Source organism: Pantoea sp. M_9, assembly GCF_008631385.1.
Taxonomy (GTDB): Bacteria; Pseudomonadota; Gammaproteobacteria; order Enterobacterales; family Enterobacteriaceae; genus Pantoea; species Pantoea eucrina.
Genome location: NZ_VWUF01000001.1, coordinates 573,942 through 689,284, shown reverse-complemented (window position 1 = coordinate 689,284; position 115,343 = coordinate 573,942). Strand labels below are relative to the sequence as shown.

The following is a 115,343-nucleotide window of genomic DNA, read 5'->3' as shown; positions in this document are numbered from 1 at the left end:
GGTTACCATATATAGGAGTCAGATCTGCAAATTAATGAGCGTTATCATCGCGCACGGAAGACTGCAACGCTTCCGCGAATGACCGGGCCAGGCTACGGCGCTGGGCTGGTGCGATATCTGTGTTAATTAAATTGGTGACCATGTTTCCCAGAACCATCAGGGAAAGATCGACAGGCGCTTTATCTTTTTCAAGAATCTGCGCCAGCTGTGCGAGAAGCTGCTCAACGCGCTCGTCGCTATAACGGGATGATTGTGGCATATCGTCGACTAATCAAGTGTGAAAAGGCGGTATAGTACCGTAACCATGCGATTTTTTCCGCACTTTTATCGCAAGCAAAGCGATCGGTTTGCGTACGCAGTTGAAAGCGACGGCGGGCAGTGATTGAATACGCGCCTGAGTTTAAAGGAGAGTCTATCATGAGTCTGGATATTGACCAGATTGCCCTGCATCAGTTAATCAAACGCGACGAGAATCAGCTGGAGCTGGTACTGCGTGATACGCTGCTGCCGGTGACGCAGGCGGTAAGCAGCATGGCCGAAGAGCTGCATCGCGTGTACAGCGCCAAAAGCAAAGCCTATGGCCTGTTTAATGAAGAGAGCGAGCTGGCCGACGCGCTGCGCAACTGTCGTCGCGGGCAGGATGACTTCCTGGCATTCAGCCGGGCTGCCACCGGACGCCTGCGCGACGAGCTGAGCAAATATCCGTTTGCTGACGGTGGCGTGGTGCTGTTTATGCACTACCGCTATCTGGCGGTAGAGTATCTGCTGGTTGCGGTGCTGAACAGCCAGTCGAGCATGCGCGTGAACGAACAGCTGGATATCAGCAGTACGCACTATCTTGACATCAATCACGCCGATATCGTCGCGCGTATCGATCTGACCGAATGGGAAACCAGCCCGGAGTCAACGCGCTATCTGACCTTTCTGCGGGGTCGCGTCGGACGTAAAGTGGCTGACTTCTTCATGGATTTCCTCGGAGCCAGCGTCGGTCTCGACACTAAAGCGCAGAACCGCGGCCTGCTGCAGGCGGTCGATGATTACTGCGCTGAGTCAAATCTGGATAAGAACGAGCGGCAGAACTACCGTCAGCAGGTCTACAGCTACTGTAACGAACAGCTGCAGGCGGGGGAGGAGATTGCGCTGGACGATCTCTCGCAGGAGCTGCCACCGCTGGGGGAGAAAAGCTTTCAGGCGTTTACGCAGGAGCAGGGCTATGAGCTGGAGGAGCACTTTCCGGCCGACCGCAGCACGCTGCGCCAGCTAACAAAATTCTCCGGCAGCGGTGGCGGATTAACGCTTAATTTTGACGCGCTACTGCTTGGCGAGCGTATCTTCTGGGATCCGGCAACCGATACCCTGACCATCAAAGGCACGCCGCCTAACCTGCGCGATCAGCTGCAGCGCCGCACCGGCGGGAAGTAAATTGCAGGCATAAAAAAACGCCGCAGAGGCGGCGTTTTTCACGATTTCGTCTGCGATTACGCGCGAACGAAGTCGATGTGGTGCAGTTTTGGCTTGAACGGGTGACGCTGAACAGCCTGAACTTTAACTTTCGTTTCTTTACCGTCAACAACCAGTGTCAGCACATCGGTGTAGAACTCAGGCTTAACCTGCATGTTCATCACGAAGTCGTGATCCAGTTCGATAGAAACTGCAGCTTCATTTCCGCCATAGATGATAGCCGGGAACTTGTTAGCTGTGCGCAGGCGGCGGCTCGCACCCTTACCCTGCTCTTTACGTACTTCTGCGTTGATAGTGAACATCATTATTTCTCTTCAATAATTCCTGCTACAGGCGACCCAGCAACAGGACGGTTATTCAAACGCTTATGCGGATGCAAAAGCGGGCGGGATTATAGCCGGATCGGGGCAGGGGGGCAAATGATTCTGCCATCTAGCGCAGCTCATTGGCGCGGCGGAAGCGCCCCTGGTAATCAAACACTTTCTCCCGCACCTGCCAGAACTGTCCCCGGGCACGCGCCACCACAAAGTCAGGATGCCGCAGCAGCGGCTGCAGCGCGACCACGTCGGCCGCCTGCTGCCAGCCCAGCTCCACGCCAGGCGCGCGCTGGTGCGGGCGCATAAACAGCTGCTCAAATGCTTTTCGCTGCGCGGGCGTCTGCAGCCGGAAGCGTTCGCTGACGTCGCTGCCATCTTCGTCGTAATAGGTCGCTTTCAGCCATTCGCCCTTGTCATCACGGCCATGCGCCAGCGTCATGCCGCTGCAGCGCAGCACCCGCGCATCTTTCAGCTTCAGCGCCGCTTTCAGCATATCATCGGGATCGACCAGAATTTTGTCGCACTGCTGGCAGCGCCGTGCGGCGATATCATTTTCAGCGCCGCAGTCAGGGCAGCTTTTAAAGCGAAAGCGGAAATCGCACTGCTCACGACCGCCCTCATCATCCTCCAGGATACCCTGACAGCGGCGACCAAAGTGTTCAATCACATGCCCGTCTTCGGTGGCTTTTCCCCAGAAGGTATTCGCAAAGCCGCAGGCAGGGCAGAACACCTGCACCGGCTGGTTGTCACTGGCGCCTTTTGGCGCACCCACTTCCGGCGTAAAGAGATCGTGCGGATTACCGGCGTAGTCGAGGATCAGGCAGTCGCGTTTATCCGGTGCCAGGCGCAGTCCGCGTCCGACTATCTGCTGATAGAGGCTGACGGATTCAGTCGGGCGCAGAATCGCGATCAGATCCACGTGCGGTGCGTCGAAGCCGGTGGTGAGTACCGCCACGTTAACCAGAAACTTCAGCTGCTGCGCTTTGAACTGCTGAATCAGCCGGTCACGCTCTTTCACCGCGGTTTCTGCCGAGACCAGCGCGCTGTTCTCCGGCAGCAGCGACAGGATTTCGCGCGCATGTTCAACCGTGGCGGCGAAGATCATTACGCCGCGCCGATCTTCGGCAAACTCAACGATCTGGCGGATAATCTGCGGCGTGACGCGCTGCTGCTGTTTCAGCTCACGGTTAAGATCCACTTCGCTGAAGAGGCCGCTGTTCTGCGGTACCAGCCGGCTGAAGTCATACTGCACCACCGGCATATCAAGACGTTCCGGCGGCACCAGAAAACCGTGTTTGATCATGTAGCGTAGCGGCAGCTCGTAGATGCAGTCGCGAAACAGCGCTTTTTCATCACCGCGTACCATGCCGTGATAGTGGAATTGATAGATCCAGCCTTTGCCCAGCCGGAACGGCGTGGCGGTCAGCCCCAGCAGGCGCAGCTGTGGATTATGCTGGCGCAGGTGGCTGAAGAGCTGCTGATACTGGCTCTCCTCATTGTCGCTGATGCGATGACACTCATCGACAATTACCAGTGAAAATGCGCTGTCGAAGCGGTCAAGGTTACGCGCCACGGACTGTACGCTGCCAAATACCACTTTGCCCTCGCTCTGCCTGCGCTGCAGCCCGGCCGCAAAAATATCCGCTTCCAGCCCGTAAGCCTGATACTTGCTGTGGTTCTGCTCGACCAGCTCTTTGACGTGTGCCAGCACCAGCACCCGGCCACGCGCCAGCCGCGCCAGTTCAGCAATTACCAGGCTCTTACCGGCACCGGTGGGCAGCACAATCATCGCCGGCGTAGTATGGCGCCGGAAGTGGGCAACGGTTGCATCAACCGCTTCCTGTTGATAAGGACGAAGTGTAAAGGCCATCAGCATAAACTTTTTTCTGGATCAGAGGCGTATTATGCCATGTAAGCGGATGAAACGCAGGATCGGCACTATTAGCAGTCAAAGCTTCAGGCTATACTGCCCGCACTTTTTTAACGGTTACCCTGGCCGACGTATTCTGCGCACAGGCACCGTTTCAGTTTTTCCCCCGCAGTAACAGGCAAAAGCGAATTCATGCGACTCGACAAATTCATATCTCAGCAACTGGAAGTTAGCCGTGCTATCGCTGGCCGCGAAATTCGCGCCAGAAAGATCACCATTAATGGCGAAATTGTGCGCGATACCGCATACAAAGTGATGCCGGAAGATGATATTGCCTACGATGGCAACCCGCTGGTGGTACAGCAGGGACCACGCTACTTTATGCTGAACAAGCCGCAGGGCTATGTCTGCTCCACAGACGATCCCGATCATCCCACTATCCTCTATTTTATCGAGGAGCCCTCAGCCTATAAGCTGCACGCCGCTGGCCGACTCGATATCGATACCACCGGTCTGGTGCTGCTGACGGATGATGGCCAGTGGTCGCATCGCATCACTTCACCACGTCATCATTTAGAAAAAACCTATCTGGTTGAGGTGGAGACACCGCTCGATCCGGCGCTGGTGGAGACGTTTGCTGCCGGTATCCAGCTGCACAATGAGAAGACGCTGACCAGGCCAGCCCGGCTGGAGATTCTCGATGAAAAAGCGGCGCGACTGACAATCGGCGAAGGGCGCTATCATCAGGTTAAGCGCATGTTTGCCGCGATGGGGAACCATGTGGTTGCGCTCCATCGTGAAAGTATCGGCTCGATTGTGCTGGATGAAGCGCTGGAAGAGGGGGAGTATCGCGAACTGACCCCCGAAGAGATTGACAGCATCGGTCTGCCAGACGAACTGAAACAGCACAAATAACGGAGTACAAGGTGCGCAAGGAGAAAAACTCCCCGGCAGGATTAGTGGTGATTCTGGGATTGCTGGCGATGCTGATGCCGCTCTCCATTGATATGTATCTGCCTGCCATGCCGCAGATTGCCCGCGAATTTGCCGTCTCCGCAGGCAGCGTGCAGATGACGCTGAACCTCTACATCCTGGGGTTCGCTATCGGGCAGCTGGTGTATGGTCCGCTGGCGGACAGCTATGGCCGCAAGCCGGTCATCGTGCTGGGTACGCTGATTTTCGCCTGTGCCGCTGCCGCCTGCGCACTCTCCGGCTCTATCGATCAGCTAATCCTGATGCGCTTTTTACACGGTCTCTCTGCCGCCGCCGCCAGCGTGGTGATCAACGCCCTGATGCGCGACAGTTATTCAAAAGAGGACTTCTCGCGCATGATGTCCTTTGTGTTGCTGATCACCACGATCGCGCCGCTGGTGGCCCCGGTGCTGGGCGGCTGGCTGCTGCTTATCTGGAGCTGGCACGCTATTTTCTGGGCGCTGGCGATTGCGGCACTGGTAACGACCGTGCTGGTAGTGACGCAGGTGCGTGAGACCCTGAAGCCGGAGCAGCGTCAGCGCTTTCATCTGCGTACGATGCTGGGCAATTTTGTGGCGCTGGTACGGCATAAGCGGGTGTTCGGCTATATGCTGGCCAGCGGCTTCTCGTTTGCCGGCTTATTTGCGTTTCTCAACGCTGGTCCCTTTGTTTATATCGAGGTCAACCACGTATCGCCGCAGGATTTTGGCTACTACTTCGGCCTGAATATCATCTTTCTTTTTGTGATGACGCTGATTAACAGCCGTGCGGTGCGCCGTTTTGGTCCGCTGAAGATGTTTCGCCTGGGGCTGACTATTCAGTTTGCTATGGGCATCTGGCTGCTGATTGTCAGCGCGCTGCAGCTCGGCTTTCTGCCGCTGGTGCTGGGCGTGGCGATGTTTATCGGCTGTGTTTCTATTGTCTCCTCTAACGCCATGGCAATTGTACTCGATGAGTTTCCGCACATGGCGGGGACCGCCTCGTCGCTGGCAGGCACGCTGCGCTTTGGCGTCGGCGGCCTGGTGGGCGCGCTGCTGTCGCTGGTCAGTATGAACAGCGCATGGCCAATGGTGGCCACCATCGCGCTGTGCGCCACCCTTTCCATTATCCTGTTCAGCTACGCTGCCCGCCCGCGTAAAACCATCTAATCCCGCAGGGGCCGCATAAATGCGGCGTTCCATACCGCCCTGGGCCGCATAAATGCGGCCCCTACGTATACGCGGTGCTCTATCTCATGTAGGGGCCGCATTTATGCGGCCCTTACGTATACGCGGTGCTTTACTCCCTGTAGGGGCCGCATTTATGCGGCCCGGGCAACAAATGTTGGTCTACCCCCCAGGGCCGCAAAAATGCGGCCCCTACGTATATGCGGTGCTTTACTCCCTGTAGGGGCCGCATTTATGCGGCCCGGGCAACAAATGTTGGTCCCCCTCCAGGGCCGCAAAAATGCGGCCCCTGCGTATATGCGGTGCTTTACTCCCCGTAGGGGCCGCATTTATGCGGCCCGGGCAACAAATGTTGGTCCCCCCTCCAGGGCCGCATAAATGCGGCCCCTGCGTATATGTGGTGCCCTATCCCCTGTAGGGGCCGCATTCATGCGGCCCTGGCGTATTTATGCGGCCCTGGCGTATTCATGCGGCCCTGGCGTACTTACGCGCCCGGGGATATTTACCCCCCCCACTCAGACAAAAAAAGAGAACCTGACTCGCTAAACGCCAGCTATTCGTTATGCTTAATGTTTCCGTGATGTGAAAATTTTTAGACAAAAAAGTAACGCTAATGCGTATAAACTGGTTGTCTGCGTTTGACGATCGCGGTAAACATAGGCTTAACTGCGAGAATGCTCGCAAATAACGTATTTTTTCTATGATTTTGTATTTAAAACGCGAAGGTCATCACTGACATCCGTTTTTTGATTTGAGGTGGGATTTCCGGCTGCGGGCACAGGGTTCAGGCCGGAAACAGGATTAACATCTTTGGGGAACACCATGCTGCAGCTCTCTGTTGTGCATCGTCTGCCACAGCTCTATCGCTGGTCTGCAGATCAGATAGGCGAAATTGAACTGCTGGAAACCACCAGCGGCATTAACGATGAAGATCTGGTTGCGTTGAGATTACTGAGTCATGAAGGCGCGCTGGCGCTGGATATTCTGCAGCAGCTGCGTGAAACGCTGGCGCAGATTCAGGTGGAGTGCAAAATCGCCCGTTGTGAAGGGCATCCCTGCCTGTTAATCCAGCGAATTAACGAAAGTGCTGCAAGCTGCTGCCTGAAAAACCAGGGCGTGGCCATTGCAGAAGATTTTAACGGACGCTGATCTCTGCCCCTTCATTTGCTCATTTGCGCCGAGGCCAGCAGCTGGCGTGTATAAGCTGTCGCTGGCGCAGTGAACAGCACCACGCTTTCTCCCTGTTCAACGACCTCTCCCTGCCGCAGTACCATCAGCTGATGACAGAGCGCGCGCACTACCTGCATATCATGACTGATAAAAATATAGGTCAGCTGACGATCCGCCTGCAGGCGTCGCAGCAGCGTCAGGATCTGCTGCTGGACCGGACGATCCAGTGAGGAGGTCGGCTCATCAAGTATCAGCAGCTGTGGCTCAAGGATCAGCGCACGCGCAATCGCAATACGCTGCCGCTGCCCGCCGGAGAAAGCTGCCGGATAGCGGCTGCGGCTGTCGGGATCGAGCCCGGTTTCCTGCATAACGGCAATAACACGGGCATCCTGCTGCGCTGCGCTAAGCTCCGGCCGGTGTACCGCCAGACCTTCAGCAATAATCTGCTGCACCGTCATGCGCGGATTGAGCGAAGAGTGGGGATCCTGAAAAACGACCTGAATGCGCTGGCGCAGCGGCAGCAGCTCTCTGGCCGTCAGCTGATGCAGCGGCTGGCCGGCAAACCAGATCTCACCGCGTGCGGCGATCAGACGCAGCAGGGCCAGGCCCGTACTGCTTTTGCCGGAGCCTGATTCACCTACCAGACCCAGGCTCTCACCCTGATGCAGCGAAAAACTCAGCTGCTTAAGTACCTGCTTCTCCTCTGTCTTACGCCTGAACCAGCCGCGTCGCAGCGGAAAACTTACCTGCAGATTGCGGACCTGAAGCAGCAGCGGTGTCGCTTTCAGCGGTACCGGTTCACCGGTGGGTTCAGCGGCAAGCAGTTCGCGCGTATAGGGGTGCCGGGGCTGCCGGAACAGCGCGGCGCAGCGATTTTGCTCTATCACGCGTCCGGCACGCATCACGGTAACGCTGTGTGCCAGCTGACGTACGATAGCGAGATTATGGGTAATAAACAGCATGCCCATATTCAGCTCGCGCTGCAGTTCGCGCAGCAGCTGTAAAATCTGCTGCTGCACGGTCACATCCAGTGCCGTGGTGGGCTCATCGGCAATCAGCAGCTGCGGCTGCGTCAGCAGCGCCATGGCGATCATCACGCGCTGGCGCTCGCCTCCGGAGAGCTGATGAGGAAAATCGCGCAGGCGGCTCACCGGCTGCCGGATACCGACGCGATCGAGGCAGGCAACGATCTCGCCGCGTGCAGCTTCACGCCGCATGCCCCGGTGCAGCGCCAGCACTTCGCTCAGCTGTTTTTCAATCGTATGCAGCGGATTGAGCGACACCATCGGCTCCTGAAAAATCATCGCCATATGGTTGCCGCGCAGGCCGCGCAGCGTGCGTTCGCTGGCCTGCAGCAGATCCTGACCCTGAAACAGAATTTCACCCTGCGGATAACTTACCGTCGGCTGCGGCAGCAGGCGCATCACCGACTGAGCGGTCACGCTTTTCCCGCAGCCTGACTCGCCGACCAGCGCCAGCGTCTCGCCCGCCTCAAGGCGCAGTGAAACATCATGTACGACCTGCCGTTGCTGAAAAGCCACCGCAAGATGATTAATGGTTAACAGATCCATTCAGCCTCCCCGCGCCGGATCAAATGCATCGCGCACCGCCTCGCCGATAAAAATCAGCAGCGACAGCAGCAGCGCCAGCGCAATAAAGCCGGACAGTCCGAGCCACGGCGCCTGCAGATTATTTTTGCCCTGCAGCAGCAGCTCGCCCAGGGAAGGCGCGCCCACCGGCAACCCGAAGCCGAGAAAATCGAGTGAGGTCAGGGTGGTAATGGCACCGCACAGAATAAAGGGCAGATAGGTCAGGGTCGCTACCAGCGCATTGGGCAGAATGTGGCGCAGCATAATACGGCTGTCGCTGACGCCAAGCGCACGCGCGGCACGCACATAGTCAAAATTACGCGTGCGCAGAAACTCGGCCCGCACCACGCCGGCCAGACTCATCCAGCCAGACAGCACCGTCAGCAGCAGCAGCCACCAGAAGCCGGGCTGTATCACGCTGGAAAGCAGGATCAGCATAAACAGCGTTGGCATGCCGGACCAGACTTCAATCAGCCGCTGGCCGGCTAAGTCGATGCGGCCGCCAAAATAGCCCTGCAGCGCCCCGGTAATAATACCGATAACGCTGGAGAAGAGCGTCAGCAGCAGGCCAAACAGCAGAGAGACGCGGGTGCCGTAGAGCAGGCGCGCCAGCACATCGCCTCCGCTGGCATCGGTACCGAGCCAGTTTTGTGCTGACGGAGGCGAAGGGAAGGGCGAACGGGTCGCAAAGTTAATTGTGCTGTCGCTAAAGCGAATCGGAGCCCAGAGTGCCCAGCCCTGCTGCGCAATCCGCTGCTGCAGCCACGGATCCTGATAGTCGGCGGCGGTAGCAAATACGCCGCCGTAATCCTGTTCGCTGTAATCAACCAGCAGCGGCACATACCAGCGCTGCTGGTAGCGCACCAGCAGCGGTTTTTCATTCGCCAGCAGCTCAGCGGCCAGTGAAAACAGGAAAATCAGCAGAAAAAGCCACAGCGACCAGTACCCCCGGCGGTTGTGACAGAAACGCTGCCAGCGCTGGCGATGAACCGCAGAGAGAGCCATCAGCGCGCCTCAAAATCGATGCGCGGATCGACCAGCGTGCAGGTTAAATCGCTCACAATATTCATCAGCAGGCCAATCAGCGTAAAGATGTAGAGCGTGCCAAACATCACCGGATAGTCACGCTGGATAGTGGCATCATAGCCCAGCAGCCCGAGGCCATTCAGAGAAAACATAACTTCGATTAATACTGAACTGGTAAAAAACAGGCTGATGAACGTGGCCGGAAAGCCGGCGATCACCAGCAGCATGGCGTTACGAAACACGTGACCATACAGGATACGTTTTTCATCCAGGCCTTTGGCGCGCGCGGTCATGACATACTGTTTGCGGATTTCATCCAGAAACGCATTTTTTGTCAGCATGGTAAGCGTGGCAAATCCGCCGATGACCGTGGCCAGTACCGGCAGCGCAATGTGCCAGAAGTAGTCGAGGAGTTTGCCATACCACGGCAGCGAGGCAAACTGCGGAGAGGTAAGACCGCGCAGCGGAAACCAGTCGAAATAGCTGCCGCCGGCAAACAGCACGATCAGCATGATGGCAAAAATAAAGGCCGGAATAGCGTAGCCAATAATAATCAGCAGGCTGCTCAGGCCGTCGAAACGGCTGCCGTGATGCACCGCTTTCCGGATCCCGAGCGGAATGGAGACCAGATAGATAATCAGCGTGCTCCAGAGTCCCAGGCTGACAGAAACCGGCAGGCTCTCTTTGATCAGCTGCAGCACCGGGGCGCTGCGAAACAGGCTATCGCCAAAATCAAAGCGCAGATAGTTCCACAGCATCTCGCCGTAGCGCTGCAGCAGCGGCTTATCAAAACCGTACCGCCGGGTGATCTCAGCAATCACTTCCGGATCCAGGCCGCGTGCACCGCGATACTGATTGTCACCCGGATTGTCGCGCAGCGACGCACCGTGCGCGCTGCTGTCGCTGCTGCCCGGCAGCCCGGTGGTATAGCCAAACTGGATAGTGGCCAGCGCCTGATCAACCGGGCCACCCGGCGCTACCTGCACAATAAAAAAGTTCAGCGTGATAATCGCCCAGAGGGTCGGGATCACCAGCAACACTCTGCGCAGCAGATAAGCACCCAAGCCAGCCTCCTTAACGTCGATCAGCCGGCAGCCGCCCGGCTTTGTTGACATCGTACCACCAGTTTTCCAGCCCGGTTGCGAAAGCGGGCCGGACGGCAGGGTAAGCATATTTGTTCCAGTAGGCCAGGCGCTGCTCAGCGCTAAACCACATCGGTATCATATACGCCTGCCAGAGCAGAATGCGATCCAGCGCCTGACCCAGCGGCAGCAGCGCCTGCTCATCGCCCTGATGCGCCACAATCTCTTTGATAAAGTGATCGACCACGGGATCCTTAACGCGCGCGCTGTTCCACGATGAGTCGATATACTCTGACTGCCAGTTCACGCGCAGGCTGGCAGCAGGCCACGGCGCAGCCGGGTAGAGCGTCTGAATCATATCGTAGTCGCCTTCGCGCAGCCGGCGCAGAAACTGTGAGTTGTCGACCTGGCGCAGGGTGGCCGTAATGCCCAGTCGGGCCAGACTCTGCTGCCAGGGCAGCGCCCACTCATTCTGCGCGCCGCTGCGCAGCAGGATCTCAAACCGGAACGGTTCACCGCTCTGGCGATTGACCAGCTTCCGGTTGCGGATCTCCCAGCCCGCTTCTTCCAGCAGCTGCATCGCCCGCAGCAAATTAGCCCGGTTATAGCCGCTGCCATCCGAGCGCGGTGGCGTATAGATTTCACTGAAGAGGGCAGGCGGCAGCTGCGCTTTCCACGGCGCCAGCAGCTGCAGCTGTGCCGCGTCGGGATAGCCGGCCGCCGCATATTCTGTGTTCTGAAAGTAGCTGCCGGGGCGGCGCCACGCGTGGTAAAACAGCGCCTTATTCATCCACTCAAAATCAAAGGCCAGCGTTAACGCCGCGCGCACCCGGCGGTCGGCAAACAGCGTTTTTTGATTATTAAAGGCGAGCCAGCGGGTATCCGTAGCGGCGTCCTGAGGCGTGGTCAGTTTTACGATGGTCTGTTCTGCAAATGGCCCGCCCTTATACTGCGTCGCCCACTTTTTTCCCGACAGCTCTTCGCGCAAATCGTAAGCGCCCGCCCTGAAAGCTTCAAAAGCGACGTTGTCATCGAGATAGTAGTCATAGCGCAGCGTATCCAGGTTAAAGCGTCCGCGATTGACCGGCAGATCGGCGGCCCAGTAATCCTTTACCCGACTGTACTGCACAAACTGGCCCGCCTTATAGGCAGAGATGCGGTAGGGTCCGCTGGAGAGCGGCGGGTAGCCAAGCGGCTCATTGAATTTGCGGCTCTGCCAGAACGTTTCCGGCAGCACGGGCAGCGTCAGCCAGCTCAGGATACGATCTTTATCCGGCCGCGGTGGCGTAATGCGCACCGTAAGGCGATTGAGCGCGGTGACTTCCGTGCCGCGGAACGCGACGCGAAACTGCGGAACGCCTTCGCGCATCAGCTTCTGAAAAGTAAATGCCACATCGCGGGCGGTGACGGGCGTGCCATCATGAAAGCGGGCGTGTGGATTGAGGGTAACCTCCATCCAGCGGAAATCCTGAGGATAGCGTGCCCGTTCAGCAATCAGCGGATAGTAGCTGGCGGGCTCATCATCTGAGGTGGTAAACAGTGAATCGTAGAGGGTTTCCGTGCCGGCGGCCGGATTTCCGCGTGAAGCAAAGCGGTTAAAGTTATCAAACGTACCGACCACCGCCAGCGTCATGCTGCCGCCTTTCGGGGCAGCGGGATTGGCATAAGCGTAGTGGGTAAAGTTGACCGCGTAGCGCGGCACCCCCAGCTTTGCAAACGCATAGCCTTCACGTACCGGCTCGGCGCGCAGCGGCATCAGTACGCCGCAGAGCAGCAGAGTTATCAGACGCAGCATAAGTGAGAGACTCTCCCGAATAGTCTGTGCTTCAGTTCAGCCGGTAAGCGTGTGAAGCCACCTTACCCGAAACGCGGAAAGTTTTGATAGTAGCTGATCAACTTTTCCGGCCGCAGCGGCCGGCTGAACAGGTAGCCCTGCAAATGCGTTACGCCGCGGCTGACCAGCCAGCTGGCCTGTTCGCGCGTCTCCACGCCCTCAGCCACCGTTTTGAGATTGAGTTTTCTGGCCAGCAGCAGCACGGCGTCCAGAACCGGTGAGGTCAGCGTCTCGGTGCCGATGCTCTGAACAAATCCCCGATCTATCTTCAGATAATCAAACGGATACTTTTCCAGATAGATCAGCGCGCTGTGGCCGGTGCCGAAATCATCGATGGCAATGCTGAACTGGTTAGCGCGCAGCCAGGCAAACACCTCTCCGGCATTGGCTTCTTTCACCATGGTGCGCTCGGTGATCTCAAACACATAGCTGAAGTGGTCAGCTGGCATTGCGGCAATCCACGTCTGAACGTCGTGACGAAAGCTGTCGGCGGCAAGATGCAGCGGAGAGAGGTTCAGGCTCAGACGCGTACCGCGCGGCAGCTGCTGGCTCAGGCTATGCGCATCGCGCGCGACCAGGCAAAACAGATGCCGGGTGAGCGGAATAATCAGGTTCTGCGCTTCGGCATAGCTGATGAACACATCGGGCGGGATCGTGCCCTCTATAGGATGCTCCCAGCGCAGCAGCGCTTCCACGCCGTAGGGTTCACCGTTATGTGCCATGATCAACGGCTGATATTCAACATAGAACTGCCCGCGCCGGATAGCCAGCATGATCTCGCGCGCCGGGCGCTGGTGGCGGTTAAGCAGCACGCCGGTCAGACAGCCGATCATCAGCGCAAACAGGATGCCGGTCAGCAGCGTCATTTGATAGTCGCGCGTTGCCAGCGTGCTGCCGTACAGAACAAAGCGGATATCACTGCGCGGCAGCGTAAGGGCGGTCAGGCCAGCTGGCAGATCGCGGCGCGGGATAGCGTGGCTGACGTCGCTCTTCAGCGCATTGTTGCCAATAACCAGCGCCATGCCGGTGATTTCAGGGTGATAAGAGGCGAGCAGCTGATAGGGCGCAAGGGAGAGGTTAACCGTTGTCAGAATGCCGCTCTCTGCGCTACCGGGATATTTGATCCACAGCACCAGCGCCGGGCGCGACGGCAGCAGCGGGGTACCCGGCAGCAGCCGTATATCGCGATCGCTTTCCAGATCGGTGGCGGGTGAAATCTCACTGGCAGGCAGCCTGAAAGCGCCAGTGGCCGATGAGCACCAGGCGAGGCCGTTCCGCACCAGCAGAATTGCGCGGATATTGTCTGTAAAGGCGGCACGCGAGGTGAGCTCACGGCTGATGCTGTTGCAATCCAGCAGCGTATACTGCTGCAGCGGACGCAGCGTGTCGGTCAGCGTCGCGAGCATCTGCTGCAGGTCGTCCGCGCTGTGCTGCAGCAGCAATTCATGCTGCTGCTGGCGTTTATGCCAGGTCAGCGTAAGCAATATGCTGATAAAAAGAGTAAATGAAACCATGCCTGCCAGCGCACTCTTCCAGAACAGGCGGCGCATGTGCGTAGCGTGCGGTTTCAGCGTCCGCGACAGTGGCATGGTGTCAATGTTCCTGATATTGCCATGTGAGTAAACCGTCTGAGGCTGCACCGGAGAGGGAGTGAGAATATAACGAGGATGCCTGGAAAGTCTTGTTATATTTCTGATTACCAACCGGATTTCAGCGGAGCATATATCCGCAATAAAAAAACGCTGCCGGGGCAGCGTTTCTGTTTTCTCTGGCTGAGAGAATCATCGGAGAGAGGGATCAGCTTGGATTTTTAGCCAGAACCCGTCGTGCTTCGCGGTAGCGCGTTTTCCAGTAGCTGTCGTTGAGATTTGAAATCATGACGCCGCTGCTGGTAGAGGCGTGAACAAAATTATCATTGCCCAGATAGATGCCGACGTGTCGCCCGGTTGAGCCGGCGCGGAACAGCACTAAATCACCCGGACGCAGTTTACCGCGCGAAATGCCTTTGCCCGTATCCTGCTGCTCATAGGTAGAGCGGGGCAGCTCCAGACCAAACTGGTCGCGAAAGGTGCGCTGAACAAAAGCAGAACAGTCGATGCCACGTTTGGTGTCACCGCCTAAGCGATAGCGGACACCTTTCCAGTCGCTGTACTGTTCCATGATGCGGGACTTGATGTCCACGTTCTGCACCATTTGTTCAAATTCGTCCTGAGACGCCTGAAGTAAAAAACCATTGTGGTTGTTAACTTCATGATTCTCGTTTTTCGCATTCTGGCCGTTATGGCTGCTGCTACATGCTGATAAAAGTGTGGCTAATGCTACCGCGGGAATGATCCGCCTGAGGTATCTCAGAATTGGTTGAGACTTGACCATTATACGTGTGTTCCTTCGATGTCCTTACGACAGAATGTCGCCAGCCAGATGACAAAACGGGTTGAGATTAATAAGTACAGCGGTCTAAGACAAATCCTTAATTACTAAAATGTGTTAATGCACACATTTTTCGCTCAGTTTGCCACCACATTTTATGCTGCACCAGGTTAATCGAGCTTGAGGTTAACTGATTACAGACCCCGTGGCGAGTGGTTTTATATAAATTTCTATAGGTTTTTTTGATGTAAATTAAAACATTCACTGAACGGCTACTTTATCACCAGTCGGGCGTAATTAATGCGCAAATAAGCGGCGGCTTAAGCAGGTAATTCCGGCGTTAGCGCTGATTTTCAGCGGGTTCTGACTGGACAGGGGATAACAAGAGAAAATGTTAAGGCTTGTTTGCCATCATGTTTTCTTTTGATGGCAAACTGTTAGGTTGCTAATAATTTTTTTAAACATTCAATAAGCGCAGGCGGGTCACTTTTCGCTCTCCAGTTACCTGCGCTAAACAATTACCCGCGTGGCTTATATTTGCCAGGCAGCGTGCGATATAGCCACGCCACCAGTTTGTCGCTGGCCGGCGTTAATAACCACCAGCTCAGTCCAACGAATATTACCGACAGCGAACCCACGGCAATATCGGTAAACCAGTGGGCGCCGGCCATTATGCGCGGCAGGGCAAACAGCACCACAATCAGCACGCCGGTTAAAAATGCCCGGAAGCCGAAATAGCGCCACATAAAACAGGCAAAAATAATCAGCATCATGCCGTGGTCGCCGGGGAAACTGTCGCGCGAGGCATCCTTCGCCGGAATACCGGTGAGTTCACTGACGCGATGGACGTTATCAAAAAACAGCGTCGGGCTGGCGTGTTTCACCGGCAGCAGATGTCCCAGCTGGTTAAGTAAAACTGCCGTCAGCAGCATAGTGATCCCGATAGCCAGCATACGACGACGGCCTTCAGGTGTTTCACGTCGCCAGAAGGCGAGGTAGAGCAGCCCCATCGCCAGCAGTGAAACCGCGTCAAAACCGCGATAGTTGGTTATCGCCACCAAAACGGCAAACGCGTGGTGATCGACCATCAGATCGTTAAAGCTGAAAAAGATCCCTTTATCGATAGTGAACCAGAAACCGTGATTGGCCGGCAGATACCATGAGAGAAATAGCATCATACCCAGCGCGTTAAGCAGCAGGATGGTGACAAGACGTGTTGCGCGCATAAAAAGTAACACCCAAAAAGTGAAATAACGGGCAAACCTATCGCAATTAATTTAAACGAATCTTCAACAGCGAGGTCTGCAGAGCATTCCAGTCGGCTGGCTGATGATGGATCAGTTCAATACGGCTATCGGGAGGCGCGACCGGACGGGTTTCAATAAACAGATCGTCCCCCTGGCGATTAACGTTCACCAGCCCATCTGGCGTACGCAGCACGCCTTTTACCCGGTCGACCGGCGCACGTCGCGCCCATTCCAGCAGCGGAATGGTATCAAACTGCGTCTCTTCATCGAAAATCCAGCCACATGAAGCATAGCCCTGACCTTCATTCAACGCACGCCGCCAGCGCGCCTGACCCTCCAGTTTCAGCGCCGCCAGTCCCTGCGGGCGGGTACTGTGAGCGTGGTGGAGTGCGTCCGGAACCGGACGATCGTTTCGTGCGGGGTGCGTTAGCAGCGCCGGGTCGATTTTCCCCCAGGCTGTCTCTGTCAGCAGGCGATCGCCCAGATTGTCCCGCTGCCACTCCGCCAGGCGCTGGCGATCTTCCGGCTGCCAGCGATCGCTTTTGCTGGCGACAATAATGTCAGCGGCAGTGAGCTGGTCGCGAAAATTTTCATTTGCGGTCACGCGCGTATCGGCAAGCTGGCGCGGATCGAGCAGGGTCAGTGTCGCATCTACCGTTATCCACGGCTGATAGACGGCGGCGCGCAGCATATTAAGTAACTGTTTGGGGTGGCCAAGGCCGGTGGGTTCGATAATCAGACGATCGGGTCTGGCCTGTTTCAGCAGCATATTGAGCCCAACCTGCAGCGGCAGACCGTTTACGCAGCACATGCAGCCGCCGGGGATCTCTTTTAGCTCAGCGCCGCGGTTGGCCAGCAGGGCGCCGTCTATACCGACTTCGCCAAACTCATTGACCAGAATGGCCCATTTTTCATCGGCCGGTTTATGCGCAAGCAGATGCAGCAGCGTGGTGGTTTTGCCGCTGCCGAGAAAGCCGGTTATGAGGTTGACGCGCGTCATAATTTCTCCCTGTAGCCTGCTGCTATCTGGCAGGCAGTGAACTGATCGCGCGGCCGGTAACGCGGGCCGCGCCTGATGTTGTTATAGTATAACAACCTGTCGGGCGCGGACAACGCAGCGATCAGTCGGCGCGACTCATATAGCGCCGTTCAGCTACATGAATGCGGATACGGTCGCCGTTGCTGAGGTATTCAGGCACCTGCACTGAGAGGCCGGTGCTCATCACCGCGGGTTTCGTGCGCGCGCTGGCAGATGCGCCTTTGATGCCGGGCGTGGTATCAGCAATCACCATATCCACCGTCTGCGGCAGCTCCAGCGCCAGAACCTGGCCCTCCATCGTCAGCACCTGCATACCGGGAATACCGCCCTCCGGGATAAACAGCAGCTCTTCGGCAATCTGCTCCTGCTTAAAGTTGTAGGGCGTGTAATCTTCATCATCCATAAAGACATATTCGTCGCCGTCGATATAAGAGAAGGTCACCGGGCGACGGCTGAGCTGAATGGCATCGATAATATCGTCGCCTTTAAACCGCTCTTCGACCTTGAGGCCGGTACGCACATCGGTAAACCGCATTTTATAGAGCGTGGCCGCCCCACGTGCGCTGGGACTCTGCACATCAATATCCTTCACCAGCAACAGCTTGCCGTTCCAGGTCACGGCCATTCCTTTTTTGATTTCGTTTGCCTTAGGCATGATGTTATTTACTCAGAAAAGAGAGGTGCGCGTCACGTTACGCGCGCGATCGGAAACAGGCAAGTAAGGCCCGGTAAAATTGTTATCTGCGCATAGCTTTCAGAGGGCGGGACTGCTATTGTCGCCGCGAAATCTCTGCCGGAGCGCCTCATGTTATGCCGCGATCGGTGCGGTGCCTGCTGCACCGCGCCCTCAATCTCTTCGCCTATTCCGGGTATGCCTCATGGCAAGCCCGCCAATACGCCCTGCGTTCAGCTTGACGCGCAGCAGCGCTGCCAGCTATTTGGTTCGCCGCTGCGTCCGGCGGTCTGTGCGGGCCTGCAGCCTGGACCGGAAATGTGTGGTCGCAACCGGGAAGATGCGATGATTTATCTGCTGCAGCTTGAGGCAGAAACGGCACCCTGAACAGCTGTAAGCGTGCTGAAAATCTTCCCTGGCCGCCGTCTTCACTTTCAGCAAACCCATCAGCGGCGACGTGCGAAAAATCTTAATTTCCCGATGAAGTGTGCGTAGCATCAAAGATCTGTTCTTTGGTTTACGCATTTTCTTGCCTCAAAGGTCCGCCTGTACCATATTCCCTGAAACGTTTCAGCGTTGTAGTTGCGGCTAAGTGGCTGTGATGCAGCGTGTTTTTTCGCCATTAAGCTGAAACGATTCAATTCAGCAAGCGAGGAGAGATATGTTCCAGCTCGAAGTTCAGGCCATCCATACTGGCGCCACGGCACAGACAAAAGAAGACGCTATTCGTCAGGTTGCCGCCGCGCTGACTGCAGCAGGCAACGTTGCTGAAGGCTATGTCAGCGGCATGCTGGCTCGCGAACAGCAGACCAGCACCTTTCTCGGCAACGGCATTGCTATTCCACACGGCACCACCGACACCCGCGACCTGGTACTGAAAACCGGCGTACAGGTTTTTCAGTTTCCCCAGGGCGTAGAGTGGGGCGAAGGGCAGATTGCCTATGTGGCTATCGGCATCGCCGCTAAATCAGATGAGCATCTGGCGCTGCTGCGTCAGCTGACGCATGTATTAAGCGATGACAGCGTGGCAGAGCAGCTAAAAACGGCCTCTGCTGACGATCTGCGCGCGCTGCTGATGGGTGAGAAGCAGGGAGCTGAATTTACCTTTGATACCTCGCTGATTGCGGTAGATGTGGCGGCGAGCGATCTGATCACGCTGCAGGCGCTGAATGCCGGTCGTCTGCAGGCGGCGGGTGCGGTTGACGCCGCATTTATCACCGACGTTATCTCCCGCACGCCGCTGAGTCTGGGGCAGGGGATCTGGCTGAACGACAGCGCGCAGGGCAACCTGGGCAGCGCAGTCGCGGTAAGCCGCCCGGCGGTGCCGTTTGACCGGCAGGGCGAGCGCGTGGCGCTGCTGCTGACGGTTGCCGCAGTGGATGAGCGTCCGCTGGAGGTGCTGGGCTACCTGAGCAACCTGCTGCAGAACAATAAAGCTGAACGTCTGCTGAAAGCGGATGCAGCCGGTGTACTGGCGCTGCTCACCAGCGAGGTGGATGAAGCCGCTGAAGTGCTGACCGCAGAATTTACCATTCGCAATGAGCATGGCCTGCATGCGCGTCCGGGAACGGCGCTGGTCAGCGTTATCAAGCAGTTTAACAGTGATGTCACGGTTACCAACCTTGACGGCAGCGGTAAGCCCGCTAACGGCCGCAGCCTGATGAAAGTGGTGGCGCTGGGCGTGAAGAAAGGCCATCGCCTGCGCTTTACCGCCAGCGGTGACGATGCGCCGCAGGCGATGCAGGCTATCGAAGAGGCCATTAATTCCGGTCTGGGCGAGGGGGCAGCATGAGCCGTCGTGTCGCCACCATTACGCTGAATCCGGCGTATGACCTGGTAGGCTTTACGCCGGAGATAGAGCGCGGTGAAGTCAATCTGGTCAAAACCACCGGCCTGCATGCGGCAGGCAAAGGGATCAACGTTGCCAAAGTGCTTAAAGATCTCGGCATCGACGTCACCGTTGGCGGCTTTCTCGGCCGGGAAAATCAGGATGGCTTCCAGCAGCTGTTTAGCGAGCTGGGAATAGCTAACCGCTTTCAGGTCGTGCAGGGACGTACCCGCATCAACGTAAAGCTTACGGAGAAAGATGGCGAGGTGACCGACCTCAACTTCTCCGGCTTTGAAGTAACCGCGCAGGACTGGGAGCGTTTTACCGCAGACTCACTGACCTGGCTCGGCCAGTTCGATATGGTCTGCGTCAGCGGCAGCCTGCCGGGCGGCGTAACGCCAGAGGCGTTTACCCGCTGGATGAGCGATCTGCGTACGCTCTGTCCGTGCATCATTTTTGACAGTAGCCGTGATGCGCTGGTTGCGGGTCTGAAAGCCGCCCCGTGGCTGGTTAAACCAAACCGGCGCGAGCTGGAAATCTGGGCTAACCGCAAGCTGCCTGAACTGCAGGATGTGATTAGCGCGGCGCATGAGCTGCGCGAACAGGGCATTGCCCACGTGGTGATCTCGCTCGGCGCAGAAGGTGCACTCTGGGTCAACGCATCTGGCGAATGGCTGGCAAAACCGCCGGTCTGTGAGGTTGTCAGCACGGTTGGTGCCGGTGACTCCATGGTTGGCGGCCTGATTTATGGCCTGCTGATGCGTGAATCCAGCGAACATACGCTGCGACTGGCTACCGCTGTGGCGGCAATGGCTGTCAGCCAGAGCAACGTCGGCGTAGCCGATCGTACCCGGTTGGCCGCGATGATGGCGCGCGTCGACTTACAACCCGTTAACTAACAGCAGGAGAGCGATGATAATGAAAACGCTGCTGATAAAAGATTCTTCACTGGGACTGGCCTCCGCACATCTGGCTATCGAACGTCTGCGTGCTGCAGCAGCACAGGCCGGACTGGAGCTGGTCAGCACTGCCGCTGAAGCCGAACTGATCCTGGTTGCCGGCGATAATATTCCGGAAGATGCGCAGCTGACGGGCAAATCCGTAGCGCGCGTTGATGTACAGCAGGCGCTGCGCGATCCGCAGGCGGCGATAGCACAGGCGCAGGCAAACGCGCAGCGCTGGCAGCCCGCAACCGCACCGGCAGCCGGCGCTGCGACAGCACCGGTTACGGCCAATGCACAAAAGCGCATCGTCGCTGTGACCGCCTGTCCGACCGGCGTCGCACATACCTTTATGGCGGCAGAAGCGATTGACGCGGAAGCGAAAAAACGCGGCTGGTGGGTAAAAGTAGAAACCCGCGGTTCCGTTGGCGCGGGCAACCCGATTACTCCGGAAGAGGTGGCCGCCGCCGATCTGGTGATCGTGGCAGCGGATATCGATGTGGACCTGGCGAAATTTGCCGGCAAGCCGATGTACCGCACCTCTACCGGCCTGGCGCTGAAGAAAACGGCGCAGGAGCTGGATAAAGCACAGGCGGAAGCGAAAGTTTATCAGCCCTCCGGCAGCCAGAGCGCCAGCGCACAGGGCGACAGCAAAGAGAAAGCGGGCGCCTATCGTCACCTGCTGACCGGTGTCTCTTACATGCTGCCGATGGTGGTTGCAGGCGGCCTGAGCATTGCGCTGTCGTTTGCGTTCGGGATCACCGCGTTTAAAGAGCCGGGCACGCTGGCAGCGGCGCTGATGCAGATCGGCGGCGGCAGCGCATTTGCGCTGATGGTACCGGTACTGGCAGGCTTTATTGCGTTCTCCATCGCCGATCGTCCCGGCCTGACGCCCGGTCTGATTGGCGGCATGATCGCCACCAGCATCAATGCCGGTTTCCTGGGCGGTATTATCGCCGGCTTTATCGCCGGTTATGCGGCGAAGTTCCTGAGCAGCAAAGTGAAGCTGCCGCAGAGTATGGAAGCGCTGAAGCCCATTCTCATTATTCCGCTGGTCGCGAGCCTGATCACCGGCCTGCTGATGATCTACGTGGTGGGTAAACCGGTTGCCGGTATCATGAGCGGCCTGACCAGCTGGCTGGCAAACATGGGCACCGCGAACGCCGTGCTGCTGGGCGCCATTCTCGGCGGTATGATGTGTACCGATATGGGCGGCCCGGTCAACAAAGTGGCCTACGCGTTTGGCGTCGGGCTGCTGAGTTCACAAACCTATGCGCCAATGGCCGCGATTATGGCCGCGGGCATGGTGCCACCGCTGGCGATGGGTTTGGCGACGCTGGTTGCACGCCGCAAGTTCAATAAAGGACAGCAGGAGGGCGGCAAAGCGGCGCTGGTGCTGGGTCTCTGCTTTATCTCTGAAGGGGCCATTCCGTTTGCGGCGCGCGATCCGATGCGCGTGCTGCCGTGCTGTATCATTGGCGGAGCCGTGACCGGCGCCATCTCAATGGCGATTGGCGCGAAGCTGATGGCACCTCACGGCGGTCTGTTTGTGCTGCTGATCCCGGGTGCGATTACGCCGGTGCTGGGCTATCTGCTGGCGATTATCATCGGTACCGCGATTGCCGGTCTCGGTTATGCCGTACTGAAGCGTCCGGAAGAGGAGCTGGCGAAAGCCGCGTAACCTGCGGATATAAAAAAAGGGAGCTGCGGCTCCCTTTTTTATTGTCGGCTATCCGGCGTGCTGCTCAGCTTTAAGCCAGGCGATCTCATCTTTCCAGATATCGGGATTAATGGTTTCCAGGATCAGCGGGATGTTATCGAAGCGCGCATCTTTCATCAGCCAGCTGAACACGGTTTTGCCGATGTTGCCTTCACCCAGACTGTGATGGCGATCGACGCGGCTGCCAAGTGCGCTTTTGGCATCGTTCAGATGCATACCGCGCAGATAGTTAAAGCCCACCACGCGCTCAAATTCGGCAAAGGTTGCGACGCAGTCAGCTTCGGTGCGCAGATCGTATCCGCCGGCGAAGGTGTGACAGGTATCAAGACAGACCCCCACGCGCGATTTATCCTCCACGTGCTCAATAATGGTTGCAAGATGTTCAAAGCGATAGCCGAGATTACTGCCCTGGCCGGCGGTATTTTCAATCACCGCGACGACATTCTGCGTTTTATCCAGCGTGATATTAATCGATTCGGCGATGCGCTTCAGGCATGTCTCTTCATCAAGCTTCTGCAGATGGCTGCCGGGATGGAAGTTCAGCAGCGTCAGGCCAAGCTGGTCAGCACGCTGCATCTCATCCAGAAAAGCGGCGCGTGATTTCTCCAGCGCTTCAGCCTCCGGATGACCCAGGTTAATCAGAAAGCTGTCGTGCGGCAGGATTTGCGCGGAAGAGTAGTTATACCGTGCGCAGGCGCTTTTGAACGCGTCAATGGTCTGCGCAGAGAGCGGTGCAGCTTTCCACTGACGCTGATTTTTTGTAAAGAGCGCAAAGGCGGTGGCCTCCAGCTCATGGGCGCGGATCACTGCCTGATCCACGCCGCCGGATGCGCTGACGTGTGCACCGATATATTTCATGCCGCTCTCCTGTATGGACGTTAACTAAAACAAGGCGCACATGATAGCGGAAGCGGCTATGCCATGAAATGTTGCACCAGCAAATTCAGGCCGCCGCCGCCGACGATGAGCCAGCAGAACATCATCAGCCCCAGCAGCAGCGGCTTCACGCCCGCCTGTTTCAGCGCGGAGAAACGCGTGGTCAGACCCAGCGCTGCCATCGCCATCGCCAGCAGCAGGTTAGCCAGCTGGTTCAGCGCGCTAACCACTCCGGCTGGCAGCAGCTGCAGTGAATTAACCAGCGCGACCGCGATAAACAGCAGTGCAAACCACGGAAAGCTGCGCGCAGACGTTGCCGTGCGCGGACCGCGCTGACGGAGCCAGCTACCCAGCAGCAGCAGGAAAGGGGCCAGCATCATGACGCGCAGCATCTTGGTGATCACCGCCATATTCTCTGCTTCAGCGCCTATGGCGTGCCCGGCCGCCACCACCTGTGCCACCTCATGCAGCGTGGAGCCGGTAAAGATGCCAAGCTGCGCGGCGCTGACAGCGGGCAGCAGTGCAAACAGCACGGGATAAAGCAGGATGCCGGCAGTACCAAACAGCACCACGGTTGCCACCGCCACCGCCACTTTCGAGGCGTCAGCTTTGACCACGGGTTCCGTCGCCAGCACCGCCGCCGCACCGCAGATGCTGCTGCCGGCACCAATCAGCCACACCGTTTCGCGATCCATCTTCAGCAGCCGGATGCCAGCCAGGCAGGTAAACAGGAACGTTGTGCCGATAATCAGCGTATCGATAATCACGCCGCGCAGGCCGACGTTGGCTATCTGCTGAACGGTGATGCGAAAACCAAAAAGAATAATGCCGAGGCGCAGCAGGCGCTGTTTTGCCAGCAGCACGCCGCTGTCGCAGTGGCTGGCGATACGCGGGTAAAAAGTATTGCCTGCAATAATGCCGCCAACGATCGCCAGCGTCAGCGCGCCCAGACCGATGTGAGACAACCACGGCAGCGTGGTAAGCCAGGCGGCGCAGCCTGCCAGCGCTGCCGTTAGTGCCAGACCCGCCACCACCCGGCAGGGCGGGATCGTCGGTTTTATTATGCTAAATTCAGCCATTAACCACCTCCTGAGTATGGCAATAGCCTGCGCCTCTCTGATATAAAAGTGAAATTGATAATATCTTTATAATCGACCGGAATAAGTGATAAGGAGAAGGGCTATGTTTGTGCGCCTGCGCCGCTGGGCAAAGCTGATTAAGCGGGATGTCCTGACGCTGTGGTTTGCCTGTCGCGACCCGCGTACAGCATGGTGGTTCAAACTGATGGCGTTTGGGCTGGTGGCCTATGCGCTCAGCCCGATTGACCTTATTCCGGACTTCATCCCGATTATTGGTCTGCTGGATGACGCCATCATTGTGCCGCTTGGCGTGATTATTCTGCTGCGCCTGCTGCCGCGCGATATTCGCATCAGCAGCGCTGAACGCGCGGAAGTACAGCGCGCACGCGGAGTAAAAATTGTCAGTCGCGCCGGATTTGGCCTGATCCTGCTGATCTGGATCGGCATTATCGTCTGGCTGATACAGCGCTATATGGCGTGAGGAGCAAGCATGCATATTACGCTACGCCAGATTGAAGTGTTTACTGAGGTGCTGAAGAGCGGTTCCACCACCCAGGCCTCGCAGGTGCTGTCACTGTCGCAGTCGGCGGTGAGCGCGGCACTGGCGGATCTCGAAAACCAGCTGGGAGTACAGCTGTTCGATCGCGTAGGCAAGCGGCTGGTGCTGAATGAGCATGGCCGGCTGCTCTATCCGCGCGCCGTCGGGCTGCTGGAGCAGGCGGGTGAAATAGAGCAGCTCTTCCGGGAAGATAGCGGGGCGATCCGGCTGTTTGCCAGCAGCACTATCGGTAACTATTTGCTGCCGGGCATGATTGCCGCCTACCGGCGCGATTTTCCCGCACTTCCGCTGGAGCTGAGCGTCGGCAACAGTCAGGATGCGATTCAGGCAGTGGCCGATTTTCGCGTGGATATCGGCCTGATCGAGGGGCCGTGTCACGAGCCGGATATCATCAGCACGCCGTGGCTGGAAGATGAGCTGGTGGTGTTTGCAGCACCCGACTCGGCGCTGCTGCAGCAGCCGGTGACGCTGGCAAGCCTTGCGGCGGCACCGTGGATCCTGCGTGAACGCGGCTCCGGCACGCGCGAAATTGTTGATTATCAGCTGCTGTCGCATCTGCCGCAGTTTCAGCTGGGTATGGAACTGGGTAACTCCGAAGCGATTAAACATGCGGTACGGCACGGCATGGGCATCAGCTGCCTGTCGCGCCGGGTGATTGCCGACCTGCTGGAAGCGGGCACGCTGGCAGAAGTGGCGGTTCCGCTGCCGCGCCTGACGCGCACGCTCTACCGCATTCACCACCGGCAAAAACATCTCTCGAATGCACTCAACCGCTTTCTCGCCTACTGCTGTGAATAGCCGGCGGCGGCGGGTGCTGCTAATAATCGCCCGCCGATCATGAAGGTAACTAATAACCCGAGGTGAATGCTATACAGCTCAGGGTTAGCTGCTACAATCGCGCCTTATTTTTATCCGGCATAGCGTTTACACATGCATAATGACTCAAAAACAACACAACAACCTGGGCTGCGCCGTGAATTAAAAGCGCGCCACCTCACGATGATCGCCATCGGCGGCTCCATTGGTACCGGCCTGTTTGTCGCTTCCGGCGCCACCATTTCACAGGCCGGACCCGGCGGCGCGCTGCTCTCCTATGCCCTGATCGGGCTGATGGTCTACTTTCTGATGACCAGCCTCGGCGAACTGGCTGCCTTTATGCCGGTTTCCGGCTCCTTTGCCACCTATGGCGCAAAATATGTTGAAGAGGGCTTTGGCTTCGCGCTGGGCTGGAACTACTGGTACAACTGGGCGGTGACCATCGCTGTTGATCTGGTCGCCTCGCAGCTGGTGATGAACTACTGGTTCCCCGATACGCCAGGCTGGATCTGGAGCGCGACTTTCCTCTGCCTGATGTTCCTGATTAACTTCATCTCGGTTAAAGGTTTTGGCGAAACAGAGTACTGGTTCTCGCTGATTAAAGTCGCCACCGTCGTTATTTTTATCGTAGTGGGGATTCTGATGATCACCGGCATTATGCGCGGTGCGGAACATGCAGGCTGGCACAACTGGACCGTGGGCGATGCGCCTTTTGCCGGCGGATTTTCTGCAATGATCGGCGTGGCGATGATTGTCGGTTTCTCATTCCAGGGTACCGAGCTTATCGGGATCGCTGCCGGTGAATCTGAAGATCCCGCCAAAAATATTCCGCGCGCGGTGCGGCAGGTGTTCTGGCGTATTCTGCTGTTTTACGTGTTTGCGATTCTGATCATCAGTCTGATCCTGCCCTATACCGATCCGCAGCTGCTGCATAATGACGTGACCGATATCAGCGTCAGCCCGTTTACGCTGGTGTTCCAGAATGCCGGTCTGCTCTCAGCGGCGGCGATCATGAACGCGGTGATCCTGACGTCGGTGCTTTCAGCAGGTAACTCCGGTATGTACGCCTCAACGCGCATGCTGTTTAATCTCGCCCGTGAGGGCAAAGCGCCGCGCATCTTTGCAAAACTCTCAAAAGGCGGCGTGCCGCGCAATGCGCTGATTGCGACGACCGTAGTCGCGGGCCTCTGCTTCCTGACGTCAAAGTTTGGTAATCAGGAAGTTTACCTGTGGCTGCTTAATACCTCAGGTATGACCGGTTTTATCGCCTGGCTGGGCATCGCCATCAGCCACTATCGTTTCCGTCGCGGCTATGAAGCGCAGGGACGCGATCTGGCCGATCTACCTTACCGCTCCGGCTTTTTCCCGCTGGGTCCTGTCTTCGCCTTTGTGCTCTGCCTGATTATTACGCTGGGGCAGAACTATCAGGCGTTCCTCGCCGATACCATCGACTGGTACGGCGTGGCGGCAACCTATATCGGTATCCCGTTATTCCTGATTATCTGGATGGGTTACAGGCTGACGCGCGGCAGTCGCGTAGTGAAATATAGCGAGATGGAATTCCCGGTTTTTAAACAGTAAAACCTGGCGCAGCGGCATTCCAGTCTAAACGTAGGGGACGCATTTATGCGTCCCTGGTTTCAGGCGATTCACCCGGCCCAGGGCGGCATAAATGCCGCCCCTACGGTTATATCAAATCCAGACGTAGGAGACGCATTTATGCGTCCCTGGTTTCAGGCGATTCACCCGACCCAACGGTTGCACCGAATCCAGACGTAGGGGACGCATTCATGCGTCCCTGGTTTCAGGCGATTCACCCGACCCAGGGCGGCATAAATGCCGCCCCAACGGTTGCACGGTACGTAGGGGACGCATTCATGCGTCCCTGGTTTCAAACGATTCACCCGGCCCAGGGCGGCATAAATGCCGCCTCAACGGTTGCACGGTACGTAGGGGACGCATTCATGCGCCCCTGGCGTATTTATGCATCCCTGCCGGGTTGAGCTTTGTTACAGAGATATAATTGATAATTATTATCACCTGCTCTATTGTGTCAGCCGTTATGATTACGGCTATACAGGTAGACTCATGCGTACGACGGATTCCGTGCTGATAGCGGAACACCCCCCTGAAGCTGACACCCTGACACGTTATCGTCAGGTGCTGCGTCAGCGACTGCTGCTGACTGGCATACTGGTTATTGCTATTCTCGCCTCGGTTATTCTCGATTTCACCCTCGGTCCGGCCGGGCTTACGCTGGAAACGCTCGGACAGACGCTGCTGCATCCGGATGCTATGGATGCTGGTACCCGCGTCATCGTCTGGGATATCCGTCTGCCCTATGCGCTGATGGCGGTGGTTGTCGGACTCTCTCTGGGGCTGGCGGGTGCTGAGATGCAAACCATTCTGAACAACCCGCTGGCGAGTCCCTTTACGCTGGGCGTCTCTTCCGCTGCAGCCTTTGGTGCCGCGCTGGCGATTATCCTCGGCGTGGGTTTTCCCGGCCTCTCCGATCAGTGGTTTATCTCCGCTAACGCCTTTGTGTTTGCGCTGTTTGCCGCGCTGATGCTGGATGGCATTACGCGCTGGAGTAAAGTCTCCACCTCCGGCGTGGTGCTGTTTGGTATTGCGCTGGTGTTTACCTTCAACGCGCTGGTTTCCATGATGCAGTTTATCGCCAGCGAAGATACGCTACAGGGGCTGGTGTTCTGGACCATGGGTAGCCTGGCGCGCGCGTCGTGGGAGAAGCTGGGCGTGCTCAGCGCCGCCTTTGCGCTGCTGGTACCGTTTTCCATGCTGAGCAGCTGGAAGCTGACCGCGCTGCGGCTGGGGGAAGATCGCGCCATTAGTTTTGGTATCGACGTGCGCCGTCTGCGACTGGCAACGCTGTTACGCATCAGCATTCTCTCGGCGCTGGCAGTGGCCTTTGTCGGGCCGATTGGCTTTATCGGCCTCGTCGCCCCGCACATCGCCCGCATGATGTTTGGCGAAGATCATCGTTACTATCTGCCCGCCAGCGCGCTGGTCGGCGCGCTGGTGCTGTCGCTGGCCTCGGTTGCGTCGAAAAACCTGATCCCGGGCGTGATTATTCCGGTGGGGATCGTGACCTCGCTGGTCGGCGTTCCCTTCTTCCTGAGTATTATTCTGCGTCACCGGGGGAGCGTGTAATGGATTCAGGCTTACGTATTGAGCAGTTCAGCGCCGGTTATCCTAAGCGTCAGGTGATCGACAATCTGGACGTTGCCACGCTGCCGCGCGGTAAAATCACCGTGCTGCTTGGCCCTAACGGCTGCGGTAAATCCACGCTGCTGCGCGCGCTGGCGGGCCTGGGTAAAGGTGAGGGCGCACTCTGGCTGAACGGCGTTGATTTAATGGCGCAGCCCTTCACGCAGCGTGCAAAGCGGGTGGTCTATCTGCCGCAGACGCTGCCTGCCGGGGTCCATCTGCACGTACTGGAGTCGATTATCGTGGCGCAGCGCGCCTCGGGCGGCCTTCATAGTGCGGACAGCGAAGCGGAGATTATGGCGCTGCTGGAGCAGCTGGGTATCGCTCATCTGGCGATGCGCTACCTCGATCAGCTCTCAGGCGGGCAGAAGCAGCTGGTAGGCCTGGCGCAGTCGCTGATCCGCCGGCCGGAGCTGCTGCTGCTGGATGAACCGCTGAGCGCGCTGGATCTCAACTATCAGTTTCACGTGATGGATCTGGTACGACGCGAAACCCGGCTGCGCAATATGGTCACGGTGGTGGTGGTGCACGATATCAATATCGCGCTGCGGCATGCTGACCATGCGCTGATGCTGAAGCAGGGCAGACGTCTGGCGGATGGCATACCCGCAGAGGTGATTACGCCGCAGACGCTGGCGCAGGTGTACGGCGTGCGCGGCCGTATTGAGCACTGCTCGCAGGGCATGCCGCAGGTAATGATTGACGGGCTGGTGGCAGAGTCGCTGATGTAAGGCAGGGCGCGCAGCCTGCGCGCCCTGTGCAGCCTCGCCCAGCAGGGCGAGGCGGTTATACCAGCAGATGTTTCGCGTGAAAGCGCAGGTGATCTTCCACAAAGGTGGCGATAAAGAAGTAGCTGTGGTCGTAACCCGGCTGAATGCGCAGCTCCAGCGGGAACCCCTGTTCGCGCGCAATCGCCTCAAGACGGTCCGGACGCAGCTGGTCCGCCAGAAACTGGTCGCCGTCACCCTGATCAATCAGCAGCGGCAGACGCTGTTCCGCCTCCTGCATCAGCAGGCAGCTGTCCCACTCACGCCACGCCTGGCGGTCGTCGCCGAGATAGGCAGTAAACGCTTTCTGCCCCCAGGGGACGTCGCAGGGATTCACAATGGGTGCAAAAGCTGAAGCGGAAGCAAAGCGTCCGCCGAGGCGCAGCGCCAGCACCAGCGCACCGTGTCCTCCCATTGAGTGGCCCATGATCGACTGCCGATCGCTCAGCTTGAAGTTATCCGCCAGCAGCGCCGGTAGCTCCTCGCTGAGGTAGTCAAACATACGATAGTGCGCCGCCCACGGCTGCTGCGTTGCGTTGAGATAGAAGCCGGCGCCCTGGCCGAGATCGTAACTCTCATCGTTAGCCACCGCGTCACCGCGCGGGCTGGTGTCCGGCATAATCAGCACCAGACCCAGCTCTGCGGCCACGCGCTGGGCACCCGCTTTGGTGGTAAAGTTTTCGTCGCTGCAGGTCAGTCCGGCGAGAAACCAGACTGCGGGCGGCGGCGTATCAGCTTTCGGCGGCGGTAAAAAAATGCTGAACGTCATCGGGCAGTTCAGCACCGCTGACGAATGTCGCCAGCGTTGTTGCCAGCCGCCAAAGATGCGGTGTTCTTCCAGTAGTTCCAGCGTGGATGCCATAACGCCTCCGGTTATTTGTTGAAGTGCACCACAGAGCGAATCGATTTCCCTTCGTGCATCAGATCAAAGGCGTCGTTGATCTCTTCCAGCGCCATGGTATGGGTGATGAAATCGTTCAGCGCAAACTTGCCATCCAGATAATCCTGCACGATACCCGGCAGCTGGCTGCGGCCTTTCACGCCGCCAAACGCGGAACCCCGCCAGACGCGGCCCGTGACCAGCTGGAACGGGCGGGTGGAGATCTCTTCACCGGCACCGGCCACGCCGATGATGACCGACTCACCCCAGCCTTTATGACAGCACTCCAGCGCCGAACGCATGACGTTGACGTTACCGATACACTCAAAGGAGAAATCGACGCCGCCATCGGTCAGCTCAACGATGACATCCTGAATAGGCTTATCGTAATCTTTCGGGTTGATCAGGTCGGTGGCACCCAGCTTGCGGGCCAAATCAAATTTGCTGGTATTGATATCGATAGCGATAATGCGGCCCGCTTTTGCCATCTGCGCACCGATGATCGCCGAGAGGCCAATACCGCCGAGACCAAAAATCGCTACGGTGTCGCCCGCTTTGACTTTGGCGGTATTCATCACCGCGCCCATACCGGTGGTCACGCCGCAGCCCAGCAGGCACACCTCTTCCAGCGGAGCTTCTTTGCTGATTTTCGCCAGCGAGATCTCCGGTACGACGGTGTACTCGGAAAAAGTAGAGGTGCCCATATAGTGGAAAATCGGCTGGCCATCTTTAAAGAAGCGCGTAGTGCCATCCGGCATCAGTCCTTTGCCCTGGGTGGCGCGGATCGCCTGGCAGAGGTTGGTTTTGCCGGAGAGGCAGAACTTACATTTGCCGCACTCCGGGGTGTAGAGCGGGATAACGTGATCGCCTACGGCGACGCTGGTAACGCCTTCGCCCACCGCTTCCACCACGCCGCCACCTTCATGACCGAGAATGGCCGGGAAAACGCCTTCCGGATCTTTGCCGGAGAGTGTATAGGCGTCGGTATGGCAAACGCCGGTAGCAACGATGCGTACTAACACTTCGCCTTTCTGCGGCGGCATCAGATCCACTTCTTCAATTTTCAGCGGCTCGCCAGGTGCCCAGGCAACGGCGGCACGGGTTTTAATCATGTTCATGCAATCCCTCTTGCGGTAGATGCGGGCCAGTGGCCCTGGTGGTCATTACTTATTTCAGCAGCGTCTGCTCGCTGTCCGGCAGCGGATGCAGCAGGCCGTCGTGCTGTGGCCGGTCATCAAACATATCGATAATCAGGTATTTCAGCGCCTCGACGTTCGGCGTAAACGCATCGCGTCGCCACATCAGCCAGGTAGCGGTATCGCGATAGAGCGGCGGCAGCGCGTGCTCCTGCACCCGCTCGCGCGCCGGCATCTGCGCCAGCACGGAGGCGGGCAGCATCGCCACGCCGCCGCCGCCCGCCACGCAGGCAACCATCGCGTGATAGGACTGAATCTCCATGACGTTGCGCGGCGCGCTCTGGCTGTCGCGGTACCAGCTCTCCAGCCGGGTGCGGTAGGAGCAGCTGTTGCCAAAGGCAAACAGCGTATCCTGCTGGGTATCGCGTGCGCTGAGGATCGGCGGGTGTTCGGGGCTGGAGATGAGCACCATCTCTTCGCTGAAGGCGATACAGCCGTTCAGGTCATCATAGGGAGCCGGACCATCAACCAGCGCCGCCGCCAGCGTGCCGGCGCGCACTTTGTCGATGATATCGCCTGAAGTGCCGGTCACCAGGGAGAGCGCCACCGCCGGATAGCGCTGATGATAGGCGGCCAGCAGCGCCGGCAGGCGGGTAGCTGCCGTGCTCTCCATAGAACCAAAAGCAAAATTGCCGCCCGGCTCACCGGCGCGGGCGATATTCAGCGCTTCATCGCTCAGCGCCAGAATACGACGGGCGTAGTTAAGAAAATTATGCCCCATCGGTGACAGACGCATGCGCTGCTTCTCGCGGATGAACAGATCAACCCCGATCTCCTCTTCCAGCTGGCGCAGGCGCGTGGTGAGATTAGAGGGCACGCGATGCAGCTGTTCAGCGGCGCGCGCCAGAGAACCGGTATCGGCTACACAACAGAACATCCGCAGCTGAACTAAATCCATCTTCTCATCCCGTAAACAACAAGTGTGATGTTATTCATATTTTGTGAGTCTAAACCGCCCGTCGCCGGCTGGCAAGTGCGTTATCGCCGCTTTTGCAGTTTAGCCAGGCGCGCTGCTGATAAGTGTAGTGATAGCGACAGCAACAGCCGCTTTTTTGCGCCTTTTGGTGCCGCGCACGCGCACGTGCTGATTGCCAATCAGATTGATTGCTGGATTAAGCCTGCGTTGTGTTTCACAATACGCGCTCAGAATTTCCCCCGCGGGCTATGTTCCGCGGGTGCATCACCTGCCGGAGAATGAGAACGATGAGCACCTTAAGTCAGGAAGCCGCCCTGGTTCATGAAGCGCTGCTGGCGCGCGGTCTGGAAACGCCGTTACGCGCCCCGGTGCGCGAAATGGATAGCGAAACGCGCAAGCGTGAAATTGCCGGTCACATGACGCAAATCATGCAGCTGCTGAATCTGGACCTGGAAGATGACAGCCTGATGGAGACGCCGCATCGCATCGCAAAAATGTATGTGGATGAGATTTTCTCAGGTCTCGATTACGCCAACTTCCCGAAAATCACCGTTATCGAAAACAAAATGAAAGTGGACGAGATGGTGACGGTGCGTGACATCACGCTGACCAGCACCTGCGAGCACCATTTTGTGATCATCGATGGCAAGGCAACGGTGGCCTACATTCCCAAAGACAAAGTGATCGGCCTGTCGAAAATCAACCGCATCGTGCAGTTTTTCGCCCAGCGCCCGCAGGTGCAGGAGCGACTGACGCAGCAGGTGCTGGTTGCGCTGCAGACGCTGCTTGGTACCACTAACGTGGCGGTGTCGATTGATGCAGTTCACTACTGCGTAAAAGCGCGCGGCGTGAAAGATGCGACCAGTGCCACCACGACCACGTCGCTGGGCGGACTGTTTAAATCGAGCCAGAATACGCGTCAGGAGTTCCTGCGCGCGGTACGTCATATCTGATCCCCCAGGCGGCCCCGGTGCCGCCTTTTTTGATGGCTGAGGGCCGCAATGCAACGCTACCAGGCGCTGGATTTTATTCGCGGATGCGCGGTTCTGGGCATTTTGCTGCTCAATATCACCGGCTTTGGCCTGCCCTCAGCCGCCTATCTTAATCCCGCCTGGCAGGGCAGCGTTACGCCGCAGGATGCCTGGACCTGGGCGATACTGGACGGGCTGGCGCAGCTGAAATTCCTCACGCTGTTTGCACTGCTGTTTGGCGCCGGGCTGGCGCTGCAGATCCCCCGCGGTAAGCGCTGGATCAGCACGCGCCTGACGCTGCTGGTGCTGCTCGGGTTTATCCACGGCGTCTTCTTCTGGGAAGGGGATATTCTCCTCGACTACGGGCTTATCGGCCTGATTATCTGGCGTCTGCTGCGTGAGGTGCCCTCTGAGCGTGCGCTGTTTCAGACCGGCGTGCTGCTCTATCTGGTGGGCTGTGCGGTGCTGCTTATCTTCGGGGCGATCTCCGGTAATCAGAGCAGCAGCGGCTGGCAGCCGGGCGCCGCTGCGCTGGAGTATGAAAGTTACTGGAAGCTGGTGGGCGGCTGGGAAGCGGTGCGCAACCGGCTCGATCTGCTCGCATCGGGGCTGATGGCGCTGGCATCGCAGTATGGCTGGCAGCTGGCGGGGCTGATGCTGATGGGTGCCGCGCTGCTGCGCTGCGGCTGGCTGACCGGTGAGTTCAGCCTGCAGCACTACCGGCGCGCCGCACTGCTGCTGCTGACGACCGGCTGGCTAATTGCGGTGCCGGGTATCGTTGCGCAGTGGCAGCTGCAGTGGGCACAGCGCTGGACCAGCTTTTATCTGCAGGTGCCGCGCGATCTTGCCTCTCCTTTTATCAGCCTCGGCTATGCGGCGCTCTGTCTCGGCTTCTGGCCTGCGCTGGCGCGTAACCGGGTGTGCGGCCTGATTCAGGGGGTGGGGCGCATGGCGCTGAGCAACTATCTGTTACAGACGCTGATCTGTACCACGCTTTTCTACCGGTTTGATCTCTTCCTGCATTTTAACCGGTTACAGCTGCTGACGCTGGTGCCCGTTATTTGGACAGTCAATCTTCTCTTCTCAGCGCTCTGGCTGCGCTATTTTCGTCAGGGGCCGCTGGAGTGGCTGTGGCGCTGGCTGACGCAGCGTCTCTCTGCAACCGGCACCGCAGTACCGCCTGTCAGATAATGACCTGCATCACAAAGATCGCATAAAGCAATGTAACCGTTTTCATTGATGTGAGCTGTTTCACGTAGCTGAAGTCTGCGGCCTGACACTATAGCGCTATTACGCGCCCGTCGCGTCTTTCAGCCTTTGTGGAACCGCTGCATGATAACGATTCGTGATGTCGCCCGACTGGCGGGAGTTTCTGTTGCCACCGTGTCGCGCGTGCTCAATAACAGCAGTGCAGTCACCTCTGATACCCGCGACGCCGTGCTGCAGGCGGTAGAATCGCTGGGCTATCGTCCGAACGCCAACGCACAGGCGCTCGCCACCCAGGTCAGCGACACTATCGGTGTCGTTGTCATGGATGTCTCCGATCCCTTTTTTGGCGCGCTGGTGAAAGCGGTGGATACCGTAGCACAGCGGGTGCACAAGCATGTTCTCATCAGTAATTCCTGGCATCAGGAAGATAAAGAGCGGCACGCCATTGAGGTGCTGATCCGTCAGCGCTGCAATGCGCTGGTGGTACATGCGAAAACGCTTTCAGACGCTGAACTCATGCAGTTTATGGATCAGGTGCCGGGAATGGTGCTGGTTAACCGGGTGATCCGCGGCTACGAGCATCGCTGCGTCTGTCTCGACAATGTAACCGGTGCGCAGGTCGCTACCCGCATGCTGCTGCAGCAGGGGCATCAGCGTATCGGCTATCTCAGCTCCAGCCACCCGATTGAAGATGTGGCCCAGCGCCGCGATGGCTGGCTGCAGGCGCTGGCAGAGCAGCGTATCCAGCCGGCAGAGGCGTGGATCGCTCATGCTGAACCTGACATGCAGGGCGGTGAAGCCGCGATGGTGGAGCTGCTCGGGCGCAATCTGCATCTGACTGCCGTGTTTTCCTATAACGATGGCATGGCGGCTGGCGCTCTGACGGCGCTGAAAGATAACGGCATTCAGGTGCCGCAGCATTTTTCTGTCATCGGTTTTGATGACATTCCCATTTCACGTTACACCGATCCCCAGCTGACAACCGTACGCTATCCCATTGTTTCTATGGCGAAACTGGCAACAGAGCTGGCGCTGAAAGGTGCAGCCGGCGAGCTGGATCCCCAGGCATCGCACTGTTTCATGCCTACGCTGGTGCGGCGTCACTCAGTGGCCCAGCGACAAATTGTGGAGTCGATCACTAATCCAGGCGATAGCGCCATGTAACCGTTTCCAATATGTGATTACATTCACAGTTAATTACCAGACCGCTCACTATGATGGCAGCGTCTTACCGGACTGAAACATCATGAAACGCCGGGTCACGCCTCTCCGGACAGGTTTCAGTAGCCGATTGAAATGGTTCACAACACTCTTCAGGAAGCGGTTACGTACAGGGAAGTCAGGATAGGGAGAGCGGTCCGGCTAACGCCCGCGCCTGCTCCAGAATGATAGCGTTTCAACCGACTGCGTTCGCTGCCCGCAGGCAGCAGGGCGCAATGAAATACCCTGCATAATTAAAACCGGAGATACCATGAATAAGAAGGTTTTCACGCTCACAGCACTGGTTGCCAGCATGATGTTTGGTGCAACTGCGCACGCCGCCGATACCCGCATTGGCGTGACCATTTACAAATATGATGACAATTTCATGTCAATGGTGCGCAAGGATATCGAGAAAGAGGCGAAAACGCTGGGCGGCATTCAGCTGCTGATGAATGACTCGCAGAATGACCAGTCCAAACAGAACGACCAGATTGACGTGCTGATGGCCAAGGGCGTGAAAGCGCTGGCGATTAACCTGGTAGATCCGGCAGCGGCAGCGGTAGTCATCGACAAAGCCAAAGCCAATGACGTACCGATTGTGTTCTTCAACAAAGAGCCGAACGCCAAAGTGCTGGCGAGCTATCCGAAAGCCTATTATGTCGGTACAGACTCGAAAGAGTCAGGTATCAAACAGGGCGAGCTGATTGAGAAGCACTGGAAATCGACGCCAGCCTGGGATTTGAACAAAGATGGCCAGATTCAGTTTGTCCTGCTGAAAGGCGAGCCAGGCCACCCGGATGCTGAAGCGCGCACCAAATATGTTATCGACACCCTGAACAAAGATGGCATCAAAACGCAGCAGCTGGCGATGGATACCGCAATGTGGGATACCGCTCAGGCGAAAGATAAAGTCGATGCGTGGCTCTCCGGTCCGAACGCTAACAAAATTGAAGTGATCATTGCCAACAACGATGCAATGGCAATGGGCGCGGTTGAAGCGCTGAAAGCACACAACAAATCAAGCATTCCGGTGTTTGGCGTCGATGCGCTGCCAGAAGCGCTGGCGCTGGTGAAATCGGGCGCGATGGCGGGTACCGTGCTGAACGATGCGGAAAACCAGGCGAAAGCCACGCTGGATATCGCGAAGAACCTGGCAGATGGCAAAGAGCCGACCGCGGGCACTAACTTCAAGATGGAAGATAAAGTGGTTCGCGTGCCTTATGTCGCCGTAGATAAAGAGAACCTCTCTCAGTTTGCGAAGTAATCTATTCCGGGCGCGGCAATTTGCCGCGCCTTATTGCATCTGCATACGCTTTTTTTAGCCAGGTAAATTATGGCCAGTGAGAATCCGACCACACAGCGTGAATATCTGCTGGAGATGACGAATGTCTCGAAATCATTTCCAGGGGTGAAAGCCTTAGATAATGTGAATTTGAAAGTGCGGCCGCACTCCGTCCATGCCTTAATGGGTGAAAACGGCGCCGGAAAATCGACATTATTAAAGTGCTTATTTGGCATCTATAAAAAAGATACGGGGAGTATTCTTTTTCAGGGCCAGGAGATTGACTATAAAAGCTCCAAAGAAGCGCTGGAAAATGGCGTCTCAATGGTGCATCAGGAATTAAACCTCGTGCTGCAGCGCAGCGTGATGGATAATATGTGGCTGGGTCGCTACCCGCGTAAAGGGCCATTTGTCGATCAGGACAAAATGTATCGCGATACCAAAGCGATCTTTGATGAACTCGATATTGATATCGATCCGCGCGATAAAGTGGCGAATCTTTCTGTATCGCAGATGCAGATGATTGAAATTGCCAAAGCGTTCTCCTATGACGCCAAAATAGTCATTATGGATGAACCGACCTCTTCGCTGACGGAAAAAGAAGTTAACCACCTGTTTACGATTATTCGTAAATTAAAAGATCGCGGCTGCGGTATTGTCTATATCTCGCATAAGATGGAAGAGATCTTTCAGCTGTGCGACGAGATCACCATTCTGCGCGACGGACAGTGGATCGCCACTCAGTCGCTGGAAGGGCTGGATATGGATAAGATCATCGCCATGATGGTGGGCCGTTCGCTTAATCAGCGCTTCCCGGATAAGAGCAACGTGCCGGGTGAGGTGATTCTGGAAGTCCGCAACCTGACGTCACTGCGTCAGCCCTCAATTCGCGATATCTCATTTGACCTGCATAAAGGGGAGATCCTCGGTATCGCCGGGCTGGTGGGTGCCAAGCGTACCGATATCGTTGAGACGCTGTTCGGCATTCGCGAGAAGTCGGGCGGAACTATCCGGCTGCACGGCAAAGCGATCAACAACCACAGTGCAAACGAGGCGATCAACCACGGTTTTGCGCTGGTTACAGAAGAGCGTCGCTCCACCGGGATCTACGCCTATCTCGATATCGGCTTTAACTCGCTTATCTCCAATATTAAAAAATATAAATCCAGCATCGGCCTGCTCGATAATAAACGTATGAAGAGCGATACCCAGTGGGTTATTGACTCGATGCGGGTAAAAACGCCAGGTCACCATACGCAGATTGGCTCGCTTTCAGGCGGTAACCAGCAGAAAGTCATTATTGGCCGCTGGCTGCTGACCCAGCCGGAAATATTAATGCTTGATGAACCCACGCGCGGTATTGACGTGGGGGCTAAATTTGAAATTTATCAGCTGATTTCAGAACTGGCCAAAAAAGAGAAGGGCATTATTATTATCTCCTCAGAAATGCCAGAGCTGCTGGGTATAACCGATCGTATTCTGGTCATGAGTAACGGTCAGGTAGCCGGTATTGTCGATACAAAAACGACCTCGCAGAATGAAATCCTGCGTTTAGCGTCATTACACCTTTAATGAAGCAAGGGCTTTAAAATGAAAGCGACTACTAAAAAGAATGCGCTAACCTGGTTAAAAGAGGGCGGTATTTACGTCGTCCTGTTTGTTCTGCTGGCGATTATTATTTTCCAGGATCCGACATTTTTAAGTTTAATGAACCTGAGTAACATCCTGACGCAATCGTCGGTGCGTATTATTATCGCGCTGGGCGTGGCCGGGCTGATTGTGACTCAGGGTACTGACCTCTCCGCCGGGCGGCAGGTAGGACTGGCGGCGGTAGTGGCGGCGACGCTGCTGCAGTCAATGGATAACGCGAACAAGGTTTTCCCGCATCTGGAAACCATGCCGATTCCGCTGGTTATTCTGGTGGTGTGCATTATCGGTGGCGTGATTGGCCTGGTAAACGGCGTAATCATCGCGTACCTCAAGGTAACGCCGTTTATTACCACGCTGGGTACGATGATCATCGTGTATGGTATTAACTCACTCTACTACGATTTTGTCGGTGCCTCGCCGATTGCCGGCTTCGACGCGGGCTTCTCCACCTTTACCCAGGGTTTCCTGCGCTTTGGTGACTTCAAGCTCTCGTTTATCACCTTTTACGCCATTATCGCTATCGTGTTTGTCTGGATTCTGTGGAACAAAACCCGCTTCGGTAAAAACATTTTTGCGATTGGCGGTAACCCGGAAGCGGCGAAAGTCTCAGGCGTTAACGTGCCGTTCAACCTGATTCTGGTCTATGCCCTGTCAGGGGTGTTCTATGCGTTTGGCGGTCTGCTGGAAGCGGGCCGTATCGGCAGCGCCACCAACAACCTCGGCTTTATGTATGAGCTGGATGCGATTGCGGCCTGCGTGGTGGGCGGCGTCTCCTTCGCCGGCGGTGTGGGTACGGTCGCAGGCGTCGTGACCGGGGTAATTATCTTTACCGTAATCAACTACGGTCTGACTTACATCGGCGTGAACCCTTACTGGCAGTACATCATCAAGGGCGGCATCATTATCTTCGCCGTGGCGCTGGATTCACTGAAATACTCGCGCAAGAAATAAGATTGAGGTAACGGAAAAAGGCTGCGCTGGCGCAGCCTTTTTTTATGGCTGCCGGCCGCAGCAAAGGCTATTTACGCAGCTTCTCTTCCAGCTCCAGCAGCTGTTCAGGCGTGACCGCCGGATAGCTCTGCGCATCTTCCGGCACCGTATGCACTGCCGGAATCGGCACCAGCGGTCCGAGAAAACGCGGCTCGCGCTTCATCAGATAGAGATCGGCCATGGCACCCAGCCGGGCACCGACTTCGCGTGCGCGCACCGACAGCATATTTTTCGGCGAGGGCACGGCATAGCACTGTGCCTGAATGCCAAGGTGCAGCGCAATGTAGAGCGCCCGCTCGCAGTGAAAGCGCTGGGTGATAATAATGAAGTCGTTGGTGTCAAACACCTTGCGCGTGCGCACAATGGAATCGAGCGTGCGAAAACCAGCATAATCCAGCACGATATCGGCCGGATCGACACCTGCTTTAATCAGATCGCGTCGCATGGTGGCAGGCTCGTTATAGCTCTGCTGGGCGTTGTCGCCGCTCAGCAGCAGATAGTTAACTTTACCGCTGTTGTAGGCGTTGAGCGCGCCCTGCATGCGATAGAGGTAATACTGATTAATGACGCCGGCACGATAATATTTCGCGGTGCCCAGTACCACGCCAACCTGGCGATGCGGCAGCGAAGCGACATCTTCATAGATAAACGGCGCGGTTTTCCAGCTGATCCAGCGATCAAGGCCGAGCGCGGTCGCTACCATCGCTAAGATGATGATGATCAGAGCAAAGAAAACGCGTTTCAGCATGCGCGCGGCAACTCAACAGGCAGGATTCAGGGTGCTTCAAGGCTACTTGAGCCGGGGCGGCTAAGCAAGCTCACCCCGGCTGGCTGATGTTTTTTTCAGCAGCGTCGGATCGAAATCCGGCGCTGAGGCGATCAGATAGAGGTACGGCGGTAGTGACGATACTGCGGCAGCCAGAAGTTGTTGTGAACCGCTTTGGAGAGCACATCCTCCGACGTTACCACGGCAACGCCAGCCAGCTGCGCCGCTTTGCCCACTTCCATCGCGATCAGTTTGGAGACGCCCTGAATATCTTTGATCTCCGGCAGGACCGGACCTTCGCCGTCGTTAACCAGCGGCGAGCAGTCAGCCAGCGCGCGGCTGGCGGTCATCAGCATGGAATCGGTCACGCGCGTTGCGCCCGCGGCAATCACGCCGAGTCCGATGCCCGGAAAGATATAGGAGTTATTGCACTGGGCAATCGGATAGGTTTTGCCTTTCCAGGTCACCGGTGAGAACGGGCTGCCGGTGGCAACCAGCGCGGCACCGTCGGTCCAGGCGATAATATCCGCCGGCGTCGCTTCCACGCGTGACGTCGGGTTAGAGAGCGGCATCACGATAGGGCGTTTGCAGTGCTTGTGCATCTCGCGAATGATCTCTTCGGTAAACAGGCCTGGCTGGCCCGATACGCCGATCAGAATATCGGGCTGCGCGTTGCGCACCACATCCAGCAGCGAAATCGTGTCGCTGGTGACGTCCCAGGCTTTCAGGTTGTCACTTTTCTGCACCAGCTTGCTCTGGAAGTCGAGCAGGTTTGGCAGCTTGTCGGTAAGCAGACCAAAGCGGTCAACCATCATGACGCGCGAACGCGCTTCATCATCGCTCAGCCCTTCCGATTTCATCTGCGCAATAATCTGTTCAGCAATACCGCAGCCTGCAGAACCGGCGCCGAGGAAAACCACTTTCTGCTCGCACAGGCGGCTGCCTGCGGCGCGGCTGGCGGCAATCAGGGTACCAACGGTAACAGCTGCAGTGCCCTGAATATCGTCATTGAAGCAGCAGATCTCATCGCGATAGCGCTGCAGCAGCGGCATGGCGTTCTTCTGCGCAAAATCTTCGAACTGCAGCAGGACGTTTGGCCAGCGACGTTTCACCGCCTGAATAAATTCATTCACAAACGACTCATACTCTTCGCCGGTAATGCGCGGATGGCGCCAGCCCATATAGAGCGGGTCGTTGAGCAGCTGCGGGTTATTGGTTCCGACATCCAGTACCACCGGCAGGGTGTAAGCCGGACTGATGCCGCCGCAGGCGGTATAGAGCGACAGTTTACCAATCGGAATACCCATGCCGCCGATGCCGAGGTCGCCCAGACCCAGAATGCGCTCGCCATCCGTGACCACAATAACCTTAACATTCTGCTTGGTGGCGTTCTGCAGCATGTCTTCGATGCGATCGCGATTGTTGTAGGAGATGAATACGCCGCGCGCGCGACGGTAAATTTCAGAGAAGTGCTCGCATGCCGCGCCCACGGTCGGGGTGTAGATAATCGGCATCATCTCTTCCAGATGATTATCCAGCAGGCGGTAGAACAGGGTTTCGTTGGTATCCTGGATATTGCGCAGATAGACGTGCTTGTCGTTGTTGTTTTTGAAATCCAGGAACTGACGCCAGGCGCGCTCCGCCTGCTCTTCAATGGTCTCAACCGCATCCGGCAGCAGACCATTAAGATTAAATTCGTTTCGCTCTTCCAGAGAGAAGGCGCTGCCTTTATTCAGCAGCGGAAATTCCAGCAGAATCGGACCCGCATAGGGGATATAGAGCGGGCGTTTACTTTCGTACTCGAGTTCCATGCAATGTTTGCTCCGGTTGCAGTGTTTGCTGACGTATCGCTACGAAAAGGTCACGCCAGATCTGATTATTGTAAAGGTCTGGCGCCCGATCCTATGAAAATTCCGGCAGATGTACAGCTTTTGTTAACAGCAGGTCACAAAAGCGGTAAAAGGATCACTAAACGGATGTTTTTGAAACTAAAGTAATCGTCAGCTCGCGGCAGCCGAGCGCGGCCAGCGTCGCCCGCGTGGCGTCCGCCTGCGTCAGCGTACCCTCTGCAGACTCAGCCAGCGCCGCGCGGCGGATAGCTTCCAGCGGTTCATGATGCATATTCATCAGGATCAGCGCGGCCTGCAGCGGCGGCAGGCTCGGATTGAAGGCGGCATTCTCTGCATAGCGGCCGCTGTAAATGGCGCCGCTGCGGCTCTCCAGTGCCACGCCGCTGTAGCTGAAGCTGTAAGGCGCATGGCTCTGGCTGGCAGCCCGGATCGCCGCCTGCTGCAGGGCATCGCCGGCAGGGGTAAAGGCGTGGTCAACCGGCGTCATCAGCCGTTCGGTAATATTGAGGTCAGCAGGACCAAATGCATCGGGCAGGTAGTGGGCCAGCGTGTTCACGTCACGGCCCGGCAGACTGATGCGGATCGCCGTGCCGCTGTTCAGCTCATTCATAAACTGACGACAGTGGCCGCACGGCGTGTAGTTAACCGTAATGGCCTCGAGCCCGTTTTCACCGCGCAGCCAGGCGTGGGTAATCGCGCTCTGCTCAGCGTGCACCGTCTGCTGCATTGTGGCACCGCGAAACTCCATATTCGCCCCAAAATACCAGTGGCCGCTGACGCCGCGTGCGATAGCGCCAACGTTAAAGCGGGAGAGCGGGGCAACCGCACAGCAGGCGGCAAGCGGCAGGAGCGCCAGCGCCAGCGCATCCTCTTCCAGTCCGGTCGCCTGCTGCAGCGCTATCCGCTCATCGGGGCGGAGAACGCCGTGAAAATCGGGCGCGTCCAGCAGCGGCTGCAGCGCCTGCTGCAGGGGTAACGGCAGGTCGGAGAAAGCGGAGGAGAATCGTGGGTGCATGGTATCAGGCCTCATTAACTCATCAGCGGCGGTGCGCCGCCTGCTGAGTTATATGTGATCCATGTCGCTATGACAATGTAAGCTCATTGAGTTGTTTCAACTTTGCGAGATCTCTCGCAAACTTTCAGCCAAACCACGCCAGCAGCAGCGGAAAGATAAACGGCGCCAGCAAAGAGGTGATGATGCCGCAGATCACCAGCGCCAGCGAACTGAACGCCCCTTCCTGATAGTCGAGTTCCGCTGCGCGCGCCGTGCCCAGCGCGTGTGACGCGTTGCCAATTGCCAGGCCACGCGCTGCTTTGCTACGGATGCGCAGCAGGTTCAGCAGCATGTGCCCGAATACGGCACCAAATACACCGGCGATCAGCACGCAGATAGCGCTGATAGCCGGAATGCCGTGCAGTGAGGCGGAGACCGCCATGGCGATCGGTGTGGTGACCGACTTAGGCAGCAGCGTCGCGGCGATTTCCGGTGTGGCGCCCAGCCACAGCGCCATTGCGGTACCAGAAACCATAGCCGTCATGCTGCCGATAAAGCAGACGCTGATGATCGTTTTCCAGCGCGCGCGGATTTGATGCATCTGCTCATAGAGCGGCAGCGCCAGCGCCACGACCGCCGGCTGCAGCAGCTGATTCAGCAGAGCGCTGCCGGCAAAATAGCGCGTGTAAGGCGTATGCGTCAGCAGCAGCAGCGGGATAATGATCGCCATGGCCACCAGCAGCGGATTAATCAGCGAGATTTTGAGCTTTGCGGCCAGCCAGCGTGCCGCAAACCAGGCCGCCAGCGTCAGCGGCAGGGACCACCAGACGTCACTCATGCGGCTGCTCCGGTTGCGGGCGCTGCAGGCGTTCAGCGCTGAACCCCACTACCACCAGTACCATCAGCGTACTGGTCAGGCAGGAGACCACAATCGGGCCAAACTGCGCGGAGAGCACATCGGTATAGCTGATAACGCCGACGCTTATCGGCACAAACAGCAGCGCCATATAGCGGATCAGCAGCTGGCAGCCGGGCTTGACCCAGTGGACCGGCAGGATCTGCAGTCCGAGCAGTAAAAACAGCAGCAGCATACCGATAATACTGCCAGGGATAGTAAACGGAAGCAGGGCGGCGAGCGCGATACCGGCATAGAGCGCGGCATAGATAATCGTAAAGGCGCGCAGATAGCGCCAGCAGGCAGTTAACACGTCAGGCATCTCCGGCGTCTGTTATCGGTTTACATCATACGCATTACGTGCTTAGCGTGCCAGACGTCACAAAAGCTGGCGCTGAACCAGAAGCTCAAAAAAAGGAGCCCGGGTCCGCAGCGGTATGCAAACGGTGTCCGGATCCGTTGTCAGAAGCGATAGCTGACGCTGATGGCCGCGTGAGTATCAGACCAGCCGTTGTTACCCACCTGCTGACCAACAGTGCCTTTCAGGCCGAGACCACCGCCCAGCGCACCATCCACGCCCACGCGCGCTTCGGCAATATTGCGACTGCCCTGTTGTGAGACCACGACATCATCCATGCGCACCGCGTATTCACGACTGTTGTGGATCCAGTTGGCTTCGGTGAACAGGCTGAAGCGGCGGCCGTTGCGATCGTCCTGCGCGGCATGGCTCTTCATAAAGGCTTTAATGCCCAGGCTGCTGCTGACGTTATCCTGACCGCTGCCTTGCACCAGCGTGCCGTTGCGCTCGGTATGGTCATCAGCTTTAATACCCGACCAGCCGATGCGCGCCTGCGGCTGCAGAAAGAAAGCACGACGTTCGCTCTGGGCCAGCCGAATAACGTAGCCGGAAGAGAGCGAGGCGCTAAACCCTTTAGAGCGATAAGATTCACCCGCTTCATCCTCCCCCTCTACCTGATTGTTAAACCAGCTATACTGCAGCGTGCTGTCCGCCCACAGGCCTTTTTCATCGGTCCTTTCTGCAAACCAGGTACCATATATACCGGTGGTATAGCCATTGATCTGGCCGCGGGCGCGGTAGCCGGTGATCCCGGATGCACTATTGCTTTTGCTGTTGCCATAGCCCGCCATCAGGCCGACGCGGGCAGCGTCAGTAGCGGCAATATCGCCGCCGAGCAGGGTCACTACGCTGTTGGCGCGGGTACGTAGCTGGCCGTCACCGGCGTGCTGACGATTATGATCGCCGGAGACGCGCAGCCAGAGTGACGTGTACTGCTGTTCGCCGGTCAGCGGATCGAGGTACCAGGTGCCCTGACGTTCGCTCATACGGGTATCGAACAGCGTAGATGCAGTGGCGAGGTTAGCAGCATAAGCGCCGCCTTCCGGGCGTAGTACTGCCACGCTTTCCCCGCCGCCGCCGTTATCACCGCCACCGCCGTTGTCACCGCCGCCGCCGTTGTCACCGCCGCCGCCGTTATCACCGCCGCCGCCGTTATCACCGCCGCCGCCGTTGTCACCACCACCGTTGTCGCCACCGTCGCCGATAATCGGCAGGCCCGTTTCCAGATTAACGCGATTGGTCAGGTACCAGTTTTTATTACCGCGCAGCAGGCGATATTCATAGGCGCCCGCTACAATGCGTCCCTGCTGACGGAATGCGCTGCTGTCGGCGCTGCCCTGCACTTCAATCAGCTCAATGCCGTTATAGGTTTGCGCGCCACGTCCGCCAAGGTTATTCACGGCGATATTGGTGGTACCGCTGGCATCGCCGGTGACCACCAGCCGATCGGTACGGGCATTGTCATCATCAAGCTCGGTGCCGAATATCAGAGTGCCGTCGTTACCGGTGTAATTACCATCGACGGTAAGGACATTACCGGCAGCGGCGCCGGCAAGCCGGATAGTACCGGCATTGGTGGTGTCGCCCAGCGTCTGACGGTAGCCGTTCAGATCCAGCTCACCGTTGCTGCCAATATTCCATGCGGAGGCTGTGCTAAAGGTATTGTCTCCACCTGCCCGCAGAGTCCCCCCCGTTACGGTAGTGCTCCCTGAGTAGCTATTGAGGCCAGAGAGTGTCGTTACCCCGGATGTCACCACGACATCCCCTGTACCGGTTACAGGCGAAGCAAAATTATAATTCGCATCGGTGTGGTTAAAATTCACCAGTGCGCGCGAGGTGGGTGAGGAGGCGAGCGTAATCTGCCTGGCATTGACGCGCCCGGCGCTATCGGCAACATAACCGTTGATATTGCCTACAGAGAGCATTGAGGGCGCAGTGGTACTATTACCGCTTATTAAAAGGCTATCAGCTGCCAGCGTGGCCCCGTTCTGTACCAGTACTATGCCGGTACTCGCCAGCTGTCTGGCCACCGCTAGCGTGGTGCCGTTCAGTAACAGGTTACCGCTATTATTCACGCTGCCTGCCGACACGGTTGCGTCGTTCAGAATTTGTAATGTTCGAAGGTTAGTAAGCTGATTAGTGATCCGCAGAGCAGTATTATTACCACTGACGCTAAACACCGGGCCATTATTATATACCGTACCTGCTGTAACACTGGCGCCGTCGGTAAACCGAATCTGACCGTTATTATTACTGAGCGTATCAGCACGGAGCGTTGCGCCTGACGCAACCGCCAGCGTGCCCCGGTTAACCAGCCCGTTTATCACATTCAGTGTGACACCGCGCCCGGTAACGGTCAGTGCGCCGCTGCCATCATAGCCATTCGCGATATTAACCCGGGTGCCGGCAGCCGCACCCTAAACAATAACCTTACCGCCATTATTCGTTATTGATCCAATCTGCTGGCTGTAACCATTGGTATCCAGCGTGCCTTTAGAGCGAATTTCAAATGTGGCATTCTGCCCCAGTGCATTTGGCGCGCCGGCAAGCAGCGTCGCATAGTTTTGTGTCCAGCCATTATCGATCAGGTAGGAGCCTGAGAAGTTACCGCTCTTTGCCAGCGTGGTCGTGCCTTCCCGGGCAAAAATGGCTCCCTGCCCGGACGCGTTGCTAAGAATACTGGCATCGAAAATATAGTTACTGCTGTTATGTACAAAGAAAATTTTTGATGTATCCGCCAGCGTCAGGGTTGGAATAGCGACTGTTCCAGGTGCGATAGCATCTCCAATAATATTATTATTGCCAATCACCATAATTGATGCCAGGCGCAGCAAAATGTTGTTTGCATTTAACACCGCACCGTTACTGACGCCAATCGACACATCGGTATCTGTGATGATTGTGCCAAGCGTTGCGCGCGTACCGGTTCCTGACAGTACCAGATCTCCTTCACCTGCAAACCTCAGGCTGTTAGCCGTAAGCTGGCTGCCGCTGGTGATAAACATACCGCCAACGCCGGGTGACGTTTCAGTTGCGGTGATATCGTTGCGGGCATCAATCCAGTCAGCACCGTTAGCGGGCGGGGATGAGGTGGTGCCCGTAACGTTACCCTGATAAATAATGGCGGCAAATACGGTGCCCGGAGTGGTTACAGCCCCGGCAATAGCAAGCGCCAGTACAGAGAGGTTAAACGATTTATGGCTCATGATTCCGGGTCCTCTAATGTCGATACGTTATGAGCTCCAGTCTGAGCCGGGATATTTTGCTGCGAGGGTTAATGCTGCTGACAGGAAAACGGTATTCAATAGTAATTCCCTGTTAAAATATAGCAGGAAATAAAATAGTTAAAACGTTTCATTATATTAAAATAAAAACAGAGGCTTGGAATGGAATTATTATTTTTTTGCACTTTCAGCTAAATTTTTTCGTGTAGAGGATGTTCGGTTTTCGGTACGACAGATATATTCTTACTTTGTTTTCAAATCAGATAATCAGCATGTCATAATAAAACAGAATAGTTATATGATTTTATCTTCAGAAACAATCTTGTATTTGCAAGGCAGTTCACAGGCTTATGCTATAACTGGCGTTAGCGCAAACAGGTTGTTCTTAGGCTGCATTGCAGAAAATTGATTATCTGGCTGTATCGCGTTGTCTGAGTAATGGGATTAAAAAAAAGCCCTCTCAGAGGAGAGGGCTGAAAAGCGATTACTTAACCGGCATGCCTGGCTGTGCGCCGCTGTCCACCGAGAGCACAAACAGATCGCTGCCGCCTGAGCCGGCTGAGAGTACCATCCCTTCCGATACGCCAAAGCGCATCTTACGCGGTGCCAGGTTAGCCACGATAATGGTCATCTTACCCACCAGTACCGAAGGATCGGGGTAGGCAGCACGAATGCCGGAGAAGATTTGACGCTTCTCACCGCCGAGATCGAGCTGCAGGCGCAGCAGCTTGTCTGAACCCTCAACCAGCTCCGCCTGCTCAATCAGCGCCACGCGCATATCGACTTTGGCGAAATCATCAATGGTGATGGTGTCGCCAATCGGCGCATCAGCAAGCGGGCCGCTTACCGCAGGCTGACTGGCCGCCGCCGCATCCTCTTTCGATGCCTCAATCAGCGCCTCCACTTTTGCCATCTCAATGCGGCCATAGAGCGCTTTGAAGGGCGCCACGCTGTGATTCAGCAGCGGCTGTGCGATGCCATCCCAGCTCAGTTCGCTCTGCAGAAACGCCTCGGCGCGCTCGCTCAGCGATGGCAGTACCGGCTTCAGCCAGGTCATCAGCACGCGGAACAGGTTGATGCCCATCGAGCAGATCGCCTGCAGATCAGCGTCGCGGCCTTCCTGTTTCGCCACCACCCACGGTGCCTGCTCATCAACATAACGGTTCGCCAGATCGGCCAGCGTCATGATCTCACGGATAGCGCGGTTATATTCACGGTTTTCCCACGCCTCGCCAATCTTCTCTGATGCGTCCACAAACGTCTGATACAGCGCCGGATCGGCGAGTTCAGCGGCCAGCTCACCGTTAAAGCGTTTGGTGATAAAACCGGCGTTGCGCGAAGCCAGGTTAACGACTTTGTTCACCACGTCAGCGTTAACGCGCTGCACGAAATCTTCCAGATTCAGGTCGATGTCATCAATGCGCGAAGAGAGCTTGGCCGCGTAGTAGTAGCGCAGGCTGTCGGCATCAAGATGCTTCAGCCAGGTGCTGGCTTTGATAAAAGTACCGCGCGATTTTGACATCTTCGCGCCGTTTACCGTGACATAGCCATGCACAAACAGGTTGGTCGGCTTGCGGAAACCGCTGCCTTCCAGCATTGCCGGCCAGAACAGGCTGTGGAAATAGACGATATCTTTACCGATAAAGTGATAAAGCTCGGTCGCAGAATCTTTCTGCCAGAACTCGCTGAAGTCGATATCGCCGCGCTTGTCGCACAGATTCTTAAACGAGCCCATGTAGCCGATTGGCGCATCCAGCCAGACGTAGAAATATTTGCCCGGTGCATCCGGGATCTCAAAGCCAAAGTAGGGCGCATCACGGGAGATATCCCACTGCTGCAGTCCCGACTCAAACCACTCCTGCATCTTATTGGCGACCTGCTCCTGCAGCGCGCCGGAACGCGTCCACGCCTGCAGCATTTCGCTGAACGCCGGCAGATCAAAGAAGAAGTGTTCAGAATCACGCAGTACCGGCGTAGCGCCGGATACCACTGACTTTGGCTCAATCAGCTCGGTCGGGCTGTAGGTGGCGCTGCACACTTCGCAGTTATCGCCATACTGATCGGCCGCTTTACATTTCGGGCAGGTGCCTTTCACAAAGCGATCGGGCAGAAACATCCCTTTTTCCGGATCGTAGAGCTGCGAAATGGTGCGCTTCTTAATAAAGCCATTTTCATTCAGACGCGTGTAGATCACCTCAGCCAGCTGACGATTCTCTTCGGCATGCGTTGAGTGATAGTTGTCATAGCTGATATTAAAGCCGGTGAAGTCAGTTTCATGCTCCTGCTTCATATCGGCGATCATCTGCTCCGGCGTGATGCCCAGCTGCTGTGCTTTCAGCATAATCGGCGTGCCGTGCGCATCGTCTGCGCAGATGAAGTAAACCTGGTTGCCACGCATTCGCTGGTAACGGACCCATACATCAGCCTGGATATGTTCCAGCATGTGACCAAGATGGATAGAGCCGTTTGCGTACGGCAGGGCGCACGTTACCAGTAATTTTTTAGCGACTTGAGTCATAATTTGCGTAGCTTTCCGTTAATGAAAAATCGGGGTTAGATGTTAACCGAAGCACCCTCCGGCGTAAACACAGGAGGCGCGTCGCGCTCTTTTTCGCGCTGCTCTGATATGATTGACCTTATACCGCTACATTCTGGCGTCATGATGAAATAAGGAGAGGGGATGAGTACACAATCCCGGGATTATCATTCACCTGAAGCGTTGCGTGCCGTGGTCAGCGGCGTGCTGAGCGCATTTACGCACCCTACGCTGCAGCAAAATCTCACTACGCTGAAAGCGCTGCGGCACGTGGCGCTGCTGGATGAAAAACTGCATATCGAGCTGGTTATGCCGTTTATCTGGCGCAGCGCGTTTGAGGATCTCAAAGCGCAGGTGAGCGCGGAGCTGCTGCGGCTGACGCAGGCGCGCGCGATCGACTGGCGTCTGCGTCACGATATCGCCACCCTGAAGCGGGTAAAAAATCAGCCGGGCGTGAACGGCGTGAAGAATATTATTGCGGTCAGCTCCGGCAAAGGCGGCGTCGGCAAGTCGAGCACGGCGGTTAACATGGCGCTGGCGCTGGCCGCCGAAGGGGCGCGCGTGGGGCTGCTGGATGCGGATATTTATGGTCCCTCCATTCCAGACATGCTGGGAACGGAAGCGGAGCGTCCGACATCGCCTGACGGCACGCACATGGCACCGATTATGGCGCATGGGCTCGCGACCAACTCAATTGGCTATCTGGTTACGGATGATAATGCGATGGTGTGGCGCGGACCGATGGCGAGCAAGGCGCTGCTGCAGCTGCTCAATGAGACGTTGTGGCCCGACCTCGACTATCTGGTTCTCGATATGCCGCCCGGCACCGGCGATATCCAGCTGACACTGGCGCAGAGCGTACCGGTCACCGGCGCCGTGGTAGTGACCACGCCGCAGGATATCGCGCTGCTGGACGCGCGCAAAGGCATTGTGATGTTTGAAAAAGTGGCGGTGCCGGTGCTGGGGGTGGTGGAGAACATGAGCATGCATATCTGCAGTGAGTGTGGCCACCATGAGCCTATTTTCGGCACCGGCGGCGCTGAGCGGCTGGTGCAGGATTATCACACCCGCCTGCTGGCACAGCTGCCGCTGCATATTCACCTGCGGGAAGACCTGGATGACGGGACGCCTACGGTGATCCGCCGGCCAGAGAGCGAGTTTACCACCCTCTATCGCCAGCTGGCGGGGCGCGTAGCCGCTCAGCTCTACTGGCAGGGCGAGGTGATCCCGGGCGATATCGCCTTTCGGGCGGTATAACTCACGCCGTTTCGCTGGCGCGCCCCGCCAGCGGATAGTGCATCAGCACATAGGTACCCTGTTCGCCTTCGCCGCTGGCGACGCGCTGCCAGCCGTGATGCTGGTAGAACGCCAGCGCAGCCCGGTTCGCAGCCAGACATTTCAGCGCGCCGGTTGAGGTAAAGCGTGCCGTAACCTGCTGCAGCAGCGCGCTGCCCACACCCTGACCCTGATACGCCGGGTCAACATAGAGGCTGTGCAGGAAATTGTCGTTGTCCAGAATACCGGCAAAGCCCGCGCGTTCGCCGTTTATCTCCGCTACCAGCACCGTTTCGCCCAGGATCACCGCATCAAAATCCTCCAGCTGCCACGCATCACCGTTAAGCCACGTCCAGCTGTGCCGGCGCGCGGCGAGAAACAGCGTGCGCAGAAACGGGCGATCGCTCTCCTGAAAAGATCGGATATTCACCTACGGGGTCTCCTGAATCGCAAGCATCGCTTACGGCACGCGGTCATGCGTACCAGCCTGTAAAAAAAATAGCAGTTTTGCCGCATTCTGAGAAAGCCTGTTATCGCCGCCGCTTTTCTGTGTAGAATGCCGCGGCAAGCCGCACCGGATCTGGTCTCGCTGCATTGATAGCTTTTGTTTATCTGAGTGATAACGTCTGCGTATTAGCACCTGGCCTGAAAAAACTGTAGCCTGCATCACATCTTTTTAACGGAGGTCACTATGTCAATCATTAACACCAAAATTAAACCGTTCAAAAACGCAGCGTTCAAAAACGGCGAATTCATCGACGTAACCGAGAAAGACGTTGAAGGTAAATGGAGTGTTTTCTTCTTCTACCCGGCTGACTTCACCTTCGTATGCCCGACCGAACTGGGTGACGTTGCAGACCACTACGAAGAGTTCCAGAAACTGGGCGTAGATATCTACTCCGTTTCTACTGACACGCACTTTACCCACAAAGCCTGGCACGGTTCTTCCGAGACCATCGGCAAGATTCAGTATGCCATGATCGGCGATCCAACCGGCGCGCTGACCCGCAACTTTGAAATTATGCGTGAGGCAGAAGGTCTGGCCGATCGCGGTACGTTCATCGTTGACCCGGAAGGCATCATCCAGGCGATCGAAATCACCGCTGAAGGCATTGGCCGCGACGCCTCTGACCTGCTGCGCAAAGTGAAAGCTGCACAGTACGTGGCTTCTCACCCAGGCGAAGTTTGCCCGGCTAAATGGAAAGAGGGCGACGCCACGCTGGCTCCGTCACTGGACCTGGTCGGTAAAATCTAAGTTACCTGACGCCATTCGGTCTCTTTTTTATCGGGTGCTGCGGCACCCGATTTTCTTCACAGGAACTCACTATGCTCGACACCAATTTAAAAACCCAGCTTAAGGCTTACCTTGAGAAACTAACGAAACCGGTTGAGTTGATTGCTACCCTGGATGAGGGCACAAAATCTGCTGAGATCCGTACGCTGTTAGCAGATATTGCCGCGCTCTCTGACAAAGTCAGCTTCCGTGAAGAGAACGATCGTCCGGTACGCAAACCGTCGTTTCTGATCACTAACCCAGGCAGCCAGAGCGGTCCGCGCTTTGCCGGCTCGCCGATGGGCCATGAATTTACGTCACTGGTGCTGGCGCTGCTCCAGACCGGTGGGCACCCCTCTAAAGAGGCGCAGAGTCTGCTGGATCAGGTGATGTCACTTGATACCGATCTGCACTTTGAAACCTACTACTCGCTCTCCTGCCACAACTGTCCGGATGTGGTGCAGGCGCTGAACCTGATGGCGGTACTGAATCCGCGTATCAGCCACACCGCTATTGATGGTGGCGTGTTCCAGAATGAAATTACCGAGCGCAACGTCATGGGCGTGCCGGCCGTCTATCTGAACGGCAAAGAGTTTGGGCAGGGCCGCATGAGCCTGGCCGAAATCGTCGGAAAAGTTGATACCAACGCTGATAAGCGTGCGGCAGAAGAGCTGAACAAGCGTGACGCGTATGAAGTCCTGATTATCGGCAGTGGTCCGGCAGGCGCCGCAGCGGCTATCTACTCCGCGCGTAAAGGTATTCGTACCGGCCTGATGGGCGAGCGTTTTGGTGGTCAGGTACTGGATACGGTAGATATTGAAAACTACATCTCTGTACCAAAAACGGAAGGGGCGAAGCTGGCGGGATCACTGCGCGCGCACGTTGATGATTACGCAGTAGATGTGATTGACACTCAGAGCGCCATTAAACTGATCCCCGCCGCGCAGGAAGGAGGATTGCACGCCATTGAAACCGCTTCCGGCGCGGTGCTGAAATCACGCAGCATCATCATCGCCACCGGCGCGCGCTGGCGCAACATGGGCGTACCGGGCGAAGATCAGTATCGCACCAAAGGCGTGACCTACTGCCCGCACTGCGACGGCCCGCTGTTTAAAGGCAAGCGCACCGCGGTTATCGGCGGCGGTAACTCTGGCGTGGAAGCGGCCATCGATCTGGCCGGTATTGTTGAGCACGTTACCCTGCTGGAGTTTGCCGGCGAGATGCGCGCTGACAAAGTGCTGCAGGATAAACTGCGCAGCCTGAAAAATGTCGACGTGATCCTCAACGCCCAGACCACCGAAGTTAAAGGCGACGGCAGCAAAGTCACCGGGCTGGCGTATCTGGATCGCACCACCCAGACCACGCACGAGCTGGCGCTGAGCGGCATCTTTGTTCAGATTGGTCTGCTGCCTAATACTGGCTTCCTTGAAGGCGCGGTCGAGCGCAACCGCATGGGTGAAGTGATTATCGATGCGAAGTGCGAAACCAGCCTGAAAGGCGTATTTGCCGCCGGCGACTGCACCACGGTGCCGTATAAGCAGATTATCATCGCCAGCGGCGAGGGCGCTAAAGCGTCACTCAGCGCCTTTGATTATCTGATCCGCACCCAGCCTGCACAGTAAAATCCGCTGTCCGGCCCGCGCCCCGCACCTTGCTGCGGGGCTTTTTTTGCGCTGAATCAGCCGAGCCAGCGGCGCGCTTCGCTATCGCTGAGGTCGCGGTAGTAGAGCTTATGCAGCTGTACACCACAGCTGCGGCAGCGCGCGGTGATAAAGGTAGCCTGACAGTGACGTCCGGCAGGATTCAGGACGCCGTGGCGGCTGATCTCAATCTGATACCAGCGGTGAGCGTGCGGAATAAGGTGGCGCAGCAGGTTAAGCATGATGATATCCGGCAGGGTGATCCGGCAGCAGATTAAGCATGCAGCCGCGTTGCCGCGGCTTGCGCTATATCAATAAACCGGTCACTCCAGCGCACTGTCTGCTTCTGCTACCGCGCAGATCAAGCTTTCTGCTCGCTGCGGCTTGCGTCAGGCGATCGCTTCCCCTAAGCTGCCGGTGTGTCGTAACAGACACCATGACTCGGGGTGCCCTTCTTTGTGAAGGCTGAGAAATACCCGTATTACCTGATCTGGATAATGCCAGCGTAGGGAAGTCAGATGCCTGCGCGCATTCGCCTTCCTGTACGCCTGACAGGAGCGCTATGATGACCCATCCTTCCTCTGTTTTACCGCGCGGCTTGCCCCGTATAAATGCCCTGACCATTGCCGGCACCGATCCCAGCGGCGGCGCGGGCATTCAGGCCGATCTCAAAACCTTTTCCGCACTCAGCGCCTACGGCACCAGCGTTATTACCGCGCTGGTGGCGCAAAACACCTGTGGCGTACAGTCGGTCTGTTACATTTCACCGGCGTTTGTCGCCGCCCAGCTGGATTCGGTGCTGAGCGATATCCGTATCGATACGGCAAAAATCGGCATGCTGGCAGAGAGCGCTATCGTGGAAGTGGTGGCAGAGAAACTGGCGCGCGCGCGGCTGCCGTTTGTGGTGCTGGATACGGTAATGATTGCCAAAAGCGGCGATGCGCTGCTGGCGCCGGAGGCGGTGGCGGCGATGCGTGAGCGGTTGCTGCCGCAGGTTTCGCTGATCACGCCTAATCTGCCGGAAGCCGCGGCGCTGCTGGAAACAACACCTGCCCGCGATGAGCGCGCCATGCAGCAGCAGGGGGAGGGGCTGCTCGATCTCGGCTGTGCCGCGGTGCTGATGAAAGGGGGACATCTGGAGGATGCGGAAAGCCCGGACTGGCTGATTACCCGCAGCGGACGCTTCCGCTTTACGGCCCCGCGCGTAGCGACGCGTCACACTCACGGCACCGGCTGTACCCTTTCGGCGGCGCTGGCAGCGCTGCGGCCGCGGCATGAGAGCTGGGCTGATACGGTGACGGCGGCAAAAGGCTGGCTGCAGCAGGCGCTGCTGCAGGCCGATTCGCTGGAGGCAGGAAAGGGCATCGGGCCGGTACACCACTTTCATCACTGGTGGTAGGGCGGGTGCAGCGGGCGGATAACACGCAGGCATAAAAAAAGCAGCCTTACAGGCTGCTCTTTTTAAGAATCTGGCTCCTCTGACTGGACTCGAACCAGTGACATACGGATTAACAGTCCGCCGTTCTACCGACTGAACTACAGAGGAATTGTGTGGAACGGGGCGCATAATATCGGGCAGCCTGCTGCGTGTCAAAGCCCTTTTGCAAANGCAGCGGGCGGATAACACGCAGGCATAAAAAAAGCAGCCTTACAGGCTGCTCTTTTTAAGAATCTGGCTCCTCTGACTGGACTCGAACCAGTGACATACGGATTAACAGTCCGCCGTTCTACCGACTGAACTACAGAGGAATTGTGTGGAACGGGGCGCATAATATCGGGCAGCCTGCTGCGTGTCAAAGCCCTTTTGCAAAATTTTTACTGACTGCTGAATAAACCGCCACCGCCTGACTTAATGTGAGGAATATCACCAAAGTACTGCAAGATTACAGCGGGATTTGTTGATTTTGTCGTGTGCTCCACATCAATGATCACAGATATTTCATTTCGCCATTGTGGCGCCAAAAAATGAAACATATATTCCGCGAAACCTCCTCCACTTTTTACGGGTGCAGCATGAACAGAGTCAGAATCGGAATGATCGGCAGCGGATATATCGGGCGGTGTCACGCTATCGCCTATGCGCAGGCACCCACGGTGTTTGCCCTGAAAGGTGAGATCGTGCGGGAGATGCTGGCTGAAGTCGATCCGGCACTGGCGGCAAAGCAGGCGGCCACGTTTGGCTTTGCCCGCTCCACCGGCGACTGGCGCGAGCTGGTCAGCGATCCGCAGATCGACGTTGTCGATATCTGTGCGCCCAACTTCCTGCATAAAGAGATGGCGCTGGAGGCGATCCGCCACGGCAAACATGTCTACTCGGAAAAGCCGCTGTCGCTGAGCGTGGCGGATGCAGAGGAGATGGTGCAGGCGGCAGAGCGGGCGGGTGTAAAAACGCTGGTGGGTTTTAATTACATGAAAAATCCGACCAGCCAGCTGGCGCGGGAGATCATTGCGCGCGGCGAGATTGGTGAAGTGGTGCATTTTTACGGCACGCATAATGAAGATTACCTCGCCAGCCCGCAGACGCCGCTGGACTGGCACTGTCAGAAAAAACTGGCAGGGCTGGGCGCGCTCGGCGATCTGGCCGCGCATATCGTCAATATGGCGCACTATCTGGTGGGCGACATTGAGGAGGTCAGCGGCGATATGATGACGGTAATCGCGCAGCGCCCCGATCCTAAAGATCCTGCGCGTCTGCTGCCGGTCGAGAATGAGGATCAGGCCAGCGCGCTGCTGCGCTTCAGCAATGGCGCGCACGGCGTGATTGAAACCTCACGCATTGCCTGTGGCAGCAAGATGGGGCTGACCTATGTGGTCACCGGCACCCGGGGTACGCTGCGCTATACCCAGGAGCGCATGGCCGAGCTGGCGCTCTATATCCACGATGAACCTGCCGGACGACAGGGCTTTAAAACGCTGCTCACCGGACCGGCGCATCCCGACTACGCCAGCTTCTGCGTCTCCGCCGGGCACGGTATCGGGTTTAACGATCAGAAAACCGTGGAGATCCGCGATCTGATCAATGGCATTGCGGCAGGCGATCGCATGTGGCCAGACTTTGCCGAAGGGCTACAGGTACAGAAGGTGCTGGAAGCCATTGCGATTTCGGCGGCCGAGCGGCGCTGGATGAAGGTATAATCCGGAAGGTTAAGCGGTTTGCCCGGTAAACCACCGGGTGCGCATCAGTGCGCACCCGGTGATACGTGCGTTGTCAGGCCAGCAGCGCGCACTGTGGCGGCAGGCGACAGCTGAGCGCGCCTGGCAGCACATCAATGGTAAATTCGCTGCCGCTGAGCGGCTCACCGTCCAGATTAAACGTCATCTCATGCGGCGAACGAATAGTCAGCGAGTCGAGCTGAGCCGACACAATATTAGGGTTTTCATCATCGCGCGTCAGCGAATGCAGCAGCGTGGGCAGCAGCTCCTGCGCGGTAACGATGCTGAGGTTAAGCTGACCATCGTTTATCAGCGCATCGGGGCAGAGGCGCTGCCCGCCACCCGCCTGGCGACCGTTACCGATACCGATAACCAGCGCATCACCCTGCCAGCTGAAGCCAGGACCGCTGATTTCGCAGCTGTCAGGTTTCAGCGCATCCACGCGCATCAGGCCGTGAATAAAGTAGGAGACGCCACCCAGCGCGGACTTCAGTTTCTCCGGCGTTTCAGTGGTAATACGCGTACCAAAGCCGCCGGTCGCCATATTGATAAAGTAGCGGTCGCCATTCACCCGCGCCAGATCGATAGCGGTGGCTTTGCCCACCACGGCAAGGCGCAGCGCCGGCTCCATCTCCGCCGGAATGCCCACGCTGGTGGCAAAATCGTTGGCGGTGCCCAGCGGCAGAATGCCGAGTACCGGACGGGAGGCCTCAGGTATCGCGGCCAGCGCGGTGGCAATCTCATTTATGGTGCCGTCGCCGCCGCCTGCAACAACGGTTTCCGCCTGCAGAGCAACCGCTTCCTGTACATAGCGATCGCCATCACCTTTTTCCCAGGTGACGCGCACGGCCAGATTAAAGCCCTCTTCGCGCAGCGTATCAACGGCCGCGCGCAGATCTTCATTGCCGGCGCCTTTTCCATTCAGGATCAGCAGCGTGAGCGGTGTAGTGTGCATCTTCAGTTCCTTGAAACGTGAGACAGGGATGTGGTTATAGCATAGCTGCGGCGGGAACTTTATCGGCAGGCGCTGAAAAAAGAAAACCCGCGCGGGGGAGCCGGGCGGGTAAATGAGGTGGTTCCTGGTCGTGCACGCTGGATATTGTTACTCATTAGCAGCAGGCGGGATTCTAAAGCGCGGCGCTGTGACCGTCTGTGATCCTGTTCTAACTTCGCCGCCTTTTTTTCATTTTGTGCGATTTTTGCCGTGCGGATCGCTAGTGGTATTGCCTTCAGGAAGATTACGCAGCAGCAGCGCAAAGCGAAGATCCACCTCTGCCGGCACCGGGATCCAGACCCGATGACCGTCGCCGGGCGCGACAGTGACCGCCTCGCCGCGATCGTTTTCCATCGCCTCCAGCGTGCAGGTCAGATTGCCCTGGGGCGTCATAATCTCTGCCGCATCGCCCTGCAGGAACTTGTTTTTCACCGCAATCTGCGCCCGGTCGCCGCGCCGCTCGCCGGTGAATTCGCCCACAAACTGCTGACGTTCAGAAACGGAAAAGCCCTGCTCATAGTTCTGGTAGCTGTCGTGGGTGTGACGCCGCAGGAAACCCTCGGTATAGCCACGGTGCGCCAGACCTTCCAGCGTAGCGAGCAGTGAAGTATCAAAAGGTTTACCCGCTGCGGCGTCGTCAATCGCGCGGCGATAGACCTGCGCGGTGCGCGCACAGTAGTAGAACGATTTGGTACGCCCTTCAATTTTCAGCGAATGCACGCCCATTGCGCTCAGCCGTTCCACATGCGCCACCGCACGCAAATCTTTTGAGTTCATGATGTAGGTGCCGTGCTCATCCTCAAACGCGCTCATCACTTCGCCCGGTTTCATCTTCTCTTCCAGCAGAAACAGCCGGTCGGTTGGCGCAGGGTGGTCAGGCACCGCAGCGGGCTGTTCTGCCGGTTCATGGATACCGGTAATATTGCCGACCTCATCCTGCTGGCCTTCGGAGACCTTATACGCCCAGCGGCAGGCGTTGGTGCAGGTGCCCTGGTTTGGATCGCGCTTGTTGAGATAGCCGGAGAGCAGGCAGCGACCGGAGTAGGCCATGCAGAGCGCGCCGTGGACAAAAATCTCCAGCTCTATCTCTGGCACCTGCGTGCGGATCTCCGCAATCTCCTCCAGCGACAGCTCGCGTGACAGAATGACGCGCGTCAGCCCCATCTGTTGCCAGAATTTCACCGTGGCCCAGTTGACGGCGTTGGCCTGCACGGAAAGGTGGATCGGCATCGCCGGAAACGCCTCGCGCACCAGCATAATCAGTCCCGGATCGGACATGATCAGCGCGTCGGGCTGCATCGCCACCACCGGTGTAAGGTCGCGAATAAAGGTTTTCAGTTTGGCGTTATGCGGCGCGATATTGACCACCACATAGAACTTTTTACCCAGCGCGTGCGCTTCGGCGATCCCCTGCGCCAGGTTGTCGTGCGTAAATTCATTATTGCGGACGCGCAGACTATAGCGCGGCTGGCCGGCATAAACGGCGTCAGCGCCATAGGCAAAGGCGTAGCGCATATTTTTCAGCGTTCCCGCCGGGGAGAGCAGTTCAGGTTTAAACATGGAAGACTCACTGATGTCAGGTCAGCTGACCATCGCGGATGGCCACAGCAGAAGCCGCGGCGTGCGGCTCTGCAAAAGAGGCGGAAATTGTAGGCAGGGTGCGAAGTGAAGTAAATTGATCGGGATCAATAACAGGCTACGCCAGCCGGCACATATCCGCTTCCCAGCGATAGCCGATGCCATATACCGCACGGATAAACGGCTGATCGGCGTCCTGCGCCTCAAGCTTGCGGCGCAGGTTCTTGATATGGCTGTCTATGGTGCGGTCAGTTACCACGCGGTAATCATCATAAAGCTGATTGAGCAGCTGCTCGCGGGAAAAGACTTTGCCTGGCTCCAGCGACAATGTTTTCAGCAGGCGGAACTCCGCCGGCGTCAGCTCCAGCGGCGCAGTTCGCCAGCTGGCCTGAAAGCGGCCCTCATCAATCAGCAGCAGCGACGCCTGCTGCGCCTCTTCCGGCGATTTACGCACGCGCCGCAGAATCGTTTTCACCCGCGCCACCACTTCGCGCGGGCTGAATGGCTTACAGATATAGTCATCCGCGCCGGTTTCCAGCCCCAGCAGGCGATCAATCTCTTCGGTTCGGGCGGTGACCATAATAATCGGCAGATCGGAGTGACGGCGTATCTCGCGGCACAGCGTCATGCCGTCGCAGCCAGGCAGCATCAGATCGAGCAGCATCAGCGCTGGCGTAGTGTGCTGCAGCCAGGCCTGTACCTCGCCGCCATTGGCAATATGGTGCGTGCGGTAGTTTGACGCCTGCAGATAATCGATCATCAGCTGCGCCAGTTTGGGTTCATCTTCAACAACAAGAATTAGTGGATCGCTATTTTCCGGGCTCATACGGGCTTTCTACTGGGGAACATAGGGCAAGTTTAGCCTGATTTGCACGCCACCTAAATCAGAGTGCTCCGCAGAAATCGTGCCGCCGTGCGCCTCGACGATATTTTTACAGATAGCCAGCCCCAGACCGGACCCTCCGCTGGCGCGATTGCGGGAGTTTTCCGCACGGAAAAAGCGCTCAAACAGCTGCGCCTGCTGCGCTGCCGCCACGCCAGGCGCGCTGTCATCAATGCAGAGCAGCCACTGATTCTCCTGCTGTCGCATGGTGATGCGGACCTCGCCACCGGGATGGGTATAGCGCAGGCTGTTTTCCAGCAGATTCGTAAACAGCTGCATCAGGCGGTCAGGGTCGCCAAAGCTGCTGGCTTCAGCAGGCAGCTGCAGCTGCAGCGTCAGCTGGTGCGTGCGATAACGTCCGGCAAAGCTGCCGGCGATCACCTCCAGCAGGTTAACCAGATCCAGCGGCTGTTTGCGGTAGGCGAGGGCGCCCGCATCGGAGAGCGAAAGCTGATGCAGGTCATCCACCAGCTTGGTCAGCACCACGACTTCACTCTGCAGCGAGCTTATCGCCTCAGGCGTGACCGGCCGGACGCCATCCTGAATCGCTTCCAGTTCACCGCGCAGGATCGCCAGCGGCGTGCGCAGCTCATGGGAGATATCCGCCATGAACGCGCGGCGGTTACTCTCATTTTTCTCCAGCGACTGCGCCAGCTGATTAAAGTCGCGCGCCAGCTGACCAATTTCATCACCGCTATCCACCTCAACCCGGGTAGCAAATTTTCCCGCCGCCAGCTGATGGGTGCCCTCTACCAGCCGTTTAACCGGCGCCAGCAGGCCGCGTGCCAGCAGCCAGGTGACCAGCGCCGCCAGCAGAGTGGAGAGTGTGACGATCATCCAGTTGGTCTGGCGCTGCTGCCGGTCAAAATTGATGTCGGTGCTGCGCGTCAGGTTTTCCGCCGGCGAGGCAATCACCCAGCCGACAATTTTGCCGCTGCTGGTGGTAATGTTGCGCCGCGATCCTTTTGGCGGGATCGGGGCGCGCGGGCCTGACAGCACCTTATATTGCTGATCGATGATCCAGAACTGCGTGCGCCAGCCGTGCGGCGGCAGCGGGTTGTGGCTGCCTGGATTCTGCTCCAGCGAGCGCAGAATAGTGAAGATCAGCCGATCGTTCTGGCGCAGAAAATCCCAGCTGCCGTGCTGCTCATACTGATCTGCCAGCGCATCACTCAGCAGCGTCAGCCGCTGTTCGTTGCCTTTTTTAATGTAGTCAACAAAGCCATGCTCAAAGCTGAGCCGTACGCCCCAGTGCATCGTGATGATGACCAGCATGCAGGTGCCAAAAATCGCCATAAAGAGTTTGGCGCCAATGCCGGGCCGGAAGCGCGCCATCACTTTTTACTCCTGGTTCTGAGATCAACATTTTTACTGAGTGCTTCCGGTACCCGCCAGAACACCAGCGCCGGTAGAGCGATGACCACCACCATGCAGAGCCAGGTCCAGGCAAAGGTCTGCTGCGCCATGTCGCTGCCCGCGGCAGCCTGCTGGCCAAACGCGCCGAGCAGCAGACCCGCCAGCGTGACGCCGATACTCATCGACAATTGCATAATCATCGACAGCAAGCTGTTGCCGCCGGAGGCGAGATCGTCCGGCAGATCTTTCAGCGTCAGGGTATTCATAGCGGAAAAACGCAGGGCATTGACCATGCCGAGCAGCAGTAATACCAGCGGCAGGAGCCAGATCCAGCCAGCCAGCGCGACCACGGCAAACAGCGCCACCACCAGCGCCAGCGCCAGCGTGCTTCCCACCAGCACGCGGCGATAGCCAAACAGGTTAACAATGCGCACCACCACCCGCTTGATGCCCATATTTCCCAGCACCATCGGGATCATCATTAACCCGGCGTGAAACGGCGTAAAGCCAAGACCCACCTGCAGAAATACCGGCGTCATAAACGGCAGCATGCCGCTGCCGATGCGCCCGGTAAAGCTGCCCAGCAGACCAACCGAATAGAGACGGTTATCAAACAGGCGCAGGCTGAACAGCGCGTTGTCATTATGGCGGCCATGCATCAGATAAAACAGCAGCGACAGCACGCCCGCCAGAATCAGGATGCCGGGCAGCAGCGCGCCGCTACCGCCGCCATCCAGCGCCAGCGTCAGCGCCGCCATGCCGGCCGCCAGCAGCAGAAAACCGGCAAAATCAAACCGGCGCGTCTGCATGGTGTAGTTCGGCATCAGCATCAGCGTGGCGACAGCACCAATAATGCCGACCGGAATATTGATAAGGAAAATCCAGTGCCAGCTGGCGTACTCAACCAGCACGCCGCCGAGGGCCGGACCGAGCAGCGGGCCAATCTGGCCCGGCAGGGTCACAAAGGTCATGGCGGACATATATTGCTCGCGCGGCACAATTTTCATGACCGTTAAGCGGCCCACCGGCACCATCATTGCGCCACCGATGCCCTGAACCACGCGCGCCGCTACCAGCTGGTTAAGCGTGGCAGACAGGGCGCAGAACAGCGATCCGATGCTGAACAGCACAATCGCGCTGAAAAAGATGTTACGCACGCCAAAGCGGTCAGCCAGCCAGCCGCTCAGCGGCAGCATCACCGCAACCGTCAGAACGTAAGAGACGATAACGGAATGCATATGCAGCGGGCTGACGCCAAGATCGCGCGCCATGGAGGGCAGCGCAGTGTTGACAATAGTGGTATCCAGCGTTTGCATAAAAAAGCCAAACGCCACAATCCACAGCTGCCAGCGTACCGTAGTGGCAGGTTTGTTCATCTTCTCTCCTCCAGCATAAGGCGCGTTCAGTTGCCAGGGGCGCATAAATGCGCCCCCTACAAAACCCCCACAGGGCGCCATTAATGGCGCCCTGGTTTCGTACGCGTTCGGTTGCTCCGGGGCGCATAAATGCGCCCCCTGCAAAACCCCCGCAGGGACGCCATTAATGGCGCCCTGGTTTCGTGCGCGTTCGGTTGCCAGAGGCGCATAAATGTGCCCCCTGCAAAACCCCCGTAGGGGCGCCATTAATGGCGCCCTGGTTTCGCACGCGTTCGGTTGCCCGGGGCGCATAAATGCGCCCCCAAAACCCCCACAGGGGCGCCATTAATGGCGCCCTGGTTTCGCATGCGTTCGGTTGCCAGGGGCGCATAAATGCGCCCCCTACGAAACCGGGTGGGGCGCCCCCTACGAAATCCGCGTGGCTGCCGGCTCTTTGACGGCTTTGCGGCGGCGTAATTTATCCATCAGCAGATAGACCACCGGCGTGGTGTAGAGCGTCAGCAGCTGGCTGACCACCAGGCCGCCGGCGATGGTGATGCCCAGCGGCTGCCGCAGTTCGGCACCGTCGCCGCTGGTCAGCACCAGCGGCAGGGCGCCAAACAGCGCGGCCAGCGTGGTCATCAGAATCGGGCGAAAACGCAGCTGACACGCCTGGAAAATCGCCTCGCGCGGACTCAGCTGCTGCTGTCGCTCCGCCTCCAGCGCAAAATCGACCATCATGATGGCGTTCTTTTTCACAATCCCTATCAGCAGCAAAATGCCAATCAGCGCAATCAGGCTGAACGGCGTATCAAACAGCTTAAGCGCCAGCAGCGCGCCGGTTCCGGCCGACGGCAGCGTCGACAGAATCGTGAGCGGATGCACATAACTCTCATACAGAATGCCGAGCACGATATAGACCGCTGCGATAGCTGCCAGCATCAGCCAGAGCTGGCTGGACTGCGACTGCTGAAATACCTGCGCGGTACCGGCAAAGCTGCCGCGCACGCTGGAGGGCACCCCCAGCGCCGTCATGGCACGATCGATCGCCGCGGAGGCCTGCGACAGGGACACGCCTTCCGGCAAATTAAACGAAATGGTTGTCGCCGCAGAAAGCCCCTCATGGTTGACGGAGAGCGGTGCGTTAGCGGGCTGCCAGCGGGCAAAGCCGCTCAGCGGAATCGCTTTGCCGTCGCTATTGACCACAAACATCTGGTCGAGCGCGCTGATATCCTGGGTATAGCGCGGATCCACCTCCATCACCACTTTGTACTGATTCAGCGGCTGATAAATGGTTGAGATCTGACGCTGGCCAAAGGCGTTGTTCAGCAGATCGTTGGCGGCTGAAACGTCTATGCCGAGGCGCGCCATGCTTTCACGATCGTATGTGATGGCCATTTCGCTGCCTTTATCCTGCTGGTCGGAGTTAACGTCAGTGAGCTGCGGCAGGGCAGAGAAGGCCTTACGGATTTTGGGTTCCCACTCACGCAGATCGGCAAGGTTGTCCGACAGCAGGCTGTACTGATAGCTGGCGTTCGACTCCCGTCCGCCGACGCGGATGTCCTGCACGGCGTTGAGATAGAGGCTGGCGCCCGGCTCTTTAGCCAGTTTGGTACGCAGGCGGGCGATCACCTGCTGGGCGCTTTCGCTGCGCTCAGAGAGAGGCTTCAGCGCCACAAACATCAGGCCGCTGTTGGTGCCGAGGCCGCCGGTAAAGCCGGTGACGTTATCTACCGCCGGGTCCATTTTGATGATATTCATAAAATCTTCCAGCTTGCCGCGCATCGCCTGAAACGAGATGCTCTGATCGGCAGACAGAAAGCCGCTCAGGCGACCGGTATCCTGTTCCGGCATAAAGGTTTTGGGTATCGTAATAAACAGCCAGACGGTCATCGCTACCGTGCCGCCCAGCAGCAGCAGTACCCAGATGGCGTGGCGCAACACCCAGCGCAGCGAGCGGGCATAGCCATCCTGCGTCCGCTGCAGCAGACGGCTGAACAGCCCGGGCGCGGCAGGCTGTGCCGGCTGCGGCTTCAGCAGATACGCGCACATCATCGGCGTCAGCGTAACGGAGATAAACAGCGAGATCAGGATCGCCACCGACAGCGTAATGGCAAATTCCGAAAAGAAGCGTCCGATAATGCCGCCAATCATCAGCAGCGGCAGAAACACCGCAATCAGCGACAGGCTCATCGACAGCACGGTAAAGCCCACTTCGCGGACGCCGGTCAGCGCCGCCTGCAGCGGCTTCATGCCGGCCTCCACGTGACGGGCAATGTTCTCCAGCACCACAATCGCATCATCCACCACAAACCCGGTGGCGATAGTCAGCGCCATCAGCGACAGGTTGTTAAGACTGAAGCCACACAGATACATGGCAGCAAAGGTGCCAATCAGTGAGACCGGCACTGCCGCAGCAGGAATAAGTGTGGCCCGGCCGTCGCGCAGGAACAGAAACACCACCAGAATCACCAGCACCACGGCAATCACCAGCGACTGCTCGACTTCATGCAGCGAAGCGCGGATAGTCGGCGAGCGATCCTGGGCAATCTGCAGATCGATCGCCGCCGGAATGAAATCGTGCAGCACCGGCAGTTCAGCGCGAATGCGATCCACGGTATCGATGATATTGGCGTCCGGCGACTTACGGATCACCAGCAGCACCGCCGGCTTGCCGTTGGTCATCCCGGCGTTACGCACATCCTGCACCGAATCCTGCACGCTGGCGACATCGCTCAGGCGAACCGCCGCACCGTTGTTATAGTGCACTACCAGCGGCTGATAGGCGCTGGCGCTCTGCAGTTCATCATTGGTGCGCAGCTGCCAGCGCTGCTGGCGATCGTCGATTGCGCCCTGCGGTCGTCGCTGGTTAGCGTTACTGATGGCGCTGCGTACCGCATCCAGCGACACGCCCTGATTAAACAGCGCCTGCGGATTGAGATCGACGCGCACGGCGGGCAGCGAACTGCCGCCTACCGTGACGTCGCCGACGCCCTCAATCTGCGACAGTTTTTGTGCCAGCTGCGTCGAGGCGTAATCATAGAGCTGACCCGGATTATAGTCGTCCGAAGTCACCGTCAGGATCATAATCGGCGCATCCGAGGGGTTCGCTTTTCGATAAGAAGGCCGGCTCGGCATGCCTGACGGCAGCAGGCTCTGCGCCGCATTAATCGCAGCCTGCACATCGCGCGCGGCACCATTAATATCACGGTCAAAATCAAACACCAGAATAATGCGCGTGCTGCCCAGCGAGTTCGTCGAGGTCATTTCACTGACGCCGGCAATGCGACCCAGCGAGCGTTCCAGCGGCGTGGCCACCGAGGCGGCCATGGTTTCCGGTGAGGCACCCGGCAGCGAGGCCGAAATCATAATCACCGGAAAGTCGAGCTGCGGCAGCGGAGCCACCGGCAGCAGACGAAAACCAAGCATTCCCGCCAGCGCAATCGCCAGCGTCAGCAGGATGGTGGCGACCGGCCGGTGAATGAAGAGGGCAAAAAACTTCACGACTGCGCCTCCGGACGACCGAAGCGCCTGCGGGTAGCGTGCGCCAGGCGATCAAACAGCAGATAGATGACCGGCGTGGTAAACAGCGTCAGGATCTGGCTGAGGATCAGGCCGCCCACCATAGCGATGCCGAGCGGATGGCGCAGCTCAGCGCCGACGCCGGTACTGAGCATCAGCGGCAGCGCGCCCAGCAGCGCCGCCAGCGTGGTCATCAGGATCGGGCGAAAGCGCAGCAGGCAGGCCTGATAGATCGCATCACGCGGCGCCATGCCCTGTTCACGCTCCGCCGCCAGCGCAAAGTCAATCATCATAATGGCGTTTTTCTTTACAATACCGATCAGCAGGATGATGCCGATAATGGCGATGATATCGAGCTCGTTGCCGCTCAGCATCAGCGCCAGCAGCGCGCCGACGCCCGCGGTGGGCAGGGTAGAGAGAATAGTAATCGGGTGAATAAAACTCTCATACAGCACGCCAAGGACGATATACATTGCGACCACGGCCGCCACAATCAGCCAGACGGTGCTGCTCAGCGCGGCTTCAAACGCCAGCGTACTGCCCTGGAACTGCGTGACGATATCTGCCGGCATACCCAGCGCCCCTTCTGCGGCGGTAATGGCCTGCAGCGCCTCCTCCAGTGAATAGCCATCGGCCACGTCAAAAGAGAAGGTCGCGGACGGGAACTGATCGAGATGATTAATGCTGAGGGCGGTATGCCGCTCCTCTGTGCTGGCGATAGCGCTGAGCGGTACGCTGCCGCCGTCGCTGCTTTTAAGCCGGATCCCCTCCAGGCTCGCCAGTCCCGGCGTCTGCGCGTTATGCTGCTCCAGAACCACGCGATACTGGTTCGCCTGCGTGTAAATCGTTGAGATCAGCCGCTGACCAAACGCGTTATACAGCGCATTATCGACGTCAGCCATGGTGATCCCGAGCCGGCTGGCGCTGTCGCGATCGACGCGCACATACGCTTCCAGCCCCTGATCCTGCCAGTCGCTGCTGACGTTGCGCAGCTGTGGCGCCTTTTCCAGCTGGCCGATCAGCGCCGGGACCCAGCTGCTCAGGGCGTCAAGCGAGCCAGACTGCAGCGTAAACTGATAGGGGGTACGGCTGCTCTGCGTCTCAATGGTGAGATCCTGCACCGGCTGCAGCCAGAGTGAGACGCCCGGGATCTGCGCCACCGCCTGCTGCAGCCGCGCCTGCACCGCCGGAATGCGGTCGTCGCGCTCGCTCAGCGGCTTGAGGTTGATCTGCAGCCGGGCGCTGTTAAGCGCAGGATTGGTGCCATCCACCCCGACAAAAGAGGTCAGGCTTTCAACCGCCGGATCCTTCATCACCGCTGAGGCAACATCGCGCGTGCGCTGCGCCATACTGGCGTAAGAGACCGACTGCGGCGCCTGCAGGGTGCCCTGAATAATGCCGTTATCCTGCTGCGGGAAGAAGCCTTTCGGGATCATCACCCACAGCAGCACCGTCATCAGCAGCGTGCCGAGCGCCACGCTGAGCGTCAGCCACGGATGCTGCAGCACGCGCGTCAGTCCACGTCCGTAACCGGCAATGACCCGCTCAAACAGCGCCTCGCTGGCGCGCGAGAAGCGGTTCTGCCGGCGCAGTGACTCCGCGCTCAGCATGCGCGCACACATCATCGGCGTCAGCGTCAGAGACACCACGGCTGAAATCAGAATGGCGATAGCCAGCGTAACGGCGAACTCGCGAAACAGCCGGCCAATCACATCGCCCATAAACAGCAGCGGGATCAGCACCGCAATCAGCGAAAAGGTGAGCGAGATAATGGTAAAACCGATCTCTCCCGCCCCTTTCAGCGCGGCGGTGAGCGGCTTCTCGCCTTTCTCGATATAGCGTGAAATATTCTCAATCACCACAATGGCGTCATCCACCACAAAGCCGGTGGCGATAGTCAGCGCCATCAGCGTGAGGTTGTTGATCGAGAAGCCCATAAAATAGATGGCGGCAAACGTACCAATCAGCGAAAGCGGTACCGCCACGGCCGGAATGATCGTAGCCGGTACGTTGCGCAGAAACAGATAGATGATCATGACTACGAGCGCCATGGCCAGCATCAGCTCATGCTGCGTATCAGATACCGAGGCGCGAATATTGGTCGTGCGATCGGTCAGCAGTTTCATGTCGACCGATTTAGGCAGCGTGGCGGTAAGCGATGGCAGCAGCGCCCGGATATTATCAGCGGTATCGATAATATTGGCGCCGGGCTGACGCTGGACGTTGAGCACAATCGCCTGCTGGCGGTTAGCCCAGGCACCCAGCCAGCTGTTCTCTGCGCCCGATTCAATGGTCGCAACGTCGCCCAGCCGCACCGGCGCGCCGTTGTTGTAGCTGATAATCAGGCGGCGGTAATCCTCAGCCGATGTCATCTGATCGTTTGCTGACAGCGTGATAGATCGCGCCGGGCCATCAAGGCTGCCTTTCGCTGAGTTGACGTTGGCGTTGCTAATAGCCGTGCGCACATCTTCGCTGGTCAGTCCTAACGCTGCCAGCGCCTGCGCATTCATTTTTACCCGCACCGCCGGACGCTGTCCGCCGGAAAGGGTGACCAGGCCTACGCCGGAGACCTGCGCAATCTTCTGCGCCACGCGCGTTTCCACCATATCCTGCACCTGCGTCAGCGGCAGGCTGGTCGTGGTGACCGCCAGCGTCATAATAGGCGGATCGGCCGGGTTGACTTTGCTGTAGGCGGGCGGATTAGGCAGATCGCCAGGCAGCAGGTTAGTGGCGGAGTTAATCGCCGCCTGAACCTCCTGCTCCGCCACATCCAGCGCCAGCGACAGCTGAAACTGCAGCGTGATCACCGAGGCGCCGCCGGAACTTTGCGACGCCATCTGTTTCAGCCCGGACATCTGGCCAAACTGGCGTTCCAGCGGTGCGGTAATCGACGAGGTGACCACATCCGGACTGGCTCCGGGATAGAGCGTGACAACCTGAATCGTGGGGTAGTCCACTTCCGGCAGGGCGGAGACCGGCAGAAAGCGGTAGCCAAGCAGGCCAGCCAGCAGGATCGCAATCATCAGCAGCGTGGTGGCGACCGGGCGTAAAATGAACTGACGTGACGGACCGCCGCCAGCGTCAGGAGGCAGCACCTGCATTATTGACGCTCTCCCCGGGCTGGCTGCGCGGCACGCGTGGTCTCTGTTGCCGTACTCTGCGGCGCCACGACGTCAACCGTTGCGCCGTCGGTGAGGCGATCGATGCCGTCGGTAATGACCCGCTCACCCGCCTCCAGTCCGGCACTGATTACCACTTTCTGGCTATCCTGCAGTCCGGCGGTAACGCGTTTCTTGCTGACTTTGTTCTCGCTGTTAACCACCCAGACAAAGTGGCCCTCATTGCTCATCTGCAGCGCGGCGGCCGGAATAGTCACCGCATTCTGCAGCGTATCCGCTTTCAGCCGTGCGTTAACAAACTGGTTGGGAAACAGGGTGTCATCTTCATTGCTGAAGCGTGCTTTCAGCTTAATGGTGCCGGTAGTGGTATCGATCTGGTTATCCAGGCTCAGCAGCGTGCCCTGCGTCAGCAGCGTGGTGTTGCTGCGATCCCAGGCCTCCACCACCAGCGGCTGACCGCTTTTCTGCGCTTTCAGGATCTGGCTGATATAGCTCTCAGCCACGCTGAATACCACATCAATCGGGTGCGTCTGGGTGATCACGACCAGGCCATCGGTGTCGCCGGCGGTAATGTAGTTGCCGATGTCGACCTTGCGTAACCCGATACGTCCGGCAATCGGCGCGGTGATGCGGCTGTAGGTCAGATTCAGCTGCGCACTCGCAACGTTGCCCTCATCAGCTTTAATGGTGCCCAGCGTTTCGCTCACCAGCGCGCGCTGGGTATCGAGATCCTGTTGTGAGACCAGGGACGTTTTCGACAGCTTCTCATAGCGGCTGAGATCGCGGCGGGCATTCGCCAGCGTGGCCTGATCCCGGGCCAGCTGGCCCTGCGCCTGCGTGAGAGCAACCTGATACGGGCGCGGATCGATCTCAGCCAGCAGCGTGCCGGCAGCCACCTGCTCACCTTCCGTAAAATGCAGCGCCATCAGCTGCCCCTCAACGCGGCTGCGCACCGTAACCGTATTTGCAGCGGTAACGGTGCCGAGGCCGTTCAGATAGTAGGGCACGCTTTGCAGTTCAGCCGTTGCCGCCTGTACCGGTGCGGCTGGCCGGTTTGCGGCACCGCGCTTCTCTTTAGCCTGCGCCGGCTGTGCTGGCGTGGCGCGCGAGTGCCAGGCGTAATAACCGCCAGCCGCTACCGCCAGCGCGATAAGAATTAACAGACCTGTTTTGGTTCGACTCTTCATTACTCTGCGTGCTCTCCAGCCATGTCGTCTTCCTGATATGCCTGCCCACATCCGGACAGCGCAAACGAAAATAAGTGTAGCCGCCTGCGCCAGGCGAAAATTGAAGGAATTAAGAATATCTGCTCAGCGCGGCGTAAAGGATTTCCCGGTGCTGACACTATTCTGGCATGAATAGACCCCGGTGCGACTTTTTCATTTGCTACGCTTAAAGACAAACCTATCTTGTTTAATCAGGGAGAGCGCAATGAAACAACCTGCAACCCGTCAGCTGGGCGACAGCGGTATTACCGTTCCGCGCCTGACTTTTGGTGGTAATGTTTTTGGCTGGACAGTCGATGAGAAGACCTCCTTTTCACTGCTGGATGCGCTGGTCGAAAATGGCCTGTTTTTTATTGATACCGCGGATGTCTATTCCCGCTGGGTGCCGGGCAATCAGGGAGGTGAATCGGAAACTATCATCGGCAAATGGTTAAAGCAGAGCGGCAAGCGCGATCGGATCGTGCTGGCGACCAAAGTCGGCATGGAGCTGTCGCCGGAAAAAACCGGGCTGAAGCCCGCGTATATCCGTCAGGCGATAGAGGATTCCCTGCGCCGGCTGCAGACGGATGTGATCGATCTCTATCAGGCGCATCGCGATGATGAGCAGACGCCGCTGGCAGATACCCTGAAGGCGTTTGATTCCCTGATCAAAGAGGGCAAGGTGCGCGCTATCGGCGCCTCAAACTACTCCGCAGCGCGTCTGCAGGAGGCGCTGGATGTCAGCAGTAAAGAGGGGCTGGCGCGCTATGAAACGCTGCAGCCGGAATATAACCTTTACGATCGCGAAGGGTATGAGAACGGCCTGGAGCAGGTGGCGGTGAAAAACGGTCTTGGCGTGATCAACTACTACTCGCTGGCGAGCGGCTTTCTCAGCGGTAAATATAAAAAGCCGCAGGATGCGGGTAAGAGCCCGCGCGGACAGGCGATAGTGGAAAAGTATCTCAATGAGCGCGGCAGCCGCATTATCGAGGCGCTGGAGGATATCGCTGCCTCACACGATGCGTCAGCCACGCAGGTGGCGCTGGCGTGGCAGATTGCGCGTCCCAGCATCACCGCGCCGATTGTCAGCGCAACATCGCTGGCACAGCTGGATGAGCTGGTAAAAGCTACCCAGCTGGAGCTGAGCAAACAGGAAATTGAGGAGCTGGCGCGCGCCAGCCACCTCTGATCCCGGTCGGGGTGCTGCGGCACCCCGTATATTGATACAGAGCAATCAATAGTCACTGTCACACTTTGAATGTTTAAATCTTAGATATTCATCACAAATACGTTAATCCACTGTCTGATCGGGCGTAAATCCACACGAAATTGCAAAACCCTGCTGCTGCCCGGCACTATCCTCTGCGCGGTTTTCCTTATAACTTTGCAGAAGATAACAACGATGAAAACAATTTTTGCTTTGCACCCGCTGCCGCAACTGGCTGCGGGCACGCTGATGCTGGCTGTGTTCAGCTCTGCCGCCGGCACGGCAGAGGCGTTCAGCTACGATTCGCCCTGGATGCTGGGCGACTGGGACGGCAGCCGCACGCAGCTGGAGAGTGCCGGCGTGAAATTTGACGTAAATTACACCATGGAGAGCGCCGCTAATCTCGGCGGCGGAGCGGACAGCCACACCTCAATGCGCTACAGCGATCAGTGGGCGTTTGGTGCGAACCTCGATCTGCAAAAGCTGCTCGACTGGCAGGATGCGCAGTTCCAGGTCACCGTCACTAATCGCGACGGGCGCAACATCTCCGATCAGGTAGCCGATCGCCGTACCGGCATGCTCTCCTCCGTGCAGGAGGTCTATGGCCGCGGCCAGACGTGGCGTCTGACGCAGTTCTGGCTGAGCAAAGGGCTGTTTGACAATCGGGTTAATCTCAAGGCCGGACGGGTCACCGTGGGTGAAGATTTTGACAGCCTTGACAGCAAGTTTCAGAACCTTGCCTTTGGCAGCGGTCAGGCAGGCAACTGGCGCGGCGATCGCTGGTTTAACTGGCCGGTTTCACAGTGGGGCGGACGCCTGAAAGCGAACATTACGCCCGAGCTCTTCTTCCAGGTCGGTTTTTACAACCAGAATCGCGCCAACTACGATCGCGGCGACGGTTTCCGCCTGGATACCCGTCATTCAGAAGGTAATCTGGTGCCGGTCGAGCTGGGCTGGAAACCGACCCTGGGCGCAGCGGGGCTGCCGGGCAACTATCGACTCGGCTATTACTACTCATCCGTAAACGGGGATAATTACGGCAGCTGGCGGGACGGGAGCTATCAGCGCCAGGATCACGCTTATGGCGGCTACCTGCTGCTGCAGCAGCAGCTGACCGCGCAGGGTGGAGATGCCAGCCGCGGAGTGGGGGTAACGGTGCAGGCGGTCATGAACGATCGCAAGACGTCGAAAACCGATAATTATCAGTCCATCAGTTTTACCTGGAAAGGGCCGTTTGATGCGCGTCCGCAGGATGAAATTGGTATCGGTGCCGCGCGTATTCACGTTAACAGCGCTTACAGCCGCGCCCTGCGCCAGCAGAACGCAGCCAGTGGTGAAACGCGCTTTGACAGCCCGGCTTATCTGCTGCTGCAGGCGGGATCGGAATACAACTATGAGATTTACTACAATGCGCAGCTGGCGAAGTGGCTGCAGCTGCGGCCTAACCTGCAGTATGTGGTGGCGCCGGGCGCGGTCGGAGAGGTGAAAGATGCCTTTGTCGGCGGCATCTCAGCCAATATCAACTTCTGACGGGCGGGGGAGGAGGCGCAGGCTGCGCCTCCTGTTACGATCCGCTAGCGGAACATCACCTCTGCCCAGCGCGCCAGACCGGCGGTTACCGAACCAAAGTCGTTGCCGCCGGCAATCGGGGTATCGGGCAGCGCCTGCTGCAGCGCCGCACGCAGCAGCGGCGAGCGTGCGCTGCCGCCAGTGAGATAGATCACGTCCGGTCGGGTTTCGCTGGTGGTCAGCGCCAGCTGTACCTGCTCCAGCATCCGCTCAAGCGGCTGGCTGATCGCCTCTTCCAGCTGCGCCGTGCTGATCTCCGCCTGCAGCGACTGCGCAATAAACGCCAGCGACGCATCCGTTTCCGCCTGCGCTGAGAGCGCAATTTTGCTCTCTTCAGCCGCGCGCACCAGCCGGTAGCTTAGCTTCTGCTGCCATACTTTGAGCAGATGCGCCACGCGGTTTCCCTCTTCTGCATCGCGTACCAGATCCTGCAGCAGCTTACCGCAGGCGGCAGAGTAGAACTCGCTCTGTGCCGGGACGTCGTTGATGGCCACCGCGTTCCACCACGGCAGGGCGGGGAGCGCCGTGCCCTTGCGGGTGCTGCCGCCCAGACCCAGCAGCGGCATCAGCGTTTTAAACGCCAGCATGATATCGAGATCGTTACCGCCGACGCGGCAGCCGCTGTGCCCCAGCAGGCTGGCATGGCGGTCAGCTTTCTGGCGCCACTCCGGCCCCATCAGCAGCATCGAGCAGTCGGTGGTGCCGCCGCCGATATCGACCACCAGCACGCGCGTCTCTTTGTCCAGCGTGGCTTCAAAGTCCAGCCCGGCGGCCACCGGCTCAAACTGAAACTCAACGTCACGAAAGCCGGCGCGCTGTGCCGCACGCAGCAGGATCCCCTGCGCCTGCTGGTTGGCATCGTCACCGCCCAGCCCCTGAAAGTTGACCGGGCGACCGATAACCGCCTGGTCAATCTGCTCTCCGAGCTGCGCTTCACCCTGCTGGCGGATATGCAGCATCATGGCGCACACCAGATCTTCAAAAAAAGCGATCTGCTGCGGCTTCAGGCCAGAGGCGCCTAAAAAGGATTTCGGTGATTTGACGAACCAGACATCTTCCGGCTCCGTCATATATTGCTGCAGCGCGGTCAGGCCAAACTGCACGCTGCCGGGCGTTATCTCGATATCTTCTTCGCGGTTGTAGCGCAGTGCGCGCTGCAGCAGGGCGGTATTTTCGCTCGCGGGCGTAGGCACCTGATGGTGGCGATGCAGCCATTCGCTGATCGCCTCGCGCACCGGCGCGCAGATCATTGAGGGCAGCAGCGGCTGGTCATTTTCCAGCGCCAGCATCCGTGGCGTGCCGTTATCGCTTACTGCGATAGCGCAGTTCGCTGTGCCGTAGTCAAAACCGATATACATCCTATGCCCCATGCCAGAAAAAAAGGGGGCGACTTTAGCGCAGGCTGGTCATGCTGGCAATATGCAGTGCGCTGCTTTATCTCTCCGCATCCTGATAAACCTGATACTGACCGCGCCCGGCATGCTTGGCGCTGTAACAGGCGACATCGGCCTGCGACATCACCACATTGCTGAGGCAGTTGCGCGCATTAATCTGCGTAATGCCGGCGCTGGCACCCACCTGATAAGGATGCGTTTTCCAGTAAAAAGTATAGTTATTGACGACATCAACGATGCCCTGCACCAGATCGCGGATCTGATCGACCTCGCAATGCGGCAGCAGAATACCAAACTCATCGCCGCCGAGGCGCGCCAGCATATCGCTGCTGCGCAGCTGCTGCTGCATCAGCACCGCCAGCTCGCGCAGCAGCGCATCCCCCGCCGCGTGACCGGCGGTATCGTTGACCGCTTTGAATTTATCCAGATCGATAAACACCAGCACATGCGGCGTGCCGGTGACGGCCGCATCATTCACCAGCCGTTTCAGCTGATCTTCAAAACTGGGTCGGTTAGGCAGCTGCGTCAGCATATCGTGTGATGCGCTATAGCTCAGGCGCTTCATGATCTGGCGCGACTCGCTGACATCCTGAATGACCATCACCACCCCAATGGTGCTGCCGGTCAGGGTTTTCAGCGGCGTAATACTGTAGTGGATCTCTATCTGCGCGCCTGCCAGCGTATGCAGCACCAGCCCCTCATCCAGTGCCGGAGAGATTTTTTCGTCCGGCAGCGTGCAGAGCAGCAAATTGTCGATGCGCGGGCCGTCAGCGCCGCGCGTGATATTCAGCAGCTCGCTAAGCGGCGTGCCGGCCGCCTGCTCCTGCGGCCAGCCGCTCAGGCTCTCAGCAACCGGATTCATAAAGGTCACGCACATCTCATCGTCGGTGCTGATCACCGCTTCGCCAATCGAATCCAGGGTGATCGCCATACGCTCTTTTTCCTGGAACAGCGCTTCATTAAGGGTTCGCAGTGAGGTGATATCCTGGCAGATCCCGAGCATACGTTCGATCTGTCCATCCTGGCTCAGGATACGATTCGCTTCTGAGCGAATAAACTGTACGCCGTGCGGCAGGTTGAGACGATACTCAAGATGAAACGCCGAGCGGCGCTCAATCGCCTGCTGCACAATCAGCGCCAGGCTTTCGCGCTCGGCCGGGTCGACCAGGTGCAGCCAGAGGTCATAAGTGGGTTTCTGCTGCGGATCCAGTGCAAACAGCTCATACATGCGCTTGTCCCAGAGCATCTCCCCGGTTTTCAGGTTCCACTCCCAGACGCCGATGCCGCCCGCTTCATTCGCCAGCGTAATGCGCTCCATCAGCTGGCGGTTGCGCTGCTCGCTCTGCCGCAGCTCGGAGATATCGACAATCTGCGCGATAAAATAGAGCGGCTGCTGCTGGGCGTCGCGCACCATAGAGACGGTCAGACGCGACCAGACGATTTCGCCATCTTTGCGGAAATAGCGTTTTTCAAAGGTATAGGACATCAGGTCGCCCGCCAGCAGACGCTCCATCAGCTGCAGATCGCTGTGCAGATCGTCCGGATGCGTGATCTCCTGAAAGGTCAGCTGCGTCAGTTCATAGGCGCGGTAACCCAGCGTACGGCAAAGTGACTGGTTAACCTGCTGCCACTTCCCGTTGGTGCCGACCAGCGCCATACCGATAGCAGAGTACTCCATCGCATTGCGGAAGCGCGCTTCGCTCTCGGTGATATGATTTTTCTCACGCCGGAAAGCGTCCATGATCAGCGCCATGACATGGCTGGGCAGCAGCACCAGCAGAAAGGGGAGCCAGGCAGAGACCGGACCAGGCGCAGCGCCGCTCTGTACCGGGTTGACCCAGTCCAGTGCCAGCAGCAGCGAGATGAAACTGGCATTGATAAAGCAGAGCAGGAACGCTTCAAATTTTGGCAGCCGGACTGCACACCAGAACAGGATCACCACGATAAAGGTAAACGGCCACGGCAGAAAGCGCAGGGAGAGATAGCTGGCGAGCAGGGTAACCAGCAGCGTCAGCAGGGTCTCCAGCTGACGGCCCGGCGCGATCAGTTCACGCAGCGGCTTAGCGGGCCACAGCAGTACCACCGGACCAAAAGCCAGCACGCCGATCACTTCCGAAATCACCCAGGTCGAGAAGAAGGGGAGCAGCGCCTGCTTCTCCACCTGCAGCAGCCAGAGCGCAATCACTCCGCCCAGCAGGGGAGCCAGCAGGCCGGCGCAGAGGGCAAAGCGGATCCAGTCGGGCAGGGCGTTAAGCGGCGCGCGGCGATTCAGCAGCAGACGCAGCATGCCGCCGGCCAGCAGCGCCTGTATCAGATTCAGAAGGGCAAATTTAGCATTACTGAGCGCAGGACCAATAACCAGCAGATTCGCCAGCGCCGTGCCCGCGACGCAGCCCGCCAGCAGCAGCGGAATATGTTTCAGCGGCGCGCGGAAAACGACGCCGGTCATCAGCGCCGTTGAATACCACAGCGGCGAAATACGACCGCTGACCACAATCAGCTCCAGACAAAACAGCGTAAGCAGAAAAGCCAGTATGCTCAGCGTAACGGCAGTCAGCCAGCGGCCTGGCGATTTATCCTGCGCGGTGCCTATCTTAACAATCATGTACCAGTCCAGCAGCGCGCAACCCGGTATGGGGAAAATACGCCAGTCAGTTTCTGCCCTGCATGCTAGCACATTCAGACAGGATCTTTACGCTGAATTGGCTTAAGTCATGACGCTTTCAGCGAAAGAGGTCGGCACGCTTAAACGGTTTTTCCAGTCCGGCGAGCTTGACCGACAAACGTTCCAGAAACTGCTGCGTGGTGGCGACGCGCCCGTGGCTCATCAGCAGCAGCGGCACCAGGAAGGCGACGCCAACCTGCAGGGCGCTGAAGCCTTTCAATACCGTGCGGCGCTGGCTGATGAGAAACGCGCTGCTCAGGGTAAAACCGAGCAGCAGGCCCGCCAGCACTTCACTGACGGAGTGCGCATGAATAACCAGGCGGGAGAACCCCACCATGAGCGGGATCGCGTACCCGATAGCGATCGTTACGGCGCGCCAGAAAGTGGACCAGCGCCCGGAGATCAGCCACATCATTACCGGCCAGAGCGTGGAGGACATCGCACTGTGGCCGCTGAAGCCGGTGAAGTTAAAGCGTGCGCTGCCGATGCCAAAGCCAAGAAACATAATTTTAGACAGGCTGACCAGCAGACCGGCGAGACCAAACGCCAGCAGCCAGTACCAGACGGTACGCTGGCTGCTGCTTTTCCACGGCAGCACCAGGGCGATGATCACCGCGGTGGGGATCAGCAGCATGCTGTCGCCAAAATAGGTCAGTGTTCTCCAGCTCATATTTTTCCTTGCAGGGCTAACGGGCGACCCGCACAAACCGGGCGCGGGCAGCCCGACAGTCTATCGGTTCAGCGGCTGCCTGCCAAAAGGAGATTTTCTGAAAAAGGGCACCGCCGCATTTGCTCTGGCGTCAAACCGGCGAAATACCTATAATTGCCGCCACCAAACCCTCTCATTTGGCCCGTTGCTGCTTCGGCAGAGGCGAGCTCCCAGTTATCAGGTCTTAAAAAAGTATGACTGACAAGTCCCATCAGTGCGTGATCGTTGGCATCGCAGGTGCATCTGCATCCGGAAAAAGCCTTATTGCCAGCACGCTCTTTCGTGAAATCCGTGACCAGGTCGGTGACGAGCATATCGGTGTGATCCCCGAAGATGCCTACTATAAAGATCAAAGCCACCTCACCATGGAAGAGAGGGTAAAAACCAACTATGACCATCCAAGCGCGATGGATCACGATCTGCTGCTGCAGCATCTGCGCGCGATCAAGTCAGGACAGGATATCGATCTGCCGGTTTACAGCTACGTTGAACATACCCGCACCAGCGAGAGCATTCATCTGAAGCCAAAAAAGGTAATTATCCTTGAGGGCATTCTGCTGCTCACCGACGCGCGCCTGCGTCAGGAGATGAACTTCTCTATTTTTGTCGACACCCCGCTGGATATCTGTCTGATGCGCCGCATGAAGCGCGATGTAAATGAACGCGGTCGCTCTATGGATTCCGTCATGAATCAGTATCAGAAAACGGTCCGTCCGATGTTCCTGCAGTTTATCGAGCCTTCCAAACAGTACGCCGACATTATTGTGCCGCGCGGCGGTAAGAACCGTATCGCTATCGATATTCTCAAAGCGAAAATTAATCAGTATCTTTGATACGCTGCTTCGGCATGGATCGAATGCGTCAGGGCTGTCACCGTGCTGGCGGCCTTTCGCTACACTTAATTAGGGAGTTACTGCGATGAGATTATGCGATCGCGATATTGAAGCCTGGCTCGACAGCGGCAAGCTGGCCATTGAGCCGCGTCCGCCGGTGGAACGCATCAATGGCGCCACGGTAGATGTGCGGCTGGGTAACGGGTTTCGTACCTTCAGCGGTCATACTGCCGCCTTTATCGATCTGAGCGGACCCAAACAGGCGGTAAGCGCCGCGCTGGATCGGGTAATGAGTGACGAGATTGTGTTACCGGATGGCGAAGCGTTTTTCCTGCATCCGGGCGAGCTGGCGCTGGCGGTGACGCTGGAGTCGGTGACCATTCCGGACGATCTGGTTGGCTGGCTGGATGGACGTTCTTCCCTGGCACGACTAGGGTTAATGGTTCACGTTACGGCACACCGCATCGATCCGGGCTGGCAGGGGCGTATCGTGCTGGAGTTTTACAACTCCGGCAAGCTGCCGCTGGCGCTGCGTCCCGGCATGCTGATTGGAGCGCTGAGCTTTGAACCGCTATCGGGCCCGGCTGCACGTCCCTATAACCGGCGTGAAGATGCAAAATATCGCGGTCAGCAGGGTGCTGACGCCAGCCGTATCGATAAAGATTAATCGCTGTACCCGCGCCCGGGCAGGGCTGACGAGGCGCGGATCATCACATTGAGGATGCAATGAGAAGATTGATAACCACGCTGGCCATCCTGTTAGTGGTAGTGGTGGCAGGGATGGCCGCACTGGTACTACTGGTTAACCCCAACGACTTTCGCGCCTACATGGTAAAACAGGTAGAGCAGCGCAGTGGTTATCAGCTGGTCACGGGCAGCGATTTGCGCTGGCACGTCTGGCCTCAGCTCAGCATTCTTTCCGGACGTATGAGCCTTACCGCACCTGGTGCCAGCCAGCCGCTGGTGACCGCCGAAAACATGCGGCTGGATGTCGATCTCTGGCCGCTGCTCACGCATCAGCTCAGCGTCAGTCAGGTGATGCTGAAAAACGCGATTATCCGCGCCACGCCGGAGAGCGCGCCGCAGAAACCTGGTGGTGCTCCCATCGGCCCTGGCGACAGCGAGCCGACATTAGCCGCCTCACAGAGCTGGAGTCTGGCCATTGCGAAACTGCGCGTGGCTGACAGCCTGCTTATCTGGCAGCAGCCAGGCGGGGAGGAGTACAACTTCCGCAATCTTAATCTGAGCCTGGATCAGGACAGCCGCAAACAGAACCACATTGAGCTGAGCACGCGCCTGTCGCGTAACCAGCGCAACCTCAGCGTTACCCTGCAGGGCGAGATGGATGTCTCACGCTATCCGCATCAGATCAGCGGCGAGCTGGCGCAGCTTGATTATGCGCTGGATGGCGCGAACCTGCCGGTACAGGGCATTAAAGGCGCGCTGAGCGGAAAAGCGATATGGAACGCTGATAAACAGCAGTTCTCGCTGGCTGATATGCAGCTTACCGCCAATGACAGTACGCTGCAGGGCAGTGCGGAAGGGCGCATTGCGATGCCGCAGCAGCTGCGCCTGGCGCTGCATGCAACCTCGCTGAATATCGATAACCTCGCCGTCAGTACCCCGGTCAGCAGCGGCAGCGGGACCGTGCAGGCCGCGCCGGTACAGCCCCCGGTTATTGCGGAACCGGTACTGCGCAATAACGCCGATTCGCCGCTCAATACGCTCGATCTGCAGCTTGCCCTGAAGGCAGACCAGAGCCAGTGGCGCGGGCTGACGCTCAGTAACCTGCAGATCGACGCCAGCAATCAGCAGGGGCTGATGACGCTCAGCCGGTTACAGGGGCGGCTGGGTGACGGTCATTTCTCGCTGCCGGGTCAGATTGATATCCGGCAGCCGGTTACCCGGGCTGCGTTTCAGCCTGAACTGGAGAATATTGCGATTGCCCCCCTGCTGAAAGCGCTGGCGCTGCCCGCCGCGCTTGAGGGGACGCTATCGCTGCAGGGTAAGGTGAGCGGAGCCGGGCTGAGTGTAGAAGAGGCGAAGCAGAACTGGCAGGGCAGTGCCGATCTTGAGGCCACCAATCTGCAGCTCACGCAGCTTAATCTGCAACAGATGGTGCGCCGCGCCGTCGCGCGCGCCAGCAGTCAGGTCACCAACGACCAGCCTGATAGCCAGGGCATACAGCAGCTGGCGGGCCATATCAGCCTGCAGCAGGGGAAAGTGGCGTTTACCGATCTGCAGGGCGGCAGCAGCCAGCTGGCGCTTCAGACGCGCGGAACCGTTGACGTTGTGCAACAGCAGCTGGATGTCACCATCAATATGATGCTGCGTGGCTGGAAAGGGGATGAGCGTCTGGCAAAAGTGCTGAATCAGCAGCCCATTCCGCTCCGTATGTATGGTCGCTGGGACAAACTGCAATATTCGCTGCCGATAGATGATGTTGTGCGCCAGCAGCTGCAGAGCGAAGCGAAATCGCGTCTTAATCAGTGGCTCGATCGCCATCCGTCACGGGCGCATTGATTCGCCAGGTGCGCGAACGACCGGGGGCGCATTAACATACCAGGGACGCATCAATACGCCAGGGGCGCATAAACGCGCCCCCTACGTTTTGTAGGGGCGCCGTTTACGGCGCCCGGATGCCGGGGTGTGGATTCTGACCGGGACGCGAACATGCCAGGGGCACATAAATGCGCCCCCTAAGTTTGTAGGGGCGCCGTTTACGGCGCCCGGATGCCGGGTTATGGATTCTGACTGGGGCGCGAACATGCCAGGAGCACATCAACACACCAGGGGCGCATAAATGCGCCCCCTACGGTTTTGTAGGGGCGCCGTTTACGGCGCCCGGATGCCGGGTTGCGGATTCTGACTGGGACGCGAACACACCAGGGGCGCATAAATGCGCCCCCTACGGTTTTGTAGGGGCGCCGCGTTGTGGATCCCGAATGGGGCGCTGTCTACGGCGCTTCTGATAAAGGATGCGGCATAATTTCCACTTTCTGCACCCGATGATTCTCCACCTGCAGCGCGCGCAGCAGGTAATCTCCTATCCGCAACTCTTCACCCTCTTCGGGAACATGCTGCAGCGTGTCCATCAGCAGGCCGGCCAGCGTGTGATAATCGCGTTTATCATTTACCGGCAGCGCGACATAGAGCGCCAGATCGTCCAGCGGCATATGCCCGTTTGCGATCCAGCCTCCCTGCGGGCCGGGTTCAATATCGTAGCGCGCATCCAGCTCCTCTCCTTCATTAGGCAAATTACCGGCGATAGTCTCCATCACGTCGCTCAGCGTCACTACGCCTTCGACGGAGCCAAACTCATCGACAATAAAGGCGAAATGCGTGCGCGCCTGGCGAAACTGCTCCAGCGCCTGCAGCAGCGTTACCCGCTCCGGAAACACCAGCGGCTGACGGATCAGCGCGCGCAGGTCAAGGGAATCACTGTGCAGCGACTGATGCAGCAGATCGATAACGTGTATTACCCCCAGCGGATCGCGGCTATTTTCTGTCACCAGAATACGCGTGTGCTGATTGCGATCGAGCTTCGCCATAATCTCTTCAGGCGCTTCACTTAAATCAACCGATTCCACATCGTGCCGGGAGGTCATAATGGTGTTGATCTGCCGCTGCGCCAGCCCCAGCACCCGGGCGATCATCAGCCGCTCCTGACGATTAAACAGAGCGCCTTCATCGCTGTGACTCAGCAGCGAGGCCGTATCCGCATCCAGTTCAGCACGCTGCGCCTCTCCGCGCAGAATGCGCAGGACCGCTTCGGCCGTACGCTGGCGTAGCGGCCGGCCGGCTGACAAAAAGCGGCGGCGATTAAAGCTCGCCAGCTGATTGAGCATTTCAATCAGAATAGAGAAACCGATAGCGGCGTAGAGATACCCTTTAGGAATAACGAAGCCAAAACCCTCTGCAACCAGGCTGAAGCCAATCATCAGCAGAAAGCTCAGGCAGAGGATCACAATCGTGGGATGACTGTTCACAAAACGCGTCAGCGGCTTGCTGGCGAGTAGCATAAGCAGAATAGCGATAGTGACCGCGGCCATCATTACCGGCAGCTCATTGACCATGCCTACTGCTGTGATGACGGCGTCGAGGGAGAAAATGGCATCCAGCACCACAATCTGCGCCACTACCGGCCAGAATTTAGCGCCGTTCTTATTTTGACCGCCTTCATCGTCACCTCCTTCCAGCCGCGCATTCAGCTCGGTAGTCGCTTTATAGAGCAGGAAAATACCGCCCAGCAGCAGCAGCAGATCGCGTGCGCTAAAGCTATGCTGCCAGATTGTGAGCAGAGGCTGCGTCAGCGTGACCAGCCATGAAAGCGAGGCCAGCAGCCCGAGGCGGGTCAGCAGCGCCAGCATCAGGCCGATCACGCGCGCCCGATCGCGCAGCAGCGGCGGCAGCTTTTCGACCAGAATGGCAATAAACACCAGGTTATCAATGCCCAGCACCAGCTCCAGAATGATTAGCGTCACTAATCCCGCCCAGAGCGACGGATCCACGATCCACTCCCACATACTCATGTCACCGTAATGTCTCAAAATGGGTTTAATCTGATGATAGTGAACGGCCGGAAACAGGGCAAAACTCTGCCGGCCCTGCGGATATAAGGTTACAGGCGCTCACCAGGAAAATGTTCAGCGCGCAGCAGGCAAAATAAGCAAAATGTATGGATTAAGAATGCAGGAGGAGGGGCGTCACGCACAATTAATTGTTATGCCACATGGCAAGGTTTGCCGCGTACATTTTACCAATCGTATATCCGAATAATTCTGAATTTTCACCGCTGATTGCGCGGCAGATGTGGCGTCATTACTAATGGCTGGTAGTCTTTTTCCTAAAATAGCACAGGGGGCACGGGCCCTACTTGTAAACAAGCCAGTAATAACTAGTATAGCAACGTGTTAGTAAATGTCCGCGCCAATCTGGTTAATCGCGCAGGGTAATGCATTTTAAAGTTGTGAATTGTGAACCTGCACGATCCTGCCAGGAGTTATCCTGGAAAAATGGTTAAAAAAGCGCAAAACAGGATGAGCAGGCGGTATTGGCAGCGACAGCCAGGGGCGGTAGCGTGCCTGAACCGGCTTAAACAGGAAATGAACTGTCTGGTGTAGCGGCAATGGAACTCAGACTAATCCGTTGGTATTTATCACAATTTTCTGGCGAAAAGCAATAGAGAATTGACCTAAATACCGGGGAGTTCGCCGCAGTTTGCTCAACAGGCTCCGACTGAGTATCGCTCATTTATTACACAGGCCTGTAGCGTTAGGGATTAGGGAAATAAAATAAAAGAGTTAAATATGCGCGATAACGAATTTACATATAAAAGTCTTCTGACCAAATTTTTACTGGCGTGCTCAGATTTAATTTGTTTTAACGCGGCGTTGTTTATTGCACTCGCCCTGATTAATTCATTATCTGACTCGCCACTGGCTGATATCTCTGAAAAAGATCTCAATTTAAAAATTGCTACTCACATCTGTCTGTCAATTATCTGTACGGGCTGGTTCTGGGTCCGTCTGCGCCATTACACTTACCGCAAACCTTTCTGGTTTGAGCTGAAAGAGATATTCCGTACCGTGTTTATTTTCTCGGTTATCGATTTGTCTATTTCTGCATTATCGCAGTGGCAGATGTCGCGTTTTGTCTGGGTGCTTACCTGGATTCTGGCGCTGATCCTGATCCCGGTGGCGCGTGCCGTTTCCAAACGGGTACTGAACCATTTTGGTATGTGGAAAAAACAGACCATCATCATTGGCAGCAGCCGTAACGCACAGGAAGCCTGGCAGGCGCTGCAGAGTGAAGAGGTGATGGGCTTTGACGTTATCGCTTTCTTTGATGTCGACGGCAGCTGTCCGCAGGCCAGCATTTCCGGCGTACCGGTGCTGCATAACGAAGCTGAGCTCTGGCAGTTAACCAACAGCGAAACGCAGTTTATCGTTGCGGTTGAGTCTGAGCAGAGTCAGCATCGCGATCTGTGGCTGAAAAACCTGGCTATGCATAATTGCCGTTCAGTCTCCGTTATTCCGACGCTGCGTGGTGTGCCGCTGTACGGCACGGATATGGCCTATATCTTCAGCCACGAAGTGATGATCCTGCGCGTGAACAATAACCTGGCGAAGCGCACCTCTCGCTTCCTCAAGCGCACGTTCGATATCGTCGGTGCGCTCGGCATTATCGTGGCGCTGTCGCCGGCGCTGCTGGTCCTCGGCTTTATGGTTGGCCGCGATGGCGGACCGCCGATTTACGGTCACGAACGCGTCGGTATGAATGGACGTAAGTTTAAATGCCTGAAGTTCCGCTCAATGGTGATCAACTCCAAAGAAGTGCTGGAGGAGGTACTGCGCACCGATCCGGTTGCGCGAGCGGAGTGGGATAAAGATTTCAAACTGAAGAACGACCCGCGTATTACCAAAGTAGGCCATTTCATCCGTAAAACCAGTCTGGATGAGCTGCCGCAGCTGTGGAACGTGGTGCGTGGTGACATGAGCCTTGTGGGGCCGCGTCCGGTGATTGAAGATGAACTCTGCCGTTATGCCGGGGATGTAGATTACTACCTGATGGCGAAGCCAGGCATGACGGGATTGTGGCAGGTCAGCGGTCGTAACGACGTTGACTACGAAACACGCGTCTATTTCGACTCGTGGTATGTCAAAAACTGGTCGCTGTGGAATGACATCGCGATTCTGTTTAAGACAGTCGGCGTAGTGCTTAAGCGCGACGGCGCATATTGATAGACAGCGAAGGCGGGAGAGGGTGCCTCTCTCGCTGAATAACTGCCGGTGCTGGGAGTCTTGTTATCTGAACACTGCCATTATCGAGCCTGATTAAAGCGGAGAGGTTGTTGAGCTGCACTATTCCGCTTTAATTGATGTCGTCCGGGGGCACGGTGACAACATAAAAACCAAGGGAGCAATGATAATGACCCACAGTTTCAGTGTTTAACCCGTTAAATTAAATTTTTGTAAGACGCTTACACAGCGGCGTTTTCGCCTCTATCAATCATTAACTGATAGCGAATAACCAGATGATAATGAAAACTAAATTGATACCTTTACTGGTATCCGCAACTTTTCTCTCCGGGTGCACCATTGAACCAGGTTCGCACCTTACGACCAGCGGAAAAGATGTCATTGAGCAACAGGATAGCAACTTTGACATCGATAAATACGTAAACGTCTTCCCGATGACTCCTCGTCTGGTTGAACAGATGCGTCCTAAGCCACTGGTTGCACAGGCTAACCCACAGCTGCAGAACGAGATTCAGAGCTACGAATACCGCATCGGCGTGGGCGACGTGCTGAATGTCACCGTCTGGGATCACCCGGAGCTGACGACCCCGGCCGGCCAGTACCGCAGCGCCAGCGACACCGGTAACTGGGTACAGGCTGACGGCACGATTTTCTATCCGTACATCGGCAAGGTACGCGTTGCGGGTCGCACCGTAACGGAAGTGCGTGCTGAGATTGCGCGCCGTCTGGCGCAGTACATTGAAAGCCCGCAGGTAGATGTTAACCTGGCGGCTTTCCGCTCGCAGAAAGCCTATATCACCGGTTCAGTGACCACTTCCGGCCAGCAGCCTATCACCAACGTGCCGCTGACCGTGCTGGATGCGGTTAACGCCGCGGGTGGCCTGGCTGCTGATGCTGACTGGCGCAATGTCGTGCTGACCCACAACGGCCGCGAGCAGCGTATCTCGCTGCAGGCGCTGATGCAAAATGGCGACCTCAGCCAGAACCATCTGCTCTATCCGGGCGACATTCTTTACGTTCCGCGTAATGACGACCTGAAAGTCTTTGTGATGGGTGAAGTGCGTCAGCAGGCCACGCTGAAGATGGATCGCAGCGGCATGACGCTGGCAGAAGCGCTGGGCAACGCGCAGGGTATGGATCAGACCACCTCTGATGCAACCGGCGTGTTCGTTATCCGTCCGATTCGCGGCGCGAACCGCACCAAAATCGCCAACATCTATCAGTTGAATACCAAGGATGCGGCGTCGATGGTGATGGGTACGGAGTTCCAGCTGGAACCGTATGACATCGTCTACGTCACCGCGACACCGATTACCCGCTGGAACCGCGTTATCTCCGGACTGCTGCCGACCATCGTAGGTATCGACGATGCGAGCTCGTCAGCGCTGCGCTTCCGCAACTGGTCGAACTAAGGTTTTACCATGATTAAGTCAGTGTTAGTGGTCTGTGTGGGTAACATCTGCCGTTCGCCAACCGCCGAGCGGCTGCTGAAGCGTGCACTGCCGCAAACGCGCGTGGCCTCGGCGGGCCTGGGTGCCCTGGAAGGGTACCCGGCCGATAAGATGGCCAGTGAGGTTGCCGCTGAACATGGCCTCTCGCTCGACGGACATCAGGCGCAGCAGTTAACGGCAGAGATGTGCCGTGACTTCGACCTGATTCTGGTGATGGAGAAGCGTCACATTGAGCAGGTCAACCGCATCGATCCCGCCGCGCGCGGAAAAACGATGCTGCTGGGGCACTGGCTTAATCAACAGGAAATTGCGGACCCGTACCGAAAGAGCCGTGAGGCATTCGACGCTGTGTACGGGTTACTGGACAACGCAACCCAGAAATGGGTCAACGTATTAAGCCGATAGTTGGGATTATCCATGAATATTAAAAACAAGGTCATGACCGCGCCAAAAGAAGATTCGAATGGATGGGATCTGGCGCATCTTGTGGGACAGCTGGTTGATCACCGCTGGATCATTGTTGCCGTTACCGCTTTCTTTATGCTGGTGGCAACGCTCTACACACTGTTTGCGACGCCAATCTATAGCGCAGACGCCATGGTTCAGGTTGAGCAGAAGAACACCGCTTCGGTGCTGAATGACCTGACCGACGTTCTGCCAGCCATGCCGGCATCCGATACCGAGATTCAGATCCTTGAATCGCGTATGGTTATCGGCAAAACCGTTCAGGACCTGGGCCTGGACAGCGTGGTGCAGCAGCACTACTTCCCGGTTATCGGTAAGGGCCTGTCGCGTCTGATGGGTAACAAGCCAGGCCAGATCGCTATCTCACGCCTGGAAATCCCGCGCAGCATCGATAAGCGTACCGTTGAGCTGGAAGTAACCGGTGCAGATACCTATACCGTGAGCAGCGACGGCGACGAGCTGTTCAAGGGCCGCGTGGGTCAGCTGGAGCAGCATGGCGAAGTCACTATGCTGGTCAGCGGTATTCAGGCGGATGAAGGCACGACCTTCAGCGTCACGAAACTGACCGATCTGCAGGCGATCAAAACCGTCCTGGGCGCGCTGACCGTGGCCGATAAAGGCAAAAGCACCGGCGTACTGGGTCTTGAGTATCGTGATGAAGATCCGGAGCAGGCGAGTCGTGTCCTGAACCAGATCGTCAACAACTACCTGCTGCAGAACGTTGAGCGTAAATCTGAACAGGCGGAAAAGAGCCTGCAGTTCCTGCGCAATCAGCTGCCTCAGGTACGTGCCAAGCTGGATGATGCGGAAGATAAGCTGAACACCTTCCGTCGTCAGAACGCGTCAGTGGATATGTCGCTGGAAGCGAAATCCGCGCTGGATACCTCTGTCAGCGTGCAGAGCCAGCTGAACGAGCTGACCTTCCGTGAAGCGGAAGTATCGCAGCTGTTCACCAAAGATCACCCGACCTACCGCGCGCTGCTGGATAAACGCAAAACGCTGGAAGCGGAGCAGGCTCAGCTGAACAAGCGCATCTCCTCTATGCCGCAGACGCAGCAGGAGATCCTGCGACTGACGCGTGACGTACAGTCCGGTCAGGAGATCTACATGCAGCTGCTGAACCGTCAGCAGGAGCTGGGGATCAGCAAGGCGAGCACCGTAGGTGATGTGCGTATCATCGATAACGCTGAAACAGCCGGTAGCCCGGTTGCACCGAAGAAAACGCTGATTGTACTGGCTGGCCTGATTCTGGGTCTGGTGCTCTCGGTTGGTCTGGTGCTGCTGAAAGCGCTGTTCCATCACGGTATCGACAATCCTGAGCAGCTGGAAGAGCTGGGCATGAACGTCTACGCCAGCGTCCCGCTTTCTGAGTGGCAGCGCAAGAAAGATACCGAAGCTCTGGCGCGTCGTGGTCACAAAGAGAAGAGCGATCCGCACAATACCCTGCTGGCGCTGGGTAACCCGACTGACCTCTCTATCGAAGCGATTCGCAGCCTGCGTACCAGCCTGCACTTTGCGATGATGGAAGCGAAGAACAACATCCTGATGATCACCGGTGCCAGCCCGGGCATTGGTAAAACCTTTGTCTGTGCCAACCTGGCAACTCTGGTCGCCAAAGCGGGTCAGCGCGTACTGTTTATCGATGGTGATATGCGTCGCGGCTATACCCATGAGCTGCTGGGTGCGGATAACAAGCAGGGCCTCTCTAACGTCCTTTCCGGTAAGACTGAGTTCTCCCCGGCGATGATTCAGCGCGGCGTCTACGGCTTTGATTTCCTGCCACGCGGTCAGGTGCCACCTAACCCGTCTGAGCTGCTGATGCATCGTCGCATGGGTGAGCTGCTGGAGTGGGCGAGCAAGAACTATGACCTGGTGCTGATCGATACCCCACCAATTCTGGCGGTTACCGATGCATCCATCATCGGTAAGCTGGCTGGAACGTCGCTGATGGTTGCACGCTTTGAGACCAATACCACCAAAGAACTGGATGTCAGCTACAAGCGCTTTGCGCAGAACGGCATCGAGATCAAGGGCGTGATCCTCAACGCCGTGGTACGCAAAGCGTCAAACGCCTACGGTTATGGCTACGACTACTACAACTACGAGTACGGCAAAGAAGCCAAAAGCTAAATAACACCTTCACGGGGCGGTTTATCCGCCCCGTTTTTATGGTGAAGAATAGCGGCTTACCGCAGGGCAGGGGCTTTTCCGGCTCACCCCCTTTTTGGTGCATTTTGCACCGCAAAAAAGACACACAGCACAATCTTTGGTATTTCCGTAATGGTACGCGGCAGTGTCAGAAGAAAGAGTAATAACGGTATGATTTTTCGGAATAAAACCGATTTCTTTCTATGGCCTGCTCGCGCTACCGTTGGATCTGGAACAGCTGTTTAAGAGGTGCTGGCAATGCAGGACATTCGCTTCTCAATCGTTATTCCGGCGTATAACGCCTCGGAATCGATTATCACCACGCTCGACTGCGTTAAAGCGCAAAGCTATCGTAATTTTGAAGTCATCATTGTGGATGACAAATCAGCTGATGCCGCCGAGCTGGCGCAGGTGGTGCGGGGTGAACGCTATCAGGAGCTGACAATTAAGCTGGAGCTTTCTGAGGTCAAACTCAACGGCGCCGGCGCCCGTAACAAAGGTATTGAACTGGCTGAAGGCGACTTTATCAGCTTCCTCGATGCGGATGACGAATGGCACCCGAACAAACTCGCAGAGGTACGCGACACCATTGCGCGTCTGGAAGCGCAGGGGCGGTCACGCTACGTCATTTTCAGCCAGGTCAATATCCACCAGGATAGCCACTTTCTGAAAGTGATGCCGATGCAGGCACCGGGCAAAAATGAGACCGTCGCTGAATATCTGTTTGGCTGCTACGGCTTTATTCAGACCAGTACCATCGTGCTGAAGCGCGAGGATGCGCTGAAAATTCAGTTTGATACGCGCTACATCCGCCATCAGGATTACGATTTCTGTATCCGCGCCGATCGCATGGGCTATGAGTTTGTGATGATTGCCAAACCGCTGGCGACCTATCACCTGGTGACCAAATTTGGCTCTAAGCATAAAGGGGAGTCGGTAAAATACTCCTACTTCTGGCTGGATAGCATGAAGCCGCATCTGACCACGCGAGACGTCCACACTTATAAGGCATTCAAACTGCCGCTGCGCTACAAGATGGACGGTAAATCGCTGCAGGCGAGCCTGAGCTTTGCCCGCTACTTTTTCCTGACCAACCGCGACAACCGCGCCTACTTTATGAATCGCCTGAAAGATAAGGTGAAATCGCGGTTTGGCGGCAGAAAAGCGGTCTCCTGACACACATTCACTTGCTCCCTGCGCGGGAGCAATTTTTTTGGTTCCTGACACTCCGGGCAATAAAATGACAAATCATGTTGGCACCATCGGTATTGTGATGCCGATGTATAATGCACGTAAAACGGTACTGCGCGCGGTAGAGTCGATTGTTAAACAGACCTACAGCGACTGGCATCTCTATCTGGTTAACGACACCTCCACGGATGACTCTCTGGCTCTGGTGCGTGAGCACTGCCAGGATCCGCGCATTACTATCCTCAGCAATGAGGTTAATCAGGGCGCTGCAGAGACGCGCAACGTCGGACTGCGTGCTGCCAGCGAAGAGATCATCGCGTTTCTCGACAGCGATGATGAGTGGCACGCTGAGAAACTGGCTGAGCAGGCTGCGGCCATTGCCGCCGGTGATGACTTCGTTATCACCCACTACCACTATAAAACGCAGAGCGCCGAACACGATATCACCTGGGGCAAACCCTACCTGCAGCAGGATAATTTCGTGAAGAAGCAGTATCGCGTCTGCTTTTCATCCGTCTGCTTCCGTCGTCCGCCGCAGGGGATCTTTTTCCAGCGTAAAGGGCATGAAGACTTTCTTTTCCTGTACGAGCTCTTCTCTCGTTACAAACAGGCGCGGGTGATCCGCAAAACGCTGGTGAACTATTACGAGCTGGGTGATTCGCTGTCGCGCAACAAAAACAAGGCGGCGAAATGGCACCTTGAATTATTAAGAATTATCTACAAAAACAACCCATTAAAAGTCTATTACTATTACACCTGGTATATGGTGAATGGCGTCCTTTTCGCCCTGAAGCATCGCTGAAATCCGCATGTTTGCGTGCAGTGATGCAGCCAGTAGGGGTTTTACGTTCACTATTTTTGAGGTGGAAAGCGTTAAATGAAAAAAGTCGTTTTGGTGATCAAAGATGCCTACTCCTATGCGGGCACCGAGAACATCTGTAACTTCATGTCAGAGTGCCTGGGTGAAGAGCACGCCGTTACTGTTTATTCCCTTGAGGGCCATGGCGAAACCTTTTACCCCTTTAAACACGTAAAAGAGATCGTCAGTTTTGAAGGCCACAGCAACCCGATCAAAAGTGCCGTAGCACGTATCCATCAGGAAGGTTTCGACAGCGTTTTTCTCATCAGTATGGGCCGTCTGAGCGTCATGTTTGCGTTCTGGAACCTGATGATGCTGAAGAAAAAAACCTTTAAAGCCTACGCCTGTGAGCATATCGCTATCAACTCCTTCAGTAAGCCGATCAAGCTCATGAAGTGGCTGCTGCTGCGCTACTACGATCGCGTGATTGTTCTGACAGATAAAGATCAGCAGGTCTTCAGCCGCTGGCATATCCGCAGCCAGCAGATCCCCAATCCGGTGGTGTACAAAGGCTTTGAGCGGCGTCAGCGCAGCCGCCAGGCGCTGGCGGTCGGGCGGCTTGATCACCAGAAAGGGTTCGATCTGCTGCTGGATATCTGGGCAGATTTCAGCAAAAAGCATCCGGAGTGGACGCTGGCGATTGCCGGTGATGGCGAGCTGCGCCAGCAGCTGCATGAGCAGGCGGCCGCGCTTGGCATTACCAACAGCGTGAACTTTGTCGGTAAGGTCAGCAATATCAATGACTACTATCGCGACAGCGATATGGCGCTGATGACGTCACGCTATGAAGGGCTGCCGCTGGTGCTGCTGGAGGCGAAATCCTGGTCCCTGCCGGTGGTAGCCTATGACTGTCCGACCGGCCCGCAGGAGATCATCAATCACGGCAAAGATGGTTTCCTGGTGCCGATGAACGATAAAGCCACTTTTCTGGCGCGGATGGAACAGCTTGCCAGCGATGACGCTCTGTTCTTTGCCCTGAGCGATAACACAAAAGAGACCGCACTCAAGTTTGACGGTAATCAGATCAAACAGAGCTGGCTGGCGCTGGTATAAGCGTCACGCCTTTTTATGCCTGCCGGGACACACTGACTTTGACCACGGGATTATCAGCATGAAAAGAAGAGAAGTGTTGCAGGCAGCCGCCTCCTCCATTGTCACCGCGCTTTCCGTAAGCGCGTTTTCCAGCTATGCGGCGAAAAGCGGCCAGCCCGCGCTTAAGCCGATCGACCCGGCCAGCGTGCCGCAGGGCGATGTGCCCATCCTCACGCCGGAAAATGTTTACACCATGCCGCCGCAGTTCTGGCAGAACTTTGAAGGCAGGCTGTGGATCGGTAAAGCGGGCAGTGACGCCAGCCAGAAAGGCAATCAGATACCGGTATATCTGCGCGACGCCAGCGGTAAAGTCGCGCAAATCACTCAGCCCATCGCGCTGAACAAAGGCAATTTTGCGCAGTTTATCCATGATAACGCTGCGCTGATCGCCAATCCGGCCCACTCCATGGCGGTGGAAGATAGCGAAGGCAACACGCTCTTCTCCATCACCGATGTCTCACGCCCCGGCCAGAATAATTTCAGCCAGCGCCTGGCCCAGCCAAATGGCTACCAGCTGATTGGCGAGATCCCCTCCGTTGAGGAGCTGCGTAAAACCCGCCCGCTGTTTGCCGGTGCCAAGATCAAACTCAAGAGCTGGCATGAAGGGCTGGAAGTGGGTGGCGGCGAGTTTGTCGGGACGTATGGCGACGCGCGCGATGATGATGGCGTTATCTTCAGCGGCAGCGGTTTTTACTGGCGGCGCGTGGTAGAGGATTTTAACCGCCTGACGCTGTTTGAATTCGGCGCTATTGCCGACGGCAAAACGGATGCGGCGCCGGCTATCAAAGCGATGTATCAGTGGTCGCTCGATAACAGTCAGCCAATCTGCGTGCAGTTTCCGGCCGGGAAGTTCTTTGTCACCGGCTGTGATTTCGGCGAGGAGGAGCAGCGCTTTTTCCGCATCTCCGGGGCGATGGTTAACTTTGGCTATTTTCCGGCGACTACGCTGGTCTCTGATGGCCGCTCCGACTTTGTGTTCAAAGTCAAAGCGCGCTGGACTGAGATCTCCAACCTCAACTTCAACGGCCAGAATGACAAGCGGCCCAACCGGCAGGGACTGTTCAGCAACACCTGTCCGGGCGGCCAGTTCTTTCGCGGCGCCTGCCTGCGCTTTAACCGCGTGGGAGGCACCTCAATCAGCCTGCTCGATACGCTCGACTGCAAAATTGACCAATGGTATGCCGACACCTGTACCGGCGATGTTATCAAAGCGGGCTGGTCAGGTCAGAAAGCGGGCGCCTGGGATCACAGCACGGCGATAGAGCTCTCTAACTTTAACGCCCAGCGCTGTACCGGCGGGATGGTGCTGAACCTGCCGCGCTGCAGTCAGTCGATTATTCATAACGGCTGGATTGAGCACAGCGAGCATCCCGGCGATATCTCTAACGGACAGTGGATCGTCGACGCGCTGAGCCTGGAAGATTGTAAAAACCCGCTTAATGCGCGCAACTCACGCCTCAATATGCGCCAGACGAATCTGCAGTCAGGCAGCTGGATCGACAACTCGCTGCAGGGTGAGCGCTGGCTGAGCATCTGGGAGATGGGCTCCACCCGCGTGGAGTCTTATGGCGTCGCCATCGACGGCAGCCTTAAATATAACTACATCACCTCGCGCTTCCGCCTGAGCAATAACACCAACCAGGCGACGTGGTTTGAGCTGGGCAATTTCTACTCGCCGGACGTGGGCGACAGCTGGGAGATTGAGCTGTTTGGCCAGTCGCAGTTCAGCACGGGCACTGATAATGCGCCGATGATGGAGGTGACCGGCGGCAAGCAGACCGGCGGACGGGCGGTAATCCATCTGCAGCGCAAAACGCAGAAAGCGGAGGCGAGCTGGTCAGCCGAAGGCAGCTCCCCGGTGCTGGAGGTACGGCTGGTGGCGCGTTCCGATACCGATACCAAAGTCTGGGTCAGGCTGGCAGGCTGGACGCCGGCCACCGTGGTGCTGATAAAAAGCACCGCCAAAGATCGCTTTATGACCGGACGCTGCGCGCGCGTTGACGCCACGATGGTCAAAGGCACGCCAGGCAACGGCAGCCAGCAGGCGCCGCAGCGCTTTAGTCTGCATAACGGTAAAGCGGGCATCGGCGGTAATGAGCAGGGCGATCTGCTGATGGCGTCACGCGAGCTGAAACCGGAGCAGGTCGATACGCGTCAGCCAAAAGGGTTTGTGTCGGTAGTGATCAACGGCGAGCAGGTTGCGATGCCTTATTTTGCCCTGAAAGGGTAAATAAACGCTGCAGGGGGCGCATTTATGCGCCCCTGGATGCGGGATCGGCTGACCCAGGGCGGCATCAATGCCGCCCCTACGGACTGATATAGGGGCGCATTTATGCGCCCCTGGATGCGGGATCGGCTGACCCAGGGCGGCATCAATGCCGCCCCTATGGGCTGATGTAGGGGGCGCATTCATGCGCCCCTGGATGCGGAATCGGCTGACCCAGGGCGGCATGCATGCCGCCCCTGCGGGCTGATGTAGGCCGCGCATTTATGCGCCCCTGAAATCGCGTAAGAAGCTTTAGGTTAGATAACAGGCAGTTGGCATTACTTTTCGGGCGTTGTCCCATTGCAGTTTTTTTTGCCAGAGTTCACTTTGCTGCTCAGGACAGAAGCGGCGGCTTGTAAGAATTACAAAAAATACATCTGGAGTTTGTATGAGGATTTTATTGGCGGGTAATCACACCTGCGGGAATGGCGGTGATGGCGCAATTTTGCACGGGATGACTGACTCACTGCAGGCTGCGCACGCAGAGTGGGATAGTGATGTTGATCCGGCCGGCTGTTATCAGCAGCAGAAAACGCCCTGGAGCCTGATGGCTCGCGTAAAGCGTAAGAGCGTGCTGGCTGACGACGGCAATGTAAAACTGAACGTAAATACCGCGGTCGCGCAGGCGCGTGAAACAGGCAACCGCATCACCGAAGAACTTCTGACTGTACTGGGGTAAGTGATGAAGTTAACCTTTTTCACCATGCGTTTTCCGGTTGCCTCTGAGACCTTTGTCCTCAACCAGGTAACTCACTTTATCGATGCCGGCTATGACGTTGAAATCATCTCGGTGTTTCCGGGTGATATGATCAACCGCCACGCCGCGTTCGACGACTATAACCTGGCGGCAAAAACACACTATCTGCTGCCGGAAGAGAAGGTATCGAACCTCGACAAGCTCACGCAGCGTATCGGCCTGATGCTGCCGAAAATCGCCAAACCGGCGCTGATCAAATCGCTTAACGTGGGCCGCTACGGTGCACAGGCGAAAAAGCTGCTGCTGCCGGCGATTGTCGCTAACGCGAAACAGACCTTCACCGCCGATGTTTTTCTGGTGCATTTCGGCTACGCCGGCGCGCTGGCTAACAAGCTGCGCGAACTGGGCGTGCTGAAAGGCAAACAGGCGACCGTATTCCACGGCGCTGATATCTCACGTCGCCATATTCTGGAAGAGCACAAGCAGGATTACGTCAATCTGTTTAAGCAGAGCGAGCTGATGCTGCCTATCAGTCATCTGTGGGAGAACAAGCTGATTGAGATGGGCTGTCCGCGCGAAAAAGTGCACGTGACGCGGATGGGCATCGAACCGGAGAAATTCAACTTCCGGCCGCGCGAAGCGTTTCATCAGCCGCTGCGCATCGTCTCTGTGGCGCGCCTGACCGAGAAAAAAGGGCTGGACGTTGCCGTCAAAGCCAGTGAAATTCTGCGCGACAAAGGCGGCCAGTTTGAATTCACCATTATCGGCAATGGCGAGCAGGAAGGGATGATGCGCGAACATATCGCCCGTGCCGGTCTGAAAGAGATGGTCAGCATGCCGGGCTTTAAGCCGCAGGAGGAGATCCGCCAGGCGCTCAACGACGCTGACATTTTTCTCCTGCCCTCAAAAACGGCCGCAGACGGTGATATGGAAGGGATCCCTGTGGCGCTGATGGAGGCCATGGCGGTAGGACTGCCGGTGGTATCCACCTACCACAGCGGCATCCCGGAGCTGATCCAGAACAACATCAGCGGCTGGCTGGTCTCTGAGAACGATGCTGATGAGCTGGCTGCCACGCTGCTGCGTTTGTCGCGCGGGGATATAGATGTGGCACCGGTAGTCGCTGCCGCGCGTCATAAAGTGGAAACAGAGTTTAACCAGCACATTGCCTACGGGGAACTGGCGAAAATTCTGGAGCAGATGGTGTAAGCAGAATGAACGCCCGGGCAGGCTATCGGCAGGGTCATGTGTGTGACAATGCCGGGTACCTGCGCGCTGGCTCAGAATCCAACCGGCAGGGGCGCGCTTCACGACGCCCCTGTTTTTTGTCTGACAATCCTATGCACGTCGTATCATTCTGAAAAAGGCCGGTCTCAACCCCATGCCCGAATGTTATTTACGTCACGCTTTTCACCGCCTTTAGCGCTTGAATTTGCCCGAAAAATTACCGCTGCGCATCGCCTCAAATAACTAATTTTTGATGTTGTGACAGAGAGTTAGTGTCGCCTTTTCAGATAAAGATTATACTTGCCCGAGCGGCCATTCCTGCATAATCGATGCATGTCTACACTTCATAAAATGGAACAAATATGACCAAGCTTAAAGCAGTAATCCCGGTTGCGGGCCTCGGTATGCATATGCTCCCTGCGACTAAAGCCATTCCAAAAGAGATGCTGCCTATCGTCGACAAACCAATGATCCAGTATATCGTTGACGAGTGCGTGGCGGCAGGCATCAAGGAGATTGTGCTGGTCACCCATGCTTCCAAAAATGCGGTGGAAAACCACTTCGATACAACCTACGAGCTGGAAGCCCTGCTGGAAGCGCGCGTTAAGCGTCAGCTGCTGAGCGAAGTGCAGTCTATCTGCCCGCCAGGCGTTACCATCATGAACGTTCGTCAGGCCGATCCGCTGGGTCTGGGTCACTCCGTACTCTGCGCGCGTCCGATGATTGGCGACAACCCGTTTGTAGTTGTGCTGCCAGACGTACTGCTGGATGACTCTACCGCCGATCACCTGCGCTATAACCTGGCCGCCATGGTCGCGCGTTTTGAAGAGACCGGCCGCAGCCAGGTTCTGGCAAAACATATGCCGAATGAAGATCTCTCTGAGTATGGCGTGCTGACCACCGAGCAGCCTATCGACAACCCGGGCGATATCAGTACGATCACCAGCATCGTTGAAAAGCCGGAGCATGCCGCTGAGCTGAACTCTGACCTGACGGCAGTGGGTCGCTATGTTCTGTCTGCAGATATCTGGGCTGAGCTTGAGAAAACCGAGCCAGGCGCATGGGGCCGTATTCAGCTGACTGACGCCATCGCCTCGCTGAGCAAAACCAAACCGGTTGATGCGCAGCTGCTGACCGGTACCAGTTTCGACTGCGGCCGTAAACTCGGCTACATGCAGGCGTTTGTCTCCTATGGCCTGCGCAGCAACGCACAGGGCCGCGACTTCCGCGAAGCGATTCATAAGATTCTGGACAAGTAAGCATTCCCATACCGCGCAGCCTGCGCGGTTTCCAAGGAGTAGACATGGCTATTTTGGTAACGGGCGGGGCAGGGTATATCGGATCCCATACGGTACTGGCGCTGCTGGAGCGCGGTGACGACGTGGTGGTTCTGGATAACCTCTGCAATGCATCACGCGAAGCGATTAACCGCGTTGAAAAACTGGCGGGTAAAAAAGCGGTATTCGTTGAAGGTGATATCCGCGACCGCGCCTGCCTGCGCGATCTGTTTGCCAGTCACAGCATCTCTGCTGTGATCCACTTCGCTGCGCTGAAAGCCGTTGGGGAATCCACGCGTAAACCGCTGGAATACTACGAAAACAACGTAGCTGGCACCGTGGTCCTGCTTGAAGAGATGCGTGACGCGGGCGTCTGGAACTTTATCTTCAGTTCATCAGCCACCGTATATGGTGCTGACGCCCCGGTTCCGTATGTGGAAACCACGCCGATTGGTGGCACCACCAGTCCTTATGGCACCTCCAAGCTGATGACCGAACTCGTGATGCGCGATTTCGCCAAAGCGGAACCCAAATTCAAAGCCATCGCGCTGCGCTACTTTAATCCGGTAGGCGCGCATGAGTCTGGCGAGATTGGCGAAGACCCGACCGGTATCCCGAACAACCTGCTGCCGTACATTGCGCAGGTGGCGATTGGCCGTCTCGACAAGCTTGGCGTATTCGGTAACGACTATGAGACGCCAGACGGTACCGCACAGCGCGACTATATTCATGTTGTCGATCTGGCAGAAGGGCACCTGAAAGCGCTGGATCACCTTAGCAAGGTTGAGGGCTATAAAGCCTACAACCTCGGCGGTGGCGTCGGCTTCTCCGTGCTGGAGATGATCAAAGCGTTCGAAGCAGCTTCCGGCAAAGCGATCCCGTTTGAGTTCAAACCGCGCCGTGACGGCGACCTGCCCGCCTTCTGGGCAGATGCAACGCTGGCGAACAAGGAACTCGACTGGCGCGTCACACGCGGCATCGACGCGATGATGCGCGATACGTGGAACTGGCAGTCGAAGAATCCGAATGGTTATAATTAAATCAAACTAATAAATAAACCCTTCAAACGCTGTAACACTCATACAGTAGTTTGAGGGGTTTTTTTATATCGCACAGCTTAATTGTTTAAAATTGAAGCAATGTCTGATTAAATTTGGTTGTTTATTGAAAGCTTAGCAATTATCCTTGCTAGTAATAATTTGCATTATGGATGCTTAACAAATTGAATGATCTGAGCTTTTGGCAGCTAAGCTAAGGGCGGTAGCATTGCATTTTCTTAAAAATCCTTTAAATCATAGGTAAAACACAATTTTTCTTTGGGTTTTAATACCGGTCAACAGGCTTTATTTTCATTTGTCTTAAGGAGATTCGGGTTGAAGAAAGTTATAACATTCGGAACTTTTGATGTTTTTCATGTAGGACATATCAATATTCTGGAAAGAGCCGCTAAGCAAGGGGACTATCTGATTGTAGGAGTTAGTTCTGATGAGTTGAATTTCAGCAAGAAAGGGCGTTACCCTATATATAACGAAAATGACAGATGTAAAATAATCAGCTCTTTAAAGTATGTAGATGAAGTGTTCATAGAAGAATCTTTGGAAAAAAAGAAAGAATATATAATCAATTATGATGCTAATATTTTGGTCATGGGTGATGATTGGGCTGGACGATTTGATTGGGTAAATGATGTATGTGACGTAATCTATCTGCCAAGAACACCTTCAATATCCACCACAGAAATCATTGAAGTTGTGAAGTCGAGTAAAAGATGATAATAAAAAAAGCAATTGTCAAATTTTTGAAAGCTTTGTTTTGTGCGATTAATTCGGTCATACCTAAAAAAAGCAATTTAATTCTGTTCAAAAGTAGACCTGATTTTAGTGGCAATGCTAGAGCATTTTATGAGTTTATAATAATAAATCATCCAGAGTTTGACCCTGTCTGGGTAATTGAAAATCAAAGCACACGTCCTGATCTTAAAACGGTCAAGCCAAAATCAGTTAAATGGTTTTTTTGTTTTATACGTTCGAGATATATCGTTACAACACATAACGAAATGATTGGTGTCAAAGGCAATAATCAGGTTTATATTAGCTTATGGCACGGCATGCCACTGAAAAAGATATGCTATCTGGGGGATTACGACTATAAAGGAATGGAAGATTACTCAGCCTACCGAATAGCTTCTTCAGAGATAATGCGCTCAATCATTTCGGCAAGCTTTAGAGAAAAAGCAAACAATGTATATATCACTGGACAACCCAGGAACGATTATCTCTTCGAAGGAGATAAAGCAAATAGCTTATTATCAGGAAGGCAGGAAAATAAAAAAATTATACTTTACATGCCTACCTTTAGAGAGAATCAAGAAGCTGAAAGGTATTCGGACGGTAAAAAAATTGAAAAAGATAATTTTTTCAGAGTAACAGATTTCTCTTTGAATGATTTAAATTGTTTTTTAAAGGAAAATAATTACCACCTTGTTATTAAGCTACATCCATACGAAGAAAAATCACTGATTGATATAAATCTCGGCGAGAATATAACGCTTATAACAACTGCCACTCTAAGAGAACATGACGTTGATGTTAATCATTTAATGGCAAAGGCGGATATTTTAATAAGCGATTATTCTTCCGCTTATTTTGATTTTATGATATTAAATAGACCGATTTGTTTTTTAATTCCTGATTTAAATTCTTATTCTGAAAGCAGGAGTGGATTTACATTAGAGCCAGTAGAATCCTGGATGCCTGGAGCTAAAATTCATACGCAAAAAGAACTTCTTATAGAACTCGAAGAATTGGCGCAAGGGAATGATAAATTTTCAGGTAAGAGGAACGAAATATCAGAAATGATAAATAAACATAAGGATAATAAAAATAGTGAGCGAGTGTTCAGGCAATTTATTAGATAAAGAAAATGAAATACATCTGTTTTTAGGTGATGTTTCAGCAAAAGGTGGAATAGAACGCGTAACAATATCTCTGGCAAACGCATTGAGCTCATTGTATCGTGTAAAAATAATTTCTTTATATAAAGAAAATTTAGACGTAAGCTTTAATATCAATAGAGAAGTTGAGTTGATAATCCTAAGTGATGGGTTAGAAAAAAGCATGTACAACAGGAAAATGGGCCTGTTGAAAGGTGCATTTTTTGATGTTTACTACATAATAAAAAAATCCCGTAAGTTAAGAAATATAATCAACCCTGAAACAGCTGTGGCAATTAGTTGTGATGTAAAAATGACGGCACTCATTAAAAAGTCAGGGTATGAAAAAATTATAGCAATTGAGCACTTTGAGTATGATGTAATAAATAATCTTTTAAAGAAGGCAAGAATAAAGCTTTATAAAAAAATAAGTGCTGTTGTATCCCTTACCCTGGAAGATGAAATTAAATATAAATGGCTTCCGAAAGATAAACATTTCGTAATTAATAATATGGTTGAAGATCCTGTTATTATTTTACCTCCTGATGCCCGACAAAATGTTGTTTTAGCAGTTGGCAGATTAACTCATCAAAAAGGATTTGATTTATTATTGCGTGCCTGGGAAAAGATTGACAGCTCTGATTGGCAATTGTTAATAGTGGGGGATGGGGAAGAAAGAATCAATCTTCTCAATTTCATTAAAGAGAAATCGTTAAAAAACGCAAACATAATACCGTTCGAAAAGAATATTGCAGACTATTATAACAAAGCAAAAGTTTTTGTATTGAGTTCGCGTTATGAAGGACTTGGTATGGTTTTGGTCGAAGCGTTATCATTTGGTCTGGCATGTATTAGTTTTGATTGCCCAGCCGGGCCTAAATCAATTCTTAATAAAAATAATGGAGTTTTAGTAAAAGCTAATGATGTCTCAGCTCTTGCTATAGAGTTAGAAAAAATGATTTCTAATCCAGACAAAATCGAACAATTAAATAAAATAGCTCCTGAGAGCATTGATGATTTTCGAGCTAATACTGTGCTGAAGCAATGGAAGCATTTGATAGATTGGGTGATAAATGAAGAGATTTGACATTGTTTTTATAACAAACCTACCTGCTTTTTATAAAGTAAATCTTTTCAATGGCTTATCTAAATATCTTAATATAAAAGTTATATTTGTATCTAATAAATCAAGCATTAGAAATAACGATTTCTTTAATTTTGATATGAATTTTGAGCATGTATTTTTATCTGATGGAAATTATGAGTCCAGAAATAAATTTTTATGCTCCTTTAGGCTTGCTAAAGAGCTAGCCAGTATCAAATATGGAAGGTTAATTTACCCAGGCTGGGAAATAAAAGAGTTTTTCTTTAACTCATTATTGACAAATAAAAATAAAAATGCTGTCGCTATAGAAAGCAGTGTCATAGAGAGTGACTTTACTGGATTAAAAGGTAAAGTAAAATCTCTTTATATAAAAAGAATGTCATCAGCATATCCAGCAGGCTTCTTACAAAATGAGATCTTGAAGAATGTTAGTTTTAAAGGTGATGTACACATAACTCATGGTGTAGGGATTATCAATCATAAATTAAAAGCTAATAAAAATGAAATAACAGCGAATTGTGAAGCATTAAGATATATATATATTGGAAGGTTATCTCACGAAAAAAACTTAAAATTATTAATTGAGGTTTTCAACCAAACAGGAATCCCTTTAAAAGTTGTTGGCGAAGGTCCGCAATCTAACGAATTAAAACAGCTAGCGGAAAAAAATATAGAATTTACGGGCTATATAAAAAATGAAGCGCTTAGCGATTTACTACTTGAATCTGATGTTTTCATTCTGCCATCGATTGTAGAACCTTGGGGGCTTGTAGTAGAAGAGGCGCTTGCTGCAGGATTACCTGTAATAGTCAGTGATAAGGTTGGTTGCAATAAGGACATTGTTAAAAGCAATAATGGAATTGTCTTTAACAGTGATAGCGCGGCTGACTTGAAACGTGCAATCAATGATATGAGCAATTTATATCTATANAAAAAAGAATTGCAGAGTATGGATATCAATGAAAATAGCAAGATTCAAATCGACTCCTATACAAAGTCACTAAGTAAATAATTATGAAAAGTAAAATGATTCGCGACTTTAGAAACTATTTTCTAGGAGACGTATTCGTTAAGGGTTTTTTGTTTATTTCGCTGCCTCTCTTATCGCGAATAATGGATCCGCAACAATATGGAAAGCTATCCATTATAAATACCGCAATAATGATAATGTATGTATTTGTGAGTTTGAATCTTCAAAACGCAGTTACTAACAGATATATGCTAAAATCCGAAGGATTCAATAACTATCTAAAATCCATCTTTTCATTTTTAATACCATTCCAGGTGTTTTTAATTTGTATTTCACCAATCATAGCAAAATATATGGCTGTGATTTTGGGCATTAGTGAAAGTGATTTTTTATGGGTTATGCTAATTTGCGTGTTATTAAGTTATATATATATATATACCAGTTATCTTCAGGCATCCCGTCAAAGTGGAGTCTATGTAAAAATAAATGTTTTATCTAAAATAAGCGAGATTGTATTAATATTCGCTTTCGCATATTTTATGACCAGCGAACAGTATCTTTCAAAAATATATGCTCAGCTAATCATCAGTACGTTTATGATTTTTTTCTTGTTCAAGAAGCTAAAATCTATTTCCAATGGTTCATTTAATTCAAGTGAGTTAAAAGACGCATTGTATTTTTCTGTGCCGCTAATTATACACGTTCTTTCTAACTCGCTTTTATCACAAGCCGACAGAATTATCATAAACAATATGGTAGGTCCAGGAGAGGCTGGTATTTACTCATTTGCCTATAATATCGCTATGGGAATGGTGGTTTTGATTATGGCATGGAACTCTTCATGGCAACCAAGATTATTTAAACATATTGAGATGGATTCAGGGATAAAAATCACTGATACGACTAAAGCCAGTGCTTATCTTATTCTTGCTATAGGTATTATTGGTATCTTTTTTTCAAAAGAAGTCATTCTCTTAGTTGCAGATAAAAACTACTATTCAAGCATTGAAATATTACCTATTATAATAATTGCCAATGCTTTTACGCATCTTTACTTGTGTTATGCCAACTTTGTCTTTTATAAAAAGAAAGCTTTTTTTATATCGTTTGCTACCATGTTGGCTATGGCGATAAATGTAGGCCTTAATATATTATTAATACCTAAATACGGAATAATTGGTTCTGCCTGGGCTACGGCGTTTGCTTACGTGATGTTAACGATATTTCACTATCTTTCATCAACCTTCCTTACAAAAAATAACAGTATTAGTTTTATTTATATTGTCATATATTTGTTTGTCCTTATGGCTGCTTATTATTTTTCTGAATTTGTAAACAATAGCTTTACTTTATGGATTGCAATTACAATAAAAACAATTTTGTCTGGTTTAATAACAGCGTTTCTCCTCAAAGTTAATTTGCATAAAAAGCTGAGCGATTAGAATGACATCTTATTTTATTTTTATTATTGCTATGGCATCTTTTGCTTTGCTTGATGTAGTATCAATCAGCCATAAAAATAAACTATTGTTAATAGCTTCTTTTTTTATTTTCACTTTTATTGGTCTTAGATATGAAGTTGGTGTTGACTGGTTATTTTATCAGGAGAGTTATGAAGGGCTGGAGAAAAAACTTACAATTGAGCCCGGGTATCTTTTTCTAACTTCGCTCAGCTCGTTTATATTCAATTTCTGGTTTTTTTCAGCATGTGTTACCGGCATACTAATCTTAGCGTTAAACCGCTTTTTTTATAGTTACTCTCCCTATCCAGTTTTTTCACTATGTGGTTATTTTATTATCTCTTTCGGCTTTAACGTCGAGGCATTGAGACAGATAATTGCCGTTGCCTTGTTTTTTATTGCACTTAAATTTTTTATTGAAGGGCGAAAATTAAATTACTATATTTTGTGTTTGGTGGGATCCTCCTTACATATCTCATTATTGCCTTTTATATTTATGCCATTAATATTTAGAGCTAATGCTTTTAACACTATAAAAGTATTCGCTTTTTGTGGGTTTGCTCTTGCTATTGCAAAAGTTTTCCCTGTAGTTGAAATGATGAAATTTTTGAGTAGCGCCTTTAGTAATCCTTATTTAGCTAAAATAGTTTGGTATGCTACAAACGCTAGCGAAGAAACAGCTATAACTTTTAATTATTTATTTAAATTATTGCTATTTACTTTGTATTGCTTAAATAGGCGTAAAATAAAAGAAAGTTTAGCCAAAGATCGCATTCTTACATCGATGATTAATATTGTTGAAATACTATTTGCAGTTATGTTGCTAATAGACGTATATTTTATGCCGTTTTCAACTATAACCTCCAGATATGATGAGTATTTTATTCCAGCAATGTTAATATCATTTGCATATGTAATCAGAGTGAAATATTTCATATTTAATAGAATTGTTTTTTCTTTTGCTTTTATAGTTGCAATATTTTTGAGTTGGCTCAAGTTTTCAGATAACGAATACTTTACCAAGCAATACTTACCATACTCTAATTCATTGCTTCAAATGATTGATGCGCAGACAGATGATGCTGAACGAGCAAAGTCTGTCTATGAACATTGGAAAAAAAGCGATAAATGATATTGATCAATGCAAGTAATCTTTATGTAGGTGGTGGAATGCAGGTAGGCATTTCTGTGATTGAAGAACTCGCTAAAATTGAAGATGAGTTCATAGCTGCAGTATCACCACCTGTTTTCGAGCAATTAAGCCACAATGCCAGAAAAAAATGCTTTGTTATAAGTAAAAGTCCTTCCGGATTATTTAACTTTGCAGCGCGCAGACAGCTTGATAAATTGGTGGCAGATTATAAAATATTGCGTGTATTTACTGTATTTGGACCCAGTTATTGGAGCCCTAAAGTAGGTAACCNAAAAAAATGCTTTGTTATAAGTAAAAGTCCTTCCGGATTATTTAACTTTGCAGCGCGCAGACAGCTTGATAAATTGGTGGCAGATTATAAAATATTGCGTGTATTTACTGTATTTGGACCCAGTTATTGGAGCCCTAAAGTAGGTAACCATACGGTTGGTTTTGCCCTCCCATGGCTTATATATGATACGAAGCTGGTTTTCAGAAAGCTATCATTTTTGCAGAAAGCTAAAAAATTGCTTTTGCTGCAGCTTCAGCCTTATTTTTACAAAAAAAATGCACATAAAATTATTGTAGAAACTGATGATGCTAAAATTTTATTGAGCAAGAAGGTTGGGTTTGCAGAAGATAATATATTTGTTGTTCCTAATACAATAAGTTCTTATTTTAACCGTAAGAGAGATTACTTATTATCTAAAGAGTTTGACTTAAAAAAAGCGCCGGGTGATATATGGCTTTTAACTATATCCCATAATTACCCTCATAAGAATTTAGAAATCATTCATCAACTAATAAAAATACTGCCAGAAAATTATAAGTTTGTTTTAACTTTAGATGATTCATTTTTAAAAAATGTTGATAAGAAGTTTTGGCACAGATTTATTCTGCTTGGGAAAATTACAAATTCACAATGTCCTGAAGTCTATTCGCATGCAGATGGAATGTTCCTTCCTACTTTACTTGAATGCTTTAGCGCTTCATATCCCGAAGCAGGATTCATGAAAGTACCAATCTTTACTTCAGATCTTAGTTTCGCGAAAACAATATGCGGAGATGGTGCTTTTTATTTTGATCCTATGGATTGCATAAATATTGCATCAGTGATAACCAGTGCATACAAAAATCCTGACAAGATAAAAGAAAAAATTGAAATTATGTATAACATTCAATCCCGGCTGCCCACCGCAGTTGATCGGGCAGTGGCTTATAGAAATATTCTTTTTAAGAAAACTCATTAAGTAAAGTAAATATGTTTAATTAAGGGTACAGCTTATGTTCAACTCTAAAACTCTTTTGATTACTGGTGGTACAGGCTCTTTCGGCAATGCAGTTCTCAAAAGATTTCTTGACACCGATATTGGTGAAATTCGCATTTTTAGTCGTGATGAAAAAAAGCAAGATGACATGCGCAAAAAATTCAACAGCGATAAGTTGAAATTTTATCTGGGAGATGTGCGTGACGAAAACAGCATTGCTGCTGCAATGCGTGGTGTGGACTATGTTTTTCATGCGGCAGCGCTAAAACAGGTGCCTTCCTGCGAGTTCCACCCGATGCAGGCTGTGCGCACTAACGTTCTCGGCACCGAAAACGTGCTGAACTGCGCAATCAATGCTGGCGTAAAACGTGTCGTTTGTCTGAGCACCGATAAAGCGGTGTATCCAATCAACGCTATGGGCATCAGTAAAGCGATGATGGAAAAAGTCATGGTAGCGGCCAGTCGTAATCTTGAAGGCACTGGCACCGTCATCTGTGGCACGCGCTACGGTAACGTAATGGCATCACGCGGTTCTGTTATCCCGCTATTTGTTCAGCAGGTACAGCAGGACAAAACCATTACTATCACTGAACCCAGCATGACGCGTTTTATGATGACCCTGGCGGATGCGGTTGATCTGGTGCTGTATGCATTTGAGCACGGTAACAATGGTGATATCTTCGTTCAGAAAGCGCCGGCGGCTACTGTTGAAACCCTGACCAAAGCCATCCTGAAAGTGATGAATAAGCCTGAGCACCAGGTCAGCGTCATCGGTTCCCGTCACGGTGAAAAGTTGTATGAATCTCTGCTCAGCAAAGAAGAACGTGCCTGTGCTGAAGATATGGGTGATTATTTCCGTATTCCGGCAGATACCCGCGATCTGAATTATGCGAAGTTTGTAGAAGAGGGTGAGAAAAAAATTACGGATGCTCTATGCGGTGAAGAATATAATTCCCATAATACAGTTCGTCTTGACGTTGAAGGGATGATTAAGCTCCTTATGAAACTCGAGTTTATGCATAAAATTGCAAATGGCGAGTATGCTGACGCGGAGGAGTAAGCCTTGAAAGTCCTGATAACGGGGTCTGATGGTTTTATAGCAAAAAACCTGGCTTTAAGCCTGCAACAACGTCAGAACATCCAGGTAATATCTTTCAATCGTGAAAGCAAAACTGAAGATCTTTCTGCTTTGATTGAAAAAGCGGATTTTATATTCCATCTGGCGGGAATCAATCGACCTCAGGACCCCGCTGAATTTACGCGTGGCAATGTTGATTTATCCTCTCTTGTCTGCGACGCGATTAAAAAATGTGTTAACGAAACCGGACGTTATATTCCGGTTGTATTTAGTTCTTCAATTCACGCGTCTGCCGACAATGAGTATGGCCGGACAAAATTAGCAGCAGAAAATGTTTTCGCTACTTTAGCCAGCGAAACGGGTAACCCGGTGTTTATCAGCCGGCTTCCGGGCGTCTTTGGTAAGTGGGCTAAACCGAACTATAATTCTGTGGTTGCAACGTTTTGCTACAATATAGCGCATGAACTTCCTGTCACCGTCAACGATCCGCAATATCTCCTCAGGCTCGTATACATAGACGATGTTGTGAAGGTGTTCACGGATTTACTGGAGCAGGAAATAAAACCTGGTAATAAGCAGCATTTTATCAAGGTTGTTCCTGAATATAATGTTGCGTTAGGTGAGATCGCCGAAAGCATCACCGGTTTTCGTGAGGGCCGTAATTCTCTGGAACTCGAGCGCGTCGGTACTGGTTTTTTGAGAGCGCTTTATTCGACCTACGTCAGCTATCTACCTGAGCAGGACTTCTCATATCCGGTAAAACAACATACCGATCCGCGTGGCAGCTTTGTCGAGTTATTCAAGAGTAAAGATTCCGGACAGGTTTCTTATTTTACCGCTCACCCTGGCATCACACGTGGCGGGCACTACCATCACACCAAAACTGAAAAATTTATGGTCATAAGTGGTACGGCTCGTTTTAGGTTTCGCCATATGTTAACTGATGAATATTATGAAACGGTTACCAGCGGTGATAAACCGGTGATGGTAGAGACAATTCCTGGATGGGCTCACGATGTGACTAATATCGGTGATGAAGAGCTTATAGCTATTGTCTGGGCTAATGAAGTCTTCGACCCTTCTCATCCGGATACTATTTTCTCTAAATTAGATAAGTAATTTATGAAAAAACTAAAAATTGTTTCAGTTGTAGGAACGCGTCCGGAAATTATCCGCCTGTCGCGCGTGCTGGATAAACTTGACCAGTACTGTGAGCATATTCTGGTTCACACCGGTCAGAACTACGACTATGAGCTTAACGAAGTCTTTTTCAACGACCTGAATGTGCGTAAGCCGGACTTCTTTCTGGATGCTGCGGGAAAAAACGCGGCAGAAACGATTGGCCAGGTGATCATTAAGATTGACCAAGTGTTTGCCGAAATCCAGCCGGAAGCGATGCTGGTCTTAGGGGACACCAACTCCTGCATCTCTGCTATCGCGGCTAAACGTCGCAAAATCCCCATTTTCCATATGGAAGCGGGTAACCGCTGCTTTGATCAGCGGGTACCTGAAGAAACCAACCGCCGTATCGTTGATCATACCGCAGATGTTAACCTCACCTACAGCGATATTGCGCGTGAATATCTGCTGGCTGAAGGCCTGCCGGCAGATCGGGTTATCAAAACCGGTAGTCCGATGTATGAAGTGTTAACGCACTACATGCCGCAGATTGATGGCTCTGATGTGCTTGAGCGTCTGCAGCTTCAGGCAAATCAGTTCTTCGTTGTCAGCGCTCACCGGGAAGAGAATGTCGATTCGCCGAAGCAATTAGCTAAGCTGGCGGATATTCTGAATACTATTGCTGAGAAGTATCAGCTGCCGGTTATTGTCTCTACGCATCCGCGTACCCGTAACCGCATCGAAGCCAACGGCATTGTATTTCACGAAAAAATTCAGCTGCTGAAACCTCTCGGATTCCACGACTATAATCACCTGCAGAAACATGCCCGTGCAGTGCTTTCTGACAGCGGAACCATCACTGAAGAGTCGTCAATCATGAACTTCCCGGCGCTGAATATTCGCGAAGCGCATGAACGTCCGGAAGGGTTTGAAGAAGCTTCGGTCATGATGACGGGTCTGGAGCGCGATCGCGTACTGCAGGCGCTTACCGTGCTTGAGACTCAGCCGCGCGGCGAAGAGCGCTTGCTGCGCCAGGTCTATGACTACAGCATGCCGAATGTATCAGACAAAGTCGTCCGGATTATTCACTCCTACACTGACTACATTAAACGGGTTGTCTGGAAAGAGTACTGATGAAATTTGCTTTTATAATTGACGATTATCTTCCGCACAGTACCCGCGTCGGCGCAAAAATGTTCCATGAGCTGGCGCAGGAGTTCATTCAGCGTGGTCATAGCGTTACGGTTATTACTCCGGATGCAAATCTGCAGCACGCGTTGCAGGAGGATATGTTAGAGGGCGTTACCGTCTGGCGTTTCAGAACGGGCCCCATAAAAGATATCAGTCATATTCAGCGGGCAGTGAATGAAAGCCTGCTGTCAGTGCGTGCGTGGAGAGCGGTACGTCATAAGATAAAAGCAAACTCATTCGATGGCGTCGTGTACTACTCTCCCTCTGTTTTCTGGGGATATTTAGTCAGGAAGATCAAACAGCGTTGTGCATGCAAATCCTACCTGATTCTGCGTGACTTTTTTCCACAGTGGGCCATTGATGCGGGCATGATTAAGCAGGGCTCGCTAACCGAAAAGTATTTTCGCCATTTTGAGAAAAGCCTTTACGATGAAGCCAGCGATATAGGCCTGATGTCGGAAAACAACCTCAGGCTGTTTATGCAGCATAATCCGCAGAGAAGGGCCGGAGTGCTACGCAACTGGGCCAGCATTGAACCTGCTCATGCAGGGGATAGTGAATACAATTCGATTATCAACGCATCCGGCCTGCAGAATAAAACGGTGTTTTTCTACGGCGGCAACATTGGCCATGCGCAGGATATGGCGAACCTGATGCGGCTGGTAAAGAGCATGCAGGCTTTTCCGCAGGCGCATTTTTTGTTTGTCGGGCAGGGTGATGAAGTCACTCTTGTTAACAAACTCGCTCAGGAATGGGCGTTGACAAACTTCACTTATTTGCCGTCGGTGGATCAGAAAACGTTTAAATATCTGCTGACTGAAGTTGATGTCGGTCTGTTTTCTCTGGCAGCGAACCATACCTCACATAACTTCCCGGGAAAACTGCTGGGTTACATGGTGCAAAGTATCCCTATCCTCGGTAGCGTCAACAAAGGTAACGATCTAGCCGATATCGTTAATGCTAACAAAGCCGGAACGATTTTCATCAACGGTGAAGATGAGCGTCTGCTGCAGGCGGCAATAAACTTTACGCAGGATGAGACATTGAGAAAAGAGATGGGCGCGGCTGCTTATCAGCTGCTACTGGATCAATTTTCAGTGGGCGCTGCTGCAGGTCAGATAGAAAACGCGTTTGGGGTGAATAATGAGAGTCATTGATAAGGCCGTTACCGAGCAGCTCTACCGGGATGCAGAGCTGTCAGTGCGCAAACGCGCGCATCTTCTTATGCATGCTTCCCATGATGACAAAGTTCAGCGTCTGCTGATTGGTTTAGTCAGCGGAAGCTTCGTTGAGCCTCACTACCATGAGCTTTCGCATCAGTGGGAGCTGTTCACGGTGCTGGAAGGAGAGCTGGATATCCGGCTCTATGATGAACAGGGTGCTGTGGTACGTCAGTTTGTTGCGGGGCCACGCTCGGGTATCACGCTGGTTGAATTCAGTCCTGGTGATATTCATAGCGTTGAATGCCTTTCAGAACGCGCCCTGATGCTTGAGGTCAAAGAAGGACCGTTTGACCCTGCGTTTGCAAAAGCCTCTCCGGCATGGGCAGATAACTAAGCCATTCATTTTTTGGGTTATCTGATTTCATGCCTGGCATTTACGCAAATGAGCCGGGTGAAGCATCTTAGGCTATCTAAATCTGAGATGAGTGAGTTAACATCGAAGTACTTTTGTGCTGCTAATCACATCAGCAGTAAATACATCTGACAGGAGTATGTAATGTCTAAGCAACAGATCGGCGTAGTAGGGATGGCAGTAATGGGCCGTAACCTGGCTCTCAATATCGAAAGCCGTGGTTACACCGTTTCTATCTTTAACCGCTCACGCGAAAAGACTAATGAAGTCATTGCTGAAAATCCGGGTAAGAAGCTTGCTCCATTTTACACCGTAGAAGAGTTCGTTGAGTCACTGGAAAAGCCGCGCCGTATTCTGCTGATGGTGCAGGCGGGTGAAGCGACGGACAAAACCATCGCATCGCTGACGCCGCATCTGGATAAAGGCGACATTCTGATTGATGGCGGTAACACCTTCTATAAAGATACTATCCGTCGTAATCAGGAGCTCAGCGAGCAGGGCTTTAACTTCATCGGTACCGGCGTCTCCGGCGGTGAAGAGGGCGCGCTGAAAGGCCCTTCTATCATGCCTGGCGGTCAGAAAGAAGCTTATGAGCTGGTTGCCCCTATCTTCGATAAGATTGCTGCCCGTGCAGAAGATGGCGACGCCTGCGTGGCGTACATCGGCCCGAACGGCGCGGGTCACTATGTGAAGATGGTGCATAACGGTATCGAATATGGCGATATGCAGCTGATTGCTGAAGCTTATGCGCTGCTGAAAGGTGCGCTGGGTCTGAGCAATGAAGAGCTGGCTGAAACCTTCACCGACTGGAACAACGGCGAGCTGAGCAGCTACCTGATCGACATCACCAAAGATATCTTCACTAAAAAAGATGAAGAGGGTAACTACCTGGTTGATGTGATTCTGGATGAAGCAGCAAACAAAGGCACCGGTAAGTGGACCAGCCAGAGCTCGCTGGATCTGGGTGAGCCGCTGTCGCTGATCACTGAATCTGTCTTTGCCCGCTACCTCTCTTCACTGAAAACGCAGCGCGTTGCTGCCTCTAAAGTCCTGAGCGGTCCGCAGGCGCAGGCAGTAAGCGGTGATAAAGCTGAGTTCGTTGAGAAAGTGCGTCGCGCGCTTTATCTGGGCAAAATTGTCTCCTATGCGCAGGGCTTCTCACAGCTGCGTGCGGCATCAGAGCAGTACAGCTGGGATCTGCAGTATGGTGAGATCGCGAAAATCTTCCGTGCCGGCTGCATCATTCGTGCACAGTTCCTGCAGAAAATCACCGACGCCTATGCTGCCGATGCCAATATCGCCAACCTGCTGTTAGCGCCATACTTCAAAGATATCGCTGACCAGTATCAGCAGGCGCTGCGCGATGTGGTGGCTTATGCAGTACAGAACGGCATCCCGACCCCGACCTTCTCCGCAGCTATCGCGTACTATGACAGCTACCGTTCAGCGGTGCTGCCTGCTAACCTGATCCAGGCGCAGCGCGACTACTTTGGTGCGCATACTTACAAGCGTACCGATAAAGAAGGCGTATTCCACACCGAGTGGTTAGAGTAACTGTTCTTAACACCTCCCGTCCGGGAGGTGTTTTTTTATGCTGATAATGATTGGCGAGTACTGAATTTATGAATGCAAACAATAAGCCCGGACTGAATAACGATCCGGGCGTTCTGGCTTCAAACAATAATGATGAAATAGATTTGCTCGACATAATTGTCCAGCTGTGGAAAGGCAAGTGGATAATTATTGCGACGATGGTAGTGATGATGTTGTTAAGCATTGTCTATTTAAGCNAAAAATGGACG

Annotated in this window: 95 protein-coding genes, 2 tRNA genes and 1 riboswitch (2 of these 98 cut by a window edge); of the genes, 55 read left to right on the top strand and 42 right to left on the bottom strand. The window is 55.1% G+C overall.

The window, feature by feature from the left end; genetic code table 11:
• Both yejM and F3I15_RS03120 read right to left on the bottom strand, forming a co-directional pair.
• Positions 1-9: the 5' end (the start) of an LPS biosynthesis-modulating metalloenzyme YejM gene (gene yejM, locus F3I15_RS03125; protein WP_150016514.1), read on the bottom strand. Its footprint begins 1,743 nt before the window's first position; 9 of the gene's 1,752 nt are visible here — the first part of the coding sequence; it begins with the start codon at positions 7-9; its stop codon lies off the left edge, out of view.
• 22 nt (positions 10-31) lie between these two features.
• Positions 32-259, bottom strand: a complete 228-nt coding sequence (locus F3I15_RS03120) for a YejL family protein (RefSeq protein WP_150016513.1) — start codon at positions 257-259, stop codon at positions 32-34.
• 158 nt (positions 260-417) lie between these two features.
• Here F3I15_RS03120 and yejK point away from each other — a divergent pair, with 158 nt between their 5' ends.
• Positions 418-1,422, top strand: coding sequence for a nucleoid-associated protein YejK (yejK, locus tag F3I15_RS03110; RefSeq protein ID WP_150016512.1), 1,005 nt, complete (start codon positions 418-420; stop codon positions 1,420-1,422).
• Positions 1,423-1,478: 56 nt separating this feature from the next.
• On the opposite strand, the gene rplY is transcribed toward yejK, so the two are convergent.
• Both rplY and F3I15_RS03100 read right to left on the bottom strand, forming a co-directional pair.
• Positions 1,479-1,763: a 50S ribosomal protein L25 gene (rplY, locus tag F3I15_RS03105; protein WP_150016636.1), complete on the bottom strand. Its 285-nt coding sequence runs from the start codon at positions 1,761-1,763 to the stop codon at positions 1,479-1,481.
• 130 nt (positions 1,764-1,893) lie between these two features.
• Positions 1,894-3,648, bottom strand: a complete 1,755-nt coding sequence (locus tag F3I15_RS03100) for a DEAD/DEAH box helicase (RefSeq protein ID WP_150016511.1) — start codon at positions 3,646-3,648, stop codon at positions 1,894-1,896.
• Positions 3,649-3,840: 192 nt separating this feature from the next.
• Here F3I15_RS03100 and rsuA point away from each other — a divergent pair, with 192 nt between their 5' ends.
• The 3 genes from rsuA to F3I15_RS03085 all read left to right on the top strand — a co-directional run bounded on the left by rsuA (position 3,841) and on the right by F3I15_RS03085 (position 6,935).
• On the top strand, positions 3,841-4,563 hold the full coding sequence (rsuA, locus tag F3I15_RS03095) for a 16S rRNA pseudouridine(516) synthase RsuA (protein WP_150016510.1): 723 nt from the start codon (positions 3,841-3,843) through the stop codon (positions 4,561-4,563).
• 11 nt (positions 4,564-4,574) lie between these two features.
• Positions 4,575-5,768 (top strand): Bcr/CflA family multidrug efflux MFS transporter, encoded by a 1,194-nt coding sequence (locus F3I15_RS03090; RefSeq protein ID WP_150016509.1) that lies wholly within the window; start codon positions 4,575-4,577, stop codon positions 5,766-5,768.
• Positions 5,769-6,608: 840 nt separating this feature from the next.
• Positions 6,609-6,935, top strand: a complete 327-nt coding sequence (locus tag F3I15_RS03085) for a hypothetical protein (protein WP_150016635.1) — start codon at positions 6,609-6,611, stop codon at positions 6,933-6,935.
• 11 nt (positions 6,936-6,946) lie between these two features.
• On the opposite strand, the gene yejF is transcribed toward F3I15_RS03085, so the two are convergent.
• The 9 genes from yejF to yeiP all read right to left on the bottom strand — a co-directional run bounded on the left by yejF (position 6,947) and on the right by yeiP (position 17,798).
• Positions 6,947-8,527: a microcin C ABC transporter ATP-binding protein YejF gene (gene yejF / locus F3I15_RS03080; RefSeq protein ID WP_150016508.1), complete on the bottom strand. Its 1,581-nt coding sequence runs from the start codon at positions 8,525-8,527 to the stop codon at positions 6,947-6,949.
• The gene (locus F3I15_RS03075; RefSeq protein WP_150016507.1) at positions 8,528-9,550 is read right to left on the bottom strand and encodes an ABC transporter permease; all 1,023 of its coding nucleotides are present in this window, start codon (positions 9,548-9,550) and stop codon (positions 8,528-8,530) included.
• A complete protein-coding gene (locus F3I15_RS03070) occupies positions 9,550-10,635 on the bottom strand; it encodes a microcin C ABC transporter permease YejB (RefSeq protein WP_150016506.1) in 1,086 nt (361 codons plus the stop codon). The genes F3I15_RS03075 and F3I15_RS03070 overlap by 1 nt, the downstream gene beginning before the upstream one ends.
• Positions 10,636-10,645: 10 nt before the next feature.
• On the bottom strand, positions 10,646-12,448 hold the full coding sequence (locus F3I15_RS03065; protein ID WP_150016505.1) for an extracellular solute-binding protein: 1,803 nt from the start codon (positions 12,446-12,448) through the stop codon (positions 10,646-10,648).
• A 62-nt stretch (positions 12,449-12,510) separates the two neighbouring features.
• A complete protein-coding gene (locus tag F3I15_RS03060) occupies positions 12,511-14,076 on the bottom strand; it encodes a cyclic di-GMP phosphodiesterase (protein ID WP_150016504.1) in 1,566 nt (521 codons plus the stop codon).
• A gap of 208 nt (positions 14,077-14,284) precedes the next feature.
• On the bottom strand, positions 14,285-14,860 hold the full coding sequence (gene mepS / locus F3I15_RS03055) for a bifunctional murein DD-endopeptidase/murein LD-carboxypeptidase (protein ID WP_150016503.1): 576 nt from the start codon (positions 14,858-14,860) through the stop codon (positions 14,285-14,287).
• Between the two features lie 515 nt (positions 14,861-15,375).
• Positions 15,376-16,083 (bottom strand): phosphatase PAP2 family protein, encoded by a 708-nt coding sequence (locus F3I15_RS03050; protein ID WP_150016502.1) that lies wholly within the window; start codon positions 16,081-16,083, stop codon positions 15,376-15,378.
• Between the two features lie 46 nt (positions 16,084-16,129).
• Positions 16,130-17,104 (bottom strand): GTP-binding protein, encoded by a 975-nt coding sequence (locus F3I15_RS03045; RefSeq protein WP_150016501.1) that lies wholly within the window; start codon positions 17,102-17,104, stop codon positions 16,130-16,132.
• Between the two features lie 121 nt (positions 17,105-17,225).
• Positions 17,226-17,798, bottom strand: a complete 573-nt coding sequence (gene yeiP / locus F3I15_RS03040) for an elongation factor P-like protein YeiP (protein ID WP_065648868.1) — start codon at positions 17,796-17,798, stop codon at positions 17,226-17,228.
• A 150-nt stretch (positions 17,799-17,948) separates the two neighbouring features.
• On the opposite strand from yeiP, the gene F3I15_RS03035 reads away from it, so the two are divergent.
• The 4 genes from F3I15_RS03035 to fruA all read left to right on the top strand — a co-directional run bounded on the left by F3I15_RS03035 (position 17,949) and on the right by fruA (position 22,266).
• Positions 17,949-18,203: a YkgJ family cysteine cluster protein gene (locus F3I15_RS03035; protein ID WP_150016500.1), complete on the top strand. Its 255-nt coding sequence runs from the start codon at positions 17,949-17,951 to the stop codon at positions 18,201-18,203.
• Between the two features lie 274 nt (positions 18,204-18,477).
• Complete coding sequence (fruB, locus tag F3I15_RS03030; protein ID WP_150016499.1) at positions 18,478-19,608, top strand: fused PTS fructose transporter subunit IIA/HPr protein; 1,131 nt, start codon at positions 18,478-18,480, stop codon at positions 19,606-19,608.
• A complete protein-coding gene (gene fruK / locus F3I15_RS03025) occupies positions 19,605-20,543 on the top strand; it encodes a 1-phosphofructokinase (RefSeq protein ID WP_150016498.1) in 939 nt (312 codons plus the stop codon). Before fruB ends, fruK begins: the two co-directional genes overlap by 4 nt.
• Positions 20,544-20,562: 19 nt before the next feature.
• Positions 20,563-22,266: a PTS fructose transporter subunit IIBC gene (gene fruA / locus F3I15_RS03020; protein WP_150016497.1), complete on the top strand. Its 1,704-nt coding sequence runs from the start codon at positions 20,563-20,565 to the stop codon at positions 22,264-22,266.
• 48 nt (positions 22,267-22,314) lie between these two features.
• Here fruA and nfo read toward each other — a convergent pair whose 3' ends face one another.
• Together nfo and F3I15_RS03010 are read right to left on the bottom strand one after the other, a co-directional pair.
• Positions 22,315-23,163: a deoxyribonuclease IV gene (nfo, locus tag F3I15_RS03015; protein WP_150016496.1), complete on the bottom strand. Its 849-nt coding sequence runs from the start codon at positions 23,161-23,163 to the stop codon at positions 22,315-22,317.
• A gap of 56 nt (positions 23,164-23,219) precedes the next feature.
• Entirely contained in the window at positions 23,220-24,260 is a 1,041-nt protein-coding gene (locus tag F3I15_RS03010; protein ID WP_150016495.1) for a YeiH family putative sulfate export transporter, read from the bottom strand.
• 103 nt (positions 24,261-24,363) lie between these two features.
• Here F3I15_RS03010 and F3I15_RS03005 point away from each other — a divergent pair, with 103 nt between their 5' ends.
• The 5 genes from F3I15_RS03005 to F3I15_RS02985 all read left to right on the top strand — a co-directional run bounded on the left by F3I15_RS03005 (position 24,364) and on the right by F3I15_RS02985 (position 29,591).
• The gene (locus F3I15_RS03005; RefSeq protein WP_039385465.1) at positions 24,364-24,741 is read left to right on the top strand and encodes a YkvA family protein; all 378 of its coding nucleotides are present in this window, start codon (positions 24,364-24,366) and stop codon (positions 24,739-24,741) included.
• Positions 24,742-24,750: 9 nt separating this feature from the next.
• Positions 24,751-25,617 (top strand): DNA-binding transcriptional regulator YeiE, encoded by an 867-nt coding sequence (yieE, locus tag F3I15_RS03000; RefSeq protein ID WP_108569524.1) that lies wholly within the window; start codon positions 24,751-24,753, stop codon positions 25,615-25,617.
• A gap of 132 nt (positions 25,618-25,749) precedes the next feature.
• A complete protein-coding gene (locus F3I15_RS02995) occupies positions 25,750-27,216 on the top strand; it encodes an amino acid permease (RefSeq protein ID WP_150016494.1) in 1,467 nt (488 codons plus the stop codon).
• Positions 27,217-27,723: 507 nt separating this feature from the next.
• Entirely contained in the window at positions 27,724-28,803 is a 1,080-nt protein-coding gene (locus tag F3I15_RS02990) for an iron ABC transporter permease (protein WP_150016493.1), read from the top strand.
• Positions 28,803-29,591 carry an ABC transporter ATP-binding protein gene (locus F3I15_RS02985; protein WP_094111860.1) on the top strand — a complete coding sequence of 263 codons (789 nt, stop codon included), beginning with the start codon at positions 28,803-28,805 and terminating at the stop codon, positions 29,589-29,591. Before F3I15_RS02990 ends, F3I15_RS02985 begins: the two co-directional genes overlap by 1 nt.
• A gap of 55 nt (positions 29,592-29,646) precedes the next feature.
• Here the strand turns inward: F3I15_RS02985 and fghA are convergent, their stop codons facing one another.
• Genes fghA through F3I15_RS02970 form a run of 3 tightly spaced genes read right to left on the bottom strand, consistent with a single transcriptional unit; the run spans position 29,647 to position 32,601 of the window.
• Positions 29,647-30,489 (bottom strand): S-formylglutathione hydrolase, encoded by an 843-nt coding sequence (fghA, locus tag F3I15_RS02980; protein WP_150016492.1) that lies wholly within the window; start codon positions 30,487-30,489, stop codon positions 29,647-29,649.
• Positions 30,490-30,500: 11 nt separating this feature from the next.
• Positions 30,501-31,625, bottom strand: coding sequence for an S-(hydroxymethyl)glutathione dehydrogenase/class III alcohol dehydrogenase (locus F3I15_RS02975; protein WP_150016491.1), 1,125 nt, complete (start codon positions 31,623-31,625; stop codon positions 30,501-30,503).
• Between the two features lie 49 nt (positions 31,626-31,674).
• Positions 31,675-32,601 (bottom strand): LysR family transcriptional regulator, encoded by a 927-nt coding sequence (locus F3I15_RS02970; protein ID WP_039385440.1) that lies wholly within the window; start codon positions 32,599-32,601, stop codon positions 31,675-31,677.
• 305 nt (positions 32,602-32,906) lie between these two features.
• Between F3I15_RS02970 and folE the strand changes: the two genes are divergently transcribed.
• The 6 genes from folE to mglC all read left to right on the top strand — a co-directional run bounded on the left by folE (position 32,907) and on the right by mglC (position 39,885).
• Positions 32,907-33,572, top strand: a complete 666-nt coding sequence (folE, locus tag F3I15_RS02965) for a GTP cyclohydrolase I FolE (RefSeq protein ID WP_039385439.1) — start codon at positions 32,907-32,909, stop codon at positions 33,570-33,572.
• 48 nt (positions 33,573-33,620) lie between these two features.
• Positions 33,621-34,781: a DUF418 domain-containing protein YeiB gene (yeiB, locus tag F3I15_RS02960; protein ID WP_150016490.1), complete on the top strand. Its 1,161-nt coding sequence runs from the start codon at positions 33,621-33,623 to the stop codon at positions 34,779-34,781.
• 141 nt (positions 34,782-34,922) lie between these two features.
• On the top strand, positions 34,923-35,963 hold the full coding sequence (gene galS, locus F3I15_RS02955) for an HTH-type transcriptional regulator GalS (RefSeq protein WP_150016489.1): 1,041 nt from the start codon (positions 34,923-34,925) through the stop codon (positions 35,961-35,963).
• 307 nt (positions 35,964-36,270) lie between these two features.
• Positions 36,271-37,266: a galactose/glucose ABC transporter substrate-binding protein MglB gene (gene mglB / locus F3I15_RS02950; protein ID WP_071668025.1), complete on the top strand. Its 996-nt coding sequence runs from the start codon at positions 36,271-36,273 to the stop codon at positions 37,264-37,266.
• A 69-nt stretch (positions 37,267-37,335) separates the two neighbouring features.
• A complete protein-coding gene (gene mglA / locus F3I15_RS02945) occupies positions 37,336-38,856 on the top strand; it encodes a galactose/methyl galactoside ABC transporter ATP-binding protein MglA (protein ID WP_071668024.1) in 1,521 nt (506 codons plus the stop codon).
• Between the two features lie 18 nt (positions 38,857-38,874).
• Positions 38,875-39,885 carry a galactose/methyl galactoside ABC transporter permease MglC gene (gene mglC, locus F3I15_RS02940; RefSeq protein WP_039385433.1) on the top strand — a complete coding sequence of 337 codons (1,011 nt, stop codon included), beginning with the start codon at positions 38,875-38,877 and terminating at the stop codon, positions 39,883-39,885.
• Positions 39,886-39,952: 67 nt separating this feature from the next.
• Here the strand turns inward: mglC and sanA are convergent, their stop codons facing one another.
• The 8 genes from sanA to metG form a co-directional block, all read right to left on the bottom strand.
• The gene (sanA, locus tag F3I15_RS02935; RefSeq protein WP_094111868.1) at positions 39,953-40,672 is read right to left on the bottom strand and encodes an outer membrane permeability protein SanA; all 720 of its coding nucleotides are present in this window, start codon (positions 40,670-40,672) and stop codon (positions 39,953-39,955) included.
• Between the two features lie 131 nt (positions 40,673-40,803).
• Positions 40,804-42,501: an NAD-dependent malic enzyme gene (locus tag F3I15_RS02930; protein ID WP_150016488.1), complete on the bottom strand. Its 1,698-nt coding sequence runs from the start codon at positions 42,499-42,501 to the stop codon at positions 40,804-40,806.
• Positions 42,502-42,658: 157 nt separating this feature from the next.
• Complete coding sequence (gene cdd, locus F3I15_RS02925) at positions 42,659-43,555, bottom strand: cytidine deaminase (RefSeq protein WP_150016487.1); 897 nt, start codon at positions 43,553-43,555, stop codon at positions 42,659-42,661.
• Positions 43,556-43,679: 124 nt separating this feature from the next.
• Complete coding sequence (locus tag F3I15_RS02920) at positions 43,680-44,372, bottom strand: CidB/LrgB family autolysis modulator (protein WP_150016486.1); 693 nt, start codon at positions 44,370-44,372, stop codon at positions 43,680-43,682.
• On the bottom strand, positions 44,365-44,751 hold the full coding sequence (locus F3I15_RS02915) for a CidA/LrgA family protein (RefSeq protein WP_150016485.1): 387 nt from the start codon (positions 44,749-44,751) through the stop codon (positions 44,365-44,367). Before F3I15_RS02915 ends, F3I15_RS02920 begins: the two co-directional genes overlap by 8 nt.
• Positions 44,752-44,891: 140 nt before the next feature.
• On the bottom strand, positions 44,892-46,877 hold the full coding sequence (locus tag F3I15_RS02910) for an autotransporter outer membrane beta-barrel domain-containing protein (RefSeq protein WP_190314882.1): 1,986 nt from the start codon (positions 46,875-46,877) through the stop codon (positions 44,892-44,894).
• A 327-nt stretch (positions 46,878-47,204) separates the two neighbouring features.
• The gene (locus F3I15_RS02905) at positions 47,205-47,993 is read right to left on the bottom strand and encodes a hypothetical protein (RefSeq protein ID WP_150016483.1); all 789 of its coding nucleotides are present in this window, start codon (positions 47,991-47,993) and stop codon (positions 47,205-47,207) included.
• Positions 47,994-48,495: 502 nt separating this feature from the next.
• Positions 48,496-50,529 (bottom strand): methionine--tRNA ligase, encoded by a 2,034-nt coding sequence (metG, locus tag F3I15_RS02900; protein ID WP_150016482.1) that lies wholly within the window; start codon positions 50,527-50,529, stop codon positions 48,496-48,498.
• 162 nt (positions 50,530-50,691) lie between these two features.
• On the opposite strand from metG, the gene apbC reads away from it, so the two are divergent.
• A complete protein-coding gene (gene apbC / locus F3I15_RS02895) occupies positions 50,692-51,804 on the top strand; it encodes an iron-sulfur cluster carrier protein ApbC (RefSeq protein ID WP_150016481.1) in 1,113 nt (370 codons plus the stop codon).
• Position 51,805: 1 nt separating this feature from the next.
• Here the strand turns inward: apbC and F3I15_RS02890 are convergent, their stop codons facing one another.
• A complete protein-coding gene (locus F3I15_RS02890; RefSeq protein WP_150016480.1) occupies positions 51,806-52,252 on the bottom strand; it encodes a GNAT family N-acetyltransferase in 447 nt (148 codons plus the stop codon).
• 261 nt (positions 52,253-52,513) lie between these two features.
• On the opposite strand from F3I15_RS02890, the gene ahpC reads away from it, so the two are divergent.
• Positions 52,514-53,077 (top strand): alkyl hydroperoxide reductase subunit C, encoded by a 564-nt coding sequence (gene ahpC, locus F3I15_RS02885; protein WP_039385421.1) that lies wholly within the window; start codon positions 52,514-52,516, stop codon positions 53,075-53,077.
• 71 nt (positions 53,078-53,148) lie between these two features.
• A complete protein-coding gene (gene ahpF, locus F3I15_RS02880) occupies positions 53,149-54,717 on the top strand; it encodes an alkyl hydroperoxide reductase subunit F (RefSeq protein WP_071668018.1) in 1,569 nt (522 codons plus the stop codon).
• A gap of 56 nt (positions 54,718-54,773) precedes the next feature.
• Here ahpF and F3I15_RS02875 read toward each other — a convergent pair whose 3' ends face one another.
• Entirely contained in the window at positions 54,774-54,977 is a 204-nt protein-coding gene (locus tag F3I15_RS02875) for a hypothetical protein (protein WP_150016479.1), read from the bottom strand.
• Positions 54,978-55,167: 190 nt separating this feature from the next.
• A riboswitch (TPP riboswitch) is annotated at positions 55,168-55,264 on the top strand.
• Positions 55,265-55,333: 69 nt separating this feature from the next.
• Here F3I15_RS02875 and thiD point away from each other — a divergent pair.
• Positions 55,334-56,134 (top strand): bifunctional hydroxymethylpyrimidine kinase/phosphomethylpyrimidine kinase, encoded by an 801-nt coding sequence (thiD, locus tag F3I15_RS02870; RefSeq protein ID WP_150016634.1) that lies wholly within the window; start codon positions 55,334-55,336, stop codon positions 56,132-56,134.
• Between the two features lie 71 nt (positions 56,135-56,205).
• On the opposite strand, the gene F3I15_RS02865 is transcribed toward thiD, so the two are convergent.
• Both F3I15_RS02865 and F3I15_RS02860 read right to left on the bottom strand, forming a co-directional pair.
• A tRNA-Asn gene (locus F3I15_RS02865) sits at positions 56,206-56,281 on the bottom strand.
• Between the two features lie 127 nt (positions 56,282-56,408).
• A tRNA-Asn gene (locus F3I15_RS02860) sits at positions 56,409-56,484 on the bottom strand.
• Between the two features lie 264 nt (positions 56,485-56,748).
• Here F3I15_RS02860 and F3I15_RS02855 point away from each other — a divergent pair.
• Positions 56,749-57,870: a Gfo/Idh/MocA family protein gene (locus tag F3I15_RS02855; RefSeq protein WP_150016478.1), complete on the top strand. Its 1,122-nt coding sequence runs from the start codon at positions 56,749-56,751 to the stop codon at positions 57,868-57,870.
• A gap of 73 nt (positions 57,871-57,943) precedes the next feature.
• Here F3I15_RS02855 and yegS read toward each other — a convergent pair whose 3' ends face one another.
• From yegS to F3I15_RS02815, 8 genes are all read right to left on the bottom strand, one after another.
• Positions 57,944-58,843 carry a lipid kinase YegS gene (yegS, locus tag F3I15_RS02850; RefSeq protein WP_150016477.1) on the bottom strand — a complete coding sequence of 300 codons (900 nt, stop codon included), beginning with the start codon at positions 58,841-58,843 and terminating at the stop codon, positions 57,944-57,946.
• Between the two features lie 228 nt (positions 58,844-59,071).
• Entirely contained in the window at positions 59,072-60,442 is a 1,371-nt protein-coding gene (gene yegQ, locus F3I15_RS02845) for a tRNA 5-hydroxyuridine modification protein YegQ (protein WP_150016476.1), read from the bottom strand.
• A gap of 136 nt (positions 60,443-60,578) precedes the next feature.
• The gene (baeR, locus tag F3I15_RS02840; RefSeq protein WP_150016475.1) at positions 60,579-61,286 is read right to left on the bottom strand and encodes a two-component system response regulator BaeR; all 708 of its coding nucleotides are present in this window, start codon (positions 61,284-61,286) and stop codon (positions 60,579-60,581) included.
• A 9-nt stretch (positions 61,287-61,295) separates the two neighbouring features.
• The gene (gene baeS, locus F3I15_RS02835; RefSeq protein WP_150016633.1) at positions 61,296-62,678 is read right to left on the bottom strand and encodes a two-component system sensor histidine kinase BaeS; all 1,383 of its coding nucleotides are present in this window, start codon (positions 62,676-62,678) and stop codon (positions 61,296-61,298) included.
• Positions 62,678-64,075, bottom strand: coding sequence for a multidrug transporter subunit MdtD (mdtD, locus tag F3I15_RS02830; RefSeq protein WP_150016474.1), 1,398 nt, complete (start codon positions 64,073-64,075; stop codon positions 62,678-62,680). Before mdtD ends, baeS begins: the two co-directional genes overlap by 1 nt.
• Positions 64,076-64,480: 405 nt before the next feature.
• A complete protein-coding gene (gene mdtC / locus F3I15_RS02825; protein ID WP_150016473.1) occupies positions 64,481-67,558 on the bottom strand; it encodes a multidrug efflux RND transporter permease subunit MdtC in 3,078 nt (1,025 codons plus the stop codon).
• Positions 67,555-70,677 carry an MdtB/MuxB family multidrug efflux RND transporter permease subunit gene (locus F3I15_RS02820; protein ID WP_150016472.1) on the bottom strand — a complete coding sequence of 1,041 codons (3,123 nt, stop codon included), beginning with the start codon at positions 70,675-70,677 and terminating at the stop codon, positions 67,555-67,557. The genes mdtC and F3I15_RS02820 overlap by 4 nt, the downstream gene beginning before the upstream one ends.
• On the bottom strand, positions 70,677-71,882 hold the full coding sequence (locus tag F3I15_RS02815; RefSeq protein ID WP_150016471.1) for an MdtA/MuxA family multidrug efflux RND transporter periplasmic adaptor subunit: 1,206 nt from the start codon (positions 71,880-71,882) through the stop codon (positions 70,677-70,679). The genes F3I15_RS02820 and F3I15_RS02815 overlap by 1 nt, the downstream gene beginning before the upstream one ends.
• 244 nt (positions 71,883-72,126) lie before the next feature.
• On the opposite strand from F3I15_RS02815, the gene F3I15_RS02810 reads away from it, so the two are divergent.
• Together F3I15_RS02810 and F3I15_RS02805 are read left to right on the top strand one after the other, a co-directional pair.
• The gene (locus tag F3I15_RS02810; RefSeq protein ID WP_150016470.1) at positions 72,127-73,089 is read left to right on the top strand and encodes an aldo/keto reductase; all 963 of its coding nucleotides are present in this window, start codon (positions 72,127-72,129) and stop codon (positions 73,087-73,089) included.
• Positions 73,090-73,302: 213 nt separating this feature from the next.
• On the top strand, positions 73,303-74,637 hold the full coding sequence (locus F3I15_RS02805) for a carbohydrate porin (protein WP_150016469.1): 1,335 nt from the start codon (positions 73,303-73,305) through the stop codon (positions 74,635-74,637).
• A 44-nt stretch (positions 74,638-74,681) separates the two neighbouring features.
• Here the strand turns inward: F3I15_RS02805 and yegD are convergent, their stop codons facing one another.
• The 3 genes from yegD to F3I15_RS02790 all read right to left on the bottom strand — a co-directional run bounded on the left by yegD (position 74,682) and on the right by F3I15_RS02790 (position 79,405).
• Positions 74,682-76,034 carry a molecular chaperone gene (gene yegD / locus F3I15_RS02800; protein ID WP_150016468.1) on the bottom strand — a complete coding sequence of 451 codons (1,353 nt, stop codon included), beginning with the start codon at positions 76,032-76,034 and terminating at the stop codon, positions 74,682-74,684.
• A gap of 76 nt (positions 76,035-76,110) precedes the next feature.
• Positions 76,111-78,675 carry a diguanylate cyclase gene (locus tag F3I15_RS02795; protein ID WP_150016467.1) on the bottom strand — a complete coding sequence of 855 codons (2,565 nt, stop codon included), beginning with the start codon at positions 78,673-78,675 and terminating at the stop codon, positions 76,111-76,113.
• Positions 78,676-78,793: 118 nt separating this feature from the next.
• Positions 78,794-79,405: a phosphatase PAP2 family protein gene (locus tag F3I15_RS02790; protein WP_150016466.1), complete on the bottom strand. Its 612-nt coding sequence runs from the start codon at positions 79,403-79,405 to the stop codon at positions 78,794-78,796.
• 233 nt (positions 79,406-79,638) lie between these two features.
• Here F3I15_RS02790 and udk point away from each other — a divergent pair, with 233 nt between their 5' ends.
• From udk to asmA, 3 genes are all read left to right on the top strand, one after another.
• Positions 79,639-80,277, top strand: coding sequence for a uridine kinase (gene udk / locus F3I15_RS02785; RefSeq protein WP_039385396.1), 639 nt, complete (start codon positions 79,639-79,641; stop codon positions 80,275-80,277).
• 85 nt (positions 80,278-80,362) lie between these two features.
• Positions 80,363-80,944, top strand: coding sequence for a dCTP deaminase (dcd, locus tag F3I15_RS02780; protein ID WP_039385394.1), 582 nt, complete (start codon positions 80,363-80,365; stop codon positions 80,942-80,944).
• A gap of 59 nt (positions 80,945-81,003) precedes the next feature.
• Positions 81,004-82,800 carry an outer membrane assembly protein AsmA gene (gene asmA / locus F3I15_RS02775; RefSeq protein ID WP_150016465.1) on the top strand — a complete coding sequence of 599 codons (1,797 nt, stop codon included), beginning with the start codon at positions 81,004-81,006 and terminating at the stop codon, positions 82,798-82,800.
• A 434-nt stretch (positions 82,801-83,234) separates the two neighbouring features.
• Here the strand turns inward: asmA and F3I15_RS02770 are convergent, their stop codons facing one another.
• Entirely contained in the window at positions 83,235-84,803 is a 1,569-nt protein-coding gene (locus F3I15_RS02770; RefSeq protein ID WP_150016464.1) for a TerC family protein, read from the bottom strand.
• Between the two features lie 783 nt (positions 84,804-85,586).
• On the opposite strand from F3I15_RS02770, the gene wbaP reads away from it, so the two are divergent.
• From wbaP to wzzB, 26 genes are all read left to right on the top strand, one after another.
• A complete protein-coding gene (gene wbaP / locus F3I15_RS02765) occupies positions 85,587-87,020 on the top strand; it encodes an undecaprenyl-phosphate galactose phosphotransferase WbaP (protein WP_150016463.1) in 1,434 nt (477 codons plus the stop codon).
• 299 nt (positions 87,021-87,319) lie between these two features.
• Positions 87,320-88,450, top strand: coding sequence for a polysaccharide export protein (locus tag F3I15_RS02760; protein WP_175540437.1), 1,131 nt, complete (start codon positions 87,320-87,322; stop codon positions 88,448-88,450).
• 9 nt (positions 88,451-88,459) lie between these two features.
• Entirely contained in the window at positions 88,460-88,894 is a 435-nt protein-coding gene (locus F3I15_RS02755; protein ID WP_039385385.1) for a protein-tyrosine-phosphatase, read from the top strand.
• 12 nt (positions 88,895-88,906) lie between these two features.
• Positions 88,907-91,084, top strand: a complete 2,178-nt coding sequence (gene wzc, locus F3I15_RS02750) for a tyrosine-protein kinase Wzc (protein ID WP_039385383.1) — start codon at positions 88,907-88,909, stop codon at positions 91,082-91,084.
• Positions 91,085-91,360: 276 nt separating this feature from the next.
• Positions 91,361-92,278, top strand: a complete 918-nt coding sequence (locus F3I15_RS02745) for a glycosyltransferase family 2 protein (RefSeq protein ID WP_150016462.1) — start codon at positions 91,361-91,363, stop codon at positions 92,276-92,278.
• Positions 92,279-92,342: 64 nt separating this feature from the next.
• A complete protein-coding gene (locus F3I15_RS02740; RefSeq protein ID WP_094111750.1) occupies positions 92,343-93,095 on the top strand; it encodes a glycosyltransferase family 2 protein in 753 nt (250 codons plus the stop codon).
• A 75-nt stretch (positions 93,096-93,170) separates the two neighbouring features.
• Positions 93,171-94,205, top strand: coding sequence for a glycosyltransferase (locus F3I15_RS02735; protein ID WP_150016461.1), 1,035 nt, complete (start codon positions 93,171-93,173; stop codon positions 94,203-94,205).
• Positions 94,206-94,263: 58 nt separating this feature from the next.
• A complete protein-coding gene (locus F3I15_RS02730; protein ID WP_150016460.1) occupies positions 94,264-96,474 on the top strand; it encodes a phage tailspike protein in 2,211 nt (736 codons plus the stop codon).
• 424 nt (positions 96,475-96,898) lie between these two features.
• On the top strand, positions 96,899-97,189 hold the full coding sequence (locus tag F3I15_RS02725) for a hypothetical protein (RefSeq protein ID WP_150016459.1): 291 nt from the start codon (positions 96,899-96,901) through the stop codon (positions 97,187-97,189).
• Between the two features lie 3 nt (positions 97,190-97,192).
• Positions 97,193-98,416 carry a glycosyltransferase gene (locus F3I15_RS02720; protein ID WP_150016458.1) on the top strand — a complete coding sequence of 408 codons (1,224 nt, stop codon included), beginning with the start codon at positions 97,193-97,195 and terminating at the stop codon, positions 98,414-98,416.
• A gap of 380 nt (positions 98,417-98,796) precedes the next feature.
• On the top strand, positions 98,797-99,693 hold the full coding sequence (gene galF, locus F3I15_RS02715) for a UTP--glucose-1-phosphate uridylyltransferase GalF (protein WP_065648921.1): 897 nt from the start codon (positions 98,797-98,799) through the stop codon (positions 99,691-99,693).
• A 44-nt stretch (positions 99,694-99,737) separates the two neighbouring features.
• Positions 99,738-100,751 carry a UDP-glucose 4-epimerase GalE gene (gene galE / locus F3I15_RS02710; protein ID WP_150016457.1) on the top strand — a complete coding sequence of 338 codons (1,014 nt, stop codon included), beginning with the start codon at positions 99,738-99,740 and terminating at the stop codon, positions 100,749-100,751.
• A 333-nt stretch (positions 100,752-101,084) separates the two neighbouring features.
• On the top strand, positions 101,085-101,483 hold the full coding sequence (locus F3I15_RS02705) for an adenylyltransferase/cytidyltransferase family protein (protein WP_104085187.1): 399 nt from the start codon (positions 101,085-101,087) through the stop codon (positions 101,481-101,483).
• Entirely contained in the window at positions 101,480-102,628 is a 1,149-nt protein-coding gene (locus F3I15_RS02700; RefSeq protein WP_150016456.1) for a CDP-glycerol glycerophosphotransferase family protein, read from the top strand. Before F3I15_RS02705 ends, F3I15_RS02700 begins: the two co-directional genes overlap by 4 nt.
• Positions 102,597-103,730 carry a glycosyltransferase family 4 protein gene (locus tag F3I15_RS02695; RefSeq protein ID WP_150016455.1) on the top strand — a complete coding sequence of 378 codons (1,134 nt, stop codon included), beginning with the start codon at positions 102,597-102,599 and terminating at the stop codon, positions 103,728-103,730. Before F3I15_RS02700 ends, F3I15_RS02695 begins: the two co-directional genes overlap by 32 nt.
• Entirely contained in the window at positions 103,717-104,760 is a 1,044-nt protein-coding gene (locus F3I15_RS02690) for a glycosyltransferase (RefSeq protein WP_150016454.1), read from the top strand. Before F3I15_RS02695 ends, F3I15_RS02690 begins: the two co-directional genes overlap by 14 nt.
• Before the next feature lie 2 nt (positions 104,761-104,762).
• Positions 104,763-106,160 (top strand): lipopolysaccharide biosynthesis protein, encoded by a 1,398-nt coding sequence (locus F3I15_RS02685; protein WP_150016453.1) that lies wholly within the window; start codon positions 104,763-104,765, stop codon positions 106,158-106,160.
• A 1-nt stretch (position 106,161) separates the two neighbouring features.
• Entirely contained in the window at positions 106,162-107,310 is a 1,149-nt protein-coding gene (locus F3I15_RS02680; RefSeq protein WP_150016452.1) for an EpsG family protein, read from the top strand.
• Complete coding sequence (locus F3I15_RS02675; protein WP_150016451.1) at positions 107,307-108,560, top strand: glycosyltransferase; 1,254 nt, start codon at positions 107,307-107,309, stop codon at positions 108,558-108,560. Before F3I15_RS02680 ends, F3I15_RS02675 begins: the two co-directional genes overlap by 4 nt.
• Positions 108,561-108,594: 34 nt before the next feature.
• Positions 108,595-109,638: a polysaccharide biosynthesis protein gene (locus tag F3I15_RS02670; RefSeq protein WP_065648930.1), complete on the top strand. Its 1,044-nt coding sequence runs from the start codon at positions 108,595-108,597 to the stop codon at positions 109,636-109,638.
• A 3-nt stretch (positions 109,639-109,641) separates the two neighbouring features.
• On the top strand, positions 109,642-110,775 hold the full coding sequence (locus F3I15_RS02665; RefSeq protein WP_150016450.1) for an NAD-dependent epimerase/dehydratase family protein: 1,134 nt from the start codon (positions 109,642-109,644) through the stop codon (positions 110,773-110,775).
• A gap of 3 nt (positions 110,776-110,778) precedes the next feature.
• On the top strand, positions 110,779-111,909 hold the full coding sequence (wecB, locus tag F3I15_RS02660; RefSeq protein ID WP_150016449.1) for a non-hydrolyzing UDP-N-acetylglucosamine 2-epimerase: 1,131 nt from the start codon (positions 110,779-110,781) through the stop codon (positions 111,907-111,909).
• Positions 111,909-113,123, top strand: coding sequence for a glycosyltransferase family 4 protein (locus F3I15_RS02655; RefSeq protein WP_150016448.1), 1,215 nt, complete (start codon positions 111,909-111,911; stop codon positions 113,121-113,123). Before wecB ends, F3I15_RS02655 begins: the two co-directional genes overlap by 1 nt.
• On the top strand, positions 113,110-113,523 hold the full coding sequence (locus F3I15_RS02650) for a WbuC family cupin fold metalloprotein (protein WP_150016447.1): 414 nt from the start codon (positions 113,110-113,112) through the stop codon (positions 113,521-113,523). Before F3I15_RS02655 ends, F3I15_RS02650 begins: the two co-directional genes overlap by 14 nt.
• Positions 113,524-113,685: 162 nt before the next feature.
• Complete coding sequence (gene gndA, locus F3I15_RS02645) at positions 113,686-115,095, top strand: NADP-dependent phosphogluconate dehydrogenase (RefSeq protein WP_150016446.1); 1,410 nt, start codon at positions 113,686-113,688, stop codon at positions 115,093-115,095.
• Positions 115,096-115,163: 68 nt separating this feature from the next.
• A protein-coding gene (wzzB, locus tag F3I15_RS02640) for an LPS O-antigen chain length determinant protein WzzB (protein ID WP_150016445.1) crosses the window boundary here: on the top strand, positions 115,164-115,343 show its 5' end (the start). Its footprint extends 819 nt past the window's final position; only the first 180 of its 999 coding nucleotides appear in the window; it begins with the start codon at positions 115,164-115,166; its stop codon lies off the right edge, out of view.

Excerpts from the sequence above, each read along its gene's own strand:
- F3I15_RS03120 (WP_150016513.1), bottom strand. The coding sequence starts at position 259 with ATGCCACAATCATCCCGTTATAGCGACGAGCGCGTTGAGCAGCTTCTC.
- yejK (WP_150016512.1), top strand. The coding sequence starts at position 418 with ATGAGTCTGGATATTGACCAGATTGCCCTGCATCAGTTAATCAAACGC.
- rplY (WP_150016636.1), bottom strand. The coding sequence starts at position 1,763 with ATGTTCACTATCAACGCAGAAGTACGTAAAGAGCAGGGTAAGGGTGCG.
- F3I15_RS03100 (WP_150016511.1), bottom strand. The coding sequence starts at position 3,648 with ATGGCCTTTACACTTCGTCCTTATCAACAGGAAGCGGTTGATGCAACC.
- rsuA (WP_150016510.1), top strand. The coding sequence starts at position 3,841 with ATGCGACTCGACAAATTCATATCTCAGCAACTGGAAGTTAGCCGTGCT.
- F3I15_RS03085 (WP_150016635.1), top strand. The coding sequence starts at position 6,609 with ATGCTGCAGCTCTCTGTTGTGCATCGTCTGCCACAGCTCTATCGCTGG.
- yejF (WP_150016508.1), bottom strand. The coding sequence starts at position 8,527 with ATGGATCTGTTAACCATTAATCATCTTGCGGTGGCTTTTCAGCAACGG.
- F3I15_RS03075 (WP_150016507.1), bottom strand. The coding sequence starts at position 9,550 with ATGGCTCTCTCTGCGGTTCATCGCCAGCGCTGGCAGCGTTTCTGTCAC.
- F3I15_RS03065 (WP_150016505.1), bottom strand. The coding sequence starts at position 12,448 with ATGCTGCGTCTGATAACTCTGCTGCTCTGCGGCGTACTGATGCCGCTG.
- F3I15_RS03060 (WP_150016504.1), bottom strand. The coding sequence starts at position 14,076 with ATGCCACTGTCGCGGACGCTGAAACCGCACGCTACGCACATGCGCCGC.
- mepS (WP_150016503.1), bottom strand. The coding sequence starts at position 14,860 with ATGGTCAAGTCTCAACCAATTCTGAGATACCTCAGGCGGATCATTCCC.
- F3I15_RS03050 (WP_150016502.1), bottom strand. The coding sequence starts at position 16,083 with ATGCGCGCAACACGTCTTGTCACCATCCTGCTGCTTAACGCGCTGGGT.
- F3I15_RS03045 (WP_150016501.1), bottom strand. The coding sequence starts at position 17,104 with ATGACGCGCGTCAACCTCATAACCGGCTTTCTCGGCAGCGGCAAAACC.
- yeiP (WP_065648868.1), bottom strand. The coding sequence starts at position 17,798 with ATGCCTAAGGCAAACGAAATCAAAAAAGGAATGGCCGTGACCTGGAAC.
- F3I15_RS03035 (WP_150016500.1), top strand. The coding sequence starts at position 17,949 with ATGTTATGCCGCGATCGGTGCGGTGCCTGCTGCACCGCGCCCTCAATC.
- fruB (WP_150016499.1), top strand. The coding sequence starts at position 18,478 with ATGTTCCAGCTCGAAGTTCAGGCCATCCATACTGGCGCCACGGCACAG.
- fruK (WP_150016498.1), top strand. The coding sequence starts at position 19,605 with ATGAGCCGTCGTGTCGCCACCATTACGCTGAATCCGGCGTATGACCTG.
- fruA (WP_150016497.1), top strand. The coding sequence starts at position 20,563 with ATGAAAACGCTGCTGATAAAAGATTCTTCACTGGGACTGGCCTCCGCA.
- nfo (WP_150016496.1), bottom strand. The coding sequence starts at position 23,163 with ATGAAATATATCGGTGCACACGTCAGCGCATCCGGCGGCGTGGATCAG.
- F3I15_RS03010 (WP_150016495.1), bottom strand. The coding sequence starts at position 24,260 with ATGGCTGAATTTAGCATAATAAAACCGACGATCCCGCCCTGCCGGGTG.
- F3I15_RS03005 (WP_039385465.1), top strand. The coding sequence starts at position 24,364 with ATGTTTGTGCGCCTGCGCCGCTGGGCAAAGCTGATTAAGCGGGATGTC.
- yieE (WP_108569524.1), top strand. The coding sequence starts at position 24,751 with ATGCATATTACGCTACGCCAGATTGAAGTGTTTACTGAGGTGCTGAAG.
- F3I15_RS02995 (WP_150016494.1), top strand. The coding sequence starts at position 25,750 with ATGCATAATGACTCAAAAACAACACAACAACCTGGGCTGCGCCGTGAA.
- F3I15_RS02990 (WP_150016493.1), top strand. The coding sequence starts at position 27,724 with ATGCGTACGACGGATTCCGTGCTGATAGCGGAACACCCCCCTGAAGCT.
- F3I15_RS02985 (WP_094111860.1), top strand. The coding sequence starts at position 28,803 with ATGGATTCAGGCTTACGTATTGAGCAGTTCAGCGCCGGTTATCCTAAG.
- fghA (WP_150016492.1), bottom strand. The coding sequence starts at position 30,489 with ATGGCATCCACGCTGGAACTACTGGAAGAACACCGCATCTTTGGCGGC.
- F3I15_RS02975 (WP_150016491.1), bottom strand. The coding sequence starts at position 31,625 with ATGAACATGATTAAAACCCGTGCCGCCGTTGCCTGGGCACCTGGCGAG.
- F3I15_RS02970 (WP_039385440.1), bottom strand. The coding sequence starts at position 32,601 with ATGGATTTAGTTCAGCTGCGGATGTTCTGTTGTGTAGCCGATACCGGT.
- folE (WP_039385439.1), top strand. The coding sequence starts at position 32,907 with ATGAGCACCTTAAGTCAGGAAGCCGCCCTGGTTCATGAAGCGCTGCTG.
- yeiB (WP_150016490.1), top strand. The coding sequence starts at position 33,621 with ATGCAACGCTACCAGGCGCTGGATTTTATTCGCGGATGCGCGGTTCTG.
- galS (WP_150016489.1), top strand. The coding sequence starts at position 34,923 with ATGATAACGATTCGTGATGTCGCCCGACTGGCGGGAGTTTCTGTTGCC.
- mglB (WP_071668025.1), top strand. The coding sequence starts at position 36,271 with ATGAATAAGAAGGTTTTCACGCTCACAGCACTGGTTGCCAGCATGATG.
- mglA (WP_071668024.1), top strand. The coding sequence starts at position 37,336 with ATGGCCAGTGAGAATCCGACCACACAGCGTGAATATCTGCTGGAGATG.
- mglC (WP_039385433.1), top strand. The coding sequence starts at position 38,875 with ATGAAAGCGACTACTAAAAAGAATGCGCTAACCTGGTTAAAAGAGGGC.
- sanA (WP_094111868.1), bottom strand. The coding sequence starts at position 40,672 with ATGCTGAAACGCGTTTTCTTTGCTCTGATCATCATCATCTTAGCGATG.
- F3I15_RS02930 (WP_150016488.1), bottom strand. The coding sequence starts at position 42,501 with ATGGAACTCGAGTACGAAAGTAAACGCCCGCTCTATATCCCCTATGCG.
- cdd (WP_150016487.1), bottom strand. The coding sequence starts at position 43,555 with ATGCACCCACGATTCTCCTCCGCTTTCTCCGACCTGCCGTTACCCCTG.
- F3I15_RS02920 (WP_150016486.1), bottom strand. The coding sequence starts at position 44,372 with ATGAGTGACGTCTGGTGGTCCCTGCCGCTGACGCTGGCGGCCTGGTTT.
- F3I15_RS02915 (WP_150016485.1), bottom strand. The coding sequence starts at position 44,751 with ATGCCTGACGTGTTAACTGCCTGCTGGCGCTATCTGCGCGCCTTTACG.
- F3I15_RS02905 (WP_150016483.1), bottom strand. The coding sequence starts at position 47,993 with ATGAGCCATAAATCGTTTAACCTCTCTGTACTGGCGCTTGCTATTGCC.
- metG (WP_150016482.1), bottom strand. The coding sequence starts at position 50,529 with ATGACTCAAGTCGCTAAAAAATTACTGGTAACGTGCGCCCTGCCGTAC.
- apbC (WP_150016481.1), top strand. The coding sequence starts at position 50,692 with ATGAGTACACAATCCCGGGATTATCATTCACCTGAAGCGTTGCGTGCC.
- ahpC (WP_039385421.1), top strand. The coding sequence starts at position 52,514 with ATGTCAATCATTAACACCAAAATTAAACCGTTCAAAAACGCAGCGTTC.
- ahpF (WP_071668018.1), top strand. The coding sequence starts at position 53,149 with ATGCTCGACACCAATTTAAAAACCCAGCTTAAGGCTTACCTTGAGAAA.
- F3I15_RS02875 (WP_150016479.1), bottom strand. The coding sequence starts at position 54,977 with ATGCTTAACCTGCTGCGCCACCTTATTCCGCACGCTCACCGCTGGTAT.
- F3I15_RS02855 (WP_150016478.1), top strand. The coding sequence starts at position 56,749 with ATGAACAGAGTCAGAATCGGAATGATCGGCAGCGGATATATCGGGCGG.
- yegS (WP_150016477.1), bottom strand. The coding sequence starts at position 58,843 with ATGCACACTACACCGCTCACGCTGCTGATCCTGAATGGAAAAGGCGCC.
- yegQ (WP_150016476.1), bottom strand. The coding sequence starts at position 60,442 with ATGTTTAAACCTGAACTGCTCTCCCCGGCGGGAACGCTGAAAAATATG.
- baeR (WP_150016475.1), bottom strand. The coding sequence starts at position 61,286 with ATGAGCCCGGAAAATAGCGATCCACTAATTCTTGTTGTTGAAGATGAA.
- baeS (WP_150016633.1), bottom strand. The coding sequence starts at position 62,678 with ATGGCGCGCTTCCGGCCCGGCATTGGCGCCAAACTCTTTATGGCGATT.
- mdtD (WP_150016474.1), bottom strand. The coding sequence starts at position 64,075 with ATGAACAAACCTGCCACTACGGTACGCTGGCAGCTGTGGATTGTGGCG.
- F3I15_RS02820 (WP_150016472.1), bottom strand. The coding sequence starts at position 70,677 with ATGCAGGTGCTGCCTCCTGACGCTGGCGGCGGTCCGTCACGTCAGTTC.
- F3I15_RS02815 (WP_150016471.1), bottom strand. The coding sequence starts at position 71,882 with ATGAAGAGTCGAACCAAAACAGGTCTGTTAATTCTTATCGCGCTGGCG.
- F3I15_RS02810 (WP_150016470.1), top strand. The coding sequence starts at position 72,127 with ATGAAACAACCTGCAACCCGTCAGCTGGGCGACAGCGGTATTACCGTT.
- F3I15_RS02805 (WP_150016469.1), top strand. The coding sequence starts at position 73,303 with ATGAAAACAATTTTTGCTTTGCACCCGCTGCCGCAACTGGCTGCGGGC.
- yegD (WP_150016468.1), bottom strand. The coding sequence starts at position 76,034 with ATGTATATCGGTTTTGACTACGGCACAGCGAACTGCGCTATCGCAGTA.
- F3I15_RS02795 (WP_150016467.1), bottom strand. The coding sequence starts at position 78,675 with ATGATTGTTAAGATAGGCACCGCGCAGGATAAATCGCCAGGCCGCTGG.
- F3I15_RS02790 (WP_150016466.1), bottom strand. The coding sequence starts at position 79,405 with ATGAGCTGGAGAACACTGACCTATTTTGGCGACAGCATGCTGCTGATC.
- udk (WP_039385396.1), top strand. The coding sequence starts at position 79,639 with ATGACTGACAAGTCCCATCAGTGCGTGATCGTTGGCATCGCAGGTGCA.
- dcd (WP_039385394.1), top strand. The coding sequence starts at position 80,363 with ATGAGATTATGCGATCGCGATATTGAAGCCTGGCTCGACAGCGGCAAG.
- asmA (WP_150016465.1), top strand. The coding sequence starts at position 81,004 with ATGAGAAGATTGATAACCACGCTGGCCATCCTGTTAGTGGTAGTGGTG.
- F3I15_RS02770 (WP_150016464.1), bottom strand. The coding sequence starts at position 84,803 with ATGTGGGAGTGGATCGTGGATCCGTCGCTCTGGGCGGGATTAGTGACG.
- wbaP (WP_150016463.1), top strand. The coding sequence starts at position 85,587 with ATGCGCGATAACGAATTTACATATAAAAGTCTTCTGACCAAATTTTTA.
- F3I15_RS02760 (WP_175540437.1), top strand. The coding sequence starts at position 87,320 with ATGAAAACTAAATTGATACCTTTACTGGTATCCGCAACTTTTCTCTCC.
- F3I15_RS02755 (WP_039385385.1), top strand. The coding sequence starts at position 88,460 with ATGATTAAGTCAGTGTTAGTGGTCTGTGTGGGTAACATCTGCCGTTCG.
- wzc (WP_039385383.1), top strand. The coding sequence starts at position 88,907 with ATGAATATTAAAAACAAGGTCATGACCGCGCCAAAAGAAGATTCGAAT.
- F3I15_RS02745 (WP_150016462.1), top strand. The coding sequence starts at position 91,361 with ATGCAGGACATTCGCTTCTCAATCGTTATTCCGGCGTATAACGCCTCG.
- F3I15_RS02740 (WP_094111750.1), top strand. The coding sequence starts at position 92,343 with ATGACAAATCATGTTGGCACCATCGGTATTGTGATGCCGATGTATAAT.
- F3I15_RS02735 (WP_150016461.1), top strand. The coding sequence starts at position 93,171 with ATGAAAAAAGTCGTTTTGGTGATCAAAGATGCCTACTCCTATGCGGGC.
- F3I15_RS02730 (WP_150016460.1), top strand. The coding sequence starts at position 94,264 with ATGAAAAGAAGAGAAGTGTTGCAGGCAGCCGCCTCCTCCATTGTCACC.
- F3I15_RS02725 (WP_150016459.1), top strand. The coding sequence starts at position 96,899 with ATGAGGATTTTATTGGCGGGTAATCACACCTGCGGGAATGGCGGTGAT.
- F3I15_RS02720 (WP_150016458.1), top strand. The coding sequence starts at position 97,193 with ATGAAGTTAACCTTTTTCACCATGCGTTTTCCGGTTGCCTCTGAGACC.
- galF (WP_065648921.1), top strand. The coding sequence starts at position 98,797 with ATGACCAAGCTTAAAGCAGTAATCCCGGTTGCGGGCCTCGGTATGCAT.
- galE (WP_150016457.1), top strand. The coding sequence starts at position 99,738 with ATGGCTATTTTGGTAACGGGCGGGGCAGGGTATATCGGATCCCATACG.
- F3I15_RS02700 (WP_150016456.1), top strand. The coding sequence starts at position 101,480 with ATGATAATAAAAAAAGCAATTGTCAAATTTTTGAAAGCTTTGTTTTGT.
- F3I15_RS02685 (WP_150016453.1), top strand. The coding sequence starts at position 104,763 with ATGAAAAGTAAAATGATTCGCGACTTTAGAAACTATTTTCTAGGAGAC.
- F3I15_RS02680 (WP_150016452.1), top strand. The coding sequence starts at position 106,162 with ATGACATCTTATTTTATTTTTATTATTGCTATGGCATCTTTTGCTTTG.
- F3I15_RS02670 (WP_065648930.1), top strand. The coding sequence starts at position 108,595 with ATGTTCAACTCTAAAACTCTTTTGATTACTGGTGGTACAGGCTCTTTC.
- wecB (WP_150016449.1), top strand. The coding sequence starts at position 110,779 with ATGAAAAAACTAAAAATTGTTTCAGTTGTAGGAACGCGTCCGGAAATT.
- F3I15_RS02655 (WP_150016448.1), top strand. The coding sequence starts at position 111,909 with ATGAAATTTGCTTTTATAATTGACGATTATCTTCCGCACAGTACCCGC.
- F3I15_RS02650 (WP_150016447.1), top strand. The coding sequence starts at position 113,110 with ATGAGAGTCATTGATAAGGCCGTTACCGAGCAGCTCTACCGGGATGCA.
- gndA (WP_150016446.1), top strand. The coding sequence starts at position 113,686 with ATGTCTAAGCAACAGATCGGCGTAGTAGGGATGGCAGTAATGGGCCGT.